The sequence below is a fragment of the Amycolatopsis lexingtonensis genome (genome assembly GCF_014873755.1).
GTDB classification, from domain to species: domain Bacteria; phylum Actinomycetota; class Actinomycetes; order Mycobacteriales; family Pseudonocardiaceae; genus Amycolatopsis; species Amycolatopsis lexingtonensis.
Map to the genome: position 1 here is coordinate 3,472,387 of NZ_JADBEG010000001.1, position 113,562 is coordinate 3,585,948.

The following is a 113,562-nucleotide window of genomic DNA, read 5'->3' on the forward strand; positions in this document are numbered from 1 at the left end:
CTGTACCACCTGCCGGGGACCACACCCGAGGCACCGACGGTCGAAGCGGCCTTCCGCGGCCGCCCGCCTTCCGCAGTCCACTATGGACTCCGGGAGCGGCGCGCGGTCTACGAGACGCTGAACGACCAGGGCCGCTCGACCGACGTCGACTTCGTGCTGCTGGGCTGCCCGCACGCGTCGATCGACCAGATCCGCGCCGCCGCCCGCGCCCTCGACGGCAAGCGGCTGCACTCGGGAACGCAGCTGTGGATCATGGCGCCCCGGGCCCTCAAGGCGGTCGCGGACCGCAGCGGCTACACGGCCGTGATCGAGGCCGCGGGCGGGCGGCTGCTCGCCGACTCGTGCCCGGCGATGTCCCGCGTCGCGCCGCCGGGCACCCGCGTGTTCGCCACCGACTCGGCAAAACAGGCGCACTACCTGCCCGCGATCCTCGGGATCGAGGCGTGGTTCGGCTCGCTGGAGGACTGCGTGGACGCCGCGGTCACCGGCCGCTGGCGCGGTGACCTGCGATGACGGTCCTGCGCGGGCGGACGATCGTCCCCGGCGTCGTCGAGGGTGAGGCGCTGGTGTCGCACGAGACGATCTCGGGCTGGGGCGGCATCGACCCGGCCACCGGGACGATCATCGAACGCCGTCACGAGCTGCACGGCGTGTGCTTCACCGGCAAGATCCTCGTCTTCCCCGGCGCGAAGGGATCGTCGGGCTGGTCGGGGTTCTTCCAGTCGACCCGCCTGCTGGGCACCGCGCCGCTGGGCATGGTCTTCACGGTCGTGACGACGAAGGTGGCGCTCGGCGCGGTGGTGACGCGGGTGCCCGCGCTCAGCGACCTCGACCGCGACCCGGTCGAGGTCATCCGCACCGGCGACCGCCTCCGCCTCGACGCCGACCGCGGGTTCGTCGCAATTGTCCGGAGAGGCGACGGCACAGCGGCGGACGAGTGATGCGCAAGCCCGTACCGGGCACCATCCGAAGGGATTTACGGGCAAACTTCGATCACCTCTCGTCATCACCCGACTGTGTGGTGTTAACTGCCCGGACAGACAGAGAGCGTTTCCCCGACCTCGGCCGCGACGGCACAACGCAGTACCAGTTCGCCCGCCCCGCCTGGAAAGGCCGTCCTCGATGCGAGTGTCCGCACCGCTGTCGTCCGGTCAACAGCGCCTTTGGACCGTTTCCCAGCTGGACGGGGCCGGCCCCGCCTACAACGAGACCATGGCCTTCGCCCTGCGTGGTCCCTTGGACCGGGAAGCGCTGCAACGGGCGTTCGACGCTCTCGCCGACCGGCACGAAGCCCTGCGCACCCGGATCGTGGTCGAAGACGGCAGGCCCGTACAAATCGTCGAACCCGCCGGTCACGGGCTTCCCTGCCCCGTCACCGACGTCGCCGGGCGGCCCGGCGAAGCGGCCGAGCTGCGGCGGAGCGACCCGCTCGAGCCGTTCGACCTGGCGCGGGCTCCGCTGGCCCGGGCCCGGCTGCTCGCCGACGGCGACGAGCATCACGTCCTGCTGATCACCGTCCACCACGTCGTCTTCGACGGCTGGTCCCGCACCCTCCTGCTGCGCGAGCTGGGCGTCCTCTACGCCGCTCAGCTGAGCGGCGTAGAGGACCTCCCGCCCGCGCGCCCCTACCGCGAACACGCCGAAGCGCAGCAGGACTGGCTGGCCGGCGAAGGCCCGGCGCCGCACGAGGCGTACTGGCGGGACCGGCTCGACGGCGTGTCGCCGGTGCTGGAGCTGCCCGCCGACCGGCCGCGCCCGGTCCGCCAGGACTTCACCGGCGCGCGGGTGCCGATCCGCCTCGGCCCGGACCTCACCGCCCGGCTGAAGGCGGTGGCGCGCGAACACGGCGTCACGCTCTACTCCACCATCCTGACCTGCTGGTTCATCTTGTTGTCCCGGCTTTCCGCGCAGTCTGACATCGTTGTCGGCGTCCCCACCGCCAACCGCGGCGCCGGCGGCGAACACCCCGACACGATCGGCTTCTTCGTCAACACCCTGGCCGTGCGGGCCGAGCTGACCGGCGCCCGCACCGGTGCCGTGCTGCTCAAGGAGGTCCGGGCGGCGCTGCGGGGCGCGATCGACCACGCCGAGCTGCCGTTCGAACGGGTCGTCGAGCTGGTCAACCCCCCGCGCAGTCCGGCGCACACGCCGTTGTTCCAGACGATGTTCGCCTGGGTGCCGACGCAGCACGACCTCCTGGCGCTGCCGGGCGTGGCCGTCGAACCCCTGGAGATCGAGTTCGCGCCCGCGAAGTTCGACCTCGCGCTCAACCTCGCGGACGAAGACGGCGACGTCCTCGGGCACCTCGACTACGCCGTCGCGCTCTTCGACCGGGACACCGCCGAGCGGTACGGTCGGTACCTCGTCCGGCTGCTGGATCAGCTGGCCACCCGTCCCGAAGCGGACATCACGAGCTACGAGCTGCTGGACGCCGCCGAGCGCCGCGAGATCCTCGACTCCTGGAGCACTGGTCCGCGGCCGCGCCGTCGCCCGGGCGGGCTGGTCGACCGGTTCACCGCCCACGCCGACGCCACCCCGGACGCCCCCGCGCTCGTCTGCGACGAGCGGACCTTCACCTACGGCGAACTGGACCGCCGCGCCACGAGGCTGGCGAACGCCCTGCGGCGGCGCGGGGCCCGGCCGGGCCAGGTCGTCGCCGTCCGCAGTGGACGGTCGGCCGAGCTGGTCGTCGCGGTCCTCGGCGTGCTGAAGACCGGCGCCGCCTACCTCCCCCTCGACCCGGCCCAGCCCCCCGCCCGGCAAGCGGCGATGATCGAGGACGCGCGCCCGGTGCTGATCCTCGGCGACGACGTCACCGCGCTCGAAGCCGAAGGCGACGAGACGCGCAGACCGGTCACCACCGACCTCGGCGAAACCGCCTACGTCATCTACACCTCCGGGTCGACCGGGCGCCCCAAGGGCGTCGCCGTGACCCACCACAGCGTCCTGGCCCTGTTCGACCAGTGGCTCGACCGCTTCGGCGCGACCCCCGGTGAAGCGACGTCGGCGTGGTCGAGCATCGGTTTCGACGCCTCGGTGCACGAGCTGCTGCTCCCGCTGACCACCGGCGCGGTGCTGCACGTCGTGCCCGAGGACGTCCGGCCCGACCCGGCCGCGCTGATGGCGTGGCTGCGGGACCACCACATCGTGCAAGCGTTCCTGCCGCCCTCCTACGTCCGCTGGATCGACGAGGATCCAGCGCGCGTGCACGGGCTCGCCCTGCGGCAGGTCCTCACCGGCGTCGAGCCGCTTCCGGAGGCCGCGCTGGCCCGGTTCGCCGCGGCGCTGCCCGGCCTGAGGATCTGCTTCGGCTACGGGCCGACCGAAGCCACGCTCTACGCCACCGCGCACTTCGACCCGCGGCCGGTGGACCGGCCCGCCCCGATCGGGCGGCCACTCCCCGGCTCGCGGCTGTACCTGCTGGACGAGCGGTTGCGCCCGGTGCCGCCGGGGGTGGCCGGCGAGGTCTTCCTGGCCGGCGACTGCCTGGCCCGCGGCTACCTGCACCGGCCGGGCCTGACCGCCAAGCGGTTCGTGGCGGACCCGTTCGTCCCGGGTGAGCGCATGTACCGCACCGGGGACCTGGCCCGGTGGCTGCCTAGCGGCGAGGCCGAGTACGCCGGCCGCCGCGACGACCAGATCAAGCTGCGCGGCTTCCGCATCGAGCCCGGCGAGGTGACAGCCGCGCTCCTGGCCGTCCCCGGCGTCCGGGAGGCCGCGGTGCTGGTGGACCGCGAAGGCGAGCCCCGGCTCGTCGCCGGTGTCGCGGGCGGTGCCGGCCGGACCCCGCACGAGTGGCGGGCCGCGCTGGCCGACCGGCTGCCGGACTACATGATCCCGTCCGTGTTCGCCGAGTTCGACCGCTTGCCGGTGAGCCGCAGCGGCAAGCTCGACCGCGACGCCGTGCTGGCGCACGCCCGGGCGAGCGCGTCGCACGACCCGGTCAACACCGCCGCCCCGCGCGACCGGGTCGAGCTGGCTCTGCTGCGGCTCTGGCAGGACCTGTTGCTGCACCCCGGGATCGGCGTCTCGGACGACTTCTTCGACGTCGGCGGCACGTCGATCTCGGCGATCAAGCTGGCCCACGCCATCGGCGCGGAGTTCGGCCGCGAGCTGCCGATCCGGGACGTCATCCTGCACCCGACGATCGAGGCGCAGGCCGCGCTGCTGCGCGCGGACCACCCGGCGGACGGGGGCAGCCTGATCGAGTTCCGCCGCGGCACCGGCGGGACCCGCGTCGTCTGCGTGCACCCGGCGGGCGGGACCGCGTTCTGCTACCTGCCGCTCAGCGCCCTGCTGCCCGCAGAGACCGGCGTCGCCGGCATCCAGTCCCCCGGCCTCGACCCCGGCGAAGAGCCGCTGCCGAGCGTCGAGGCGATGGCCGAGGAGTACCTGCGGCTCGTCGAACCGCGGCCGGACGAGGCACTCGTCCTTTGTGGACTTTCCTACGGCGGTCTGGTCGCCTACGAAATGGGACGACGGCTGGCCGAGTGGCACCCTCGCGTCAGCGTCGTCCTGCTCGACACCACCGCCACCGACGACCCGGCCGCGCGGGCGGCGATCGCGCCGGTCCCGGCGGCCGAGTTCCGCGAAAAACTGGTGCGGTTCAACGGGATGTACCCCGGGATCGAGGACGCGCAGATCGAGCGCTACCACCGCACGTACAACCACAACCGGCTGACCGCGCGCGAGCACGACCCCGGTGAGACGACGGCGCGGGTGGTGTTCGTGCAGGCGGTCGGCGAGGACACCACCCCCGGCACCGCGGAGTTCTGGCGCCGCCGCGCCCGCGGCGAGTTCGAGGTGGTCCCCGCGGACTGCGGGCACTGGGACATGCTGGAGAGCGACGCCCTGCCACTGGTCGCCAAGGTCATCACGGCCGAGCTGGCGGCGCGATGACCTCGATCGCGCGCCGCGTCCACGACCGCGCGCTGCGGCATCCGGACGCCCTCGCCGTGTCGGACGGCGACCGCCAGCTCACCTACGCCGAGCTGAACTCCGGTGCCGCGGCGGTCGCGGAGTGGTTGGCGCGCAAGGGAGTCGGGCCGGGTGACGCGGTCGCCGTCGGCCTCCCGCGTTCGGCGGAACTCGTCCTCGCGATGCTGGGCGTGCTGCGCCTGGGCGCCCAGGTCGTGCCGCTGGACCGGCAAAGCCCGCCCGCGCGCCGCGACGTCATCCTCGCCGACGCGGGCGCGGTCGTCGTCTGCGACGAGCTGCCCGGCTTGACGCCGGCCGAGGCCGGGGTGCCCCCCGAACCCGCGCCGGCGTCGTTCCTCTTCTACACCTCGGGCACGACCGGGCGGCCCAAGGGCGCCGAGGTGCGCGACGCGGGAATCCTGCGGCTGGCCGAACCGGGCTGGCTGGACCACGGCACGCGCTTCGCCTGCCTGGCCAACCCGGCGTTCGACGCGATCAGCTTCGAGGTGTGGGTGCCGCTGCTGACCGGCGGTACGTGCGTGATCCTCGACGACGACACCGTCCGCGACCCGCAGGCGTTCGCCGACGCACTGGTCCGGGAACGCATCGACACGATGTTCGTCACCGCGACGCTGTTCAACGCCGTCGCCGAGACCGTGCCGGGCAGCTTCGCCACCGTCCGCCGGGTCGTCATCGGCGGCGAGCAGCTCAACGCCCCGCTGATCCGCCGCTGGTACCGGGCCAACCCGGAATCGCCGACGCGGCTGCAGAACGGCTACGGCCCGACCGAGACGGCGACGTTCGCGCTCAGCTACACCATCCCGCGCGGCTTCGACGGCGACGTCGTGCCGATCGGCCGCCCGCTGCCGGGCACCGGCGCGGTCGCGGTGACGCCCGACGAGCGCGTGGCCACCGAAGGCGAGGTCGCCGAGCTCTACATCTCGGGGGCCGGGGTCGCGCTCGGCTACCGCGGCCTGCCCGCGGAGACCGGGCGGAGGTTCGTCCGGCTGCCGTGGCTGGACGAGGGCCGCGCGCGGTTCTACCGCACCGGCGACCTGGTCCGCGTGCTGCCGGGCGGCCGGTTCGCCTACGTCGGGCGGACCGACCGGCAGGTCAAGGTCCGCGGGTTCCGGATCGAGCCGGGCGAACTGGAGCAGCGGCTCCTCGCGCACCCGGAGATCCGGCAGGTCCACGTGGCCGTGCGCCGCGCGGCCACCGCCGAACTGCTCGCCTTCGTCGTGGCGGGAGACCTGTCCTTCGACGCGTTCGAAGCACACCTGGCCGAGACCGTGCCCGCCTACATGCGGCCGCACCACGTGTTCCGCGTCGGCGAGCTGCCCCGGAACGCGAACGGGAAGGTCGACGAAACCGCGTTGCTGGCCGGCGGGTTCTCGCCGTGGCGGCCGGCCACCGGCGGCGAGGCGACCGCGTGGGAGCGTGCAGTCCTCGCCGTGGTCACCGAGACTCTCGACGTCCCGGATCTTCGTCCCGGCGACACGTGGCTGCGGTCCGGCGGCGACTCGCTCAAGGCGTTGCGGCTGCGGTTCGCGCTGCGGGAACGGTGGGGTGCGGACCTCGCGCCGTCGGTCGTGCAGCGCGGTACCTTCGCCGATCTCGCGGCGGCGGTCTCGGCGGCGGGGCAGGCGGCCTACCCGGAGCCGGGCCCGCCGACGACGGCGGCGACGGCGCCGGCCACCAGCGAGCAGCAGCGGCTTTGGCTGCTGCAGCACCGGAATCCGGCGGCCACGGCCTACCACGTGCCGCTCGCGTTCCGGATCACCGGTTCCCCCGACGTCGACGCGCTGCGCCGGGACGTGCGGGCGCTCGTGGAGCGGCATCCGGCGCTGCGCACCGCGTTCGAGGCGACCTCCGACGGCCTACGGCAGGTGGTGAAGGCGCCGTACGACCCGTGGACCGAGCCTTCCGACGACTTCTTCACCGCGCCCTTCGACCTCGCCTCGGGGCGACTGCTGCGCGCGGCCTGGCGTCCCGACGGCACGTTCCTGCTGTGCCTGCACCACATCGCGGTCGACGGCTGGTCGCTCAACATCCTGTTCCGGGAGCTGTCCGGCGACTCGCCGCGGGACGCGCACACGCCACTCGACTTCGCCGCCTGGCAGTCCCGCTGGTTCGCCTCCCCCGGCTACCGCGCCCAGCTGACCGAGCGCGTCGACGACGCCGAGCCGCTCGGCGAAGCCTCCCTGGCCGGGCGGCTGCACACGACGCGCATCGACCGTGCGCGCGTCGACGAGTGGGCCGGCGAGCTGGGCCTGACCCGCTTCCAGCTCCTCCTCGGCCTGTTCGCCTGGAGCCTGTACGCCGTCACCGGGCGGACCCGGCCGCGGATCGCCGCGCCGGTGGCGAACCGCCCGGTGCGGGAGTTCGAGGACAGTGTCGGGATGTTCGCCAACACCGTGCGGGTCCCGCTTTCCGTGGACCCGGACGAGGACCTGGACACCCAGCTCCGGCGACTCGGCGAGGCGTCCGGTGCGGCCTTGGACCGCCAGGACGTCGCGTTCGCCGACCTCGACCCCGGGTACGCGGCCTTCGACTACCTGTTCGTCCTGGAGAACACCGACTTCGGCGCGCTGCGGTTCCCCGGCTGCTCGGTCAGTCCACAGTGGATCGAAGCGAGCGAGGCCAAGTGTGCGCTCACGCTTTCGGTCGTGGAACGACCGGACGGCTTCGACTGCCTGTGGGAGTACGGCGAAGGCCACTTCACCGAAGCCGAAGCGGCGGCCCTCGGCGACGTCTTCGAACGCGCCTTGCGCGGCGACGCCCGGACGCCGGACCACCGTGACCACGGCCGCGGCGAAGCAGCCGGACTGACCTGGGAAACCGTGGCGGAAGGCTTCGCGCGCCAGGTCGCGCGGACGCCGGACGCCCCGGCACTGACCGGCGACACGACGCTGACCTACGCCGAACTGGACGCGCACGCGGCCCGGCTCGCCGCCACCCTGCCCGCCGGCGCCACCGACATCGCCCTGTACTTCCGGCCGTCGGCCGAGCACGTCGTCGCGCTCCTCGCGCTCGCGCGGCTCAACATCACCGCCGTCCCGCTGGATCCCGCGTACCCGCCCGCGTTGCTGCGCGACATGCTCGGCCGGGTCGAACCGAGCTGCGTCCTGCTCGCGCCCGGCGAGTCCTTCGAGACCGGCTTCGAGCAGCGGACCGTCACGCTGACCGGCGGCCCGGTGCCCGACGTCCCCGCACAGCACGCCGGACGGCCGCTCTACACGCTGTTCACCTCGGGCTCGACCGGCGCGCCCAAGGGCGTGCGCGTCCCGGACCGCACCCTGGCCAACCTGGTGCAGTGGCAGGACCTGCCGCCCGCGGCGACGCAGCAGTTCTCGATGCTGTCGTTCGACGTGTCGTTCCAGGAGATCTTCACGACCCTCTGCGGGGGTGGACGGCTGCACCTGGTCCGCCCGGAATGGCGCCACGACGTCCCCGCGCTGCTCGCGCAGCTGGAAACCGCGTCGATCGAACGGATCTTCCTGCCGTACGTGGCCCTGCAGCTGCTCGCCGAGCACGGCGTCCGGCTCGGCCGGTACCCCTCGCGGCTGCGGGACGTGATCACCGCCGGCGAGCAGCTGGTGTGCACGCCGTCGATCCGCCGCTGGTTCGCCGGGCTGCCCGGCGCGCGCCTGCACAACCACTACGGCCCGACCGAAACCCACGTCGTCAGCGCACTGACCCTCGACGGCGATCCCGCGGCGTGGCCCGAGCGCCCGGCCATCGGCCGTCCGGTGGCGAACGCGGTCCTGCGGGTCGCCGGCGCGTCGGGCGCTCCCCTGCCGCCAGGGCAGATCGGCGAGCTGCTCATCGGCGGTCTCGCGGCGAACCGCTGCTACCTCGGTGACGCGGCCGAGGACAAGTTCGCCGAGCTGCCGGAGCTGTACTACCGCAGCGGCGACCTCGCGCACTTCGACCGCGCCGGGCTGCTGCACTTCGACGGCCGCGCCGACCGGCAGGTCAAGCTCAGCGGGCACCGCCTCGAACTCGGGCAGGTGGAAGCGGCCCTGCTGCGGCACGCCGACGTCGTCAACGCCGTCGTCACGGCCGAAGACGGGCGGCTGACGGCGGTCCTGGAGTGCGGCCGAACACCTTCGGCGGCCGAGCTGGCGGACCACCTCGTGCCGCTGCTGCCGCCGCACGCGCGCGTCGACCGCTTCCGCGTCGTGGCCGCCCTGCCGCGCACGCCCAGCGGGAAGCTCGACCGCGACGCCGCGGCCGGCACGCCGGGCACGGACCTGCACCGGACGCCGGTGGCTCCGTCGGGCGAGCTGGCCACGCTGTTCGAGGAGGTGACCGGGACGCCGATCGGCCCGGACGAGCCGTTCTTCGCCGCCGGCGCCACCAGCCTCACGCTGATGCGGTTCCACCTGCGCTGCGCGGAAGCGGGCTACCGGTTCACCGTGGCCGACCTCTTCGAGCACGTCACCCTCCGGGACCTGACGCGGCACCTGGACCACGGCCCGGCCGCGGCCTCGACGTCTTCGCAAGCCCCGGTCGACGAACCCGTGGCCGTCGTCGGCATGGCGGTGCGGCTGCCCGGCGCCCCGGATCTGGCCGCGTTCTGGGACCTGGTCGTCTCCGGGCGCCGGGGCATCGAGGAGTTCCCGGCCGCCGAGGGCCTGGTCGGGGCGCGCAGTCTCCTGGACCGGCCCCTGGCGTTCGATCCGGAGCACTTCGGGATCAGTCACCGCGACGCGGCGCTGATGGACCCGCAGCAGCGGCAGCTGCTGATGGCCTGCGTCGAGGCCCTCGCCCACGCGGGGCTGACCGGACCCGGCCGGGTCGGGCTCGTCGCGGGCTGCGGCGAGAACACGTACTTCCAGCAGCTGCTGCGCGAAGGCGACCCGGCCGCGCTGCCGGACGGCTTCCAGCTGGCCCTGCACCACGAAAAGGACTTCCTGGCCACGAAGGTCGCCTACCACCTCGACCTGACCGGTCCCGCGCTGACGACCCAGACGGCGTGCTCGAGTTCGCTGGTCGCCGTCCACCAGGCCGCCGGGATGCTGCGCGGCGGCGAGGCGGACGTGATGCTGGCGGGCGGGGTGCTCGTCGACGTGACGCTGGCCGAGGGCTACCGGTACCGGCCGGGGCACATCTTCTCGGCGGACGGGCACTGCCGCCCGTTCAGCGACGACGCGGACGGCACGGTGGGCGCGAGCGGCGTCGGCGTGGTCGTGCTGAAGCCGCTCAGCGCGGCCCGACGCGACGGCGACACCGTGTACTCGGTGATCACGGGCTCGGCGCTGACCAACGACGGCGCGGTGAAGCAGGGTTACAGCGCGCCTTCCCCGGCCGGGCAGCGGGAAGCGATCCGGGCGGCCCTGCGCCGGGCGGGACGGTCCGGCGCGGACGTCGGGTACGTGGAAACGCACGGCACGGGCACGCGCCTCGGCGACCCGATCGAGGTCGCGGCCCTGCGCGAGGCGATGCCCGAAGCGTCGGCGTGCGCGTTGTCGTCGGTGAAGAGCCAGCTCGGCCACCTGGGCGCGGCCGCCGGGGTGGTGGGCCTGATCCGCGCCACCCTGGCCGTCCACCACGGCGTGCTCCCGCCGACGGTGGACTTCCGGGCCCCCAACCCGGCCCTCGACCTGGGTCCGTTCCGGGTGCCTACGCGGGCCGAGCCGTGGCCGGCGGGGCCGCGGGTGGCCGGGGTGAGCAGCTTCGGCATCGGCGGGACGAACGCGCACGTGGTGCTGGAGTCGGTCCGTCCGGTGCCGGTTCCGCGTCCGGAGCCCGTGCGGTGCCTGGTGCTCTCGGCCCGCAGCGCCGAAGCGTTGCGGATCGAGGCGACCCGGGTGGCCGACTACCTGTCCGCCCACCCGTCGTCCTATGTGGACGTTCTCCGGCACCTGCAGTCGGGCCGCCCGCAGGAGCGTTGGCGCCTGGCCGCCGTCTGCGACGACGCGGCCGCCGCGGTCTCGTGGCTGCGCACCGCCGAACCGGACCTCGCACTTTCACGTGAAAGTGCGGGGCCCACCGCGGAGCTTTCACGTGAAAGCTCCGCCTCGGCCCCGGCGCCGTGGGACTTCCCGCCGCCCGCCTTCGCCGTCCGGGACTTCGACTTCCCGCGGCGCGCCGGGGTCGCACGGCGGCCCGAAGCCGAGTGGCTGCACCAGCCCGTCTGGGTCCGGCTGCGCCGGACCGCGAAAGCCCGGCCCACCGGCCGGGTCCTCGTCATCTCCGGTGAGGGGCCGCTAACCGCTCCCGCGCTCGACGCCGCCTACCCCCGCGTCGTCCGGGTCCACGCCGCCGGGCACTTCGCCCGTCTAGGCCCGGACACTTTCGAAGCCGACCCCGCCGACACCACCCAGCTCCGCCAAGTCCTCGACACGCTGGCCCCGGCGGAGATCGACTGGCTCCACACCCTGCCCCTCACCATCACCGGGCCGGTCACCGAAGAGTCACTCGCCCAGGCGAACCGGGCCTGCCTCGACACGCCCGCCGCGCTGCTGCGCGCCGGCCACGACCGTCCAGTGCGGACGTGGTGGGTGTCCGCCGGTGCCGTGCCCGCGAACTCCGCCGTCACGCGGCCCGAAGCCGGGCTGCTGGCCGGGGTGACCGCGGTCGGCCCGCAGGAAAGCGGCGTCCCCGGCCAGTGGGTCGACCTCCCCGGCCCGGACCTGGACCCGCTCGCCGACCTGCTCACCGGCCCGACCCCGCCGGAACGCGTCGCGCTCCGGAACGGGTTCTGGTGGGTCCAGGACACCGCCCCGGTCAGCCCCGGCGAACCGGCCACCACCGACGGCACCCACCTGATCCTCGGCGGCACCGGCGGCATCGGCACCGCCGTCGCCGAGGAACTGCTGACCCGCACCACCGGCCGCGTCATCCTGCTGGCGCGCCGCCCCTTCCTGCCCGAAGCCCTCAAACCGTGGGCGGACCGCGTCGACCTCCTCGCCGCCGACCTCACCACCGTCACCGCCGACGAGATCATCGCTCCCCTCGCCGGGATCGTGCACGCGGCCGGGAACCCGGACGGCGGCCTGATCGCCACCCGCGGCGCAGGCACGCAGTCGGTCAAGCTCGCCGGCGCGCTCCTCACCGAACGGCTCGTCGAACGCGACCGGCCCGCCTACGTCGTCTACTGCTCGTCCCTGTCGGCCCAGTTCGGCGGGACCGGCCAGCTGGACTACGCCGCCGCCAACGGGTTCCTCGACGCGCTCGCCCACCTCGACGGCCCGACCGCCCGGCTCTCCCTCGGCTGGGACGTCTGGCGCGACAGCGGCATGGCCGTCACGGCACTGGAAACCGACGCCCGCCACCAGGCGCACCTGTCCGTCGGCCTCACCGACGAGGAGGGCCGCCGCACATTCGCCCGCGCTCTCGGGTCGGGCCTGCCCCAGCTGCTGGTCGCGACGACCGGCCTCGACACCGCCCGCGCGTTCCACGAACGCGACGCCACGCCCGCGGCGAAACCGGCGGGGGCGGACCTGACCGAGGAGGTGCGCGCCCTGCTGGGCGTCGCCGAACTCGACCCGGACGTGCCGCTCCACGACCTCGGCGCCGACTCCCTGACCCTGCTGGACGTCGTCGACGCGGTGAAACGCCTCTACGGCGTCGACCTCGACCTCGCCTGGCTCGGCCCGGAAGTGACGATGACCGCGTTGCTGGCCAAGCTTTCCGAAGCCGCCGACACCGGCGAAGTGGTCGTGCAGATCTGGCGCGAAGGAACTGGGCACCAGGCGGTGTGCCTGGTGCACCCGGTCGGCGGCGACGTCCACGCCTACCGCCCGCTCGTCGAAGCCCTCGACCCCGCACTCGGCGTGTGCGTGATCGCCGACCCGGCGCTCGGCCGGCCGGAACCACCCGGGTGGTCCGTCGCGGACCGGGCCCGCCGCTACCACGCGGCCCTGCGGGCGAAACTGCCCGGCCGCACCTGGCGGCTGGCCGGGTGGTCGTTCGGCGCCTGGGTCGTCGCGGGCATGGCCGCCGAGGCCGAGACCGCCGGGCAACCGGTGCGGGCGCTGCACCTGATCGACCCGCCACCGCCCGGCGCGAGCGCGGCGGACTACAGCGACGCCCAGCTGGCCGCGGTGTTCGAGCGCGAGCTGGGCGCCTCCGGTGGCACGGCGGGCGAGCACGCCCGGCGGCTGGCGAGCGCGTGCCGCGCGAACCTGCGCAGCATGGCCGGGCACGAACTTCCCCGCCTGACCGCGACCCCCAGCCACGTCTGGCTCGCCACCGAAGCCGAACCCGGGCTGCCGGTGGCCGACCGCGGGGGCTGGCGCGCCCTGCTGCCCGAGCCGAGCCACTGGCACGAACTGCCCGCCACCCACTACGGCATCGTGCGCGCCCCGCACGTCACCGCGGTGGCCGCGGCCATCGGACTGTGAGACCCACAGGAGGAGAGGAAACCCATGGAGCAGTACGAACTCGACGCCGTCAAGGCGATCACGACGCGGCCGGCGCGCGACTACCGGACACTGGCGGTGCGGGGCCTGACCCCGGTGATCGGCGCCGAGGTCACCGGCCTCGACCTGAGCCGGGAGCTCACCGAAGAGCAGCTCACCGAGCTGAAGACGGCGTTCCTCGACCACCACGTGCTGGTGTTCCGCGACCAGGACATCACGCCGGACGACCACCAGCGCCTGGCCGCGTGCTTCGGCGAGCTGCGCCCGGTGAACCCGCCGCCCGAGCACGGCAACCCGTACATCCTCGAGGTCGCGACCGCCCCGGAGGCGGCCACCGTGTTCGGCAACGGCTGGCACGCCGACGGCACCGCCGACGCCGAGCCGTCGCTGGGCTCGATGCTGCACATCACGCGGATGCCCGAGCCGGGCAGCGGCGGCGACACGCTCTTCGCGAACATGCACCTCGCCTACGACATGCTGTCGCCGAAGCTGAAAGAACTGCTGACCGGGCTGACCGCGATCCACGACGGCGCGCACGCCTTCCGCGGGCACAAGATCCCGGACGGCTACGAGCCCCCGGTCAGCGAGCACCCGGTGGTGGTGCGGCACCCGGAGACCGACCGGCCGCTGCTGTACGTCAACCCGGCCTACACCTCGCGCATCCCGCAGCTGTCGGCCGACGAGAGCCAGGCGGTGCTCGACCTGCTGTTCTCGGTGGTGCCGAACCGGCCGATGCTGGCCTGCCGGGTGCGCTGGGAGCCGAACACGCTGGTGTTCTGGGACAACCGCTGCGTCCAGCACCACGCGGTCTACGACTACTACCCGCACACCCGCTTCGGGCACCGCGTCGCCATCAACGGCGGCCCGCTCAAAGGCTGACAGGAGCCCTATGTCGCCCGAACCCGTGGTGGACGTCCGCGACCGGTGCGTCCTCGACGACCCGATGCGCGGGTACGACCGGATCCTCGCCGAGTCACCGGTCTGCTGGGCCCGCCTCCCCAACGGCGAGGAGGGGTGGCTGGTCACCGGCAGCGACGCCGTCCGCGCGGTCCTGTCCGATCCGGCCGTGCGCAACGATCCCGCCGGCCTGCCCGGGCAAGGCGCGCAGACGCAGGAGGAAACGTTCCTCGCGCTGGGCACACCTCCCGAGCACCTGCCGTACCTGCGGGCGAGCCTGCTGAGCCTCGACGGCGCCGAGCACACGCGGCTGCGCCGCAGCATCAGCCACGCTTTCGGCGCTTCCCGCGTCGAGACGCTGCGCCCGCGGGTGCGGGAGATCGTCGACGGGCTCCTCGACGGCCTGGCCGGCCCGACGGCGAACCTGCTCGACGAGTACGCCTACCCGCTGGCCATGGCCGTGGTCTGCGAGCTGGTGGGGGTGCCCGAAGCGGACTGGGCGGACTGGTACCGCTGGGGCAAGGTGCTGGTCGACGGCGACCCGGCGCGGATCACCCCGACGCTGGGCGAGATGTTCGCCTACTGCCACGCCCTGGTCGACCGGCGCCGGGCCGAGCCGCGTGCGGACCTGCTCAGCGAGGTCGTCGCCCAGGACGACCTGACCGACGTCGACGCCGTGGCCCTCGTGGTGTTCCTGGTGCTCGCCGGGCACGAAACCATGGCGCACATGCTGTCCAACGCGGCGCTCGCGCTGATGCGCGACCCCGGCCAGCTGAAGCTGCTGCGCACCGAGCCGCAGCTGTGGCCCGCCGCGGTGCGCGAACTGGTCCGCACGGACGGCCCGGTGCAGCTGGCCCGCTTGCGTTACGCCGCAACGGATCTCGAGGTCGGTGGCGTGCGGATCCGCGCGGGCGACCCGGTGCAGGCGGTGCTCGGCGCCGCCAACCGCGACCCGGCCCGGTTCGCCTGCCCGCACCACGCCGACGTGCGCCGGCAGGCCGAGCACGGCGGCCGCGAGGGCAGCGTCGGGTTCGGCTGGGGACCGCACTTCTGCCTCGGCGTCGCCCTGGCGAAGGTGGAGGCCGAAGTGGCGCTGCGCAGCCTGTTCGAGCGCTTTCCCGCGGTGACGCCGGTGGGCGAGCCGGCGTGGGTGCCGCTGCCCCGGGCCCGCCACCGGGTGGCTCTGGAGGTGCGGCTGCGATGACCACACCCGTCCCCGATGTTTCGGTCATCCTGCCCTGCGCCGGGCTCGGCACGCGGTTCGGCGCGCCGTACGCGAAAGAGCTGCACTGCCTGGCGCCCGGGGTCACCGTGCTCGACCGCAGCCTGGACGCCGTGGTGGAGGTGGCGAAGAGCGGGCTCAGCGTGCGCGTGGTCGTCGTGTTCGGCCCGCACAAGCTGGACACGGTGAAGTACCTGGCGCGCTACGCCGGGATGTTCCAGCTGGTCTTCGTCTACCAGGACGACGTGGCCCAGCCGGGGCTGGACGGGGCGATCCGGTGTGCGCTGCCGCTGACGCGGGGTCCCGTGGCGCTCGTCCTCCCCGACATCGTGGTCAGCGGCGTGGACAGCCTCCTCGCCGCCCTGCGGGAGACGGCGGTGGCGGGCTGGAGCGTGGTGGCCGCCGAAGAGCGGGATCCCGGGGTGCTGCGGCAGATGGGCGCGCTGACCGTGGCCGGCGGGAGCGACGTCGTGACCGTCGAGGCCGCCGCGGAAAAGCCCGCCGATCCGTCGGGCTTCAACGCGCTGTGGGGCATGGTGGCGGTCGCGGAGGACCAGGCCCACCGGCTCCCGGACGTCGCCCGGCGGGACGCGGACAGCCCGCTGGCCGGTGCGCGCGCCCACATGGTGGCGCGGATCGTCAACTACAACACCACCGAGGGATGAGCATGCTCGACGACGTGCTGGCGGCGCTGGACACCGTCCTGCCCCGGCTGGCCGCGGTCACCGGGACCCCCGGGGTCGCCGTCGCGGTGGCCACGAGCGACGACCTGCGCACGGCCGCGACCGGGTTCGCCGACCTGGCCGCGCGCACGCCGATGACCGCCGAGACGGTCGCGCCGGCGGGCTCGCTCACCAAGCCCGTCACCGGCCTGGCCTTCATGCAGCTCGTCGAGGCGGGGGCGGTGGCGCTGGACACCCCGGTCGACGAAGTACTGCCCGCGGGGCTGCGGGGTCCCGGTGCGCCGCCCGCCACCACCGCCATGCTGGCCGCCCACCAGGCCGGCTACTACAGCGACATCGTCACCGCAGTCGCGCCCACGGCGCCGGCCGAGCCGATCCTGGACTACGTCCGGCGCCGCCACGAGATCGGCCGCGCCGTCGAGTACGGCGGGGTGCTGCCCCTCCTGACCACACCCGGCCCCTATTCGTATTCGAGCTTCGGGGTCGGAGTGCTCGGCGGCGTCGTCGAGCACCTGGCCGGTGAACCGTACGGCGCCCGCGTGCACCGGGACGTGTTCACCGCGGCCGGGATGACCGCCACGAGCATCGACGACGGCAGCCGGACCCCGGCGGCGAGCGCGACCGGGTACCTGGCGTTCGGCGACTGGTGCGTGCCGAGCCCGCCGCTGCGGACGTCGGCCTACCCGGGGGTCGGGATGCACACCAGCGCCGCGGACTTCGCGCGCCTGCTGCAGTCCCTGCTGCGCACCGCCCGCGGCGACCGGGGCCTGGTCGGGCCGGACGCGCTCGCGAAGATGGTGGCCCCGCGCGTACCGCGGCCGAGCCCGCACGGCGTCCGGTCGTTCTCCGGCCTGACCCTCGAGCTCGCCGACCCGGAGCTGGGCGAGGACTGGTGGTGGGGGCACACCGCGGCGTTCCCGTGGGGGTTCTGGTGGGAGGCCAGGGTCTGGCCGCACCGCGACCTGGCCGCGGTCGCGGTGGGCAACCGATGGGACATGGCCCGGTTCCACAATCCCGCCACCCGCAGCGCGCCGGGCCTGGCCGTGGAGTGGGCGGGCCGGTGGGCGTGCTCCGGCGCGCCGGCGAAGCTCCCGGACATGGACGGGCGACCGCGGTGGACCGGTCCCCGGCCGACCCCGGAAAGCTCGGGCTGGATGGGGGTGCTCCTCGGCGAGCGCACCCACGGCCTGCTCGGCGTGCCCGATCCGCTGCCGGTGCCGGCGCTGACCGCCGGCGCGCGTTCCCTCGGCGACGGGGATTCGGCCGGCTGGGACCCCGCCGCGTTCGCGCGCGGGGTCGAACAGGCGCGGGCGGTGGCCCCGGACCCGGACGCGCTCGAGGCGCTGGGCCGGGAGCTGGGTCCCGCCGCGGCGCTGTGGATGCTGGAGTGCGGCGCATCGGCCGCGGACGTCACGATGCCGGTCGGCTTCTACGCCCGCGCATCGCGGTGAACGAAGGGACGCGAATGCGGGTACTGCTCTCGACGTACGGAACGCGGGGCGACGTCGAACCGCTGGTGGCGCTGGCGGTCCAGCTCCGGGCCCTGGGCGTCGAGGCGCGGCTGTGCACTCCGCCGGACGAGGAGTTCGCGGACCGGCTCGCCGGTCTCGGGATCGACTGGGTGCCGCTCGGGCTCCCGGTGCGGGCGCTGATGCGCGGCACGACCCCGCCGTCGGCAGCCGAGCTGTCCCGCTACCGCACCGAGTTGCTCGACGCGCAGTTCGACGTGCTCCCCTCGGCGGCCGACGGGTGCGATGCGCTGGTGGTGGCGGGCCTCGCGCAGGTCGCCGCGCGGTCGGTGGCCGAGGCCGCGGGCCTCCCCTACGTGTACGTGACCTATTCGGCGGTCAACCTGCCCTCGCCGCACCACGCGCCACCACCGCGGCCGGGCTGGCCCGAGCCGGAAGCGGCTGGCAACGCGACCCGGTGGGAGATCGACGCCCGCCGGGTCGACGAGCAGTTCCGCGAGCCGCTCAACGGCCACCGCGCCGCCCTCGGCCTGCCCCCGGTGGCCACCGTGCGCGACCACGTCTATTCGGACCGGCCGTGGCTCGCGGCGGACCCGGTACTGGGACCGTGGCCGGGCGGCGCCGGCCTCGAAGTGGTCCAGACCGGCGCGTGGACCCAGCCGGACGACCGCCCGCTGCCGCCGGACCTGCAGGCCTTCCTGCAGGCGGGCCCGCCACCGGTGTACGTGGGATTCGGCAGCATCAGCCCGGCCCCGGACATCCCCCGCTGGGCCGTCGAGATCGCCCGCGCCCGCGGCCACCGCGTCCTCGTCTCCCGCGGCTGGGCGGATTTGGACCCGGCCGGCTGCTTCGCCATCGGGGACGTCAGCCACCAGCGCCTGTTTCCTGAACTGGCGGCGGTGATCCACCACGGCGGCGCGGGGACCACACAAACGGCGGCACGGGCCGGCGTCCCGCAGGTGGTGGTCCCGATCGCTTTGGCGGACAACCCGTACTGGGCGGGCCGAGTGGCCGCCCACGGGATCGGCACCGCCCTCGACGGTCCGACGGCGACCCGTGAGTCGCTGTGCGCCGCTTTCGACACGGCACTGACACCCGAAACCCGCGTGCGGGCGAAGGCGCTGAGCGCCGAGATCCGCACCGACGGAGCGGCGGTGGCCGCGCAGCGGTTGCTCGACGCTCTCGGCTGAGCGTTCGCGCTTCACTGCAACCGGCTCGCGAAGTCAAGATGAGATTCGCGCCTGCACGCGATCCGCGTCCGCGGCACGTCCTTGTGCTTTGAGCAAAGGCAGAGCGTAGGCGGTGTCCCGGTAGAAGCCGACGACTCGCCGCAAGGGCCGCCGCGGCGGGCACCCCGATGTCCGGGCCGGGAGCGGAACCGAGCAGTGCGAAGAGCTCTGCCGGTAAAAGGGATTGCGCGAAGAGCGCGTTGGTGCCAGTCTGACCAGCACACTCTACGCATCGGACACACCATGGAATTGACACCCTGGGACGGCTCGAGAATCGGGTTGGACCAGGAGGAGATGCGTCGGCACAATCGCGGTACTTTTCTTCGCCTTGTACACCTGAGCGACGGAATCTCGCGGGCCGAAATCGCGAAACGGATGAACCTCAACCGAAGCACGATCAAGGCGTTGACGGCGGAACTGAGCGCGGCGGGCCTGGTCCGGGAAGTGTCGCAGACGGACAATCGTCACCAAGGCCGCCCGTCGCTCATCGTGCGGCCGGAGACCCATCGTTTCCACGTACTGGCATTCGACGTCGCGGTGGACCGATTGGTCGCCGCCCGGATCGGCCTCGGCGGGGTCGTCCTGGACCGCAAGGTCGCTGCCCGGCGCCGGTCCGGAGTCGATCTCGACTATGTGGTCTCGACGCTCGCGAAGCTCGGCCGCGAGTTGGCCGAAGCGGCACCGTCGACGTCGACCTGCGTGGGGCTGGGGGCCTCGTACTGCGGGATGATCCGTCCCGGCGACGGGACCGTCCGGTTCGGCCCCGACCTCGGCTGGGTCGACCAGGCGTTCGGCGCCGAACTGGCCCGCCGGCTGGGACTGGGACTGCGGGTGCCGGTGGGAAACGAGGCGCACCTCGGAGCGCTCGCGGAAAACCTTCGCGGGGCCGGGATGGGGGTGCAGAACCTCGTCTACCTGCACGGCGACGTCGGCGTCGGTGGCGGGATCATCGTCGGCGGCACGGTGCTGGACGGCGACGCGGGGTACGGCTGCGAACTGGGCCACATGGTCGTCAACCCGCACGACGGGCGACCTTGTGGCTGCGGCTCCAGCGGGTGTCTCGAGGCGGAAGCCGGTGAACGGGCCTTGCTGGACGCCGCACGCCGACCGCCGGAGGTCTTCGGCCGCGACGCCGTTCGGGCGGTGGCCGCCGACGCGGCCGCGGGCGATGCCGACGCTCGCGACGCGCTCGATTACGTCGGGGATTGGCTGGGCATCGGCGTGGCCAATCTCATCAATCTCTTCAATCCGGCGGTCGTCGTCTTCGGCGGAATGTTGCGGGATGTGTACGCCGGTGTATTGCCGCGAGTACGTAGTCGCGTCGCACGTAATGTGTTGCCGGTCGCGAAGGAAAAAGTGCGCCTGAGTGTCTCGGCGCTCGGGGACGACGCCACCCTGATCGGCGCCGGCGAGCTCGGATTCGAGCGGCTGCTGCACGATCCGTTGAGCGAAAGTCAGCGGGCGTGCAGCTGACGCAGCCCGTTGATGATCAGCTCCAGGCCGAAGGCGAACTCGTCCTCCAGCGGCACCGGCAGGGAGTCCGCGACCGCGTGGGTGGCCGGGAAGTCCCCGGCCGACACGTCGTGGAAGCGCGTCGACACCCGCTCTCGTTCGGCGTCGTTCCCGGATCCGGAGAGCTGGATGGCGAAGCCGAGGACGTAGCGCGAGAGGGTCGCGTAGGCGCGCACGGCGACGTTCGGCGGTAGTCCACCGCCGAGGAGGACGGCCAGGCAGCGTTCCCGCAGCACCATCGCGTTCGGCCCGGTCGGGGTCTGCTCGATCAGCAGGGGCGCGATCTTCCGGTGCTTGCCCAGCGTGTCGAACATCGCCCGGGCGACGGCCTGGCAGGCCCGGTCCCAGCTCAGCTCCGCCAGCGCACCCGGGTCGAGTTCGATCTCCCCGAAGACGCGGTCGATGACCTGGGTGATCAAGGTCGCCCGGTTGCCGAAGTGGCGGTAGAGCGTGGCCGTGCCGGATTCGAGCCGTTGGGCGAGAGTCCGCATCGACAGCGCCTCGGCGCCTTCCTCGTCGACGAGCTGCAGTGCCGTGGCGAGGATCCGGTCCAGCGGAACGGCGGGGCGACCCCGGGTGCGCGGGGCGGAGGCGGCTGGCGAGGGCGAACTGGTCACACCCGTGAGTATGACGGCGTTGACACGCCACGCAATAACGGCAACACTGTTGCCATTATGAAGGACATGCAGTCAATCCCGATCGACGGACTCCGGGTGCACTACGAACGCACCGGGCAGGGCCCGGCGGTGCTGCTGCTGCACGGCAGCGGGTCGTCGTTGGAGGGCTTCGGGCGAGTGGCGGAGCTGTTGTCGGCGTCGCACGACGTGATCCGCCCGGACCTGCCCGGGTTCGGGCGGACCGGGCCGCGGCCCGACCGCGACTACCGCGTCCGGACCTACGCGGGCACGATCGCCCGGTTCATGACCGCGCTCGACCTGCCGCACTTCGCGGTGGCCGGGAACTCCCTCGGCGGCAACATCGCGTGGAACCTGGCTCTGGACGCCCCGGAGCGGGTCGATGCGCTGGTCCTGGTCAACGCCACCGGCTACCCGGAGAAGACGCTGCCCGCCGGGCTGCGGCTGGCCCGGAACCCGCTGCTGCGCCCCCTGCTGCGGCGCTGGCTCCCGCGTGGCGCGACCGAACTCGGGCTGCGGGAAGCCGTCGGCGCGAACTCCGCGATCGTGGACGACACCATGGTCGACCGGGTGCACGCGCTGACCAGCCGTCCGGGGAACCGGTCGGCGTTCGTCGACTTCGCCAACACCGACCAGCCGGACCGCAGCGCCGAACTCCCGCGGATCGCGGTCCCGACGCTGGTCCTGCGCAGCGCCGGCGTCGACGGGCAGCACTTCGCCCGCGACATCCCGGGCGCCCTCGAGCGCGTGCACGCCGACGGCGGGCACCTGCTGCCGGAAGAAGATCCGGACTGGGTGGCCGCGGCGATCGCGGAGTTCCTGCGATGAAGTACTTCGTCGCCGCCGATGAGGACCGCCGGCTCGACGCGGTCACCCGCCGGACCCTGCGCGGCAGCTTCATCACCCTGTCCGACGGGGTGACGCACTACGAGCTGACCGGACCCGCGGACGGCGAACTCGCCGTCCTCGTCGGCGGCCTGACGATCCCACTGTCCTATTGGGACGGTCTCGCGGCCCGGCTGCACGCCCACGGCTTGCGCACCCTGTCCTACAGCGCCTACGGACGCGGCTACTCCGACCGCGTCCGGGGCCGCTACGACGAAGCGCTGTTCGTCCGCCAGCTCGCCGAGCTGACCACGACCTTGGACCCCACGCGGCCGCGGCACGTCGTCGGCACCTCGATGGGCGCCCTGGTCGCCATGGCCTACACGAACCTGCACCCCGAATCGGTCACCACGCTCACGATCGCCGGGCCGGCCGGGCTGGGTGAACGTCCTCGGCCGCAGCGGCTGCTGCGCAATGACGTGCTCGCCCGATTCGTCGCCCGCCGCTTCGGCCGCAAACTCCTGGAAGACCACCTCGGGCACAACGTCCGCGACCCCGCCCTCTCCGCCCGGCTGGTCGCGATGGTCCGGGACGCCTATCGCTACGAAGGCTCCCTCTACGCGTTCTTCCAGACCCTGCAGCGCTTCCCGCTGTACGACCGGCAGGACCTCTTCCGCGGCACCGGCGAGCTGGGACTCCCCGTCCTGCTCCTGTGGGGCGACGACGACCAGGTCACCCCGATCACCCACCTCGACACCGTCCACGAGCTGCTGCGTCCACAGCAGACTCACGTCCTCACCGAATGCGGCCACATGGCCCCCTACGAACGGCCGGACGACGTCGGCGACCTGCTCGCGTCGTTCGCCGTCCCGCACCCCGATCGGCTCGCACCATGAACGACACCCTCGACGTCCTGATCGCCGGCGCCGGCCCGGCCGGCACCACCCTGGCCATCGACCTGGCCCGCCGCGGCCTCGCGGTCCGGATCATCGACAAGGCCCCGCGTTCCTTCGAAGGCTCCCGCGCCAAAGGCCTTCAGCCACGCACCCTGGAGGTGTTCGACGACCTCGGCGTGCTCGACGACGTCCTCGCCGGCAGCAGCGACTACCCCCGCCTCGGCATCCACCTGGGACCGGTCACCGTCCCGTGGCGGATGTTCCGCAACCGCGCACGCAGCACCGACGTCCCCTACCCGAACACCCGGTTGCTGCCCCAGTACCGCACCGACGCCGTGCTGCACGACCGGCTCGAGCAGCTGGGCGGCAAGGTCGAATACGGCCGCGAGCTCGCCGGGTTCGCCCAGGACGCCACGTCGGTCACCGCCACCGTGCTCGGCGACGACGGCCCCGAACGGATCACCGCGCGCTACCTCGTCGGGGCCGACGGCGGTTCGAGCGCCGTCCGCAAGCACCTCGGTCTGGGCTTCCTCGGCGAGACCCGCGACGGGGACCGGATGCTCATCGTCGACGCCGTCACCTCCGGCCTGTCCGGTGACCGGTGGCACGTCTGGCCGGGGGTGAAGGGCCGGTTCGCCGGAGCCTGCCCGCTGCCGCACACCGGCCTGTTCCAGTGGATGATCCGCCTGGCCCCGGACGAAGAACCACCCGAGGGCGAGGAGGCGATCACCCGGCGGATCCGGGCGCACACCCGCGACCGGGCCATCGCCGTGCGGGACATCCGGTGGCGGTCGGTGTTCCGGCCGAACATCCGCCTGGCCGAGGCCTACCGGCGCGGGCGCGTGTTCCTCGCCGGCGACGCCGCGCACGTGCACACCCCGGCCGGCGCGCAGGGCCTCAACACCGGCATCCAAGACGCCTACAACCTCGGCTGGAAACTCGGCCAGGTCCTCGCCGGAGCCGACCCGCGGCTGCTCGACACCTACGAGGCCGAACGCCTCCCGATCGCCGCCGGCGTGCTCGGCCTGTCCACGAAGAAGTACGAAGGCCTCGCCAAACTCGACCCGTCCAGCCTGCGCCGCGGCCAGGACGAACAACAGCTTTCCCTCACCTACCACGGCGGCCCGCTCGCACCCGGCGAAACCGACCGCACGAAGACGCTGCGGGTCGGCGACCGGGCCCCGGACGCGGACCTGGGCGGCTCTCGCCTGTTCGACACCTACCGGGGACCGCACTTCACCCTCCTCGCATACGGCCCGCAGGCCGCCGCGGCGAGCGAACAACTCGACTGGCCGGACGCGGGAGCACCGCTGCGCCGGATCACGGTCGAGGACCGGCGCGGCTACGGCATCGAGGGCGACACGCTGCTGCTGGTCCGGCCCGACGGCTACCTCGGGCACATCGCGACCCACGACTTCCTCGCCTCGACCCGCGCCGCCGCCCGGGCCCTGACCCCTGAGGTGACCCGGTGAACCGCACCCTGCTGCGCGGCGCTCGCGTGATCACCATGGCACCGCACCGTCCCGACGCCGAACACGCCGACATCCTCATCGACGGCGACACCATCGCCGCGGTCGGCGAAAACCTCGACGCGACCGGCGCCGAGGTCGTCGACATCGCCGGCCGGATCATCATGCCCGGCCTGGTCAACGCCCACCTGCACACCTGGCAGACCGCCCTGCGCGGCGTCGGCACCGACTGGACGCTCGCGGACTACCTCGGCCGCCTGCACGGCGCCGTGGCCCGCCACTACCGGCCCGAGGACATGCGCGTCGGCACCCTCGCCGGCGCGCTGGACCAGCTCGACCGCGGCACCACCACCCTGGGCGACTGGTGCCACAACACGCCCACCCCCGACCACACCGACGCCGCACTCGACGGCCTCCGCGCGTCCGGCGTCCGCGGGGTGTTCCTGCACGGCACCGCGTACTCCGCGCCCGACGCGGCCCACCCCGTCGACGAGATCGACCGGGTGACCGGTGGCCCGCTGCTCACCCTCGGCATGGCGGTCCGCGGCCCGCAACTGTCCACTCCGGACACCGCGGTCGCCGACTTCCGCGCCGCCGCCGAACGCGGGCTCGTCGTGTCGCTGCACCAAAGCGGTGGCGCGCCTGGGCCCGCCTGGGCGGCCGTGCGCGCCGCCGGGCTGCTCGGCCCGGCCACCGACGTCGTCCACGGTGCCGGGCTCACCGAAGAGTGGCTCGAGATCCTGGTCGACGCGGGCGCGAGTCTCACCAGCACGCCCGAGAACGAACTCGGCCAAGGCCACGGCCTCCCCGTCACCGGGCACCTGCTCCGGCTCGGCGCCGCGCCGTCGCTGGGCACCGACACCGACGTCGTCACCCCCGCCGACGTGCTCTCCGCCGCCCGCATCGCCTTGGCGCACCAGCGGGGCCACGACCACGAGGACCACCGCAGGGCCACCGGATCCTTCTCCCTCACCGCGACGATCACGGCCAAGCAGGCGCTCGCCTGGGCCACCGTCGAGGGCGCCCGAGCACTCGGCCTCGCCGACCGTGTCGGCCGGCTCGACGCCGGCATGCAGGCCGACCTCATCGTCATCGACGCCCCGGGGCCGAACCCGGTCGCGGCGGCCCTGCACGCCACCGCCGGTGACATCGAAGCGGTCATGATCGCCGGGCACTGGCGCAAACGCGACCACACCCTCCTCGACGTCGACCTCGACGCCGTGCGAGACGAGCTCCGCGAATCCTCGGCCCGGCTCCTCCCCCACCTCGCCGGCTGATGAGCACGCGGGACGAACACGCGAGCCGGACCCGGGCGGACCTGCTCGCCGCGGCAAAGCGACTGTTCGCCGAACGCGGCTACCCCGACACCAAGATCACCGACATCGCCACCGCGGCCGGCCGCGCCGCCGGCACCTTCTATACCCACTTCCGCGACAAGGAGCACCTGCTCGCCGTCCTGCGCAGCGAACTCGCCGGGACAGCGGCGCCGGACCCGGCCGGCGACGACCCGATCCGCGAGCACGTCACGGCCTGCTGGACCGCACTGCGCACCCACCGCCCCATCGCCATCGCCCTGCTGCAGTCGGCGACCGCCGCCGCCCCGGCCTCCGGACGATTGCGGGACGAGCTGACCACCTGGACAGCCCCGCTGCGCAAGCACCTGGAAAACCGGCGCGACCGCGGCGAGCCGCTCCCCGGCGACCCCGAACTGCTGGCCGCGGCCATCGGCGTCATGCTCGCCGGTCTCAACCACGCCCTGCCCACCCTCGACGACCGCGTCCCGGATGCGGTCACGAACCTCGTCCTCCACGGCCTGGCCGGCCCTGAACGGTGAGTGGCTGCGCGGCACACGAACTGCTCGTCGCCCAGCCGTCCCTTTGCGCTCAGCCGAGTTCGAGCAGGCCCCGGCGGACGGCTTCCGAGACGGCCGCCGCGCGGTTGGCGGCGCCGAGCTTGCGGTAGATGCGCGCGCCAGCAGCCGGACGACGTCGAGTTCGCGCCCGGTCAGCTCCGGGTCGGGGCTGAGCACCTGCCCGACCAGGTCGCCGACGACCTCCGGGGCCAGCCCGAGTCCGCCGGCGGCGGCACTGCGGACGGCGCGGAACAGCGGCAGGAGTCCGCCACTACAAGCGCGCCTGAACCGGTCGTGCGGGACTACGCCGGGTTCTCCGCGACGGCGAGGTAGTCCGTGTAGATCTGCGGCGAGCCCGAGAACGAGGCCAGCTGCTTCCACTCCTCGTACATCTGCTTGGTGTCGCGGTGGGCGGCCGCGAACTCCGCGGCCTCGCCGGTGGCGATGTCGGGCTCGGGGTAGAAGACGTCCAGCGCCTCCAGGCTCGCGATCTCCATCATCATCACGTACTGGTCGAGGCGGTTGCCCCGCTCGCCCTTGAGCACGTGGAACCGCCAGTCCGGGTAGTCGTCGATCCGGTGGTGGTTCTCGGCGATGAACCGGTCGAACATCTCCTCGGTCACCCCGGCGCGCAACGCCAGGTTGTGGATCCCGACGACCCGGGCGACGGGCTCCTCCCCCGGACGGTCGCGGTAGCGGGGGCCGGGCGTGACCGTGCTCCGCGGATTGTCGGCCAGCAGCCGGTAGTCGGTGAACAACGTCGGCAGCTCACCGTAGGTGCCCAGCCGCCGCCACCGCGCCAGCACCGCCTCCGCCTCCGGGTGCCGCGCCCAGAACTGGCGCGCCGCCTCGGTCTGCTCACCCCGGGCCGTGACGTAGCGGTCGCGCTGCTCGGCGCTCTCGATCTCGTACAACATCAGGTACTGCCCGGTCCGCTCGCCACGCAACCCGCGCAGCAGAGTCCACCGCCACCCCGGGTACAAGGGCAGGTGCACGCCTTCACCACGCACGAAAGTCTCGAACTCCTCCGGCGTGACACCAGCCTCCGTGTCGATGGCGATGTACTGGAAAGTGAACACCGACGAGCGTCCCATTGCGCATCCAATCCTCGGGCCGGGAAAGGGTTATCCGTCCACCTCCATGGCGTCCGGGTCGGCGGCCCAGCCCGGTCCGCGGCCTGCGCGCTGCTCGCCGACCATCTGCTGCATGCGCTCCTGCTGCGCCTGGATCCGCTCCCGCACCGCCTGGTCCGACATGTCGACGTCCTTGACGTCGTCGTTCCAGTACTTCTGCTTGTCCGCGTCGGTCGGCTGCCCGAGGCGGTGGCCCATCTCCTTGTCGTGGAGGAACATCGGCATGTCCTCTTTGGACACTCCTGCGCCGTCCCGCACGACGTCTCGCGCCGTGTGCATCTCGATGACGTCGTCGTGCGAGACCGGCGGGGTGTGGGCGGTGCCGCCCGGCTTGCCGACACCGCCGGTGCCGTCGCTGTACTCGATCGACTTGCCCTCCATCTTGTCCACCATGTGGTGGTAGGAGTCGTCGGCGACCTTGCCCTGCACCGTCCCGGCGGTGGGACGGAAGGTGTCCCGTGCGGGCGCGGGCTGCTCCGCGTGGGTCATCTTCGGCTCGTCGGGCGTCTCGATGTCGTTCTTGTAGTGCGGGTTCGGCTCCCACTTCTGGATTCGCTCGGGCACACCGGGGGTCTTCTTGTCGCTGATGTAGGCGGGGTTGTCGATCATGCCCCCGTCCTTGTGCTGGTGGGCGTAGGTGAGCTGGTTGAGCTGGACGCCGTCGCTCGGCCGGCCCTCCCGCAACGTGTTGCCGAGGGATTCGCGGTAGGTGTCGGCGTTGAACCCCGAGCCGTCCTTCTCGCCGCGCACGCCGGTGCCGATGTTGTCGCGGTGCGCCTGCGCCGACTCCTGGTAAGCGGGCGCGTCGTCTTCCATGCGCCGGGCGTCCTTGATGTTGGCGGCCTCGTCCGCGGTTTTCGGCCCGCGACCGCCGGAGTTGACGCCGTCACGGATCTGCTTCTCGTGGGCGTTCGCCCGCTGGAACTCGTCGCCGCCGATGGCCTTGTACCCGATCGGGTGCTCGGACTCGTGCGTCTTGCCGCTGACGAGCTTGTTCGGGTCCTTCCAGGTCGAGTCGTTCTTGATCTCGTTCTGGTACTTCTCCCAGGTGCGCGCCTGCTCGTGTTTCGTCGTGCCGTACGAGCCGTCGGACTTCGCGGGGTTGCCGTCCGGCTTGGTCTTCACCTTCGGGGCCTTCTTGCTCGGCCCCGCGCCGCCGGTACCGACCAACTGCTGCTTCGCCTTGCTCACCTTGGACTTCGAGGAACCGGAGGCGGCTGCCTGCTGCTTCTTCTTCGCCGCGCACGGGGTGACGGTCGGGGCGAGGCCGAGCGGGTCGGCCAGCGCGGTCGGGTTGTGGACGTAGGCCTGCGAGTCCGGGCCGGGGTCGAGGCCCAGCGGGTCGTGGGACAGGTAACGGCCGGCCTCGGGGTCGTAGTAGCGGTTGAGGTTGTAGTGCAGCCCCGTTTCGGCGTCGTGGTACTGACCGGGGAACCGCAACGGCGTGGTGGCGCGGCCCGGTCCGTCGAGGACCTTGCCCCAGAGCGTGGCCTGGCGGTGCCACGCGACCTCACCGGACTCCTCCAGCAGCTCGCTCGGCGTGCCGGCGAGGTCGGTGACGATCGTGTGGAACCGCTCGCCCGGCGCGCCGAGGACGCGTTCGGTCTGGGTGAGGGCGCGGCCGGTGCCCGGTTCCCACTCCCACACGGTGGCGACCGGGGGCTGACCGGGTCCGGTGCGCACCTGTTCGGCGAGCGCGTCCCCGTCCCAGGCGAACTGGACCTGCTCGGCCACCCGGCCGTCCGGCGTGAGGCGCTGCTTGGCGACACGCTGGCCCAGTGCGTCGTAGCGGTAGCGCCAGTGCTCGCCCCGGGGCGTGAGCACCGAGGTCAGGCGGCTCTCGGCGTTCCACCGGAACTGCCACTGCGGACCCGCCGGCCCGGCACCGCGCAGGGTGGTGCGGCCTTCGGGGTCGTGGGCGTAGCGGACCGCGCCCGCCGCGGTGAGCAGGGTGCCGCGGTACTCCCGCGGCCCGGCCGTCGGCGCTCCCGGCGTCTGCGCCTGGGCGATGACACCGGTCTGGTGGTAGACGTAGTTCTCCTGCCAGCCGTGGCCCACGACGGCCTGGACGCGGCCCGAGTGGTCCACCTCGAAGGTGCGGGTACCGGTGATCGCGTCGGCCACCGAAGCCAGGTAACCGTCGGCGAGGTAACCGTATTCGCGGTGCTGGGTCGTGCGCTGGCCCGCGACGACCGTCTGGGCCACCAGCCGGTCGCCCGGCGCCCAGCTCTGGCGCAGTTCCGCGGTACCGAAGCGGCGGACCCGCTCGTGGCCGGCGAGGTCGTGCTCGAAGCGCAGCGAGCGGTTCCCGGCGTGCAGCGCGGCGAGTGTGCCGGCCGGTCCGTACTCGAAGCGCGACATCGCGCCCGACGGCGTGTGGCGCGCGCGGCGGCGGCCGAGCTCGTCGTACTCCGAGCGCACCACGCGCCCGTCCACCGTCTCGGCGACCACGCGGCCCAGCGCGTCGTAGGCGAAGGTGACCTCGGCGTCGGCGTTGCGCGCGGAGACCATGCGGCCGGCCGCGTCGTAGGCGAAGGTCGCGACGTCGTCGCCGGTGACGCGGCGGACCACCTGGCCCATCACGTCGCGCTCCAGCGTCGTGGTCTCCCCCGCACCGTTCGTACGGCCGATCAGCTGCCCGGCGGCGTCGTAGCGGTAGTGCAGGGTGCGGCCGTTGAAATCGGTCTCGCTGGTGAGGTTCCCGGCGGGGTCGTAGCGGTAGTGCCAGACCAGGCCCTGCTCGTTGGTCACCGACACCAGGCGCAGCTCGGTGTCGTACGCGTAGGCGAGCCGCGAGCCGTCCGGGCCGGTTTCGGCCACCGGCAGGTCGAACTGCGCGTACTCGGTGCGGGTGGTGTTGCCGCGCGCGTCGGTGCTCTCGTCGGTGTTCCCGACGGCGGAGTCCTGCCACCGCCACGTCGCGCCGTCCGGCTCGATCCGTTCGGCGAGCTGGTCGCCCGCCGCCCACGCGAACCGGGTGACGGCGCCCAGCTCGTCGGTCACCGACGTGGTGCGGCCGAGCAGGTCGTAGGTGTAGCGGGTGACGGCGCCGTCCTCGTCCTCGACGGTCAGCGCCCGGCCCGCCGCGTCGGACTGGATCCGAGTGGTGCCGCCGAGCGCGTCGGTGACCACGGCGACGTTGCCGCGCTCGTCGTAGGCGTAGGAGGTCCGGGCACCGAGCGGGTCGACGACCCCGGTGACCTTGCCGCGCGCGTCGTACTCGTAGCGCCACGTGGCGCCGTCGGGGCCGACCGCGGTGACCGGGCGGCCCTGCTCGTTGTACTCGGTCAGCGACCGCGTGCCGTCCGGCGCGGTGATCGCGACGACCCGGCCGGCCCGGTCCCGCTCGTAGCGGACCTGGCGCCCCAGCGGATCGGTCCGGGTGAGCAGCCTGCCGTGCTCGTCGTAGGCGAGGCTGGTGGTGTGGCCCAGCGCGTCGGTCTCGGCGATCACGCCGAGCCGGTCGTCGAGGTGGAAGCGGCGCACCGCGCCGAGCGAGTCGGTGACGCTCGTGACGAGGTTCTCGCGGTCGTAGTCGATCGTGCAGTCGAGGTAGCCGCCGGTGCCGCGGGCCCGCACCACCCGGCCGGCGGCGTCGAAGCCGTAGCTGTACCAGCGGCCGTTGACGTCTTCCCAGCGCACGATCCGGCCGTCGGCGTCGTAGGTGAACCGGGTGGGTGTGCCGGCGGCGTCGACGACCTCGGCCAGCCGGCCGCGCGCGTCGTAGGAGTAGCTCGCGACGACCGTGCCGTCGGCCGCCCGCAGCGCGGTGATCCGGCCGCCCGCGCTGTCGAACAGCACCCGGTCGCCGGAGGAGTGGACCAGCTCCGCCGGCACCCCGTTCGCACCGGGCACCACCTCGATGCGGTTGCCGTCGCCGTCGGCGATCGTCCTCAGCGGGAACACGCCGTCGGCGGACTCCTCGAAGAACAGCGTGTGCTGCTGCTGCGGATCCTCGACCAGGTAGCCGCCCTCGACCCGGCGCAGCGGGCGTGCCGGGCCCGCCACCGGCAGCACCGGGGAGCTCACCGGCACGGGGTAGCTCTGGAGGCTCCCGTCGGCGAGCGCGACGTGCACGCCGTCGTCCTCGACCTCGAGCCGCTGGTCCACGGTGGAGGCCCACGACGGGCCGAACCAGCGGCCCGCGCGGTAGGACGAGATGTGCGTGCGCGAGACCTCCAGCGGCAACGCGCCGGGGATCTCCAGGTCCGTCTGCGTCAGCAGCATCCACCCGGTCGCCACGTCGATCGGATCGCCGCACACCGACCGGTCCGGCGGCGGAGTGCCGTTCTCGTGCGGGTTCGCGTTGCTGTCCTTGATGCTCTTGCCGCCGCCGGAACCTGCGGAACCACCGGAGCCCGAGGTGACGGTCTTGTCGTCCCCCAGCTCCTTCGGGGTCTGCGCCGGCGGCGGTTCGGGGTCGGTCTTGGGCGGCGCCTCGTCGGCCTTCGGCGGCGGTGGGGTGCTGCCACCGCCGTGAGAGCCGCCGTCGCCGGTGCCGGAGGCGTGGGTGGCGTCGTCGCCGCCCTTGGCCGCCGGTGGCGGTGTGTGGTCCTTGGGGGTGCCCCCGCCGTCGCCACCGGGGGTCTTCACCGGTGGCGCCTTCGGGGTGCCGTTGATGTCGCCGGCCTTGGGCGGCGGCGCGGTCTTGCCGACCTTGATGTTCTTGAGCGCCTTGCCGGCGTCCTCGAAGAGCGTTCCTGCCCGCTTCAGCAGCGGCACCAGGGCCTTCAGCGCCTTGACGAGCTTGGTGACCAGGTCGGTGATCTTCGAGGCGGTTTTCGCGACGGCGGTGACGACCTGGGGGACGACCCAGGTGAGGCCGATGCCGAGGGTGAAGACGACCTGCAGCGCCCAGCTGATCAGGTGGCCGACGAGTTCGGAGATGATGTCGCGCACCAGCGTGCGGACCGCGGCCACGACCTCGCCGGCGGTCTTGACGCCGCTGGAGGCACCTTCGCAGCCCTTCTGCGCCGCCTGCAGGGTGGTGGCCACGTCCTGTCCGCGCTGCCGGTAGGCGTCCGAGGCCGGTCCGGACCACGACTGCAGATCGGCCTTGATGGCGTCGGTCAGGTCCGAGGAGACGCTGCCGAGCTCTTTGGCGACGTTGGCCCAGGTCTCGGACTGGGCCTGGATCTCGTCGGCGTTGCCGGTGAGCGCGTTGAGGGCGTCCTTGAGCGGGCCGACGTGCTCCATCAGCCAGCTGACACCGGCGGCGAGGATCGCACCGAACGGGTCCATGGCCATCGACAGGGCGTCGAGCGCCGTGCCGACCGCGCCCATCGCCACCGAGGCCCAGTCGCCGCTCTTGATGGCGGTCGAGAGATCGTTGGCGGATTCCAGGAGCGAGATGCCGGAGTAGGCCTTCGTCGAGTCCTGGGTCTGCGCGATCAACGGGTTGCTCACACCAGCACGCTAGCAGCGGCGGGAGCACAGCGATCTTGACCGCCGCGCTCCCGCCGCACCCGGCACCTCGGCTCCGGACAAGTCGGGCGGCTGATCGCATCAGCCTCGGCGTATAGATCGTTATACGACCTGCGAGCACCCGATCCGCCGCGCCGAACGAGCGAGCTCGAACACGTCGGTATAAGGCGCCAAACTCACCATCGGTCCGACGTGCATCCGCATCGACCAGCTACTCGCGCAGTGGCCGAGCAGAAGAATCCGACCGGCCCAGCATCCACAAATGTCTATGTCAACGGCCTGCGATTCGCGTTCTACGGCCGCACCTCGACCACCCGCCGTCAAGACCGCGTGTCATCCCAGGACTGGCAACGCGACATGGCCGATGAGTTAGTGGCGGGCCACGGCCAGGTCATCGCCGCCCTCTACACCTGGTGCACCCGGCACGGCCTCCAGCTGTGGCTGCCCGAAACCGGAGGCCCCGTCGATCTCGCCAACCGCGACCTCCGGCGCTCGTCACCGAGTTGGACTTCGTCGCCGCTCAGCAGGTTCGGGCGGCCCGACCAACCACCGACGGGCAAGTCCGGCAGTCTGCCCTCGCCGGCCTGATCCACTGCGGTGTCCGCAACCGACCGCTGGACTCCCCGGTCGGCGCCGCCCGCAGACCGCACTGGCCCACCGGCGTCAGGGCACCGGGACCGTCCACACCAGACGGGTGCCACCTCCGGCCGGGCGGTCGAGCCGCAACGATCCGCCCGTCTCCGCGGCGCGCTGCTCGAGGTTGCGGAGTCCGCTGTGCGCCACGGCTTCCGGCATCCCGATCCCCGTGTCCGACACCTCGACGACCAGGTCGCCGTCCAGGGACACGGTGACCGCCAGTTCGGCCGCCCTCGCGTGCCGCAGGACGTTGGTGATCGCTTCCCGGACGACGGCTTCGGCGTGCTCGGCCAGTGCGGCGGGTACCCGGTCGAACGCTCCCGACAGCCGCACCGTCGTGCGGATCGCGGAGTCGGCGGTCGTGTCGGCGATCGCGTTCTGCAGGCGCGCCCGCAGGCCCCGGCCGGCTCCCGGCTGCGCGTGCAGGGCGAAGATCGCGCTGCGGATCTCCTCGATGACGTCCTGGAGCTGGTCGATGTGCTGGGTGAGCCGGCTGGTGACCGACGGCGAATCGGACCGGCGGCGGGTGCCCTCGATCCCCAGGCCGACCGCGAACAGCCGCTGGATGACCTGGTCGTGCAGGTCGCGGGCGATCCGCTCGCGGTCCACCAAGACGTCCAGCTCGCGGCGGGCGGCCTGGCTTTCGGCGTCCCGCAGCGCCAGCGCGGCCTGGTCGGCGAAGGCGGACACCAGCTGCAGCTCGTGCTCGTCGAACCGCGCCGCCCCGGGGCCGCGGACGGCCAGGAGCACGGCCGCACCGGACCGCGAGCCGGAGCGCAACCGCACCGCCAGCGCCGGCCCGAGGTCCACGCCGAGGCCGGCGGCCAGGTCGAACGCCAGGTTCGGCACGCTGCGCGGCACGTGGTCGCGCAGTACCGCGCCGGAGGTCGACCCCTCGAGCGGGATCCGGCGGCCGGTCAGCACCTCGGCAGCGGGGCCGGCGCACACCGTGACGACCAGCGCCCCACCGGGCGACTCCGGCAGCGCGATGAGCGCGTGGCCGGCGCCGGTGAGCTCGGCGGCCCGGCTCGCGATCAGCCGCAGCACCTCATGGACGTCGGTGCCGCTCAGCAGCTCGGCGGAGATCTCCCCGGTGGCTTCCAGCCACCGCTGCCTGCTCCGGCTCTCCTCGTAGAGCCGCGCGTTGTCGACCGCGATCCCGGCCGCCGCCGCCAGCGCCACGGTCGCCCGTTCGTCGTCGGCGGTGAACGGCTGCTCGCCGCCGAGGTACAGCCGTCCGAGGACCTCACCCCGCACCAGCAGCGGCACGCCGAGGAACGCGCGCAGCGGTGGATGCTCACCGGTGCCCCGGTGGGCCGGGCGCACCGGACCCCGGCCGGTCGCCGGCGCGCCGAGCGGCCCGTGGCCGTCCGGCGGCGGGCCCAGCCGCTCCCGGGTGGCGTCGTCGACGCCGGTCACGGCGAACGCCGTCGTCCGGTCGTCCTCGTCGAGCAGCGCGAGCTCGCCGTACCGGGCGCCGACCAGGCCGGCCGCGGCGGTGACGATCCGGTGCAGCGTCGTCTCGAGCTCCAGACCGGCCGAAAAGGCGAGGACGGCCGCCGGCAGCGCGTCCATCCGGTCCCGGCCCGACGTCGTTTCCTCGGGCATGTCACCACTGTGGCACAGCGATCCCGCCCCGGGCGGGTTCCGGCCGGACCGGGTTCGCAACCGACGACCTTCGCCCGGCGGCGGAGGCCGTTCGGCACTGGGCGGATCCCGCGGCCCGGGTGGACGGTGAAAGCGCATCCAGCAATCCAGGAGTTCGGAGCCGTTCATGAAGACCGGTGTCATGCCCGTAGGCCACCTCAGCGCGAGCCAGGTGCACGCCGTCCTCCTCGCGGCCACGGCTCCCCCGCCGCTGCGGTCCGCCCGGCCGTGGCGGTTCCAGTGCACCCCGGATTCCGTCGAGCTGTACGCGGATCCGCTCACCACCGGCACCGACACCGAGCAGCGGGAACGAATGCTGGACTGCGGTGCGGCGCTGCTCAACCTCCGGCTGGCGATCAAGGCGCAGGGCAGCCACGCCGACGTCCGGCTGTTCCCCGCGGCGGGGCGGCCCGACCTGCTCGCCGTCGTGCAGCCGCACGGCTACGAGACCATCGCCCCGCACGACGAGGAACTCGTGGCGGCCATCGCCGGCCGGCGGAGCAACCGGCGTCCGTTCACCGCCGCCGTCGTCCCCGACGCAGTGCAGCGGCAGCTCCGGCGGGCGGCCGAAGTGGAACGCGCCTGGCTGGCCACCATCACCGCCGACCAGGTGCCGCAGCTGCGGGAGATCATGCGCCACACGGAAGTCCCGCCGGCGACACCCGGGCCCGGCGGCGGGAGCGACCTCGACGTCGAACCCGGCCGGCTGGTCGTGGTCATCGGCTCGATGCACGACACCGCCCTGGGCCGGCTCCAGGCCGGCCAGGCCTTGCAGCGGGTGCTGCTGACGGCCACCGCCGCCGGGCTCTCGGCGGCACTTTCCACTCAGGCCATGGCCATCCCGGCGACCCGGCGTGAACTGCGGCAGCTGCTCGGCGGCGGGCTCTGGCCCCAGATCATGCTGCGCCTCGGCCACGGCACCGCGGTGCCGTCCGCCACGCGGACACCGCTCGAGGACGTCGTGATCAGCGACGAGCACCCGTTCGCCCGCTAGGAGCCGGAACGGCGCTGGGCCTCGTGGATCCCGGTGACCAGCACCGCCGCCTGGGACCGCCGCTCCAGGCCGAGCTTCGCCAGCAGTCGGGACACGTAGTTCTTGACGGTCTTCTCCGCGAGGAACATCCGCTCGGCGATCTGCCGGTTCGTCAGGCTTTCCCCGAGCAGGTCCAGCAGGACGAGCTCCTGCTCGCTCAGCCCCGCCAGCGGGCCCGGTTTCCCGGTCTTCGCCCGCAGCTCGGACACGAGCGCGGCGACCGCCCGGGCGTCCAGCAGGGTCTCGCCGGACCCCACCCGCCGGATCGCGTCGACCAGCTGCAAACCCTTCACGTCCTTGATGACGTACCCCTCGGCGCCGGCCAGGACCGCTTCGACCATTGAGTCTTCGTCGGTGAACGAGGTCAGCATCAGGCACCGCAGGCCGGGCAGCGCGTCGCGCAGGTCGCGGCACAGCTCCACGCCGTTCCCGTCGGGCAGCCGCACGTCGAGCACCGCCACGTCCGGGCGTAGGGCCGGAACCCTGGCCATGGCCTCGGCGACCGAGGAAGCCTGGCCGACGACGGTCAGGTCGGGTTCGTCGTCGACGAGTTCGGCGACCCCGCGCCGCACGAGTTCGTGGTCGTCGACCAGGAAGACCGTGATGACGGGCAGGTCGTGCTGCGAGCTGTCATCCACTCCCCCAGGCTACGCCCGCCCGCGCCGAACGACCCCGGAAGAAAGGTCCGGCGGCACTAGGCCGCGCGGGGCGAGCGGACCACGCTCGGAAGATGACAGAGATCCAGCACAGGCCCGATCATCACCTCAAGACCGCTGTCACCGATGAACTCGCCTGGACTCCCAGCGTCAACGCCGAAGGGATCGGCGTGACCGTCTCAGGCGGTGTCGCGACGCTGTCCGGACACGTGGGCACCTACCCCGAGAAGGAAGAGGCGCTGCGCGCCGCGACGCGGGTCCAGGGCGTGACCACGACCGCGGACAAGATCCTCGTCCGGCACGGCCACGACGTTCCGGTGGACGCGGATCTCGCCCGGGAGGCCATGACCGTGTTCGACCGGCACACGGTCGTCGTGCCGAAGGACTCGGTGCAAGTCGACGTGCGCGACCGGGTGGTCACCCTGCGCGGCTCGGTGGACTGGCACTACCAGCGCGAAGCCGCCCGCCGGGCGGTGGCCGTGCTCCCCGGGATCAGTGGCGTGCGGAACCTGATCACGCTGCGGCCTTCGCCGGGGGTCTCGGCGGCCGAAGCGAAGGCACAGATCATCGCGGCGCTCGCCCGGCACGCGCCGGGGTTCGCGCAGCACGTCGAGGTCGGCGTCGACGACGGCCAGGTCACCCTGACCGGCCAGGTCCTCACCCCGGCCGAACGCCGCTCGGCCGAGCAGACCGCGTGGTTCGGCCCCGGCGTGACCGCGGTCGACAACCAGGTGAAGCTCTCCGGCTGAGCCTCCTCCCGCGCTCGCCGCCAAGTCTGGAGCACCATGAACGTTCTCGTGATCGCCGTCATCGCCGCCGCGCTGCTGCTTCTCCTGGCTTCCGCGGTGCGGATCGTCAAGCAGTACGAACAGGGTGTCCTGTTCCGGCTCGGCCGCGTGATCGGCGTGCGCGAGCCGGGGTTGCGGCTGATCATCCCCGTCGTCGACGTCCTGCGCCGGGTGCCGTTGCGGATCATCACGATGCCGATCCAGTCCCAGGGCATCATCACCCGTGACAACGTGAGCGTCGACGTGTCCGCGGTGGCGTACTTCCGGGTGCGGGACGCGGTGAAGTCGGTCGTCGCGATCGAGAACGTCTACGCCGCGATCGACCAGATCGCCCAGACGACGTTGCGGAAGGTCGTCGGGCAGCACACGCTGGACGAGACGCTGTCGGAGACCGACAGCATCAACGTCGACATCCGGCGGATCCTGGACGTCACCACGCTCGACTGGGGCGTGGAAGTGACTTTGGTGGAACTGAAGGACATCCAGCTGCCCGACACGATGAAGCGGGCGATGGCCCGGCAGGCCGAAGCGGAACGCGAAAAGCGCGCCAAGATCATCAGCGCCGAAGGCGAATCCCTCGCCGCCGCCGCACTGGGCGACGCGTCGGACACGATGATGGCGCACCCGCTCGCGCTCCAGCTGCGCAACCTGCAGAGCCTGGTGGAGATCGGCGTGGACAAGAACACCACCGTCGTGTTCCCCGCCCCGCTGATGAGCACCATCGGGGAGCTGGGCTCCTTCCTGGCCCGCGAGACCGCCGCCGCGACCCGGCCGGAACCGGCCGCGACGGCCCCGATCGTGCCGCCGAAAGCGGCCGTGAACGGAACCCGGGCCGACGAGCACTGACCCGCGCCCACGGACTCCGCAGTGTTCTGTGCGAAAAGGACAGAGCACTGTGGACCCGGGCGGGTCACCGGCCCCGTGAGGAGAGCCCATGTCCACCGCCACCCCACCGGTACGAGCCCTGCTCCCGGACGGCGAAGTCGCTTGGGTACGCGAGCTGGAAGCTCGCGACACCGCCGCGGTCCTCGCGCTGCGGGCCCGGCTCTCCGGGCGGCACGACCGGCACCTGCGGTTCTTCGGTCTCGGCGTGGCCGGGCTGGCCGAGCTGGCGGCGCAGCTGTCCCACAGCTCCGGCGTCGGGCACACGGCGATGGGGTGCTTCCTGCACTCCCGGCTGGCCGGCGTCGCCCGCTACGACATCCTCGCCGACCCGGCCGAAGCGGCGGTCGCGCTGGTGGTCGACGGCCACGGCCCGACGCTCGGCGTGGCGGCCCTGCTGCTGGAACAGCTGGTCGTCTCGGCTGAACACGAAGGGGTGCGGATGTTCGTCGCCGACGTGGACGAGGGAAACGCGAAGATGCTCGGCGTCTTCGCGGCACTGGGCATCCCGTTCCGCCCCGGCCTGCCGGGGCGGAGTCGCTCCCCGGAATGACGGCCGGTCAGCCGCCGGTCCGGTCGTGGGGCGCCGGTGCCGAGGCATCCAGGCGGGCGTGCAGCCGTTCGCGGATCTCGTCCGGGGTGTAGGCCCGCCGCCGGCGCTCCTCGCGGGCGATCACCGCCCCGGTCGCGGCGACCCCGACGAGCCCGGCCAGTCCCACTGCCTTCCACCAGCGCATCGGCCTAGGCTACCGCCGTGCCGGAGAACCAGCTGGATCTCGACGAAGCCGTGGCCGTGACGCGCACGGGCGACCTGTGGTTGTTCCGGGGCCGGTCCGCGGCCGACCGCACGATCCGCGTCGTGACGAACAGCCCGGTCAACCACGTCGGCATGGCCGTGGTGATCGAGGACCTGCCGCCGCTGCTGTGGCACGCGGAGCTGGGGCGGTCCCTGCCGGACATCTGGTCCGGGACCCACCAGCGAGGCGCCCAGCTGCACGACCTGCGCCGGGCGGTGCTCGTGTGGGCGGAGAAGTACCACCAGCGGGTCTGGCTGCGCCAGCTCGACCACCCCGTCACCGGGGAGGCGGAGGACGCCGTCCTGCGGACGATCGCGCGGCTGGACGGCACGCCGTTCCCCTCGACCGCGCGCCTCGCGTCGCGCTGGCTCGGCGGCCGGCTGCCCCGCCGCAAGCGGGAGGCCCGGGAGGCCGGCCTCGAAAGCGCTTACTGCGCCGAGATCGTCGCCCTGACCTACGAAGCCATGGGCCTGCTGCCCCGAGGCCGCCGGCCGAACTGGTACGACGCCGGCCGGTTCTGGAGCGGTGACCACCTCGAGCTGGCCGGCGGCGCGACGCTGGGCGACGAGATCGCCGTGCGCCTCCCGGACTGACTCGTCAGTCCACTGTGGACGTCACCGGCGGACTTCGGTCGGCACGCGAGGTTCGCGGTGCAGCAGTTCGAGCGCCTCGGTGTCGGCCACCGCGGCGAACTTCCGGTAGCTGTTGCCGACCGCGTGCAGCCAGGGCAGCGTGCGCAGGCAGACGAACTGGTCCACCTCGCGGGCGAGCCGGTCGACCACGTCGGCCTGGGCGACCGGGACCGCCAGCACGATCCGGCGGACCTGGCGGGCCCGCAGGACGCCGATCGCCGTGTGCGCGGTCGTCCCGGTCGCGGCGCCGTCGTCGGCGAGGACGACCGTGCGGCCGGCGATGGACACCGGCGCCACGGTGCTCCGGTAGACGGCGACCTGACGGGCCAGCCCGGCTCGCGCGTCCTCGGCGAGCCGGGTGAGCTCGCCCGGCTCGATGTCGAACCGGCGGATGGCGTCGTGGTCCCAGACGACCAAACCGCCCTCCCCGACGGCGCCGAGCGTCGTCGGCGGCGGCCCCGCGGCCTCGATCCGGCCGGTGAGCAGGATGTCCAGCGGCGCGCCGAGGACGGCGGCGATCTCGCCGGCCACCACCAGGCCACCCTCGGACAGGCCGAGGACGATCGCCCGGTCGCCACGCAGCGGTCGCAACCGCAGGGCCAGCCGCTCGCCGGCTTCCCGGCGATCACGAAATCGCATGGGAACTCCCTGCCCTCGAAAGCCGGTCAGTGCGTCTTCAGCATCACGGCACCGCATCCGGGGCGCGAGGGCCGCTGGTCACCGCGAGGCGGACCGTTCGGCACCTTTCGCCGGTGCCCGCACCGGACCGGTCAGCGGGTGTGGCTCGTCGGCGCGGGGGCCAGCACGACCGCGGGCGCGAGTTCGCGATCGGCCAGTGCGCGGGCCACGTCGCTGAGCCGGAGGTTGTTCCCCCGGGCGAAGCCGCGCAGGGCCCGGAAGGCCTCGTCCATGCTCAGCTGCCCGCTGACGGCGAGCACACCCTTGGCCTGCTCGATGATCACCCGGCTGTTCAACGCGGTCTGCAGCTGCTCGGAGAGGATCTCCCCCTGGCGCAAGGCTCGTTCGTGGAGGATGCCGATCGTCGCGGTGTCGGCCAGGCCCTGCGCCAGTGCCACGTCGTCCGCCGACAGGTCCCCCGAGCTCTGCCCGAAGAGGTTCAGCGCCCCGATCGTCTGCTTGCGCAGCCGCAACGGCAGCGCGTGCACCGACGCGAACCCGTCCTTGGCCGCCTCGGCCGCGAACCGCGGCCACCGCCCCGCCGCCGCCGCGATGTCGGCCACCAGCACCGGGGTGCTGGTGGTGAAGCACTCGATGCACGGCCCTTCGTCGATGTCGAGCTGGAACAGCTCCAGCAACCGCGCCTGCTCGGTGGAGGAGGCCAGCACCTGCAGGCCGCCCCGCTCGTCGACCAGCGTCAACCCGGCCGCGGCGACGTCGAGCAGCTCCACGCACTGCTGCACCAGCGTGTGCAGCAGATCGGCGACGTCGTAGTCGTCCACCAGGGTGTCCGCCAACGCGACGAACGCGCGAGTCACCTGTCGTTCACGGTCGGCCATGCCCACCATCTCCCGCATCGTCAGCTGCCTTCATGGTGTACCTCACCGAACTCCTCGTCCAACCGCAGCCGACCGGCCACGATGTCTCCCGCGACCTCGAGCAGGGAACGGCCGTGCCCGAACGCATACGCCCGCAGCCGCGCCAACGCGGCCGACGCGGACAGGTCCAGGTGCGCGATCAGCATCCCGGTGGCCTGGTGCACCTCCCGGAACCGCATCCCCGCGCCCGCCATCCACCGCCCGTCCCCGTCGAGCCACAGACCACCTCCGGCGCGCAGTCCCGACAGGGCGAGCGCGGCGATGTCGGCCACCTGCAGCGCCGTCGACAGCTCGTCCGGGCTCAGCGAGCCCGGCGTCGACCGGTAGGTGTCGAGGGTCGCCACCCGGGCCGCCCCGATCTGCACCGGGAACGTGAACAGCGCGGCCACCGGCTGCGCCGCGGCCTCGGCCGCGAACACCGGCCACGCCGCAGGCGGGTCGGTGGCCAGATCGGGCACCAGGACCGGCCCGCCGACGGTGAAAGCCTCGAAACACGGCCCTTCACCCAGGGAGAACTGCAGTTCCGCCAGCGCCATGCTCACCGCGTCGCTGGCGTAGACGACCTCGCGGTGCCCGGCGTCGACCATCATCGAGACCGCCGCACCGTCCACCGGCAGCAGGCGCACACACGCCCGGCAGACCCGGCCGACGACGTCGACCCCGCTGCCGGCCCCACCCTCGCCCAGCGCGGCCAGCACGCTCGCGCGCAAGACTTCGACCTCAGCCACCGCGTTTCCACATCCAGTTCCGCCCATGCCGGTGCACGTGATCGCCACACCAACTCGGACACAGCCAGGTCCGGATCAGCACCGCTGTCGCGGCTGCGGGCACCCACCTTACCCGCAACCGCGGACCGGCCCGGGCCATCACGGCACCGGCGCGGCGGCGATGTGCCGGCGCAGCGCGGTCAGCGCCCGATGCCGGCTCACCCGCACCACGCCCGGACTGGCGACCCCGAGCACCGCGGCCGTGGCGTGGGCGGACAGGCCGAACATGACCCGCAGGACCACGACGTCCCGTTGCTGCGGTGCCGGCAGGCCGAGCAGGCGGTGCAGCCGTACACGAACCCGACGAACTCGCCCGCACCGTGCCGGTAGCCCAGCACGCCCGGGTGCAGCAGACCCGGCAACGCGCCCGTCGCGGTGCGGTCGCCCGACACCGCCGCTGCCAGGAGTGCGCCGTCGACCCACATGACGTCCTTCCCGCCTCGGTCAGCTTCGCGTGGTCAGGTACGGGCTGGGATCGCTGCCGGCCTTGGCGCCGCTGTCGAGCCAGCGGAGGAACCCGCGGCGGTCCCGTCGTTCGATCTCGTCGAGGAAGTCCTGCCGGCGCTGGACGACGCGCCGGCGCGCCTGCTCGTCGGTGGCGAGGATCAGGAGGAAGTAACTGCGCCGCCACGCCACGCACAGGTCCTCGGTGGCCAGGTCGGCCACCGGGACGGGCGGCACGGGGCGCGGGACCGAGCGGTCGCGGGCCTCGGGTGCGGTGGGCCGCGCGACGCGGTGGCGGTAGCCGGCCACCACCCCTCCGGCGACCAGCAGGACCAGGACGGTCGCGGTCAGGGCGCCGCCCACGGTCGCGAGCAAGCCGGCGAGGACCAGGCACGCCGTGACGAACGCCGCCGCCGCGGCCGCGCCCACCGGCAGATCGGGCCCACTCGCCGTATCCCGCCCGGGCCGGAGCCGCGAAGCGCCGAAAGCGACGAGGATCCCCGCGCCGGCTCCCAGCAGGATCCAGCCGAACAGGACGTCGGCCGGCAAGGTGAGGGCACCGATCGCGGCCAGGGCACTGACGGGACCGATCAGCACGGCCACCACCGAACGTCCCACCATCGTGCGCCTCACCGTCCGGGTCGGGCGCCGGCCGCGTAAGCCGTGCCGGGGAAACCAGGATCGCCGAGGTCCGGGGCGTGGTGCCCAGTCTAGCCCCCGGCGCCCGTTCGCTATCCGTTCGCCCGCGCCGGCGGCCTGCTCGGCACGGCGAGAAGGTCAGCGGGACTTGCCGTGTTGCCGGGGTCCGCGGCGGCCTTCAGTGCGGTGGTGGCGGTGTCCCGCGGGGTGTCGGGTGCGATGACGAGCAGGGTCAGGCGCCGCTGTTGCGTGCCGATGAGGGTCAGGGTGCGCGACGGCATGGCGTGGAACCCTTCCAGCCGCACGAGGCGGCCGTCCACCACGAGTTTGCGGTGGGTGACCTCCCAGCCGTCGGCCAGCGGGTAGCTGATCCGCTCGACCTGGCCCACCCGGTCGCGCACCGCCGTGATCAGGTCGGCGAACCCGACGCCGGCGTCGCGGGAACGCGGCCACCACGCTCCGTCGACGTAGCCGCCGCCGGCCGGTTTCAGCTGCAGACGGACCTCGTCGCGAACGGCGGTCATGACCGGCTCCCGTCGCCGGACGGCTGCCGCGCCGGTGTCCCGGCGAGCAGACCGCGCTCCAGCTTGCCGAACCCGCGGGGCGCCGCGGAGTAGCCGGGGTTGAGCTTGCGGGCCAGGTGTTCGGCCCTCGGCCAGCGGACGTCGGTGGCCCAGCCGAGCTTCTCGAACAGCCAGATCAGCCGCGCGGACATGTCCAGCTGGCCGCGGCGGACGCCGTGGCGGGCGCCGGTGGGGTCGGCGTGGTGGGAGTTGTGCCAGGACTCGCCCATCGAGGCGATGGCCAGCGGCCAGAAGTTCGCGGACTTGTCGCGGGCGGCGTAGGGCCGCTCGCCGATCATGTGGCACAGGGAGTTCACCGACCAGGTGACGTGGTGCAGCACCGCCACCCGCACCAGGCCGGCCCAGAAGAACGCGGTCAGCGCGCCCCACCAGGACAGCGTCACCAGGCCGCCGATCAGTGCCGGGCTGAGCAGGGTGAGCACGGTGAGCGCGGGGAACCAGCGGTCGATCCGGACGATGTCGCGGTCGGCGAGCAGGTCGGGGGCGAACCGCTGCGCGTTGGTCTTCTCCCGGTCGAACAACCAGCCCATGTGGGCGTGCCAGAAACCCTTGGCGAGCGCGGCGGCGGACGTGCCGTAGCGCCAGGGCGAGTGCGGGTCGCCGTCGCGGTCGGCGTAGGCGTGGTGGCGGCGGTGGTCGGCGACCCAGCCGATCACCGGGCCCTGCATGGCCATGCTGCCGGTGACGGCGAGCGCGATCCGCAGGCCGCGGTTGGCCTTGAACGCGCCGTGGGTGAAGTGGCGGTGGAACCCGATCGTCACCCCGAGCCCGGTCAGGAAGTAGAACCCGACCGTCAGGGCGACGTCGGTCCAGCCGAGGCCCCAGCCCCACGCGAACGGCACCGCCGCGGCCAGCGCGAGCAACGGCACGACCGCGAACAGCTTGACCAGGAAGGTCTCGGTGCGGGACTTTTCGCCCGACAGCATCGGCTCGGCGGCCTTGGGCGGCCGGGTCGGCGGGCGTTCCAGGGTGTGGGTCATTTCAAGCGCTCTTTCCGTGACTTTGCGTTCGCCAGGGTCCGGAGCGACTGAATATCGGGTAGCCCGCCGACGGCGGACCAAACCCGGAGGAGGTGGAAACTGCACCAGGCCCGCACGGTGCCGGGCGGGCGAATGCAACCACTTCTCACAACGACCGAGCTCCCGGAAAGGTTCCCGCGGGTCCCCTCGGGCACCTACCGGTACCGTGCCCGCCCGGCACGCCGGCCGGCGGCCGCCTAGCGTGGCGGGCATGGAGCACGCCGAACCCGACACCCGAACCCTCGAACGCAGCCTCGGCGAGTACGTGCGCGCGGTCGCGGCCGCGGTCGGTGTCCCGGACGAGAGCACGACGGTGGAGATCAGCGACACGGCCACCGCCTACCTCGGGCTGCCCCGGCGCTGGCTCGACCGGCCCGACCACGACGTCATGCTGGTGTGGAGCGAACGGCGCGGCTGGTCGCTCGCGGTGGAAACCGACCCCGCCGACGCCGCGGTGGTCCTCGCGTACCAGGGCGGCGGCAACCTCGTGCCGTCCCCGGACGCGGTCGCGCGGTTCGTCGCCGACACCGCTGCCGGGCGCCACGCCGGACAGGAGCGGCCCGGGCCGGTGCCCGCCGCGACCCGCCGGTCGCTCGCCGAGCAGCTGAGGCCCTACCTCCACGACGCCCCCGAACCGGGTTCACCTCACCCCGCGGGCGGCTGACCGCGCCGGAACCCCGACAGCGGTAGGATCGGAGCGCGGCTTCCCGAGCGTCCGGACCCTGCTCTCGCGCGGCCGGCAGTACTGCCGGACCAGGCCATCCCCCATCAGGAGCAGGATCTTCATGACCGCAACGCAACCCATCGCGCGCTGATCCGATGCCGGATCCCGACTCTTCCCCGGTACCGTACGGGCTCCGCGTCGCGGCCGCCGTGGCCTGGCGCACGCTGGTCGTCGCGGCCGCGCTGACGGTCGTGGGTTTCCTGGCCGTCAAGCTGGCCTCGGTGCTGGTCCCGGTCGCGGTTGCCCTGCTGCTGGCGGGCCTGTTCTCCCCCGGCGTTTCCTGGCTGGCGGGCAAAAAGGTCCCCCGCGGGCTGGCGGCCGCGATCGTGCTGGTCGGGGGAATCGTGCTGGCCGGCGGCGTGGTGACGTTCGTGGTCATCAGCGTCACCGTGGGCATGCCCGGACTGATCGACCAGGTCACCGTGAGCTTGACCGACCTGCACACCTGGCTGGGCACCGGGCCGCTGCACCTGAGCCAGAGCCAGCTCGACGAGATGCTCGGCAACCTGACCGCCATGCTCGGCCGGAACAAGTCGGCGATCGCCTCGGGCGCCCTCACCACCGCGGTGACCGTGGGCGAGCTGCTCGCCGAAGCCCTGCTGGTCGTGTTCTGCCTGATCTTCTTCCTCGCCCAGGGCCGCGTGATCTGGTTGTTCGTGCTGCGGGCCGTGCCGGCCCGCCTGCGCGACCGCGTGGACGTGGCCGGGCGCAGCGGGTTCACCACCCTGGCGCACTACATCCGCGGCACGGCGGCCGTCGCGTTCGTCGACGCCGCCGGCATCGGCCTCGGCCTGGTGATCATCGGGGTCCCGTTGGCGGCTCCGCTGAGCGCGCTGGTCTTCCTCGGCGCGTTCATCCCGGTCATCGGCTCGGTGATCGCGGGTGCGATCGCCGTCCTCGTGGCCTTGGCGGCCAACGGCGTGTGGGCCGCCGTCATCGTGCTCGCCGTCGTCGTCGGTGTCATGCAGCTCGAAAGCCACGTCCTGCAGCCACTGCTGCTGGGGCGCGCCGTCCGGCTGCATCCCCTGGCCGTGGTCCTCGCCCTCGCCATCGGGCTGGTCGCGGCCGGCATCGTGGGTGCTCTGTTCGCCGTGCCGCTGCTCGCCGTCGTCAGCTCGGGCGTGCGCAGCCTGGCCACCCGGCCGGAGAACCACTCGCCCGGGCGAACCGCGCCCGGGGCTACCCGTTCTAGTCTGGAAGACCGCGCCCCGGACCCCGGCGAAGCATGACGGCGCACTCCGTGCGCCGCGAGCGAAGGCGGGCACCGGTGGACGACGAGCAGACCGATGCGTACCCGGCGGGACGGACCGCGGGGAGCGCGAACCGGACCTGGCCCACGCGCCACGGCGGTGGTTACCCACCCGGGTGGCTCGTCCGCTACCGCCACCGCGCCGGCCGCGCGTCGCGCGCGACCCCGGCGGGGCGCGAAAACTTCGGGACCGTCGCCGGGCGCAGCTTGCGTGACGAGCACACCAGCACCACCTGGGTGCCCATCCGCCGGCAGGGGTCCGCCGCCGATGAGCAGGTCAGCCTGGTGCGGGCCACCGACATCCTCGACGCCCGGCCACCCGGTCCCGGCGAGCGAACCGGGATCTGAGCCGTCGCGCTGCCACGCGAACGCGGCCAAGCAGGTGAAACCGGGGTCCCCGCGGTCAGCCGGTGTCCGCCGCCGCCCATCGCGGCGCGGCGATGGCCGCTGCCCGCGAGGTGTGGACGACCAGGCGTTCATCCGTGCGAGTGAGCCGCAGCGGCCGCCAGGTCGCGCGCGTCGTGGCGACCAGCCGCACATCAGTGCCCGGCGCGGCCCGGCGGTGGGCGTCGAGCAGCACCTCCAGCCCGGCGGTGTTCAGGAACCGGACGAGTGACAGATCCACGACGATCCGCCGCGGCGCCCGGCTCAAGTTCGCTTCCAGGACGTCGTGGAGCATCGGCGCCGTGCAGAGGTCGACGTCACCGGCCACGGCGACGACCAGCGTCTCGCCGAGCCGCTCCACGGTGATCGTGAGGTCCTGGTACCGGTGACCGGCGACCGGCGCGCGCGGGAAGTCGATGACGACGTGCGGCTCGCCCGCGAAATTCTGTCCATGGTGGACGGTCATGATCCGGCACGCCCACCCTGGTGCCGGATGGAGTCCCCGCCCTTGTGGTGGTCCGTCCGCCCGTACACACCTTCGAGCACGCTCTCGAGTTTGTGCACGGCACCCCGGCACGCATCGGCGACCGAACCCGCGTGGTGGCTTACGGCCACCGTCCGCCGTCCGGCCGGCCGGGCCTCGAGCACGCAGCGGCGGTCCATTCCGTCGGCGGCAGCGGATTCCTCGCTGAAGTGGGCTTCCAGCCGCGTGATGTGGTCGCTGAACCGCGACAACTTGGCGGCCAGCTCCCCTTCGAAGTGCCGGACCAGCTCTTCGCCGCCGGGCACCGTTCGGTCCGTGCTGATCTGGATCTGCATGCGTCGTCCTCTCGCCGGCCGGGTCTGCGCGATGCGGGTGCCCGGCCTTCGACCATCGTGTCCACTTCGGCGACGGTCTGCCCAGGGTCACACGTCCCCGGCCCGGGCGCCGAAGGAACCTTTCCCGCGTCCACCGCACTGCCGTGACGGCCGCCGGCCGGGCTCAGCCGGCGTGGACGTCCCCCGCTCCCGCCCGGAACTCGGCGATCCGGGTCAGCAGTTCCCGGCCCGCCCGGCCGGCGGGGCGGGCCCGGAGCGCGGCTTCCAGCGGCCGCAGGCGCCCTTTTGCGCGCACCGAACGGATCTCGCGTGCGACGCGGATGGCCTCGGTCCCCACGCGCGCGGCCGCCTCGGTGTCGCGCCGGAGGGTGTGGGCGAGGGCGAGCATGATCTGGGTCAGCGAACGGCTTCTGCTCATCTCCGGCCCGTAGGCGGCCACTGCGTCGTCGAGGAACGGGATCGCGAGGACCGCGTGGCGGTGGTCCACGGTGCACCCGAGTTCGACCCGGACCGTTCCGGTCATGGCGGCGAGATCGTTCGCGTCGAAGAACCGCGTCCAGGGCGCCGCCGCCGCGTCGGCGGGGAAGGCGTCGATCGCCTGGCCCAGGTGCCGCAAGGCGGCGGACTCGTCCGCCCGCATCGCCCAGGCCCACGCCTGGTTGACCGAAAGGATGGCCCGCGCCCGGGCCGACGCCCCCCGCGCCGCCGCGTCCTGCCCCCGGTCGAACTCCGCCAGCGCGTCGTCGACCGAGCCGCGGTGCAGGTGCAGCCGGCCGCGCCGGTAGCTGACGTTGGCGAGCAGATCGTGGTCCCCGGCCTCCACCGCGAGCTCCGCCGCCACGTCGAACGACCGGAAGGCGGACTCGTCGCGGCCGGAGTCGAACTCCGTCCACGCCAGCAGGTTGTGCAGGTCGGCAAGACCGCGGCAGAGCCGTCGCCGCAGTCGCGGCGAAACGGATCCCTCGCGCAGCAGAACCGTCCACGAGGCGAGCGCCGCGAGCGGGGCGTGGCAGTACCCGCCGCCGTACCGGTAGTCCAGGGCGCGGAACGCGCGGGTCGTCGCCTCGAGCACTTCGAGATCGCTCACCTCGACCCGGAACGGCAGCGGTTCGCCGCGCGCGGCGGTGATCATCGACGATTCCGCGGTAACGACACGGGCGCGAACAACACGAAAAGATGGACCATCGCAGCGTCTCCGTTTCCAGGTGTGACTGGATGCACCACCAGGGTCCGGAGCGTCAACCGAGTTTAACCGATCGTGAGCGCCACGAACCCACCGGACGGGTAATGCCGAAAGATTCTTCGGAAAAGGGCGGGAACATTCACGTGCATTCGCTGGAACACAACCGCGAAAGGGCCGAAAGATCCCCGATGGGTGACCTGAGGCCCTACGCGGGACCGGGTGAGCCGGTGAGACTGGCGATCCGACGAGGGATGGAGCCCGGCCGTGCACGTGCGACTTTCCTTGCCGGAAAGGAACGATCTCACCCTCGGCGTCGAGGAGGAGTTCGTCCTCGCGGACCCGGCGACCGGTGGGGTGGCGCTCGCCGCGCCCCGGGTGCTGGAGCTGCTCGACGGCGAACCCGCCGTGATGCCGGAGTTCCTGCGGTTCCAGATCGAAACCGCCACCGGGATCCACACCGGCCTCGACGAACTACGGACGGAGCTGCTCGGGTTGCGCCGGCTCGTGGCCGACGCGGCCGGCCACGCCGGCTGCCTGGTGCTGGCGTCCGGGACACCCCCGTGCGGCGACCTGCCGGGCCTGCCCGGCGTCACCGCCGAACCCCGCTACCGCGCGCTGGCCGCCCGGTATCCCGCGCTCCTCCCGGAAGCCGGCACGTGCGCCTGCCACGTGCACGTCGGCATCCCGTCCCCGGCACTCGGCGTCCGGGTCCTGGCCGGCCTGCGGCCCTGGCTCGCCCCGCTCCTCGCCATCAGCGCCAATTCGCCGCTCGCCCACGACGAGGACTCCGGGTGGGCCAGCGGGCGGTACCCGCTGTGGTCGCGCTGGCCGACCGCGAACCCGCCCCTGGACTGGCCGGACGCGGCCGCCTACGCCGCGAGCGTCGACGGCGCGGTGCGCCGTGGTGAGGCGTTGGACGCGAACGGCGTCTACTACTACGCCCGGCTCTCACCGAAGTACCCGACGGTCGAGATCCGCATCGCGGACGTGGGCTTGACGGCCGAAGACGCGGTGCTGCTCGCCGGGCTGGTCCGCGCCCTCGTGGTCACGATCCTCGCGGAGGCCCGGGCCGGCGTCGCGCCCCGGCCGGTCCGGACCGCGCTGGTCGTCGCGTCGCTCACCGCCGCGGCGCGCGGCGGCTACCCCGGCCACGGCGTCGATCCCCGCACCGGCCAGGTCCTCCCGAACCACGTGCTCGTCGACCGGCTCCTGGAATACGTCCGGCCGGCCTTGCAGGCCAACGGGGACCACGCGGCGATCGACCGTCAGCTCGCCGTGGTGCGGGCCGGCCGAACCGGCGCGGCACGCCAGCGCGCGCTGTTCTCGGAAGCCGGCTCACCGGCCGCGCTCGTGGCGGAGCTGGCCTCGACGACTCTTGCCGGGAGAGGTGGCTCCGGCCCGGTGCCGGTGCGACGACCGGTGGCCGTCCACGACGGCTGAGCCGGCTGCGGACCCGGAACCGCCGCCGCCATTCGAGGTCCCTCATCCGGGGGATTCATTTCTGGTGGATGGCGTAGGGCGCCTAGGCTGACCGGGCCGCCCCAGACCTCGGCGTGCCCGCCGTTCCCCGCACCGCGGGAACGCACCCACGGCCGAGGAGAAGACGGATGACTGCCGGGAACCCGGACCGCAGTGCGCCGGCGGACGACCACACTCCCCTCCCGCCTCGGCGCCAGATCGCGTTCAGCGTCGGGAACTGGCGCGTCACCTACGCCGGCCCGGATCCACGCTCACCGCGGACCGGAACCCTCGCCGGCCGGCCCGAGTTCGGCCCCGGCGGCGCTCGCGTGCCCGTCGTCGCCGACGACGGCCCCGCGGCCTCGGTGCGCTGGGTCGACGACCGCGACATCATCGCCGTGACCGCGCGGCCGGCCGGCGAACCACCGGTCCCCGGCTGCCCCTGAAGAGATCGCGTCTCGCCGCCGCGACAGGTGTAGCATCCGGGGTACCGAGAGCATTTCGCGCGTCGGCGGCAGAGCCCGCGCCGTCCTCGGTTGCCCTCCACATCGATCACCGCGATCGGGACGGGACAGCGGCATGACGCCGGAATCGCCCACCAGAACCGGAACGCCCTCCGCGCGACCGCGTCCAGGTACCCCTCCCGCACCCAGGCTGGGGTGGAAACCGCAGGGCGGCCCGGCTGGTCACGTCGACGGCGGCTGGTGGCCGCGGTCGCGTGATCTCGCGGCGGAACTGCCGGGACTGGCCGCGGCGCTCACGGCCCGGATCGGCCACCTCACCAGGGTCGCGTACACCGTGTCCGAATGGGACAGTGCGCCGCGGCGGGTGGAGATCGGCGGCCACGTCGTCCGGCTCGACGGTCTCCTCGACCGGGACGGCCACGTCCTGTCGATCACCGGCCCGGAATCGGATCAGCTCACGCTCCTCGTCGTTCCACCGGACGCGACGGACGCAGCTGGCCACCGAGCGCTGACGAGCGCGTCCCGTCGCGGCAACACCGACCGGCCCGCGGACATCCTGACGGCGAGCGGGGCTCTCGTCGCTCCGGCGGCGCCCCGGCGCCACCCCGACACCACCGAAGACGGCTGGGAAACCGAAGGCGGGCAAGTCTCCTGACCTCCCCCACCGAACCACGGGACGACCGGAACGGGCCGATGAAAGTCCGAAAAGGACACAAGCGCGAATACCGCTCCCCCGTCAACCGGCACCGGTACGAGCACCGGACCGCGGGTGAGCGGATCGCCGACCGGGTCACCGCGTCGTTCGGCTCCTGGCCGTTCATCGTCGGGCAGAGCGTGATCGTGCTGCTGTGGATCGGGCTCAACCTCGTGGCCTGGGCCGGTGGCTGGGACCCGTACCCGTTCATCCTGCTGAACCTGGTGTTCTCCACCCAAGCCGCCTACGCGGCCCCGTTGCTGCTGCTGTCGCAGAACCGGCAGGCCGAACGCGACCGGATCGAAGCCGAGCACGACTTCCGCGTCGACCAGCTGGCCCTGCAGTACCTGTTCGCCTGGCACCTGGACGCCCACGGCCCCGGCTGCGACTGCGTGCGGAAACTCGGCCCCGCCGTCGACACCGTCCTCGCCGGGCTGGCCGACGACGTGATCGCGCGCGACGCGACGGCGACCCCCTAGTCTGTATCGAAGTCGGCGTCGGCGTCGGCGTCGGCGTCGGTGTCGGTGTGGACAGCCGGCGGGTGGTCCGCCGACGTCTTGAATGACTCATTCAGGACCTCGGAGGACCTGAATGAGTCATTCAAGACCTTTGACCTGGCGAACACAGCGGCAGCGCGGCGGGCGAGGCCACCGGTCGCCGAACGGCTCTGAACGATCTCGATACAGGCCCTAGTGTCACGTCATTCTGCTGGGTTTACGTCGTGTTGGCCGTTCCGGTCGTTGTCGGCGATCGAGCTTTCACCGAATCCCGTTTTCCGGCACGCGACGGCCCGGCGGCGAGGGCAGCGGGCCACCCGTTCGCCGACGGCCCGAGCGGGCCGGGGCGGGCTATCCTCGGTGGTGTCCGCCCCGGACCTCGGCGGTGCCACCACGAAGTGGCCGAACCGGGCGGAGGGCTGTGATGATCACTGCGACACCGGGCGCACCGGGTCACCGGCGAGTGAACGGCACCGCGGAGCCACCCCGATGAGGCAGCCGAAGGTGACCCCGCACAGGGAGCCGGACCCGTTCGCGCTCAGCCCCGAGCAGCGCCGTCGTGGTGCCCGCCTGGTCGCGTCGGCGGCGGACGACGCCGGCGACTGCGCCACGCTGCTCGCCATCCTCGGGCTGGATCCGGCCGACGGTCTCGCGGCGCCGGCCGACGAGCCCCCCGTCCCGGGCTGAACCGGCCGCGGCGCGGATCCGGTGGTCACCGCGCGGCGGTGGAGCTCGGCGATTCCCGCGAGATCGACGGATGCCACGGGTGCGCCTCGGTCGGCTGGTCGTCGCGCCCGGAACGTCGGGCACGGCCGCGGAGTCCTTCTCCGGCAACAGCGATTCGCCGTTCCCGGATTTGGTCCCCGGCGAAGGGTCTTCGTGCTCTGCCGCGCGGACGCGGCGGAGGACATGCTGGCAGGGGTCGCCGTCCGGGCGGCGCCGGAGGGCAGGAGTCGGCGATGGCCGAAAAGGCGAAGGCCGCGGTGATCGCCGGGGTGGATGCCTCGGAGGGGTCGCTGCGCGCGGTCCGGTGGGCGGCGCAGGAAGCGGCCCGGCGCCCCACCGGCCTGCGGTTGCTCCACGCCTGTGTGATCGAGCCGGGCGACGGGTCCGGAGTCCTGCCCGAACACGTGACCCGTCGGACGCGCCACGCGGCGAAGATCGCCCGCACCGCGGCACCGGGCCTCGAGGTCGAAATCGACGTGCGGCTCGGGCTCGCGGTCGACCTGCTGCTCGCCGAGTCGGTGACCGCGCCCTTGCTCGTGCTCGGCTCGCAGCGCCCCGGCGGCCCGCGGGGCGCCCTGGTCGGTTCGGTCGCCCTCCGGGTCGCCGCGGCCGCGAAGTGCCCGGTGGTCTTCTTCCGCGGCCACGCCGACCCGCGGGGCCCGGTCCTGGTCGGCGTGGACTCCTCACCGGCGAGTGCGGAAGCGCTGCACTTCGCGGCCGACTGGGCGGCCGCGCGCGGGGTACCGCTGGTCGTGGCGCACGCCGCCCGCAGACGGACACCCAGCATCGAACCCTCCTTCACCGACCAGCGGGCCGAGGACCGGCGCAAGCTCGAGGAGCTGGTCGCCGGCTGGGCACGGAAGCACCCCCGGCTCGAGATCACGACGCGGGTCGTCGACGACGGTGAGCCGGCTCGCGCGCTGATCGGGATCACGCCCGGCGCCCAGCTGATCGTGGTCGGCAGCCGCGGCCGGCTCGCCGGTGCCCTGCCGGGATCGACGGGCAACGACCTGCTCGCGCACGCCACCTGCCCGGTCGCCGTCGTGCACTGAGCGGGTGGCGGAGCCCTTCGCCGGTCCGTCGAGGTCGTTGGCCTCTGCGCACGAAGCCGCGGACGCGCGAGGCTGGCACCATGAGAATCCTCGTTGCGGTGGCCACCCGGCACGGCGCCACCCGGGAAATCGCCGAGCACCTCGCCACGTCGCTCGGCTCCGCGCTGACCGACGCCGGAGTGGCGCCCGAGGTCGAGGTGCGCGACGTCGGGCTCGTCTCTTCGCTCGAGGGCTTCGACGCCGTGGTGCTCGGCAGCTCCGTGCACCGGGGACAGTGGCTCGACCCGGCCCGGAAGTTCGCGGAGTCCTTTTCGGACGGTCTGCGGTGGCTGCCGGTCTGGCTGTTCTCCCGCGGTCCGGTGGACGAGCGGGACGAGCCCGCCCGCGAACTCGCCCGGCAGCTGGCGGCCCGCGACCACCGGGTGTTCGACGGGACCGCCGACCGGCCGCTGATCCGGGCCTGGGGCCACGAGATCGGCGCGATCCTGGCCGCCGCGGCCGTCGCCGGGAGTGCGTCGTGACCACGTCACCGGGGGTCCGGCCGGCACCGCTCGACGGCCGGCGGGCGGGCCGGGCCATGCACGGCGCCGTCGTCGCCGGGGTCGACGGCTCGTCCTCCGGGCTGCGCGCTGCGGTCTGGGCCGGTGCCGAAGCGCTCCGGCGAAACCGGCCACTGCGTCTGGTGCAGGTCTACGCGCTGCCGCCGGTGCGCGCGCCGATCGCGGCCGGGGCCGGCGAACAGGTGCGCGCCGGGCTGGCCGGGTACGCCGAAGGCCGGCTGGCCGAAGCGCGGGCCGCGGTGCTCGCGCGGTCTCCCGGCCTCGACATCACGGTCGCCGCGCGGGAATGGAACCCGGTCGCGGCCCTCGTCCAGGAGTCACAGCACGCGGAGCTGGTGGTACTGGGTTCCCACGGCCTCGGCGGGTTCGCCGGGATGCTCGTCGGCTCGACGGCCGTTTCCGTGGTCGCGCACGCGCACTGCCCGATCGTGGTGGTGCGTGGCCGGCGGCCGCAGGACCCGCCGCCGGACACCGGCCCGGTCATCGTGGGCACGGACGGCTCGTCCCACAGCGACGGCGCGCTGGCGTTCGGGTGTGAAGAGGCACGGCTGCGAGGCGTCGGGCTGATCGCGGTGCGCACCTGGAGCGACATCGTCGCCGGCGAAGTGCTCCGGGCGCATCCGTTGCAGAACGACCCCGCCGAGATCGAGCACGTCGAGCGCGCCCGGCTCGCCGACCAGGTGCGGCCCTGGCGGGACAAGTTCCCGGACCTGACGATCGACCTCGAGACCACCCGTGGCCGCCCGGTCCGGACGCTGCTCGAGCGCGCGGAGCACGCGCAGCTGATCGTGGTCGGCTGCCGGGGCCGCGGTGGCTTCACCGGGATGCTGCTCGGCTCGACCAGCCAGGCGCTGATCGGGCACTCGCCGTGCCCGGTCGCGGTGATCCGGCCCCGCGACGCGGGAGCCGAGGAGGTCCGATGACGGACCGGAACCCCACGATCGTCGTGGGGACCGACGGCTCGGCAGCATCGGCGACGGCCGTGTCGTGGGCCGCCGAGCTGGCCTCCTCCCGTCATCTCGGCCTCGAGATCGTGCACGGCCTGCCGATCGCCGCGCTCGGTCACGGCGAAGGCTTGCCGGGCATCGATGTCCTGGTCGACGCGATCCGCCAGGACGGCGAACGCATCGTCGCCGTCGCCCGGAAGCTGGCCGCTTCGGTCGATCCGGACCTGGTGATCACCACGGAGACGCCGATCGAGGCTCCGGCGCCGCTGCTCGCCGAACGTTCGCGGCGGGCCCGGATGGTCGTCGTCGGCGCGACCGGCTCGAGCGGCCTCGCCGGGATGCTGCTCGGCACCACCGCGGCCACCCTCGTGAGCCACGCGCACTCCCCGGTGGCGGTGATCCGGGGCCGGCGCGGATCGGCACCCGTCTGGCGGCCGGGGCCGGTGGTGGCCGGGGTCGACGGGAGCCCGCCGAGCGAGCTGGCGCTCGCCGCGGCGTTCGAGGAGGCCTCGGCACGCGGCGCGCCGCTGGTCGCGGTGCACGCCTGGAGCGACGTCGCCGACGAAGACTTCTCCGGCACCATCCGGATCATGCCGCGGTGGGCGGCGGTGAAGGACGACGAGGAACGGCTGCTCGCGCAGCGTCTGGCCGGCTGGCAGGAGAAGTACCCGGACGTCGAGATCCGCCGCGTCCTGCGCCGCGACCGCCCCCGGCACGCTTTGCTGGAAGCCGCGGAGGAGGCCCAGCTGGTCGTCGTCGGCAGCCGCGGGCGCGGCGGGTTCACCGGGATGCTGCTCGGTTCGACCGGCCAGGCGCTCGTGCGGCACGCCGGCTGCCCGGTGCTCGTGGTCCGTCCGGAGGACCCGGTCGCGGAGTGACGCACCGAACCCCGCCGGCTGCCGGGCCGGCCCTCACCCCGCGGGAACGTCCAGGGTGACGCGGCGGGTGGACCTGCCCGCGGCCGTCGAAGATCCGGTCGGGCGCTTCCCGGGTCTGCGGTGTCTCGAAGGGCTGGGAGAGGAACGAAGAACGTGCTGCATGGCCATCCCGGCCCGGACTTCCGCGTGCGGCCCACGGTCCCGGGTGAGGACGGCGGCGTGCGGGGCATGGCGCACCAACGTCGTCACAGTGGAGAAGTGCCCGGCCTGGTCGAGGTACCCACAGGACAGCCGTGCTTCGCGCGCGCCGGCCGTCGGTCACCGGTGGCCGGGCCCCATGGCCCGCGGGGCGGTGGCGCTCAAGCCGTCCCGGTGGGCGGGCCGAGGGCGCCGCTGGTGGTCAGGATCAGCACGGCGGAACCCACCGCGTCCGGCGCGGCGGCCGCTTCCAGCGCTCGCTCCGCCGCGGCCTGGTCGGCGCCGGCCGGGACCACCAGCAGGGTCAACCGGCGGATGCGCGGTCCGATCACGACGATCGTGTGCCGATCCAGGCCGAAGAACCCCGCCAGCCGGACGAGACCGCTCTCGAGCGCGAGCGTCCGGGGCGCCAGGTCCCACACACCCGGGTTGAAGCCGATCCGGTCCACCGGGCCCGAGTCCGCGGCGAGCGCGGTCACCAGCGCGCTGAACTCCGCGACCGGCTCCCGCGAGCGTGGCCACCAGCCGCCGTCGAAGCAGCCCTTGACCGCACCCGGCGGTTTCACCCGCAGCCGCCGCTCGACGGCCGGCGAGCCGACCACGGGCCCCGCCGTGCTCTCCGACAAGAACGTCATTTCCGGACTCGCATCGCGGCGGCGGCTTTTTCCGGTCCGCCCGAACAGACGCAGCCACGGGTGAACGCGCCCGCCTGCGTCGCCGTGCAGAACCGGCGCGCGATCACGTCGTGCGATTCGGCGGGATGGGGACACACCGCGCAGGCGGTCACCAGCGGGTCGGCGATTTCCGCGACGGCGACACCCGATTCGACATCGATCCTCGACATACCGGATTCTCCTTTTTTCGGATGGCCGACCACGCGGGCGCGGTCCGCTGATCAGACGAGGAAAGTCGGGACTCGCTGGATATTCCGGCTTCGGATCCCGGCTTCACCGAGTACGCCGGGGTCCGGGACGATACCGCCATCTTACGCGCCGTGCCGGCCACACCCACGCTCCGGCCCCGGCCGCCGAACGCCCCTCGGAAAAAGGTCACATGACTCTAGGCCGGGGCCGCGTGGGAAAGCAGAGTCGCTGCATGACCGCGGCCGCGCGACGTCCCGGCGATTTTCCCCGCCCGCCGGGTTTCGAGCGCCACCGTCCACCCCGTTCCCGGCTGCCGGGCGCGGCCTCCGACCCGAAGGGCCCGTGTGATCACGTTCGGTCTCCTGAGTACTTATCCGCCCACGCTCTGCGGCCTCGCGTCGTTCACGGCCTCACTGCGCGCCGCGTTGCCGCCCGGCGCCGCGGGCGGGGTGGTCCGCGCGGTCGAGTCCGCGGCTCCCGCGGGCGGCCCCGAGGTGGTCGGGGACCTGGTCGCCGGCTCGCCGGAGAGCTGCCGCGCGGCGGCGGCCCTGCTCGACCGGGACGACGTCGCGATCGTCCAGCACGAGTACGGCATCTACGGCGGCCCGGACGGCGAAGACGTCCTGGGCGTCCTGGAACTGCTGCGCGTACCCGCGATCGTCGTGCTGCACACCGTCCTCAGCGCGCCGACACCGCACCAGCGCGCGGTCCTCGACCGCGTGCTCGCCACCGCGGCCGCGGTCGTGGTGATGAGCGAGACCGCGCGGGCCCGGCTCGTCGCCGGCTACGCCGTCCCCGCCGGCCGGCTCGTGGTGATCCCGCACGGTGCCCCCGACAACGGCGGCTCGGCGGCGGTGCCGCACCACAGCCAGCACCGCCAGATCCTGACGTGGGGCCTGCTCGGTCCCGGCAAGGGCATCGAATGGGGCATCGAGGCGATGGCCCTGCTCCCCGCCCAGTGGCCGGAGCCGCGGTACCTGGTGGCCGGCCGCACCCATCCGAAGGTGCAGGCGCAGCAAGGGGAAAGCTACCGCCGGTCGCTGCAGCTGCGGACCGAGCGGCTCGGCGTGCGGGACCGGGTCCGGTTCGACGCCCGCTACCTCGCCGCCGCGTCGCTGCGGCGCCTGGTGGCCCACGCGGAAGTGGTCCTCCTGCCCTACGACTCCCGCGACCAGGTCACCTCCGGGGTGCTCATCGAAGCCGTCACTTCGCGGACACCAGTCGTGGCGACCCGCTTCCCGCACGCCGTCGAGCTGCTCTCCGGGGGTGCGGGCCTGCTCGTGGACCACCGGGATCCGGCGGCCATCGCGCACGCGCTCCAGGAGATCCTCACCGACCGGGCCGCGGCGGGCCGGATGGCCGCGGCCGCCGGGATCGTCGCCGGCAGCCTCGGCTGGGCGTCGGTGGCCGCGCGGTACAGCCGGCTCGGCGCCGAGCTCGTCTCCGCCCGGCCCCGGGTCGTGGCGTGATGCTGGACGACCGGCACCTGCTGCGCATGTCCGACGACGCCGGCCTCTTCGAGCACGCGTGCGGGGCCATCCCGCGTCGCGAGCACGGGTACTGCCTCGACGACGCCGCTCGCGGCCTGGTGGTGCTGAGCCGCGAGCAGGACCTGACCCCGCAGCTGGCACGGGTGCAGGAAACGCTGTTCGCCTTCACCGCGCACGCGCACGAACACGGCCGTTTCCGCAACCGGCTCGGCTACGACCGCCGCTGGCAGGACGCCCCCGGTCTCGGTGACTGGTGGGGCCGCGCGCTCTGGGGCCTCGGCAGCACGGCGGCGCACGCCGGACGCGCGTGGCTGCGCGCCGAAGCCCGCCTGCTGTTCGACGCGGGAGCCCGCCGCCGGTCTCCGGACCTGCGCGCGATGGTGTTCGCCGCGCTGGGCGCCGCCGAGGTGCTCACCCGGTTCCCGGCGGACGAGCCGGCGCGGGCGCTGCTCGGTGCCGCCGTCACGACGATCGGGCCGGTTCCGCCCGGCCGGGACTGGCCGTGGCCCGAGCCCCGGCTGGAATACGCCAACGCCGCGGTCGCCGAGGTCCTGATCGCCGCCGGCGCGCTGCTGCCCGATCCGGCCGCGCTCGCCGACGGCCTGCGTGCCCTGGACTGGCTGGCGGACCGGCAGACCCGCGAGGCCCGGTTGTCGGTGGTGCCCACCGGTGGCTGGACACCGAGCCAGTCGCCGCCCGGATTCGACCAGCAGCCGATCGAGGTGGCCGCGCTCGCGGCGGCGTGCGCCCGGGCCCACGCGGTCACCGGCGACGCCCGCTGGACGTCCACTGTGGAGCTGGCCCGCGCCTGGTTCCTGGGCACCAACGACGCCGGCGTGCCGTTGCTGGACCGGGACACCGGTGGCTGCGGCGACGGGCTCCGCGCCGACGGCGTCAACCGCAACCAGGGCGCGGAATCGACGCTGGCGATGCTCGCGACGTTCCAGCTCGCGCGGCCGCGCACCGGCGCGCTGACCGGCGCCGGTACGGCGTGACCGGCGAGAGCGGATTGGTGACCCGGCACCCGGCCGGGATCCGGCCCGATCCCACGCGGGTCATGACGAAGCTGTTCGTACCGGGCGAGGAAGCACCGGAGACCCGGTCGCGGGCGGGTGCGCTGATCGCGCGCGTCCTCGCCCTGCCGGAAGGTTCGGTCGATTCCACAGTGGACCGGGTACTGGCCGGTTTCGCCGGCCGCCACCGGGATCTGCTCGCGGTTCTCGAGCACAACGCGTCGATCATGAGCCACCGGCTCGTCGATCCCCGCTCTCTCGACGCGCGGCGCCGGCTGCTCCTCGGCGCGTACTTCACGCACGAGTACGCGGTCGAGGCGGCCGCGCTGTGCAACCCGTCCCTGGTGGCGCACCCCCGGCAGGACGGGCTGTCGCCCGGGCAGGTGCGAGTGGTGCTCAGCCTGCGCGGGATCGGCGAAGGGCACATCTCCTCGATCGGGTTCGCTACCGGCGTCCTGGGGCCCGGGACGCGCGCGGAGTGGCATTCCCGGTCCGGGCCGGTGAGCGCGGGCGAGCGCCGCCCGGACTCCTGGAGCCGCTCGTGGTTGCGCGCCGCCCTGGACCACGACGACTGCGACAACGAGATCACCGCCACCGTGACCGCGACCCTCCCCGATCCCTTCGGCCAGTACGAGCTCGACCACGCGCTCGCCACCCTCGATCCGCGCCTGCTCGAACGCGCCGGGGCGGCCGGCACGACCCAGCGCATCCGCGAACTCGCCGCCTCCGGCTACACGGTGGGCTTTCCCGGCGACACCGATCTCGCGCAACGGCTTCTGTGGCCGGTCGGCCCGACCGAAACCCACGGTATGGAGGACGCTCGCTTCGTCCGCTTCACCGACGACGACGGCGTGACCGGTTACCGGGCCACCTACACCGCGTACAACGGCGCCACCGTGACACCCCGGCTGCTGGAAAGCGCCGACCTGACGTCGTTCAGCGCGCTCGCCCTCACCGGACCGGCGGCCCGCAACAAGGGGATGGCGCTGTTCCCCCGGCTCGTCGGCGGCCGGCACCTCGCGTTGTGCCGCGGGGACGGGGAAACGATGAGCCTGGCGACCTCGTCCGACGGCCGGTCCTGGTCCGGTGAAGTGCCGCTGCACGGCCCGACGGCGGCCTGGGAGCTGCTGCAGGTCGGCAACTGCGGCTCGCCGCTGGAAACGCCGTCGGGCTGGCTGGTGCTCACCCACGGCGTCGGCCCGATGCGGACCTACGCCATCGGCGCGCTGCTGCTCGACCTCGCCGACCCGGCCCGGATCGTGGGCGCGCTCCCCGAGCCGCTGCTCTTCCCGGACGAGGACGAGCGTGACGGCTACGTCCCCAACGTCGTCTACTCCTGCGGCGGCCTGATCCACGACGGCACGCTTTGGCTGCCCTACGGCAGCAGCGACACCCGGGTCGCGCTGGCCACCGTGCCGGTGGCCGCCCTCGTCGCCCGGCTCGAAGTAGCGGGTGCTTGACCGCGCACCGGTGAGCCGGTGACGGAACCGGAACCGCCGATCCCGCCCGCGCGCACTCGCCCCGTCGCGGATCCCTGGCAACCGAAAGCCGATAGCTCACTCCTTTGCGAGTATTTCCCCCAATACCGGCGTCGAATCCGGCGACAAACATCGATTTCCTCTGAATCCGACCAATCGCGGGGCGGCGCGGGCCCGCAAACCATTCAAATCGGCCGCCATTCGGGGGACCCGGGTATCGATCATCCGGCGGCCGAGGATAGGCTGTCGGCTGTTACCCAAGACCTCGGTATCCGATCTGTCCGCCACGATTTCGGCACAGATCGCCAGCCGAGGTCTTTTTTCGTGGACCGATCCCACTTGGCCCACACTATCCTGTTCCAGGAAAGAAACAGTCATGCGACGCATCCACGCCATTGCCGGAGTCGTGTTCGGCGCCACCGTCGCGACCGGCGGCCTGATCGCGCTGGCCCCGGCGGCGCAGGCCATCACGATTCCGGTGGCCTGCGGCGAAAACGCCCTCGTCGCGGCGGTCAACCTGGCCAACTCCACCCCCACCTCGGACACGCTCGTCCTGGCGGGTGGCTGCACCTACGGCATGACCACCGCCCACGGCGGCGCCGCGAACGCGCTCCCGGTGATCACCACCCCGATCGAAATGATCGGCCCCGCCACCGTCACCAACGCCTCCTTGCTGGGCCTGGGGCTGTTCCGCATCGCCGAAGTCGGCCCGACCGGCAGCCTCACCCTCACCACCGGCGTCGCGTTCACCCGCGGCAACGTGCTCGGCAACGGCGGCGGCATCCTCAACCGCGGCGCGGTCACCCTCACCGGAAGCACGTTGACCGGCAACACCGCCTCCGGCAACGGCGGCGGCCTCGCCAACGCCGACACCCCCACCGGCACCGCACCCGCCGCGACGTTCACGAACAGCCCGCTGCAGGGCAACACCACCCTGCTCGGCGACGGCGGCGCCGTCTACAACGGACTCCGCGGCACCCTGACCGTCACCGGCGTCACCGGCAGCCCCCTGTTCATCACCGGCAACAGCGCCGGCCGCGGCGGCGGGATCTCCGCCGTCGCCGCCACCGCGACGACCCTCACCCAGACCGCCGTCACCGACAACCACGCACTGCTGCTCCTGGGCGACTCCGGCGGCGTCTACCGCCAGGGCGGCACCATGACCACCACCAACGCACCCATCACCGCCAACACGCCCAACAACTGCGTCGGCAGCGTCCCGGCCGTCCCCAACTGCACCGGGTGACCCCCGCGGCCCGCAGACGGATCCCACCCAACACAAAGGAGAACCCATCATGGGCATCGTCATCATCGGCGGCTTGATCGACTCCGTCACCGGCATCGTCAACGGCGCCGTCGTAGCCATCACCAGCGCCGCCGCCGCCGTCCTCCTCCCCCTCCTGCCGCTGTAGCACCACCGCGATCCCCGCCGGCCCCCACGCCCGGCGGGGCTTCCGGCCGTGTGGTCACGATCCGATCGTTCGCACGGCGTTCGCCCGGACCTGGTAGGTGCCCGTGGTACCGGCGACAACCTCGCCGGCGGCGTCGGTGATCGTCGCGTCGAGCACGAACTCGGCCTTGCCGTGGTCCTCCGCCTCGCGCCGCAGCCGGGCGATCGTGTCCGCGCCGAGGGATGCCTCGGCCCGCACGTCGGTGGTGGCCGGACGCCGGTACCGGATCCGGACGTCCTTCACCGTCGGGTGGAACCGTTCGACGTCGAAACTCGCGACGAACAACGCGCCGCCCAGCATTTCGGCCAAGCCGAACAAAGTACCGGCGTACATCGTGCCCAGGTGGTTGCCGTTTCCCGCCAGCGGAGCCGCCCCGAGCACGTATCCGGGCCGCAGCTCGACGACGCGAATCCCCAACGCGTGCATCGGCGGGACGCCGTGCTCGATCACGGCATTCATGAATTCCGCCAGATCGGCATCCGCGGTCGCCACCCTCACCACTCCCTGCTGCCGCTCGCGATCGCCCGCCACAGCCGGCGCGCGTCACGGGTGCCGGCGGCTCGCATGAACCTGGCGAACAGTTCTGCCTTTCCCCGGGTATAGGGGAACCAGTGCGGGGTGACCGGCAGCGGGAACCACTCCGAGAGCACCGCCTGGGCGCGGCAGTACTTGCGGATTCCGTACGGTCCGCCGTTGCGGGCGCCGAGCCCGGAGGCCTTCCAGCCGCCGTGCGGCAGCGGCAGCGCCAGCAGGTTGACGATGACGTCGTTGACGTTGACCGCGCCCACCTCCAGCCGGGGTGCCAGCCGGCGCGCCAGGGCCCGGTCGCGGGTCCAGACGCTCGCCGACAGCCCGTAGGGCGAGTCGTTGGCCAGCCGGATCGCCTCGTCGGCGTCGGCGACTTTCATGATCGGCAGCAGCGGCCCGAAGCTCTCCTCGCGCATGCAGGCCATCGAGTGGTCGACGGCCACCAGCACGGTCGGCTCGTAGCCGTGCTCGCCCCGGCGCATCCCGCCGGTCAGCACGCGTGCGCCGCGCTCGCGGGCGTCGGCGACGTGCTCGGCAACGATCTCGGTCTGCCTGGCGCTGACGATGGCGCCGACGTCGACGCCGTAGCCGGGCGTGGCCGCACCGAGCCGCAACCGCCCCACCTCGGCAACGACGGCGGCCACGAACCGGTCGTGGACTTCGGCGGCCACGTAGACCCGCTCCACCGACACGCACGTCTGCCCCGCGTTGTACAGCGCACCGAACACCGCACCCCGGGCGGCCCGCTCGACGTCGGCGTCGGCCAGCACGATCATCGCGTCCTTGCCGCCGAGCTCCAGCCCGCACGGGACCAGGCGCGCCCCGGCCCGCTCGGCGATGCGGCGGCCGGTGCGCTCGGAGCCGGTGAACTGGACGAAGTCCACCTGGTCGACCAGCGCCGCGCCGCTCTCCCCCGCCCCGGTCACGCAGGCGAGGACCGCGGGGGCGCCGATCTCGCGCCACCCCGCGACGGCGGCCAGGGTGGCGAGCGGGGTGAACTCCGACGGCTTGATCGCCACGGCGGCGCCCGCGATCAGCGCGGGCAGCGCGTCCATCATGGCCAGCGCGAGCGGGAAGTTCCACGGCGAGATCACCCCGACCACCGGGTAGGGGCGCAGCAGCCGTTCCTGCCGCTTGTTCGCCACCAGCAGCGAGGCCGGGCGGGGGCGTTCAGTCGCCAGGAAGCGTGCGGCGTGCTTCGCGTAGTAGTTGATCACGTGGACCGGGTAGGCGGGTTCGGCGCGGGCCTCCGGCCACGCTTTGCCGGTCTCGTCCTGCAGCAACCGGGCCAGGTCGCCGGCGTGGTCGAGCAGCCAGTCGCGGTAGCGGCGGAGCCAGCGGGCGCGCTCGCGCGGCCCGAGTGCTTCCCACTCCGGCTGCGCGGCACGCAGGTCCGCGACGGTGCGCGCCACCGTCGCGGCGTCCGTGCGGCCGACCGACGCGAGCAGTCTGCCGTCGGCCGGCGATCGCACGTCGATGCTGCTTGCGGTTTCGTCCACGGCCACGACGGTAGGCGCGGGCGGCCCGGCGCCCCATGGCCCGGCCGCCCGGATGATTGGCCGAAACGCTCAGGCGTTCCGGCGCTGGTACGCGCCGGGCGGGCTGCCCGTCCAGCGCCGGAAGGCCCGGGAGAAGGTGCTGGGCTCGGAGAAGCCGAGCCGGCGCGAGAGGGCCTGCACCGTCTCCTGCCCGCGCACCAGCCCGGCGATGGCGGCGTCGCGCAGGATCTGCTCCCGGATCTCCCGCGCGGACGTGCCTTCCTCCCGCAGCCGGCGGCGCAGCGTCTGCGGGCTCATCGCCAGCCCGGCGGCGATCTCCTCGACACCCGGCCACGCACCGCCCAGGCCACGCGCCATCCGCGCCCGGACCTGGCCGGTGAGCGTGGTGCTGTACCCGCCATCGGTGAGGAAGCGGGCCGGCGAGTCGCGCAGGTAGCCGTCGAGCTCGTCCGCGCCGCGCACGATCGGTGCCGCGAGCCACCGGGTGGCGAACACCAGGCCCGGGCGGTCGGCGCCGAACGCCATCGGGGCGCCGAAGATCAGGTCGTGGTCGTCGATCTCCGGCTGCCGCCGGTAGGGCACCTCGACGACGTGCAGCGGCAGCCGTTTCCCGATCGCCCAGCCGAGGAACCGGTGGACGACCGCGAGCATGGTGTCGACCAGCAGCGGAACGGGATCCTCGACGGCCTGGACGTCGCAGGTGAACCTGGCCCGCTCGCCGTCGGTGGTCAGCTCCGGCGGCGGGAACCCCGGAACCGCGCGCCGGAACCCCTGGCACCGCCGCAGCATCCCGCCGAGATCGGGCGCGGTGATCATGGCGTGCGCCAGCAGATGGGCGGTGCCGCGCGGGACCGGCGCCAGCCCGAACCCGAGCAGCTCGTCGTCGGTGGCGCGCCACAGCGCCCGGATCACCGAGGCGAGCTGCGCGGCGGTGACCCGGGAGCGGCCCTCGGCCAGCAGGTCCGGCGCGATCCCGGCGGCGGCGAGCAGGGCGTCGACGTCCCAGCCGCGCCGCAGGGCCAGCGCGACGGTCTGCTGGACGCGCTGGATCGGGACGGTAGGGCCGGTCTCGACCGACACGTCGGGCACGACACGGAGGCTAGCCCGCGCTCGCGGCTGCGGCGACCGCGGACGTGAGCGGTTCGGCCACCGGCGCGAGTGGTTCGGCCATCGTCAGGCGTGCCGTGTGGTTCCTACCGTCGAGGTATGTCCGATGGAGCACAGGAAACCACCGCGGCCTACCCGCTCGACCGCCTCGACGTGTGGGGCGAGGAACACGAATTCGCGGTCGAGGCCGAGCGGACCATCGCGTACGCGAAGGCCACCAACGACCCCATCGCCCGGCACCTCGACGGCACCTGCGCGCCGCCGGTGTTCGCCGTGGTGCCCGCCATGGTGGTGATGACCGACGCCACCATGTCCGTGGTGCCGGACGAGCTGATGCTGCGCATCCTGCACGGCGAGCACGACTTCCGGCTGCACCGGCCGATCGTGCCGGGCGAGACGCTGGCGGTGCGGGCCAAGCCGGTCGGCGTCCACGGCAAGGAGTCCGGCGTCGTGGTCACCACGCTGGTGGAGACGCGCAGCCGCACCCACGGCGACCTGGTCAACGAGCAGTACTTCATCGGCTTCTTCCGCGGTGGCGCGTTCGACGGCGGCGTCGGCGTCCCCGCGCCGGACCACGCCTTCCCGGCCGGACTGCGCGAGCGCGAGCCCGGCTTCACCGCGGTGCAGCGGTTCGACGAGGACCAGACGTTCCGCTACGCCGGGCCCGCCGGTGACCCGATGCCGATCCACACCGACGACGAGTTCGCCCGGGCGATGGGCCTGCCCGGGATCATCGTCCACGGCCTGTGCACGATCGCGTTCACCTCGCACGCGCTGATCACGAGGATCAGCCCGGACGACCCGGGCCGGCTCAAGCGGCTCGCGGTGCGGCTGACCAAGCCGGGCCTGCCGAAGGAAACCATCACCACCAGTGTGTGGCCGGCCGGCGACGGCGCCTACGCGTTCGAGACGGCCGGTGACGAGCGACCCGGCAAATTCCTGATCACCGACGGCCGCGCCGAGTTCGCGTAGCCGGCAGAGGAGCAGCCATGAGCACCAAGGTCTACGTCATCGGCGTCGGCATGACGAAGTTCGAGAAGCCGGGCCGGCGGGAGGGCTGGGACTACCCGGCCATGGCCGGCGAGGCCGGCACGAAGGCACTCGAGGACGCCGGCATCGGCTACGGCGAGGTCCAGGAGGCGGTGGCGGGTTACTGCTACGGCGACTCCACCAGCGGCCAGCGCGCCGTCTACGAGCTGGGCCTGACCGGCATCCCGATCGTCAACGTCAACAACAACTGCTCCACCGGCTCCACCGCGCTGTACCTCGCGGCCCGGGCCGTCCGCGGCGGCGACGCCGACTGCGCGCTCGCCATCGGGTTCGAGAAGATGCAGTCCGGGTCGCTCGAGGCCGGCTACGCCGACCGGGAACAGCCGCTGCTGCGGCACATCGAGGCGCTCGCCCGGGTGCGCGAGTTCGCGATGCCGGTGGCGCCGTGGATGTTCGGCGCGGCGGGCGCGGAGCACATGGAGAACCACGGCTCCACGCCCGAGCACTACGCCAAGATCGCCGAGAAGAACCACCGGCACTCGGCGAACAACCCGTACGCCCAGTTCCAGGACGTGTACACAGTGGACGAAATCCGCGCCGCCAAGATGGTGTACGAACCACTCGGCATGACCCGGCTGATGTGCTCGCCCACTTCGGACGGCTCGGCCGCCGCCGTGCTGGCCAGTGAGCGGTTCGTGGACGAGCACGACCTGGGCGGGCGCGCGGTCGAGATCGTGGGCCAGGCCGTGGTCACCGACCTGCCCTCGACGTTCGAGGCTGGGACGGCCCGCGCCCTGGTCGGTGTCGACATGACGACCGCGGCCGCCGAGCGGGTGTACGCCCAGGCCGGGTTCGGCCCCGCCGACGTCGACGTGATCGAGCTGCACGACTGCTTCGCCCCCAACGAGCTGCTCACCTACGAGGCGCTCGGGCTCGCCGGGGAAGGCGAAGGGCACAAGCTCGTCGACAACGGCGACACCACCTACGGCGGCCGCTGGGTCGTCAACCCGTCCGGCGGGCTGATCTCCAAGGGCCACCCGCTCGGCGCCACCGGCCTGGCCCAGTGCGCCGAACTGACCTGGCAATTGCGCGGCGAGGCCGCGGCCCGCCAAGTCGAGGGCGCCCGGATCGCGCTCGCGCACAACATCGGCCTCGGCGGCGCGGCGTTCGTCACCGCCTACCGGCCGGCCCACCGCTGAAACCCGCACCACCCCAGGAGGAAACGATCATGGCTGAGGCACACGTCTCGAAGGAGTTCGCCGTCGCGCCGGAAAAGGTGTGGGCGGTCATTTCCGACCCGAAGCGCTTCGAGGAGTGGCTGACGGTGCACACCAAGTGGAAGGAAGAGCCGCCGGCCGTGCTGGCGAAGGGCGCCACCATGGCCGAGGTGCTGACCATCATGGGCATGGCCAACACCATCACCTTCACCGTCGAGGAGTACGACGCGCCGAACAGCACCCGCTTCTCCGGCGCCGGCATGGCGGGCGCGAAGATCACCTTCACCCTCTCAGTCGTGGCCCAGGGCCCGGACGCCTCCGTGGCGACCGTCGACGCCGAGTTCGTCAGCCAGATGATGGTCGGCGCGATCGGCGGCGCCGTCGAGCGGGCCACCACCAAGGAGCTCACCGCCTCGCTGGACAACCTCGAAAAGCTGGTGGCGTGAGATGGGCGTGCTGGACGGACGGGTCGCCGTCATCACCGGGGCGGGCCGGGGCATCGGCCGCGAGCACGCGCTGCTGTTCGCGAAGGAGGGCGCCGCGGTCGTGGTGAACGACCTCGGCGGCGGCAACGACGGCAGCGGCTCGGACGCCGGTCCGGCCAAGCGGGTAGCCGACGAAATCGTCGCCGCCGGGGGCCGGGCCGTGGCCAGCACCGACGACGTCGCCACCTGGGACGGCGCGAAGGCACTGGTCGACCGGGCGATCGCGGAGTTCGGCGGGCTGGACGTCGTGGTGAACAACGCGGGCATCCTGCGCGACGCGTTCATCGCCGGGATGACCGAAGCCCAGTGGGACTCGGTCATCGCGGTCCACCTGAAGGGCCACTTCTCGGTGCTGCACCACGCGGCGGCGTACTGGAAGGAACAGACCAAGGCGGGCAAGCCGGTCACCGCGTCGGTGATCAACACCGCCTCGGCGTCCGGCACCTTCATGCCCAACGCGGGCCAGGCCAACTACGGCGCGGCCAAAGCGGGCATCGCCGCCCTCACCGAGGTCGCGGCCCTGGAACTGGAGCGGTACGGGGTGCGGGTCAACGCCGTCGCCCCGGTCGCGCGCACCCGGCTCACCCTGGCCACCCCGGGCATGGGCGCCATGTTCGCCGAAGAGGTGCCCGAGGGCGAGTTCGACGCCTTCTCCCCCGCCAACATCGCGCCCGTGGTGGCGTACCTGGCGAGCCCGGACTGCCCGCTCACCGGCAAGGTGCTGGCCGTGCAGGGCGGCGCGGTGTCGCTGCTGCGGGGCTGGGCGTACCAGGAAGTCGTGGAGACCGACGGACCGTGGGAGCTGGCGAAGCTGCCCGGCCGGTTCGACCAGTGGGCGACCGCGTGACGACCGGCGACCGGGCCGCCGCGATCACCGGGAAAGTCGTCGTCGTCACCGGCGGCGCCCGCGGTATCGGCCTCGCGACCGCGACCGCGGTGCACCGCCTCGGTGCGCGGGTCGCCATCGGCGACGTCGACGAGGCCGCCGCGAAGACGGCGGGCGAGGCGGCCGGGTTCGCGGTCGCCGCGAAGCTGGACGTGACCGACCCCGAGTCGTTCGAGGCGTTCCTCGCCGAGGTCGAGAGCCGCGTCGGACCGGTCGACGTGCTGGTCAACAACGCCGGGGTCATGCCGGTCGGCCTGCTGGCCGACGAGCCCGACGCGGTGACCCGGCGCGTCCTCGGCATCAACACCTACGGCGTGATCGTCGGCACCAAGCTCGCGCTGCGGCGCATGCTCCCCCGCCGCACCGGTCACGTCATCAACGTCGCGTCCCTGGCCGGTGAGGCGTACGCGCCCGGGGTGGCCACCTACTGCGCCAGCAAGTACGCCGTCATCGGGTTCACCGACGCGGTCCGGGTCGAGAACCGCGGCAGCGGCGTCGACTTCTCGGTGGTGCTGCCCTCGTTCGTCAACACCGAGCTCACCGCGGGCACCCGGGGGATCCCCGGCTTCCGCGCGGCCGAGCCGGCGGAGATCGCCGCCGCCATCGTCCGGCTCATCGCCAGGCCGCGTCCGGTCGTGCGGGTCACCTGGCAAACCGGGCTGCTGCTCGGGTCGCAGAAGTTCCTGCCCCGCCGGGTCTCGGAGGCCGCGGCCCGGGTGCTCGGCGGCGATCACCTGTTCACCGACGACGTCGACGCCGATCGGCGGCGGGCCTACGAGCACCGCGCCCGCGGCATCTGACGTCCACTCCCGTTCGCCGAAGGAGCCCGCGATGCCCCCGCCCCGAACCCTCTGCGAGGCGTTCCAGTCCATCGCCGCGCTGGAACCCGACGCGGTCGCCCTGCGCGATCTCGGCGGCACCGTGACACTCACCTGGCGGCAGTACCGGGACCGGGTGCGCGCCATCGCCGCCGGGCTGGCCGGCCTGGGCGTGGACCACGGCGACACCGTCGCGCTGATGCTGACCAACCGGCCGGAGTTCCACCTGTGCGACACCGCGGCCCTGCACCTGGGCGCGACGCCGTTCTCGGTCTACAACACCAATCCGGCGCACGTGCTGGCCTACCAGTTCGGCAACGCCGGGAACCGCGTCGTGATCTGCGAGCGGCAGTTCCTGCCGGTCGTCCGCGAGGCGATCCGGCACGGGGGCGACGTCGAGCACATCGTCTGCGTCGACAGCGCGGACGGGGGCGTCGTGCCACTGGCACGGCTGGAAGCCGAGCCGGCGACCGCGTTCGACTTCGAGGCGGCCTGGCGTGCCGTCGTCCCGCGGGACCTGCTCACCCTCGTCTACACCTCGGGGACCACCGGACCGCCCAAGGGCGTCGAACTGACCCACGCGAACTTCATCGAGAACGCACGGGTCCTCGCCGACTTCGGCGTCCGCGACCAGCCCAACCGGATGATCTCCTACCTGCCGGACGCGCACGCGGCCAACCGCTGGTTCAGCCACTACGCCCACCTGCTGCACGGCGGGCAGATCACCACCGTCGCCGACGCCCGCCGCCTGCCGGACGCACTCACCGAGGTCCGGCCCACCTACTTCGTCGGCGTGCCCCGCGTCTGGGTCAAGCTGAAGGCGGGGCTGCAGGACGCGCTCGCCCGGCAGGACCCGATCCGCCGCGCGCTCGCCGGCTGGGCGATCGGCACCGGCCGCGCCCACGCCCGTGCCCGGTCCGACGGCCGCGCGCAGCACCGCGCGGCACCGCGCGGCACGGCTGCACTACGAGCTGGCCGACCGGCTGGTGCTGGCACGGATCCGGCGGCGGCTCGGCCTCGACCGGATCGCCGCCGCCGTCAGCGGAGCGGCGCCCATCCCGCGTGAAGTGCACGAGTTCCTCCTGGGCCTCGGCATTCCGCTGTCCGAGGGCTGGGGGATGTCGGAATGCACCGCGGCGATCACGGTGAATCCCTTGCACCGCATCAAGATCGGCACGGTCGGCTTGCCGGTGCCCGGCGCGCGGATCGCGCTGGCCGACGACGGCGAGGTCCTCGCACGCGGCCCGATGGTCATGCGCGGCTACCGCAAGGACCCGGGCAAGACCGCCGAGACCATCGACCCGGACGGCTGGCTGCACACCGGCGACATCGGCGAGTTCGACGCCGACGGCTACCTGAAGATCGTCGACCGCAAGAAGGAGATCATCGTCAACGCCGCGGGCAAGAACATGTCGCCCACGAACATCGAGAACGCCGTTCTCGCGCACTGCCCGCTGGTGAGCAGCGCCGTCGTCATCGGCGAACAGCGCCCGTACAACACGATGCTGCTCTGCCTCGATCCCGACGCCGCCCAGGCCTTCGCCCACCGGCACGGGCTGCCGGGCGACCTCGCGACATTGACCGGGCGCGCCGAGCTGGTGGCCGCCGTGCAGAGCGGGGTGGACGCCGCCAACGCCACGCTGTCGCGGGTCGAGCAGATCAAGAAGTTCACCGTCCTGCCCGAGATCTGGCTGCCGGGCAGCGCGCACCTGACCCCGACCGGCAAGCTCAGGCGCACCCCGATCGCCACCCACTACGCCCAGGCAATCGAGGCCATGTACTGAATCGTCAGACGCCCGCCGGAACGACCGCGGGAACGACCGGCTTCCGGCGGTTACCGGGAAGCAGCCGCAGGGGACGGCGGGCCGCCAGGTCCTCGACCCAGCCGAAGGCGAGCACGGCCACGGCCGTGAGAACGGCCGATGTCGCCAGCCGAACCGGCAGCGAAGACCAGCCGAGCCAGTCGTCGACGGGATAGGAAACGTCGATGGCGACGTTGTGCCACAGGTAGATCGTCACCGCACGCGCGTTGAGCACGGTCACCAGCCGGCCGAACACCGGCGTCCGGTCCAGCCAGGCGAGCTTGGGCGACACCCGCAGGAACACGAGGATCGCGGCGGCGGAGATCAACGCCTGCCCGAGCGGGATCTCGTTGAGGTCGAACGTCCCGTCCGGCAGCGGGTGCCCCGCCGTCCACCAGGCGCCCAGTCCGACCGCGGCCGCGAACAGTCCCGCCAGCACGGCCGGGTGGATCCGGCGCAGCATGCCTTCCCGGTGGGCGAAGCCCAGCATCCAGCACGCCCCGAAGGTGACGAAGTCCAGCACACCCTCGCCGACCGGCCCCGAATCGGCCAGCGGGGAGCCCAATACGGCGTCCACCGCGACGAAGACCAGCGGGGCGAGCACGGTGACGACCGGCCGGCGGCGGAACGCGAGCAGCAGCAGCGGGCTGAGCAGCACGAACCACAGGTAGGCACGGAGGTACCACAGCGCCACCGTGAAGTCCGCACCCCAGAGACTGCCCGGCGGGTCCAGGATCGGGAACACCCAGAACACCATCCGCGGCCAGCTCAGGGCGAGGTCGCCGGTGTCGCGCGCCCAGCCGTGCGCGAGCATCAGCCCGACCGCGACCAGGCCGAAGAGCCACAGCGGGGGCAACAGCCGGCGGATGCGGTGGCCGACGACGTCCACCGCGGGTGTGCGGCGCAGTGAGCTCACCATGAGGGAACCGCCGAGCGCGAACATCACGCCCATGGACGGGAAGGCGAGGCTCAGCCACCCCCAGCCCGTGGCGTGGTAGAGCACGACCCGCACCAGCGCGACCCCGCGCAGGCTGTCGAGCCAGCGGTCACGGCGCCCCGGCGGCGGGGGTTCGGTCGCCGGAGCGACCCGGGGCTCGACCGGCCCGGCGGGCGCCACCCCGGCCCGCACGGTCGCCCGCAGCGCACCGATGCGGTGCATCCGCTGCCAGCGCACGAGAATCCCGGACACCGCCGCGCCCAGCGACTGGATGAGGACCACGTACATCAGCTGGCGGTACACCAGCTGCTGCATCGGGATCAGCCACAGCGCGCTCTTCGGCTCGCCGTCGAGGTGGAAGGCGTACGCGGCGCCCGCGCTCTGCAGCAGCATCACCGACAGCCAGAGCACGAGCGTCGTCCCGGGATCGAGGAAGAACAAGCCGTAGACGAAGAACACGTCGATCAGCGGCGCGGTCACCGGCAGCACGATCTGGAACGCGAGGACGTGCAGGAGCCCGAACCGGCCCAGGCGGCCCGCCGTGCCCCGCTGGACGACCGCCCGGCGGTGCCGCCACACCGACTGCATCGTGCCGTAGGTCCAGCGGAACCGCTGCTGCCACAGCTGCCGCAGGGTCGCCGGGGCCTCGGTCCAGGCGACCGCGTCGTCCACATAGGACATGCGCCAGCCTGCCCTGCCGATCCCGATGGTCAGATCGGTGTCCTCGGCCAGGGTCAGCGAGCTCAAGCCGCCGGCATCGGCGATCGCGGCCCGCCGGAACGCGCCCGCGGCGCCCGGGATCGTGCAGATCGACCCGGTCAGGTCGTGCACGCGGCGGTCCACGCTGAACCCGATGACGTACTCGATGTGCTGCAGCCTGGTCAGGAAGGTGTCGCGGTTGACGATCTTCACGTTGCCGGACACCGCACCCATCCCGGGCCGGGCGAAGGGTTGCACCAGGCGCCGGACGGCGGTGGGCTCGACCACGGTGTCGCCATCGACCATGACGATGAGGTCGTACCGGGCCTGCGCGATCCCGGCGTTCAGCGCGGCCGCCTTGCCCTGGTTGCGCTGGCGGAGGACCCGTACCCCGGGCAGCTCGAGAGCTTCGACGAGGTCGGCGGTGCCGTCGGTGGACCCGTCGTCGACGACCACGACCTCCACCGGGTGGTCACTGGCCAGGATGGACCGCAGCGCCACTTCGATGTTGGCCGACTCGTTGTAGGCGGGCACGACGACCGAGACCGGTTCGGTCACCGGGGGTCCCCAGCTCCAGCGCGGATGGCGGCGCTGCCGGGCGTGCCTGCCCGCGTAGCCGAGCATCAGCAGCAGCCGGAGGATCACCAGCACGCCGACGCCCAGCAGGATCCACTGCAGCCAGGCGACCACGGTGAGGGAAACACCGATGGCGCCCAGCAGGATCTCCCCGGTCACCCGGTCCCGGGCGGTGGCGGGCTGGTTGGCCGGGGCCATCCCGGCCGCGGCGGTGACGGTGGCGAAGTGGTAGCCCTGCTGCTGCAGCCGCGGGATCAGCAGGTCCAGCGCCGCGACCGTCTCGGACCGGTCGCCGCCGGCGTCGTGCAGCAGCACGATCGAACCCGCGTCCGAGGGCGGTGTGGCGTTGTGCACGATCGCCGAGACCCCCGGCCGCGCCCAGTCGTCGCTGTCGGTGTCGGTGAAAACGCTGAGGTAGCCGCGCGCCGCAGCCGACTGCACGGTGCGGTAGCCGAGGTCGTCGACCGCGGAGACGCTGGAGGAGTACGGCGGGCGGAAGAGGTTGGTGGTCAGGCCGGTGCTGCCGACGAGCACCATTTCCGTCTGGTCCAGCTCCCGGTCCAGCCGCCACGGGGAGACATCCACCAGGTCGGGGTGGGTGAAGGTGTGCAGCCCGATTTCCGAACCGGAGTCGTGGATCCGGCGGAGGAGTTCCGGATGGCGCGAAGCCATCGAGCCGACGACGAAGAACGTCGCGGGCACTTGGTGCTTGCGCAGGATGGAGAGGATCTGGGGCGTCCAGGTCGGATCGGGTCCGTCGTCGAAGGTCAGCGCGATGGTCTTGGCGGCCGGTGCCCGCGAGACCACCGGAGACCGGATCGCGTCGACCACCGCACCACCGTTGACCACCGCGGCGGGCACCGAAGAGGTGCCCACCGGGTCGTGCGCCTTGGCGTCGTTGCTGACCTGAGAGCTCGCCAAGCCCGCGATGACGAGCATCACCGACAGCAGGGCCACCGCGATGCCCGCGAACACCCAAGGCAGCCGGAGGCGGCCTCGCCACCTCCGGCGCCCGGTCACAGCAGGTTACCGAGCAGCGACCCGACCGCCCCGGTCACGGGTGCGACCACGCCACCGACGACCTCGACCACGGGTGGGACGACGGACACGACCGGCGCCACCACCGCCGGAGCGGGTGGCTGCACGACCACGGGCGGAACCACCGCTACCGGCGGAACCGCGGCTGCGGGCCGTGCCTGCGGAACGGGATCGGCCCGGTTCACCGGCGCCGGGCCGGCGACCGCCTGGTTCCCCGGCTGCGCCGCCGCCGCGGGCCCGCTCGTGCCACTCTGCGCTCCGCCCGCCGGCTGCTGTCCCCCTGCAGCGGCGCCGCCCGCTACCGCGGACAGGGGAAGGGCGTTGGCCGGTATGGCGATACGCGGCCCGGAACTCCGGCCCGTCCCCGGTGACTGCTGCTGTCCCGCGCCGGCGGCCGGCGGCCGCCCCGCACCCGGTACGGCCGGAAGGGCGCCCGGCGCGGAGTTGGACTCGGCGTCGCCGGCGGCGGACGTCGCCGGCTGGTTGGCCAGCAACAGCCCGGTACCCGCGATGAACGCGACCCCCGCGACGGCCAGTACCCCGGCCGAACCGCGGACCAGCAGCCGCCGGCGCCCGCTCGGATCGACGAACACCGGATCGACGCGACGGTTCGCCTCGACGTGGCGGGCCTGCTGACGTTCGCCGGAACCGAGCCCGGCGAACAGATCCGGACCGCGCGGATAATGATGGGTGACCACGTTGACTCCTTCATGCACTCGTGAACCGGGGAAACCGGTCAGGGGCCGGAGGTACTCCGAAGCGGCAAGCACGATGTGCGACTGAGCCCCCAGCGACGCGGAAGCGGTGTGACGACTCCACCCGCCATCCGCGTGTTGCTCTCCGTGTCCCCAGCATCCGGTCGAGGCACGGGTGACAGCTAGGGCCGTGTGTCACAGCAATTGCGCCGAAGAGACCAATCTGCGGGCTCCCCGGCGGCACCACTGGTCCATTCGGCTGAACCCGGCCGCCGGCGGCGGAGTATCGGTCACCGAATCGCTTGCCCGCGGAAGTGGGCCTAGGATTCGGGAGAACAGCACGTCACGGCAACCCCGGACCCCGGTGGCCGAACACGCGTCACCCGCCACCGGGAGCAGCCGATGACCAGCGTCCAGCACACGACGAAACCCCTCCTCACGCGCGAGTTCACCCGGCGGGCAGCCGGCGCCTGGGTCCGTGCCGCGGACGCCGGGATCATCGACGCCGCGGAACTCGTCTGGCTGCTGGAGCACCTGCCGGCGGAGCCGGCGCGGCCGAAGGCGACCGGTTGACGACCGGGAGCCACTCCCGGCCCGCACCGGCCCGCCCGGTGCCGGAGTGGGAATCCGCGGAGGTGGATCTGCCCGGCCGGATGCTGACGCTGGTCTACCGGGTCGCGTGCCAGACCGGCCATTCCCGGCGGAAGAGTGCCGCGTTGTGCAGCCGGATCCTTTGCGCACAGCCGGATGCCGCCGGATCACGGGCGGTCGTGGACGCCGGACGGCAGGTACGCACCCGCGTCCTGGTGGAGCTGCGTGCCGTCCTGGGCCGGCGGATCGGCCGGTCACGGCTGGACGCGGCACTGCGCGACGCGGTACTGCTCGACGAAGTGACGCTGCTGCCGCCTCGCCAGCGCTTCGCCTTGTGGTCGACGGCGGTGGACCACCTCACGACGGCCGAACTCGCCACCCGCACCGGCTGGACGTCTCCCCAGATCGCCCGGCTGCTGCGGGGCGCGCTGCGAACCGTGACTTCGAAAGCCACCTTGCCGGCGTGAAAGGCGACCAGCGCCATACCGACCGGATGGTATGTTGACCGCGTGATCGAAGCGGCGCGCCGGACCTGGCGACTTCTCGAGCCCTACCACGGAATGATCTACTTCGCCCCGGAAGCCGCCGCCGCGTACGAGAAGCTCGGCCTCACCGGCCGCGCCGGCTATTTCGCGTCGAGGTCGGCGGCGCTCGGCGCGGTCCCGGCGCCGGTCGTGGTCGCGACCTTCTACAACTTCAACCCGGTCCTCGTCCGGACGTCGATCACCGCCGCCTGGTCCACCACCGACCCGGAAGCCGTCCTGGCCGCGCGGTACGCCGCGGCCGACCGGGCGTTGCGCGACACCCTGGGCGAGGCGATCGGCTCGCCGGAGATGCGGCGGGCCGCCGCTCTGGCGCGCGAGGCCGCCGAGACGGTCGCCGGCGATGTCATCGGCCGGCCCCTTTTCGCCGCCCACGCGGCCTTGCCGTGGCCCACCGAGCCCCATCTGGTCCTGTGGCACGCGCAGACCCTGCTCCGGGAGTACCGCGGCGACGCGCACATCGCGGCTCTGCTGACGGCCGGGCTGGACGGCATCGAAGCCCTCGTCACGCACGCCGCTTCCGGCGCCGTTCCCGCCGAGACGTTGCGCACCTCCCGGTCGTGGTCCGAAGTGGACTGGAGCCGGGCCGCCGCCGGCCTCCGTGAGCGAGGCTGGCTCACCGGCGACGCCGACCCGGCGTTCACGCCCGCGGGCGCGGCCCGCCGAGCGGAAATCGAAAAAGCGACCGACGAGAACAGCGTGACTCCCTACGCGCACATCGGCGAGGCCGCCTGCACCGAACTGCGGTCACTGGTCCGCCCGTTCAGCCGGGCGCTCGCCGCGAGACTCATGCCGTGGGTGCTCGCGAGGCAGGAATGACGCGGTTCACGAAGCGACGGCGTCACAGCTGGGTTCCGCCGCCGTCCACCACGAGCTCGGCGCCGGTGGTGTAGGTCGCGTCGAACGCGAGGAAAAGGGCGGCACGCGCGACCTCTTCCGGTTCCCCGATGCGCAGCATGGGAATCCGGGCGGCGAATCCCGCCTTCATTTCTTCCGCGACTTCGGCGGGCAGGGTTCTGCGCAGGATGCCCGTGTCGATCGGCCCGGGGCTCACCGCGTTGACCCGTACCCCGCGCGGCAGCAGGTCGCGCGCCCAGGTCCGCGCGAACGACCGCAGGGCCGCCTTGCTCGCCGAGTAGACGCTGTGGTCCTGCTGCCCCAGCACGTCCGAAACCGAGGTGGTCAGCACTACGCCGCAGCCCTCGGCGAGCAGCGGGGTCAGCCGCTGCAACGTGAAGAAGGGGCCCTTGGTGTTGGCCGCGAAGATGGCGTCGTACACCTGCTCGGTCGTCGCCTCGAACGGCGTCACGGCAGTGGTGCCCGCGTTCAGGAACACCGCGTCCAGCTGGCCGAAGGCCTCCTCGACCTCGCCCGCGAGGGCGTCGATGTCGGCTTGCACGGTGACGTCGCTGCGCACCGCGACCAGCCCCTCCGCGCTCGCCTTTCCGAGCGCGGCTTCGTCGCGTCCCGTGACCACCACCCGAGCGCCTTCGGCGGCCAGCAGGCGCGCGATCGCCAAGCCGATTCCGGTGCTGCCGCCGGTGACCAGAGCGCGTTTTCCGTCGTGCTTTCCCATGCCTTCGATCAAATCCCGGTCCGGCGACGGCGTCCAAGACCTGTCCGGCAACCCGTCATGCACGCGCTGCATGGCGTAACGTCGGGGCTGTGCGTGTTCCTGGATCGGATCTCGACCTCCGGCTGGTCGGGTACTTCACGGTCGTCGCCGAGCACGCCAACTTCGCCCGCGCCGCCGCGGTGCTGCGCGTCGCGCAACCGTCACTGAGCCGTCAGATCCAGCGCCTCGAGCACCACCTGGGCGTGCGCCTGTTCGACCGCACCCCCCAGGGCAGCCGGCTCACGGACGCCGGCCGCGCTTTCCTGCCCCGGGCTCAGGCGCTGCTCCAGGCCGCCCAGCAAGCCGAGGCCACCGCCCGCGACGCCGGCGCGCCGCGCGAGTTCACCATCGGGTACGCCGAGGACCTGGTGATCACCCACGCCGTCCGCCGGCTGCGGCACCGGCATCCCACGGTGCACATCCGTACTCGCCACCTGGCCTGGAACGACGCCCACGCCCTCGCCGACCGTCGAGTGGACGCCCTGGTGGCCCGTGCCCCCCTGCCCTTCCCCGCCGACCGCCTGCGCCTGACCGAGCTGTGGGCCGAACCGCGGGTCCTGGTCGTTTCGACGAGCCACCGCCTGGCGGGAAAGGAGTCGGTGGCTTTCGACGACCTCCGCGACGAAGTCCTCCCCCAATGCCCGAGCGCCGTCCCGGAGTGGAGCGACTTCGCCCGCCTCGAGCCCCGTCCGGACGGCGCTGCGGCCCGGAACGCGCCGCCCGGCTACGAATCGTTCGAGGACAAGCTCGACCTCGTCGCCGAGGAGGACGCGGTGTTGATCCTGGCCGCCGGCGACCGGCGGCCCCGGCTGCGCCCCGACCTGACCACCGTGCCCATCGAAGACATCGAGCCGGCCCGGGTCGTCCTGGCCGCCCGCGCGGGCGATGACAACCCCCTGATCACCGATTTCCGGAACACCTGGGCCGCCGACGCACCTGCTCCGGCTCCTCGGGGGCATTGAGGCGCTACCACGCCGTGATCGACGGTCACGGCAACCAGGCGCGCGGATCCCTGGACACCGGGGCGGCGACGGCGGCCGCGCGCGAGGTGTGGATCACCAGGGTTTCGTGCAACCGGGCGATTTGCAGCGGCCGCCACGTCGATCGCGTCGTCGCGACGATGCGCAGATCAGTCCGCGGAGCGGCGCGCCGGTGGCAGGCGAGCAGCACCTCGAGTCCCGCCGAATTCAGGAAACTGACCTGCGAAAGGTCCACCACCAGCCGCCGCGGGGCCCGGCGCAGGATCAGGTCGAGGGCCCGGTCGACCTCGGGTGCGGTGTACAGGTCGAACTCGCCGTCCAGGGCCAGGATCGCGGTGCGGCCGATCAGCTCCTCCGACAGCGTCAGCCCGGACGGGAGCGACGGTGTCCCGTGCGGGCCGAACATGATCAGCACCAACGGTTCCGCTGCGAGGTCGTGACGACGACGGCCGGCCAGCGCGCTGATTCTCATGGGTTCGCTCCAAGCATCGCCGTCCGGCTCTCGCCACGCCGGACACTGCACGGATCCGGTGCGGACGTTCGTCGGCTGTCGGTCGTCGCAAGAGCGGGGACTCGGCACTTCGGCGCTGTCCCCCTCAGCATACCGCGCCCCGGTACCGGTGAGCCTTTCGTTCAGCCCAACTTCCCTTGCTGACAGGAGAATGCGGATGATCCGCGGCTGATGCGCACCGTCGGCGTGTCAGCCGGCCCAGGTCCAGCCGCGGATTTCCGGCATGTCCTCGAAGTGTTCACGAATGTAGCCGTGGTGGCGGGTCAGCATGGCCTGGCAGTGCCCGGCCAGTGCCACGCCGCCTTCGGGGACCCGGGCGGACCTGCGCAGTGCTTCGAGGGCGAGGTGGTAGCGGCTCATCCGGTTGAGCACGACCATGTCGAACGGCGTGGTGGTGGTGCCCTGCTCGGTGTAACCGCGGACGTGGAACCGGCCCGGCCCGGGGCGGCCGTGCAGCAGCTGGTGCACGGCCCGGGGGTAGCCGTGGAAGGCGAACACGACGTCGGTGGTGGCGCTGAACAGCCGCTCGAACTTCCGCTCGCCGAACCCGTGCGGGTGGTCGGCGGGCGGGAGCAGGCCCATCAGGTCGACCACGTTGACCACCCGCACCCGCAGGTACGGGACGTAGTCGCGGAGCAGCCGGGCCGCGGCCAGGACCTCCAGCGTCGGCACGTCACCGGCGGCGGCGAGCACGATGTCGGGTTCGCCGCCGGTCGTCTCGGTGCCGGCCCAGTCCCAGGTCGACGCTCCCGCGGCGCAGTGGGCGGCCGCTTCCTCGATGTCGAGGTACTGCAGGTGCTCCTGCTTGTCCGCGACGATCAGGTTGACGTGGTCGCGGCTGCGCAGGCACTGCTCCGCCACCGACAGGGTGGTGTTGGCGTCCGGCGGGAACCAGAGGCGCACGACAGCGGGCGCGAGCGGGATGGCGATGTCGATCAGGCCCGGCCCCTGGTGCGAGAAACCGTTGTTGTCGTTGCGCCAGCAGGTCGAGGTCAACAGGACGTTGAGCGACGCGACCGAGCGGCGCCAGGGCAGGTCCGCGGCGTGCTGCAGCCACTTGGCGTGCTGGATCAGCATGGAGGCCGAGACCATCGCGAACGCTTCGTAGGTCGCGAACACGCCGTGGCGACCCGAAAGCAGGTAGCCCTCGAGCCAGCCCTGGCACAGGTGTTCCGAGAGCACCTCCATGACGCGGCCCTCGGGTGAGACGTGGTCGTCGGTGGTGAGGATCGGCGCCTGCAGGCAGCGGTCGGTGGCCTCGAAGACGGCGCCGAGCCGGTTGCTGGCCGTTTCGTCCGGGCAGAACAGGCGGAACGTGCCGCCGCCGTCGGATTCCCGGGTGCTGGCGCGGTAGACGTCGCGCAGCAGCTCACCGAACGGACGGGTGTTGCCGTGGTGCACGACACCGGGCGACGGCACGGTGACGGCATACGGGGCCAGGGCGGGGACGTCGAGCCGGTGCAGCAGCCTGCCGCCGTTGGCGTACGGGCTGGCGGACATCCGCTTGTCACCTTCGGGGGCAAGCGCTCGCAGTTCCGGGACGAGCCGTCCGGTGGCGTCGAACAGGGTTTCCGGCGCGTAGGACCGCAGCCACCGCTCCAGCAGCCGGAAGTGTCCGACGTCCTCCCGGACCAGGGTCAGCGGCACCTGGTGCGCCCGGAACGTGCCTTCGACGGCGACGCCGTCGACGACCTCCGGGCCGGTCCAGCCCTTCGGCGTCCGGAGGACGATGGCCGGCCAGCGGACCGGGCGGAACGGCTCGGCCACGCCGGTGCGGGCCTGCCGCTGGTTGTCGCGGATCCGGTCGTGAGCGGCGGTGAGGACGCGGTGCAGGTCGGTGAACACCGCGGCGGGGTCGTCCCCGGCCACGAGGACCGGGTCCCAGCCCTGCGCCGTCAGCAACCCGAGCACGTCGGTGTCGTCGGCCCGGCCGAGCACGGTGGGCCCGGCGATCTTGTACCCGTTGAGGTGCAGGATCGGCAGCACGGCACCGTCGCGGCGGGCGTTGAGGAAGGCGGGGATCTTCCAGGACCCCGCCAGCGGGCCGGTCTCCGCCTCACCGTCCCCGACCACGCAGGCCACGATCAGGTCAGGGTGGTCGAACGCGGCGCCGGCGGCATGGGCCAGGGAGTAGCCGAGCTCGCCGCCCTCGTGGATGCTCCCGGGCGTCTGGACTCCGACGTGGCTCGGCACGCCCCCGGGCGTGGAGAACTGCCGTACCAGCCGGGTCAGCCCGACGATGTCGGCGGAGACGGCGGGGTACGCCTCGCCGTAGGTGCCTTCGAGGTAGGCGTTCGCGAGCAGGGCCGGTCCGCCGTGGCCGGGTCCGGCGACGTAGACGCAGTCGGCGCCGGTGTCGCGGATGAGCCGGTTGAGCAGGGTGTAGATCATCGACAGCCCGGGGCTGGTGCCCCAGTGGCCGAGCAGGCGCGGCTTGATGTCCTCCACCGAGAGGGGTTCGCGCAGCAGCGGGTTGTCCTGCAGGTAGATCTGGGCGACGGTCAGGTAGTTCGCCGCGGCCCACCACCTCAGGTCCAGGTCCCGCTCGTGCTCCTCGTACGCCGAAGCCGTGGTCGTGGTGCCGGTCGAGGTCGTGGTCTGGTGCATCGCCGTGGCCTTCCGCCGGGTGGGTCGGGCCGACCGGTCAGCCGGCCGGGCTGGTGCCGCTCACGCGGACCGCGGTCACCCCGGGCACCGCCTGCGCCAGCACGGTCGCGACGTGCCGGTCGGTTTCGTCGTCGAAGGCGTCCACGACCTCGACCTCGCCGCCGTGCACCGCGACGGTCCAGCGCGCCGCCCCGCCGTAGATCGACAACTGGTGGCGCACGTCGGCCGAAATGACTTCGTCGTCGCGGGCGAGCGCCCGGACGAGGTCGCGCCGGGTGACGATGCCGACGACGTGGGCGCCGTCGACGATCGGCATGCTGCGGATCCGGTCTTCGAGCAGGACGCGGACGAGGTCGACCACGTCGGTGCCCGCGCCCATCCCGACCGCCGGGGTGGTCAGCACCCCGCCGACCGTCCCGGCCGGCGGCCTCGGTGGGTCGTCCGGGCCGGTGCCGTCGGCCGGGCGGTACCGCGCGTCACGCGGAAACCGGTCCCGCACGAGGTCCGCCTCGGTCACCACGCCGATGAGCCGGCCGTCGTCGTCGAGGACCGGGAGCGCGGTGAAGCCGTGGGCGGACAACAGGTTCGCGGCGTACTTCACCGTCATGTCCGGTGTCACGGTGACGACGGGGCTGCTCATGATGTCGCGTGCTTGCATCGAACTCCTCTTCCGTCGGCCTTCACGCTAGGTGCGTGCCCGCCGGGCGCGCTGCGGCCGTTCGTCACCGATCGCGAGGCCCACCGGCACCCGCGGCCAGTTCCGGCGACAGCGGCTGGTGCGGCGGCGTCGACGCGTCGATCGGACGCCGCCGGACCACCAGCTTGACGCTCGACGAGCCCGGGTTCCCCGTGAGCACTCTCATCGGACGCCCCTGGTGTGCCGGCGACCCACCCAGCGGAACAGCTCGTCGGCGCCCCACACGAGCAGCGGCATCGGCAGCAGCAGCGCGATCACCCAGGCGGGCAGCGCGGCGGTGCCGAACACCGGCTGCAGCGCCGGGACGTAGATCAGGACCGCGGCGAACGCCAGCTCGAAGGCCAGGCCGGCCAGCAGCAACCGGTTCGTGGTGAGCCCGACCGAACGCAGCGACGCCCGCTGGGTACGCGCGGCGAACGCGGTACCGAGCTGGCAGAACACGATCGCGGCGAAACTCGCCGTGGTGGCCTGCAGGTAGGCGTGGTGCAGCGGCGCGCCGGCCGAGACGTCGGCGCCGTAGTGCCAGCCCGCCTCGTACAGGACCGCGAAGAAGGCGGCCAGCACCAGGATTCCCGAGAGCAGGCCCATGATTCCCCAGGCGCGCAGGAGCATCCGCCCGGAGACGACACCCTCGGACCGGCTGCGGGGACGCCGGTCCATCAAGCCGGGCTCGGCCGGCTCACGCCCGAGGGCGAGTGCGGGCAGGGTTTCGGTGCCGAGGTCGATCGCCAGGATCTGCAGCACGGTCAGCGGCAGCGGGATCGCGCCGCCCGAGATCGCGAACAACAGGAACGGCAGCACTTCGGGGACGGCGTGCGCGAAGATGTACAGCACGAACTTGCGGACGTTGTCGTAGACCCGGCGGCCTTCGCGGACGCCCGCGACGATCGTGGCGAAGTTGTCGTCGGTGAGCACGACGGTCGCCGCCTCCTTGGCGACGTCCGTCCCGCCGGCCCCCATCGCGACGCCGATGTCCGCCCGCCGGAGCGCGGGCGCGTCGTTCACGCCGTCACCGGTCATCGCGACGACCGCGCCACCGTGGCGCAGCGCGTCGGCGATCCGCAGCTTGTCCTCCGGCGCCACGCGGGCGAACACCAGCTCCTCTCCGGTCGCCAGCGCCGCGTCCAGCTCCGCCTCCGGCATCGCGAGCAGTTCGCCGCCGTCGATGACGCGGCCCACGCGGATCCCCACCTGGCGCGCGATCTCCGCCGCGGTCAGCCCGTTGTCCCCGGTCACCACGTGCACGGTGATCCCGGCCGAGTGGCACGCCGCGACGGCGCCGGCGACTTCCGGACGGGGCGGGTCGGCCAGCCCGACGAGACCGAGCAGGCGCATCCCGGATTCGGCCGCGTCGCGGGTGAGCGGGACCTCGCCGGGCACCGGTCCGTCGGCGACGGCCAGCACCCGCAGCCCGCGGCCGGCCATCTCGTCCACCAGCTCGGTGATCCGGGCCCGGCGCGGCGCGGTCAGGCCGGCCTCGTGACCGGCCGCGTCGAGGGCGGTCAGGCAGCGGGGAACGACCTTCTCGGGTGCGCCTTTCATGTCGCGCACGCGGCGTCCGGCAGGCAATCCGTCCACTGTGGACATCATCTTGAGCCGGGGGTCGAACGGGTACAGCACCACCCGGCCGGCGTCCCTTGCGGACGCGTCGAGCCGCACGCCGCTCGTGGCCGCGAACTCGAGCAGGGCCAGCTCGGTGGGGTCTCCGGTGCGCGATTCGAGATCCGCGGTACTGCACCGGGCGAGGGTTTCGGCCAGCGGCGCGGATCCGGTCAGCCGCTCCCCCGCCGGGTCACGCGCCTCCACGACGTGCATGGCGTTGCGGGTGAGCGTCCCGGTCTTGTCCGTGCAGATCACCGTCGTCGACCCGAGGGTCTCCACCGCCGACAGCCGTTTGACGAGCGCGCCGGACTTCGCCATCGAACGCACCCCGCCGGCCAGCGCCAGCGTGATCGTCGGCAACAGCCCTTCGGGGACGTTCGCCACCAGCAGGCCGATCGCGAACACGAACGCGGCCGGCCACGTGAGGCCCGCCGCGACGCCCAGCGGCAGGAAGCCGATCCCGACGGCGAGTGCGACGCCGGCGATGAGCCAGGCCACCCGGCGGACCTGCCGTTCCAGCGGGCTCTCCTCGTGGCCGATCCCCGCCGTCAGCGCAGCGATCCGCCCGATCTCGGTGTGCCGCCCGGTGGCGTGGACCACGCCGCGGGCGGCACCGCCGACGCAGGCGGTGCCGCTGAACACCAGCACCGGCGAGTCGAGCGCCCGATCGGCGTCGTCGACCGCGTCCGCGGTGCGGGTCACCGGCCCCGGCTCGCCGGTCAGCATCGAGGCGTCCACCTCGAGCAGCCCGTCGACGAGCCGCACGTCGGCGGGCACGCGATCGCCCTCGGCGATCAGCAGGACGTCACCGGGGACCAGTTCCCGCACCGGAACGGATCGCGGCCGGCCATCGCGCAGCGCGGACGCCTGAGCGGGCAGGTACGCGCCCAGCGCGTCGACGGCCCGCTCGGCCTGCTGTTCCTGGACGAAGGCGAGGACACCGTTGAGCACGATCACGCCGACGATCGCGTACGCCAGGCTGGTGGTCCCGGCGAGCCAGGACAGGCCAGCCGCTACCCAAAGCAGCAACGCCAGCGGGTGGATCACCTGACGCAGCAGGGCGAGCGGCCAGTGCCGGGACCGGTTCGCCGGCAGCTCGTTCGGGCCCCGGGCCAGCAGCCGGCGGGACGCTTCCCGCGAAGTCAGTCCTCCGGTGGTGGTGCGGAGGTCGCGCAGCAGTCGCGCGAGGGGTTCGCGGGCATCCGGCCGCGGTTCCGCGGCGCCCGCCCGCTCGGCACCCACTCGGGTGGTCATCGCGGCTCACCGTCCTGGTTCCGGGCTCGCGCGGCGACGGTCCGCCCAGCGGCTGGGGCCCCGCGGCCGTCGGAAAGGCGCGCGGCAAAACAGGCGGAGGTCGCCGTCATGAGGGTTCCACGCCGGTGCGCGGAGTCGGGATGACGGAGCCACCGGCCGCGGCGCGGATCCGGCCGATCATCAGGAGCGCCTGCGCATCGGTGAACAGGCCTTGACGGGCTAGATCAATGATCGCGGTGACCGTGCTCCGGTGGGGCTCGGCGATCCCCGCGAGTTCGATGCGTGCCATGACAGGCCCCTCGGTCGACTGGTCGTCGCACCGGGGTCCGGGGCACTCGCCGTCAGTGTACGCGCCCACCTCGCGCCGGGAATACGTGACGGACAAGCAACGTCAGGCCGCGCCGGATGTGCCATGCTGGTGGGGTCGTGACCAGGACGACTCGAGCCTTTCACGCCCAAGACCCCGGATCGGGGCTCGGACCGCGTTTCACCCACCCGTGGAGGCGGCCGTGCAGGCGGTACCACGACACGTTTTCGATGGGCCCGGACAGGTCCCGGCCCGGATCTGTGATGTCTGCGGGCAGTCGATCGCGCCGAGAGACGTGATCGGTTCCCTGGTTCCGGACTCCTCGGTCGTGGACGAGCTCGATCCGGGGTGCGACGGCTGGCGCCCGGTGACGGTCTGCTGCTCCGAACACCTCCACCTGCTCACCGACCGCGGCCGGGCAGCCTGGATCGACGAGCAGCTCTGGCTCGGCCGGCTCGCCCGGGCCGGCACCCAACCGGGACTGCACCACGCCGACCTGGCCACCCTCGCCCGCCGTGCGGCGCTCACGCCCGAGCAGCTCCAGCGGCTGCTGACCTGGAATTCGACCCGCCCCGGCGCGGTCTCGTCCCTGCCCACCGGCCAGTCCCTCGTGCCCCGCCCGCGAGCGGTCTGAACCATGGCGTGAAGTCCCCGGTGACTCAGCGGCCGATCTTGTCGAGCTCGGCGAGTTCTTCGCCGGAAAGCTGAAGTCCGGCGCCGGCGACGTTCTCGGTCAGGTGCGCCACCGAGGAGGTGCCGGGGATGAGCAGGATGTTCGGCGCCCGGTGCAGCAGCCAGGCCAGGGCGACCGACATCGGTGCCGTGTCCAGTCGCGACGCGACGGCCGACAACGCCGAGGACTGCAGCGGGCTGAAGCCGCCGAGCGGGAAGAAGGGCACGTAGGCGATGCCCTTGCCGGCGAGTTCGTCGATCAGTTCGTCGTCGTGGCGGTAGGCGAGGTTGTACAGGTTCTGCACGCACACGATCGGCGCGATCGTCTGGGCTTCGGCGATCTGCTCCGCCGTCGCGTTGCTGACTCCCAAGTGCCGGATCAGGCCTTGCCGCTGCAGCTCGGCGAGCGTTTCGAACGCCTCGGCGAGCGAACCGGGCTGCGGGCCGAGGGCATTGCCGAGCCGGAGGTTGACCAGGTCGAGCCGCTCGACGCCGAGGGTCTCCAGGTTTTCGCGCACCGCGCGGCGCAGGTCGTCGGGCCGCCGGGCCGGGGGCCAGCCACCCTGCTCGTCGCGGGTCGCGCCGACCTTGGTCACGATGTGCAGCGAGTCCGGGTAGGGGTGCAGTGCTTCGCGGATCAGCCGGTTGGTGACGCCTGGCCCGTAGGCGTTGCTGGTGTCGATGTGGGTGATGCCGAGCTCGACGGCTTCGCGCAGCACCGCGAGTGCGCCGTCGTGGTCGGCAGGCGGGCCCATGACGCCGGGGCCGGCCAGCTGCATGGCGCCGTAACCGAACCGGGTGACCGTCAGCTCGCCGAGAGACCAGGTGCCGCCGGGCAGCGGTGCAGCGGGGGATGCGTTGTTCATGCCGTCGATGGTCGCTCCCGGACGAGCGGTGCGGCCAACACCGATCCGGTGAGCTGTGATACCCAGTCGGTATGACCGCAGTATGCTGCGGCCATGGACACCGCGGACACCCTGGAGACCCGTGAGCTGAGGTACTTCGTGGCCGTCGCCGAGGAACTGCATTTCGGCCGTGCGGCGGAGCGCCTCGGCATGGCCCAGCCGCCGCTGTCCCGGGCGATCCAGCAGCTGGAGCGGCGGCTCGGGGTGTCCCTGCTGAAGCGTGACCGCCGTGGCGTCTCGCTGACCGGAGCCGGGGAGATGCTGCTGCACGAGGGCCGCGCGGCTCTCGACGCGACCGCGGCCGCGGCTCGCCGCACCCGCCGTGCCGGCGCCGCCGCCACGGCGGACGGCTCCCGCGACCGCCTGGTGCTGGCGGTGAAGGCCGGCGCGTTCCACGAACTGCTGCACAAGCTCCTCGACGCCTACGCGGCCGAACCGGGCGCCGCCGAGATCGAGGTCCTCCCGAGCGGCATGTGCGAACAAGAAGGGATGCTGCGTGACGGCCGCGCCGACGTCGCGCTCATGCACGCGCCGTTCAATTCCCTCGCCGGCTTCGACAGCGAGGAACTGATGACCGAGGGGCAGATCGCCATCCTCCCCGCGGGACACCCCCTCGCCGCGCGCAAGACGTTGTCGCTGGCCGAGGTCGGCGACGTCCCCGACCTCCCCCTCGCCCGCTGGCCCCGCCACGGCGGTTACCCGCCCGGCCCGGGACCCGAGATCCACGACCAGACGCAGCTGGCCCAGCTGATCGCACTCGGCCGCACCGTGGCCGTCCTGCCCGACTCGGCCCGCACCTGGCTGTGGGCCGAGCACGCCGCCGTCCCCTTGCGCGACGCACCTCCTGTCGTCACCCACATCGCCTGGCCCGCGCACAGCCGTTCCCCGGCCCTGGCGAGCCTGGTCCGCACGGCCTCGCGCCTGTGACCCGGTGGTCTCCCCGCCTCGCCGGACGGGACCTCGTCAGCCCCGCTCGACCGGCCACCCGGGCCGGGTAAGTTTCATCCGCCGCCGCTCACCTGTCCTGCCGGCAGTCACCGTGGCTGAGCAGCGAACGGGCCGGTGATCGCCGGCCCGCCGGGGCGCAGACCGGCCGCGAAGTACGTGACAAGCCTCAATGTTAGCGCTAACGTTCCCCTCCGGTCCGACGCTGGACGAACGGAGAACCCCGTGACCTCACCCTTCACCCGGCGGCGGTTGCTCCAAGCCGCCGGCGCCGGCGCCCTCGTTTCCGCGGCCGGATCCGCCTTCGGGTGGACGCCCGCCGCCGGCGCCGCCACCGGGCCGGTCCGGCCGGAGGCCGGCGTGTCCGCGTTCCCGTTCGAGCTCGGCCAGGTGCGGCTGACGGCGAGCCGGTGGCTGGACAACCAGAACCGGACGCAGAACTACCTGCGGTTCGTCGACGTCGGCCGGCTGCTCTACAACTTCCGGGCCAACCACCGGCTGTCCACCGGCGGCGCCGCCACCAACGGCGGCTGGGACGCGCCGGACTTCCCATTCCGCGGCCACGTGCAGGGGCACTTCCTCACCGCGTGGGCCCAGCTGTGGGCGGTCGCCGGAGACACGACGTGCCGGGACAAGGCCACCTCCATGGTCGCCGAGCTGGCCAAATGCCAGGCCAACAACAGCGCCGCCGGGTTCACCGCCGGGTACCTGTCCGGCTTCCCCGAGGCCGACTTCGACAACCTCGAGGCCGGGCGCTTGTCGAACGGCAACGTGCCGTACTACTGCATCCACAAGACCATGGCCGGCCTGCTCGACGTGTGGCGGTACGTCGGCAGCACCCAGGCCCGCGACGTGCTGCTGAACCTGGCGGCGTGGGTCGACCGGCGGACCGGACGGCTCAGCTACGCGCAGCAGCAATCCGTGCTGGGCACCGAGTTCGGCGGCATGAACGCGGTGCTGACCGACCTCTACCAGTACACCGGCGACGCACGGTGGCTCACCGTCGCGCAGCGGTTCGACCACGCCGCCGTGTTCGACCCGCTGGCGGCGAACCGGGACCAGCTCAACGGGCTGCACGCCAACACCCAGATCCCCAAGTGGATCGGCGCCGCGCAGGAGTACAAGGCGACCGGCACCACCCGCTACCGCGACATCGCCACCAACGCGTGGAACATCACCGTCGGCGCGCACACCTACGCCATCGGCGGCAACAGCCAGGCCGAGCACTTCCGCGCCCCCAACGCCATCGCCGGGTACCTCAACCAGGACACGTGCGAGAGCTGCAACACCTACAACATGCTCAAGCTGACCAGGGAGCTGTTCAGCCTCTACCCGGACCGCGCCGACCTGGCCGACTACTACGAGCGGGCGCTGCTCAACCAGATGATCGGCCAGCAGAACCCGGCCGACAGCCACGGCCACGTCACGTACTTCAGCTCCCTCAACCCGGGCGGCCGCCGCGGTCTCGGCCCGGCGTGGGGCGGCGGCACGTGGAGCACCGACTACGGCTCGTTCTGGTGCTGCCAGGGCAGCGGGCTGGAAACCCAGACGAAGCTGGCGGACTCGATCTACTTCTACAGCGACACGACGCTGATCGTGAACCTGTTCCTGCCTTCGGTGCTCACCTGGACCCAGCGCGGCATCACCGTCACCCAGACGACGTCATACCCGGCCGGTGACACCACCACGTTGACGGTCACCGGCAGTGTGAGCGGCACCTGGGCCATGCGCCTGCGCATCCCGGGCTGGGCGAGCGGGGCGACCATCACCGTCAACGGCGTCGCGCAGAACGTGACCGCCACGCCCGGCAGTTACGCCACGGTGTCGCGGTCGTGGGCCTCGGGTGACACGGTCACCGTCCGGCTGCCCATGAAGGTCGCCCTCAAGGCGGCCAACGACAACGCGAACGTGGCCGCGGTCACCTACGGCCCGGTGGTCCTGGCCGGCAACTACGGCAGCAGCACGCTCGGCGCGCTGCCGTCCCTCGACCCGAACTCGGTCACGCGGACGAGCACCACCGCGCTCGCCTTCAGCGCGAAGGCCAACGGCTCGCCGGTCACCCTCGTGCCCTTCTACGACGCGCAGGGCTTCAACTACACGGCCTACTGGAACACCGGGGGCGGCTCCGGCGGGACGACGAGCCGGCTGGTCAACGTGGGCAGCGGGCTGGTGCTGGGCATCGAGAACATGTCCACCGCCGACGGCGGCCGCGCGCTGCAGTGGTCGGACAGCGGCACGGCGGACCACAACTGGGAGATCATCACGGACGGGACGGCCGTCCGGTTCCGCAACGCCAACAGCGGCAAGGTGCTCGGCGTCCTGGACATGTCGACGGCGGACAACGCCCGCGTCCTGCAGTGGTCGGACAACGGCACGGCCGACCACCGGTGGACCGTCGTCGACCAGGGCGACGGCACGGCGAAGATCCGCAACGTCAACAGCGGCAAGCTGTTGACCATCGAGAACGGCTCGACGGCCACGGGCGCGTTCGCCGTCCAAGGCCCCGACAACGGCGCGGCGGCCAACCGCTGGCGGATCGTGCGCAACGGCTGAAGCCGCACCGGGCCGTAGGGTGTGGGGCATGGATCTCGGTCAGGTGTTCGCCGGAGTGCCCCGAGCCGGGTCGGTGGTCGGCTGCGCCTATTGCTACTCGCGGTCGGACCTGGACCTGCTCGGCGGTGATCCGGCGTTGGTGCCGGACGATCTCGTCGCGGCTTTCGCGAGAGAGGTCACCGATCACTGGACGCAGGAGCAGTACGGCCTCGTGTGGCGCGGACTCGCGCCGCGGATCCTCGCTGTGCTGGAAGCTTCGCCGGATGAGCTGCTGTTGCGCGGCTTGGCCTTCGCGCGCTTTTCCGCCTGGCCGGCTGAGGAGCGAGACGCGGTGCGCGCGGCGCTCCGCGCGATGCTGGCGCGTGCCGTCACCGGCGCCCCGCCCCCGCGTGACGTGGCGACGCTGGTCTGCGCCGCGGCGCATGTCGACCACGACTTGCCGCACTGGCTGAGCCACCTGGACACGTTGCCCGCCGACGCCGACGCGGGGATCGCGGCTCTGGCGCGTTATTGGGCCGATGACCTTGCCGTGGGCGGCGAGCCGAGCCTGTGGTGGTTCCCGTCGGACCCGGCGGCACCGATCCGCGACTGGCTCTACTCCGACGCCCTGCACGAGCGTCTGTCTCGAATGGACGATCAAAGCACGTTGATGGCCATCGCGCGGATGTGAACGAGGAATCCCGCGAGGAGCCTCGGCCGACTCAGCGAGCTTGCGACGGCGGATGGCCATACCGCCGGCGAAACGCCGCGGCGAACCGGCTCGCGCTCGAGAACCCCCACCGGGCCGCGATCTCGCTGACCGACAATTCAGGGCGCGCTCGCAGGTCGGCGTGGGCACGTTGCAACCGGACACCGACGAGGTGGTCCGTCGGCGTGCAGCCGACCCACTTCTGGGAAGCTCTCTTGCAACCTCCGGACCGTTGTGCCGGCGACAGCGGCCATGTCGGCGGCGGTCCAGGCCCGGGCCGGATCGTCGCGAACCGCGTCCACCACCCGGGAGATCGCGCGCGGGCGGACGATCGGCCCGCGGCCGAGGTCGGGGCAGCCGGCGAGCAGGAAGCCCGCCGCCACCGCACCGGCCAGCTGCTGCCGAACGATCGGCTGATCACCGAACAAGCGGTGGTCAGGCATGTGGGAGGAAAGACCCGTGACGAGGTGCCGCCAGTCCTGCCCCGCACCGGAATCGAGGCGCAGCTGGTCCGGTAGCACGCCGGCCACGCGAACCGGCTCGGCGCCCAGAACCCGTTCGGCCCCGCGGTCCAGCCAGTCGCGGTCGAACTTGACGCCGAGCACCGTGCACGTGGCGTCCCAGTGGCTGATCAACGACGAGGTGTCGGCACGGAAGATCGTCGCCTGCCCGGCCACCGACGTGACCGTGCCGTGCCGTCCCCGGCTTTCGAGATGACCGGTCAACGGCAGGTTGACCTCGTAGGCGCTCGGGTAGTCGCAGGCGACCTCGACGTCCGCACCCCACCCGACGTACCCGATCAGCACCGGACCGAGATCCAGCGTGCGCAGGGTCAGCCGGGGCTCACGGCCACGACTGAGCGGAGTGAGCTGGTGCGGGAAGTCACCCCGGCGCGCAACGCCAGGTTGTGGATCCCGACGACCCGGGCGACAGGCTCCTCCCCCGGGCGATCGCGGTAGCGGGGACCGGGCGCGACCGTGCTCCGCGGATTGTCGGCCAGCAGCCGGTAGTCGGTGAACAACGTCGGCAGCTCACCGTAGGTGCCCAGCCGCCGCCACCGCGCCAGCACCGCCTCCGCCTCCGGGTGCCGCGCCCAGAACTGCAGGGCCGCCTCGGTCTGCTCACCCCGGGCCGTGACGTAGCGGTCGCGCTGCTCGGCGCTCTCGATCTCGTACAACATCAGGTACTGCCCGGTCCGCTCGCCGCGCAACCCGCACGAAAGTCTCGAACTCCTCCGGCGTGACACCAGCCTCGGTGTCGATGGCGATGTACTGGAAAGTGAACACCGACGAGCGTCCCATTGCGTCCAATCCTCGGGCCGGGAAGGGAACGTGCGTCCGCCCGGCACGACTCCCCTGCACCACATCCTGCCAGCTCCAGCGCAACGGGGCCGCCGAGACTTCCCCGCTCGACCCAATGCGGCCCGGCTTCGGCGTGGGCGAGCAACGCGTCGGCGGCCGTCCGAAGAGGACGGCTCGGGCAAGGGCGGATCACCAGTCCCTGAATAAGGCAGCCATCGACATCACCATCCCCCGACCTGTCGGGAAAACTCGCCGTCGTCACCGGCGCCAGCGACGGCATGGGCCTGGGTATGGCCGCGCGCCTCGCGGCGGCGGGAGCGGAAGTGATCATGCCCGTGCGCAACCCGCGCAAGGGAGAGACCGCGATCACCACGATCCGCGATTCCGTACCCGACGCGAAGGTTTCGCTGCGAGAGCTCGACCTGTCCTCGCTCGGATCCGTGGCCGCACTCGGTGACACGCTGCGCGCCGAAGGGCGGCCGGTTCACCTCCTGATCAACAACGCGGGGGTCATGACGCCACCGGAGCGGCAAACCACGGCCGACGGGTTCGAGCTGCAGTTCGGCACGAACCACCTGGGTCACTTCGCGCTCGTCGCGCAGTTGCTGCCGCTCCTGCGGGCCGGCCGCGCGCGGGTGACCTCGCAGCTGAGCATCGCCGCGAACCAAGGCTCGATCAACTGGGACGACCTGAACTGGGAACGCAGCTACGTCGGCACGCGCGCCTACAGCCAGTCGAAAATCGCCTTGGGCCTGTTCGGCCTGGAACTCGACCGGCGCAGCCGCGCGGGTGGCTGGGGCATCACCAGCAACCTCTCCCACCCGGGACTCGCACCGACGAACCTGCTCGCGGCGCGCCCCGAACTGGGCCGCGGCGAGGAGGTGACGGGCCGGCGGGTGATCCGCGTCCTGTCCGAGAAGGGCATCCTGGTCGGCACGGTCGAGACGGCCAAGCTGCCCGCGCTCATGGCCGCCACGGACCCCGGCGCCAAGCCCGGGGGTTTCTACGGTCCGCGCTGGCCCGGACGCGTCGGAGGACCACCCGCCGAGCAGAAGCTCTACTCGCGACTGCGCAGCACGGACGAGGCCGCACGCGTTTGGGAGGTCTCCGAGCAGCTGACGAAGACGACCATCGCCGCCTGAGTGCGCCGTGCCGAAAGCGCGTCACGGGCGAGGCACCCGCCGCGCAAAGGGGGATCGGCGATCCGTGGCTCGGACCGTGCTCCCGACGGTAGGAAAGAAGAGCGACGAGAAAGGCGGCGTATGGAGATCGATCGGACCGGCCTGGCGGAGTTCCTCCGCCGCCGCCGGGAAGCCCTGCAACCGGAGGACGTCGGGCTGCCCCGCGGGCCACGCCGCCGGACCAGCGGACTGCGACGGGAAGAAACGGCCGCGCTCTGCCACATGTCGGCCGACTACTACTCGCGGCTCGAACGGGAGCGCGGCCCCCACCCGTCCGAGCAGATGATCGCCTCGATCGCGCAGGGCCTGCACCTTTCCCTCGACGAGCGCGATCACCTGTTCCGCCTCGCCGGCCACCGCCCACCCACCCGCAGCAGCACCAGCGACCACATCGGACCCGGTCTGCTGCGCGTGCTCGACCGCCTCGACGACACCCCCGCGGAGATCGTCACCGAACTCGGCGAAACACTCCGGCAGAACGAGCTCTGCGTTGCCCTCACCGGGGACACGACCTCGTTCACCGGTCCCGCGCGCAGCATCGGCTACCGGTGGTTCACCGACCCGGCCACGCGGAACCGGTACGCGACCGAGGACCACGCCTTCCTGTCCCGGCTGTTCACCTCGGGCGCGAGGGAGATCGCAACCCTGCGCGGCCCGCATTCCCGGGCCGCCCGTCTCGTGGAACTGCTCCTCGAACGGAGCGAGGAGTTCCGGACGCTGTGGGAACAGCACGAGATCGGCATCCACCCGGAGGAAGGCAAGACCTTCATCCACCCCGAAGTCGGCCGGCTCGAACTGCACTGCCAGACGCTGATCGACCCCGGGCAATCCCACGCCCTGCACGTCTACACCGCGACGCCGGGCACCGAAAGCTACGAAAAACTGCAGCTGCTGTCCGTGATCGGGACGACCTCGTTGCCCTGACCGGCATTCGCAGTCTCGGCGCCTCAACGGCTCCGGCCGGCACATCGCCGCCCGGGAAGTATCTGCACAGCACGGAATCGGTCGAGTCCGCCGACAGCGGGACCGTCGACGGCCACAGGGCGACGCCGGCAGACCTGAACACCCCCGCGGGACCTGATGCTCGGCCGCGGCGCGCCCCGGCTGCTGCCCGTCCTGCACGGCCGTCCGCGACGGTCAGTAGCGAGCCGAAAGCCCAGACAGCCCAGACGGCGAGTCCCTCGGCCAGCCTCCCTGTCCGAGACCCACCCACAGTCGACATCGATTGACTGTGAACCATTCTTTCGTGTCCACCTCGAAGTGGTCACAGGCGTTACCGAAGTTGTTAGGCTGCCAGCCGATGCGAGCTTGTTCCGATTCCCCACCAGAATGCCGGAGGTACGCGGCATGACACTCGCACTACCCCCTGGCCTGTTCACCGCCCGGACGTGGCGGCGCCCGGTCGCCTCGCCGGCGCGGATCCACGACGCGGCCCTCGGCGGCACCGACAACTACGTCCTCGACCGCGAAGCACTCGCCGCCCTCGAACACGCGGCACCCGGCTTCACCGAACTGCTGCGCGCGACCCGCGCCTGGCACGTCCGGGTCGTGCGGCACCTCGCCGGCCGCGGCATCGACCAGTTCCTCGACCTCTCCGCCGGCCTGCCCCGCACCCGGGAGAACACCCACCAGGTCGCCCAGCGGTACAACCACGACGCGAAAGTCGTCTACACCTACACCAACCCGCTGCTGCTCAGCTACGCCCGAGCACTGCTGGACGACAACGACGCCACCCACATCGTGCCCGGCGACCACCTCGACCCACACCGCCTGCTCGACAGCGAGCACCTCTGCTCGGCCCTGGACCTCCGCCGTCCGGTCGCGGTCCTGATGACCCGCGGCGTCCAGCACGAACTCGACGACCACCGCCTCGGCGCGGCTCTCGCCGGATACCGCGCCCTGCTCGCCCCCGGATCGGTGCTCGCGCTCAGCGGCTGGGCCGAACCCGACGACGACCGCGACCTGCCCCGAACCATCGAACAGCTGTGGCACACCCACTCCGGCCTGCGCGTCCGGTGTCGCCGTGTCCCCGAGCTGCGGCGGCTGTTCGACGGCTACGACCTGCTCGACCCCGGCCTGACCACCGTGCAGGACTGGTGGCCGGACGGACCCCGGCTGCGCACACCGGGAATGGCCCTTCGACTCGGCTACGGCGGCGTCGGCACCACCCGGTGAACACCCCGAGTACTCGCCGCACCAGATCTGTCAGCGTTTGCCGTTCGTCGGCGTCGAGTTGTCGAGGTCCGGGAAGTCACCGTCGCGGTACTCGCCCGCCGGCCGGTCGTCGCCGCGGGCGAAAGCGTCGAACCAGTCGTGGACGAGGTTGAAGGTCGGGCCGACGTCGGGCCGCTGGCACGAAGCCACCGTAGGACGTCCGCAGGTCCTGCAATCGGTCGGACACGGGTCACGAGCCGGCCGGCCGGTGGGCGTCGCGCAGCATGCCGGTCCGGGGGTGGCAGTTGATGTACTCGAAGGTCTGGTCTCCGCCGTCGGACACCGAGACCTCGTGGTACAGGCGCAGCTTTTCCAACCCGGTCACAACACGGAAGAACGTGACGAAGATGCGCAGGTGGGTGGGGTGCGACTCGGCCCACCGCTCGAGGTGTCCCAGCGACTTCCAGTGGCCGATGTTGTAGCTTTCGTCGAGGTCGTTTCCGTCCAGGTCGATGCTGCGCACGAAGCGGTTGCTGTAGCAGCCGATCGCCTCGCCGTTGTCCCGCAGGAAGTCCATGCCTTCCTCGAGAGGTGGGAGGAGCTCGTCCAGATAGAGCGTGCGTTCTTCTTCCCCGGCTTCGCGCCAGTCCTGACCGGACCGGATGAGCGCGATGTTGTCGTGCCCGCGGACGACAACCCTGCCTCCCTTGTCCGGGTCTCCGGACACGACGGTGAGGTCGCCGCCGGGCTGCATCCAGTCGGTCTGCGACAGCGGGATGCGGTCGCGCATCGAGCCCCAGTAACCGTGCTCGCTGATTTCCCCGCTGATCTCCCCCATGACGCCTCCGACGCCGGGCAGGTCGTCCTGGAACGCGTAGAGGGTCTCGAACTGGTCGGTCCGGGGCGTCAGGACTTCCCGGAAATAGCCGAGACCATCGGCGAGCCGCTCGTCGGACTCCCACCACCCCTTGACCCGCTCGGAGCGCAGCCAGCGGCAATAGGCGGCGGGGTCGCTCCAGTACCCGACGGCGATGAGGTTGTGGTGGTCCTGGTTGTCCACGTGGTCGGTGAGGTCGTGCTGAACGGGTCCGTCCTCGCCGTCGAAGGTGCCGACGATGTGACGCAGTGCCGCGAGGGCGGCCGGGCGCTGCGCATCCTGCCGGTACTGGACACCGAGGTAGGCCATCACCACCTGCTGCAGGGCGCCCTCGGCGCGGGCCACCCACATCGGGAACGGCGGCTGGTAGTCGTCGGGAACCCGGCGCGACAGGGTGCGCGGGCACTGGAGGCGGGGCTCGATCGCGGATTCCATGGTGTTCTCCTTGACGGAACGTTCGGCAGGCAGGGGGTGCTCACCGGTTGGTGGAGCTGACGCGCCGGAGCCCGGCCGCGGACAGCACTTCGCCGAGCTCTGCCGGCGGATCGGTGGTGCCCGGGCCGCCCCGGCGCACCCAGTCGGCGAGGGCGTGGGCGCGTTCGACGGTGTTGACCCGGGTGACCCAGGCCGGCCGGGCACCTCGCCGGCGGGCGTCGGCGGCCGGGTTCACGACCACGACGTTGGACAGGTCGCAGGCCCACAGGCAGCCGACGCGGACCAGCCGCGCGTCGGGACCGATCGCGGTCTCGAGGACAGCGGCGATGCCCTCGTGGTCGACATCGGGGTGTTTGCGGGTGGTCCCGCAGCAGCAGCCGCGGCACATCCGGATCCGCGGCCCGGACGCTGCCGCGGTCACCGGACTCGGGCCGCGCTCCGCGGACTCGCGTCCGGCGCCGGAGTGAGCCGCGGGCGGGCGAACGTCAGGAACGCGAAAACGGCGGCGAGAACGAGCCACATCACCCCGATCTGCGCCAGCGACGCGACACGGAAGTGCCAGATCAGATCGGCCGGGACGGCCGCCGGTACCGGGTCGGCGACGTCCGGCAGGGCCCAGAGCAGGACCGCTGTTCCGGCGATACCCAGCGATGTGGCAGCCACCGCCCGCGCCCCGGGCGTCAGGTTCTTGGCGCGCGCGACGCCGGTGATCACCGCCGTCAAAACGACCGCGCCCACGATGGCCCCCAGGTAGGTGAGGGTGCGGGCGTCGACGGTCATCGGGTCGCCGACGGCGGGCGGGTTCGCCGGGATGACGATGGCCGGAGTCAGGGTGAAGGAGACGAAGCCCAGTCCCGCCAGCGCCATCACCGACGCCGCCGTCGAACTGCCGGGGAGCCTCGGCCGGAGGAACCGGTGGACGAGTGCGAACGCGATCCCGATCAGGATCCCGACCAGCACCACGGTGGCCAGGCCGAACGAGACCTGCTCGCCGCGCGTCACCACCTCCCCCGCGGCCTGCGCGTGACCGGTGTGCGCCTCGGGCTCGGAGCCGGCTTCCTCGATGGCGATCGCGGCGCGGATCAGCGGCTCGACGAGCCAGTACATCGTCGCGGCGCCGGCCCCACCGGCCACGGCGCCCGCGAGAGCGCCGTAGCCGAGGGTGCGGCCGATCGGAACGGTGTCCATCAGCTGTCCCCTGCCGCTCAGTGGCACGGGACGCCGAGGGCGTGCCGCGCGTCGTGGGTGGCTTCGTGCAGGTAGTGCGCCGCCTGCGGGGAGAGGGCGAACCCGTTCTCCTGCAGGAGGAACAGAACACCGAGCAGGGCGAGAACCGTCAGCGCGATGCTGAGGTTGGTGGTCGCGATCTTGCCGTTCGCGACGGCGATGCGCTGTGTCATGGCAGTTCCTTCCGGGTCAGGGGTGACGCGCGGGGTCGACGGCGATCGGTTCGGTGTGCGCCTCGTGGTGGTTGCGGTTGGCCGGCAGCGCCAGGACTTCCTTCGTCTGGACGTCGAGGTCGGCCGCGTCGAGCACGCCGGCCTTCGCCAGCACCGCTTCCAAGGCGGAAACCCAGTGTTCGTAGTAGGACCACGGGGACTCGCTCGCGGCGTCGGCGCGCTCCCAGTCCTGAATGGACGCGATCAGCGCACCCTGGAACGCCGACCAGTCGAACCCGAGCCGGCGATGGGCGGCGACGGCCATCGCGAACGCCCGGATCTCCCAGGGGTGGTCGAAACTCGGGTCGCCGCCGGGCATCCCGCAGACGAGGTGCTCGACCTCGCGGCGTGCCTCGCCCAGGGCCACGGCGCTGGTATACGGCGCCGGGAGGGTCGTGCCGGACATCAGGCGACCTCGGCGACCGGGCCGACGCCGATCATCGACTCGCGGGTGACGAGGGCGGCCAGCTGCTCCTCGGTCCACCCGTCGGTGCCCGCCGGGCGCTGCGGCAGGACCCAGTAGCGCATCTCGCTGCTGGAGTCCCACACCCGCACCTCGACGTCCTCGCCGACGGTGAAACCGAACGCCTCGTGCAGGACCTTGCGCGGCTCCCGCGTGATCGCGGCGCGGTACTGCGGGTCCTTGTACCAGTTCGGCGGCAGGCCGAGCACCGGCCACGGGTAGCAGGAGCAGAGGGTGCAGACGATGATGTTGTGGACCGTGCCGGTGTTCTCCACCACGACCATGTCCTCGCCCTGCAGGCCGCTGATCCCGAGCTCCTTGCACGCCTCGGACGCGTTCCCGACGAGCCGGGCCTTGAAGTCCGGGTCGCTCCACGCCTTGGCCACGACCTTGGCGCCCAGCTGGGGCCCGACCTCGTTCTCGTAGATTTCGACCATGCGGTCGATGGCCTGGGTCGTCATGACGCCCTGCTCGATGAGCATCGACTCCAGCGCTTTGACGCGGGCGGCGATCTCTTCCGGGGTGCGGATCTTGGCGCTCACGCGTGCGCTCCTTCGGCGGTCGTGGGTGCGGAAGTGACGAGCTCGATGTAGGGGTCCCAGACGTCGAAGTACACCGACCCGTTGGGTTCGGCGTGGTCGGCGCCCCAGAGCTCCTCGTTGGTGAACCGGACGGTGTAGACGTGTTCGGGGTTCTCGCCGAGGCCGTTGCCGGCGGTGTCGGGGTAGATGAACGAGCCGTGGGCGAGCACCACCTCGCCGACGGCGCCGCGGATGTACCGGGCGCGGCGGGTGTGGCCCTTGGGCGCGGACCGGTCGACGCGGACGGTGTCGCCGACCTTGAACCGGGCCGGCTTGTCGGACGCGCGCTGCGCGGGGGCCCCGGCCGGTACGACGGCTTCGACGAACGCGAGCAGTTCGGGGTCGTCCTCGTGCGCGGGCAGCGGGGCGTCCGGGTGGGCCAGGTAGTGCTCGGTCCGGCGGTCGAGCTCGGCCATGTCGAGCTTGCCGAGCTGCTCGCCGAAGTGCTCCACGGTGTGGACCCAGTGTTCGTAGTACGGGGATTTCAGGTAGACGGCGGGGTCGATCAGCTCGATGCCGTGGCGGAACTGGTCGACGCCGAAGAACCCGGCCCGGAAGCACATGGCGAACATCGGGAACACGGCTTTCTCCCACTCGGCGCGGAAGACCGGTTCCTCTTCGGGAACGATCACGGGACCGACGCCGTCGGTGCCGGCGAGGTCGAACACTCCATTCATGCGCTGAGCTCCTTCTGGTGATCGGGTGCGGTGAGCGTTCCGAGGGTGCGTTCGAAGGCGTGGGCGGCACTCAGCACGCCCGCGTCGTCGAACTTCTTGCCGATGACCATCAGCCCGACGGGAAGGCCGTCGGACAGGCCGGCGGGGATCGAGCAGGCGGGGTGGCCGGTCACGTCGAACGGTGCGGTGTTGGACACCATTTCCAGGGCGCGGCCGATGATCTCGTCGACCGGTGCGTCCGCGGGCGGGATCAGGCTCGCGGTGATCGGGAGCGTCGGCATCACCAGGACGTCGTAGGTGGCGAGAGCCGTGTCGTAGGCGGCAGCCAGGACCCGCTCGAGGTTGCGGGCCTTGGCGTAGGCGGCGCCGTAACCGTTGCGCAGCGCGTAGGTGCCGCCGAGAGCGACCAGCTTCACCGTCTCCGAGAAGGCCGACGGGTCCCGTCGCCACTGCCGGCCGTAGAAGGCCATCTGGTCCGGGTCGTAGGCGCCCTTCCAGTTGAGGCCGTAGGCGTTGCCCTGCACCATCTGCCACGTCGCGCCCTCGACCGAGATGACGTCCCAGATCGCGGCGCCGTGCTTGTGCCACGGGATCGACACCTCCTCGGCCGCGTGGCCCGCGGCGGTCAGGCGCTCGACGGCCTGGCTGACGACGGCGTTGACCGCCGGCTCGGAGTTCGCCTGGTCGAAGCCCTCGGTCACCACCCCGATGCGCAGGCCGCGGTCCAGCTGCTCGAGCGCGGCGAGGTAGTCGGTGCCCGCGATGCCGGCCGGCTGCCGGGGGTCCTTGCCGTCGGTGCCGGCGAGGACGGTCAGCATGGCGGCGGCGCCGGCGACCGTGGGTGCGAGGGGACCGAGGTGGTCGATGGTCTGCTCGATCGGGAACGCGCCGGTGTAGGGCACGAGCCCGAAGGTCGGTTTGTGCCCGACGACCCCGCAGAAGGAGGCGGGGATGCGAATGGAGCCGCCTTGGTCACCTCCGAGCGCCAGGTCGACCTCGCCCGCGGCGACCAGGGCGGCGCTGCCGCTGGACGAACCGCCGCTCGTGCGGTCGAGGGCCCACGGGTTGCGGATCGGCCCGGTCTTGGCCGTGTGCGAAGCACCGGAGAAGCACAGGTCCTCGCACACCGATTTGCCGGCGATGGTCGCACCCGCGTCGAGCAGCCGGGTGACGACGGTCGCGTCCACGCGCGGGACGAACCCGCGCAGGGTCTCCGAGCCGTTCATCATCGGGACCCCGGCGACGGCGATGTTGTCCTTGACGGCCACGCGCCGGCCCGCCAGAGGCCCGGCCACGCCGCTGGTGAGCTCCGTGGTGACGTACCAGGCGCCCAGCGGGTTGACGGCCGGCTCCGCCCACTCACGCCGCGGCGCTGTGGGTTCGACCTCGCGGGCGTAGAGGTCGTCGACGGTGCCCCACGAGCCCAGCAGACCGGTCGTCGCGGCGTGGTACGTCTCGAGGTCCCCGGGCGCGATCCCCAGCCGCAGCTCGGCGGCGAGGCTTTCGATCTCGCTGCGTGAGGGGAGCTCCATGGTTTCTCCTCTTCATCGGAAATCGACGCGGCCCGCGTCGTGTCCGCCGATCGAACGCGCGAGGCGCCGGGCGGGTCAACGGTGACCGGCGACCTTGGATAGCGAGAGTCAAGGCGAGGTCACTGCCGTGCACGAACGCCCGGTGACCCTGGCGCGAAGTTGACAAGGCCCGGCACCCGCCGCATTGTTTTCCCATGTCAGGTTGGGTCCAGATCGACGCGGCGGACCGGGCTCCGGCGGAGCGCGGTGACTTCTGGCGCTCGACCGTGTGCGACCAGTTCGTGCCGCTCGCCGTGGAGCCGGCCGGCGAAGTCCTGCGCGGACGGGTCGCCGGCCGCGGCGTCGCCGAGACCCGGCTGCGCCGGATCCGGGCCACCCGGCACACGTTCGAGCGGCGCGCCCGCGACATCCGCGTCGACGACCCCGGCGTCCTGCACCTCCTCTTCCAGGACCACGGCCAGGCGACCATGGAGCAGGACGGCCGGACAGCGACCCTGAACACCGGTGACCTCCTGCTCTACGACAGCTCCCGGCCGTTCCGCTTCCGGACCGCGGAAGAGTTCGGGTTCACGATCTGCTTGCTGCCGAAGCGACTGCTCCCGCTGCCGGAGAAGCTGCAGAAAGAGCAAACCGCCCGGGTTTTCTCCTCACGGGCGGGCGTCGGCGCCGCGGCGGCCGCGCTGCTCACCTCGATGTCCCGGCAGGTCGCCGAGGCCAACCCGAGTCAGCAGCCGGCCCTCCAGCAGGCCTTGGTCAGCATGTACGTCGCACTGATGTCGGAGGACGGAGTCGGCGGCAACCCGCCATTGGTCAACCTGTCGATGGCGAAATCGTTCATCGTGCGCAACCTGGGTGACCCGGACCTGTGCCCGGCCGACGTCGCGGCGGCGTGCAACCTCTCCTTGGGTTACCTACACCGGATCTTCGCCGGCGACGGCACGACGATCGCCGGTTACCTGCGGGAGAAACGGCTCCAAGGGGTCTACAGCGAGCTTTCCTCGACCGCGGTCGAGGAGCCGGTCAGCCAGACCGCAAGGCGGTGGGGCATCACGGATCCGGCCCACTTCAGCCGGATGTTCAAGAAGCGCTTCGGCTTGACGCCGGGCGAGCTGCGCCGCACCACCCACCGCTCAGCCGCACCCTCCGGGTGACGTGCCAGAAGTCGGCGGATCTCCAGCAGCGAGGCGGGTCGACTGTGCGCCGACCTGCCGGTGTCGTTGAAGCGCTCGACCCCAGCGCTGGTGACAAGGGCGACGATGCTGCCCTCGGTGTGCAGTTCGGCGTAGTCATCGGGGCCGAACGGGGGTACGACTGGGGCGGTCTCGCCTCCTGCGTCGCCACCGCCCTGTGGCCCGAACGCGTGGCCGGCCTGATCTCCCTGGCGAGCTACGACGTCATCGACGTCGAAGGGCAGAAGCACGCCCAAGAGCCCGGCCTGGAACACGCTTTCCGGTACCAGCACCTGTTCCAGACGGAGCGGGGTCGCGAATGCCGCACCGGCCACCGGCGCGAACTGTGCCGCATGCTGTGGCGGCAGTGGTCCCCGGACTGGCAGTTCGACGACGCGACCTTCGAGCGGACCGCCGTGTCGTTCGACAACCCCGACTTCGTCGACGTCGTGATCCACGCCTACCGCCACAGCTTCGGCCTCGCCGCGGGGGATCCCGCCTACGCGGAGCTCGAGGAGCGGCTCGCCCGCCGTCCTCCGATCACCGTGCCGGCGGTGCCCCTGGACGGGGCGAGCGACACGCTGAAACCCGGTGGAGCCCGCGGCTCCTGCGGTACTACGAAGAGCAGGGCTTGCTGGTGTGCGCACGAACCCCGAGCGGCCAGCGGCGGTACGGCGAAGACCACGTCCCGCGGGTCGCCCTCATGCGTGACTTCGTCGCCGCGGGCCTGGCCACCCGCACCATCGCGGAAATGGTGCCCGGCATGGCCGACCCCAGCCCGGGCAAGCCACGCCGGCCACGATGGAGCACGAGCGGGAGCGGTTGTCCGCCGCGATCGACGTCAACCGGGACCACCTGCTCCACCGCGTGGCTTCCTGATCGCGGTCGCGGCGCGGGGCACCCGCCGGGACACCTCCGCGTGGAAGGCACTGACCGCGGGGGAACGGTCGGCGGCGCGGCTCGTGAGCTCGACCGTCCGGCTGAGCCCGGCCGGGGTGACGATGTCGAGCAGCCGCAGGCCGGGGCGGGGTGCCGCCGCGAGTTCCGGTACCAGCGCGACGCCGAGCCCGGCGGCCACCAGGTCGAGCAGCGCGACGTACCCGACCGTGCGGCCGGTGATCCGCGGCCGGAACCCGGCCGCCTCGGCGGTCAGCTCGGTCAAGGCCTGGAACCCGCGGTCGGGACGGGTCGAGATCCAGTCCGCGCCGGCGAAGTCGCGCACGTCGGCGGCGGTGCTGTCCGATCGCGCGAGGTGCGCGGGTACGGCGAGCAGCAACGGGTCGGCGCACACCGCCACCTGCCGCAGACCGTGGGTGTCCGGGGCCGCGAGAACCGGGTAGTGGTGGGTCACCGCGACGTCCAGCTCGCCCGCCCGGACCGCGTCCAGCGCCGCTTCGGGCTCCACTTCGGTGAAGGAGATCCGCATCCCGGGGTGGCGGCGGCGAAGCGCGCCGAGGGCCGGGGCGGCGAACAGGCGGGTCGCGGTGGCGAACGAGCCGACGCGCAGTCGTCCGCCCCCGGTGGTGCCGGCCAGCGCGAGGTCGCGCTCGGCCGCCTCGAGGTCGGCCAGGATCACGCGGGCCCGGTCGGCCAGCAGTTCGCCGGCCCCGGTCAGCCGGACGCTGCGGGCCGACCGCTCCAGCAGGTCGGCTCCGGTCTCCCGTTCGAGGGCGGACAACTGCTGCGACGCCGCGGCCGCGCTGCACCCGGCGGCGGCCGCGGCACCGGCGATCGAACCGGTGCGCGCCAGCGCGACGAGCAGCTGGAGACGACGGGTGCTGAGCATCCGAAGATCTTATGCTCAGCCCCACGGAGACGTCGTTTCGCCGATTCTCGGCGCGGCCGAGACTGTCCCTCGGCACGCCCACCGAGAGGACGACATGCACGACACCGGCTTGCGCGAGTTCGCCAGCGACAACTACGCGGGCGTCCACCCGGACGTCCTGGCCGCGATCGCGGCGGCCAACGGAGGACACCAGGTGAGCTACGGCCACGACGTCCACACCGGCCGCCTGCAGGAGGTCTTCCGGCAGCACTTCGGACCCGAGGCCCGGGCGTACCCGGTGCTGACCGGCACCGGCGCGAACGTGATCGCGCTGCTGGCCGCGTGCAGCCGGTGGGCGTCGGTCATCTGCGCCGACACCGCGCACCTGCACGTCGACGAGTGCGGAGCGCCCGAGAAGGTCGGCGGCGTCAAACTGCTGACCGTACCGGGCGAGCACGGCAAGCTGACCGTCTCCGCGCTCGAGCGCGAAGCGCGGGGCTTCGACGACGAGCACCGGGCCCAGCCGCAGGTGGTGTCGCTCGCCCAAGCCACCGAACTGGGCACGGTGTACTCGCCGGAGGAGATCCGGGCCATCGCCGAGTTCGCGCACGCGCGGGCCATGCTCGTCCACGTCGACGGCGCCCGGCTCGCCAACGCGGCCGCGCACACCGGCCTGCCGCTGCGGGCCTTCACGACCGACGCCGGTGCCGACATCGTGTCGTTCGGTGGCACGAAGAACGGCATGCTGCTCGGCGAAGCCGTGGTCGTGCTCGACCCGGCGCTCGACCACGGAATCCCCTACCTGCGCAAGTTCTCCATGCAACTGGCGTCCAAGATGCGGTTCGTCTCCGCCCAGTTCGTCGCGCTGCTGGAGGGCGACCTGTGGCTGCGGAACGCCCGGCAGGCCAACGAAATGGCGCGGCTGCTGCACGAGGGCATCCGGGACGTGCCCGGCGTGAACGTGACCAACCCGGTCCAGAGCAACGCGGTGTTCGCGACGCTTCCGGCCCGCGCACTCGCCGAACTCCACCGGCGATTCCACTTCTACGACTGGGACGAGTCCACCGGCGAGGTCCGGTGGATGACCTCGTTCGACACCACACCGGAAGACGTCCACGCGTTCGTGCGGGCTGTTCGAGCCGCCTGCTTCCGGGACGGCGGCGAGGACACGGAGGCAGCGCGGGCCGGCGTCGTTGCCGGATGAGCGGGGATCAGAGGTCGTAGAGTCGTGCCCAGTTCTCCCGCGACGTGAGTTCCGGCATGGCGCGCTTGTACTGCTCCTGCACCGCCGCGCCTTCCTTGCGCAGCCGCTGGACCACCTTCGCTCCATGCTTGGCCAGGTCGACCATCTTGACCTTGTCGTAGGACCGGACACGGACGCCTTCCTGGTTCGCGTCGGTCACCACCACGCTGCTGAACAGCGACGTGTGCCACCAGTGGGCTTCGTCCGCGGGGACGGCGCCGAGACCGAACCGGTGGCGGCCCCTGGTCTGGTCGAGCAACCGCTTGAGCAGGACCGCGACGGTCCGGCTCGGCGGCGGCGCGCTGTTGATGATGCCGATGTCGTTGGACGCGATACCCGGGACGTCGGTCGCCTTGTGCCGCTTGGTCTCCGGGTAGGCGTCGCGGATCCGGCGGATCTCCTGCATCGCCTCGACACCACCGTCACGCAGGATCTCCGGACCCTCCAGGAAGTCCTCGACCGCCTTGATCAGCGTCGCCGACAAGCCGTACTGCATGCCGAGCAGGTAACGCACCAGCTGCGCCAGCAGCACCCGCGACAGCAGGTTCAGGTTGAACGGCGAGTGCAGCGCCGCGGTGATGATCGAGTTACGCAGGTTGAAGTACCGGTGCCACTCGTCCCAGTCCTTCATGTGGAAGTCCGCGTGCCACACGCCCGCGCCCGGCAGGGTCACGGTCGGGAAGCCGTGCGCGCGGGCCCGGTAGGAGTACTCGGCGTCGTCCCACTGGAAGAAGAACGGCAGCGGGTAGCCGGTCGCCTGCACGACCTCGTACGGGATCAGGCACGACCACCAGCCGTTGTAGCCGGCGTCGAGGCGGCGCTCCTGACGGTTCGGCTTGAGCGTCTCCTCGTCCACCCCGAGCAGGTCGGCCGTCGACAGCGAGTGCTCGACCGGCTGGCCGGGCTCGAGGGTGTTGAGCCGGGCGTACTCGGCGCCGACGTGCAGCTGGTTCGGGTGGAACAGGTTCAGCATCTGGCCGCCGACGATGATCGGGTTGGCGGCGCGGTTGGAGAACGCCGTCATCCGGATCACCAGGTCCGGCTCGAGCAGCACGTCGTCGTCCATGAACAGGACGTTCGCGTGCTCGGTCGCGGTGTGCCCGGCCACCTCGAACAGGCCGCGGGTGAAACCACCGGCACCACCGAGGTTCGGCTGCTTGATGTAGTGCAGCTTGTCCGCGAGGTCCTTCGCGACCTGCTCGAACCCCTCACGCGACTCCACCAGGTCGGTGCCCTGGTCGGCGACGTAGATCGCGTCCAGCGTCTCCAGCGACGAGACGTCCGCGGCGAGCGCCTGCAGGTTCTTCAGGCAGTCGTCGGCGCGGTTCATCGTGCAGATCGTCACCGCGGTCGGGCGGATCTTCTCCGGCGCCTCGACCGTCCAGCGGACCTGCTCCACCCGCAGCGTCTGGCCACCCTCGGTCTCCAGGTCGAGCCAGAGCGCGCCACCGTCGTAGAACTTGTCCAGCTTGCCCGTCAGCGAGACCTTCAGCTGCGTGGCGTCGGCGACCTGCTCGGCGGCCACCACACGCGGCTCGCCCTCGACGTCGGACGCACCCATCGACAGCAGGCCGGTACCGGTCACGACCGCCTCGACCGAGACCTCGGACACGGTCGTCCAGCGCTGCCAGTAGCTGGCCGGGAACCGGCCGAAGTACGTGTTGCCCGACACCTTCGTGGCCGGGGCCAGCCGGACCGCGTCGCGGTCCCGGACCGCCGAACCGGTGTGGACCTCGGCGTAGAGGTCCTTGCTGACGATCGGCGCCGGGCCCGCGTACAGGCCGCGCTGCGCGGTGAGGTCGGTCATGCTCAAGCTCCGCTTCCGTTGCCCCGGACGAGATACAGCTGCTGGGTGCCGGCCCACGGCGACGTCAGTGTCCAGTGGGCCAGCGCACCGGGCGGCGGGTCGCCACGTACCAGGGCGTAGTCGGTGACGATCGGCCGGTCGCCGAAGTCGAAGAACCGGAAGTTGACGTCGACCAGCGCCCGGCCGAGCGCGCCGAGGTGGGCCTCGCGCTCGGTGATGGCCGGGCCGACGGCGCCGCGGTCGTCGAAGAGGTCGACGATCGCGCAGCCGCAGCTGTAGGCCAGCACGCCGATCTCGCCGCCGCTGCGCACCGTGCCGCCGCCGACCAGCCGGCCCAGCTCCGGTCCGATCCGTTCGTAGTCCGCGGTCGCGTCGTGGTTGGACATCAGCGGCGCGAACCGCCGCGGCAGGCCGTCGGCCGCGTAGGCCCCGACGCTGACCACCACTACGCCCGCGACGGCGACGGCGGCCGCCACCCGGGCCGGTACGCGGACCGCGGCCGTCGCGGCGGCCGCGAGGAAGAGCGTCGCCGCGACCAGGCTCGGCCCGTAGTACCAGTGGTACGGCGGCACGTGCAGCCGCGTGTAGGCCAGGTAGTGCGCGATCCCGGCGGGCACCAACGGGACGAACGGCCGCACCCGGGCCCACAGTGGACCTCCTCGGGCCGCGTCCGCCACGCAGAGCGCGAAGGCGAGCAGGGCGAGCGCGGCCGGGAGGAAGGCGGCGATCGTCGCCAACGGGAAGACCTCGGCGTAGAGCCCGGGGCCGTTGCCGAAGTCCCACTGCCCCCAGGACTTCTGCAGGGTCTTGATGATCACCGTGTCCGGCACCGCCGACCCGAGCACCACCCAGCTGAAGGCGAACCAGGGGAACGCGACCGCCGCCGCGGCGAGCACCGACTGCCACGCCTTCTCCCAGAACCGGCGCCGCAGCGCGAAGAGCACCAGCGCGACCACGACCAGATCGAGCCGGACGAGGGCGAGCAGCCCGGTCAAGACGCCGAGGGCGACCGGCCGCCGTTCCCCCGCGAAGACCAGCAGCCAGGCGATCCCGGTCGCGCCGAGCTCGACCTCGAGCCCGATCGACGACAGCAGCAGCGGGTTCACCGTCAGCAGGGCGACGGCGGCCGGCGCGAACCAGGACGGCAGCCCCGCCCGATCGCCCGCCCGGCGCAGCGCGAGGACCAGCGCGACCTGGCAGAGCACGAACAGCGCACCGGCGGCGAGCACCGCGTCGCGCAGGACCAGGGTCAGCGCGGCGAGGAGCAGGACGTTCAGCGGCGACGTCGCGGTGTTCGACGTCTCCGCCGCGATCAGCCCCCAGTGCCCGTGGAAGGCGAGGTTGCGCGCGTAAGCCAGCGTGATGAACGTGTCGTCGACGAGGTGCGGGCGCACCACCGCGAAGACCAGAGCGGACACCACGGCCACCACGCCGGGCAGCACCCAGCGCCGCGACCGGGACTCCGGGGCCGCGATCCCGGCGACGGGGTCCCGCCGCTGTGCCACGCTCACGGTTCGCGGGTGAGGGTCAAGTGGCCGACGCCCTTCGCCGCGGACTGCACCTGCCAGCTGTCCGGCCCGGTCGCGGGCCCCGATCCGTACTGCAGCCGGTAGTCCGGCTTGCGCGGGGTGATCGAGCGGTCCAGCCAGTGGTAGTTCAGCCGCAGCGCGAGGCTCATCAGCGGGTTCGCCGTCGCGATCCGCCGCTCGACCAGCTCCTTCGCGTGGCCGCGATCGGAGAACTCGTCGATGATCGCGCACTCGCAGTAGTAAGCGAGGGTGCCGATCTCCCCGGGGCTGGCCACGCTCGCGCCGTCGAGCCTCGCGCCCAGCTCCTTGCCGACTCGCGCGTAGTCCTGCGCGCTGGCCCAGTTCCCGAAGATGACCGGCGACTTCCACGGCACACCCTGCGCGGCGTCGACGGCCGCCGCGCTCAGCACCAGCACCCCGGTCAGCCCGAGGGCCAGCAGCGGCGGACCGGTGCGCAGCGCCGTCCGCGCGCGTGCCTGGCCGGACCAGGCACCGAAGGCCGCGACGGCGAAACTGCCCACCGTCGTCGTCGGAGCCACGTAGTACCAATGGAACGGGCCGACGCCGATGAACGAATAGGCGACGAAGTAGAGGATCCCGCCGGCACCCAGCGCGGCGACCGGGCCGAGCGCGGGGAACTCCGGCCAGCGCACCGAAAACCGCGCGGCGGCCCAGCCGGCGAGGGCGACCACGCCGAGCAGCGCCGGGACGAACGTCACGAGCACGGTGACCGGGTACCCGAGGTAGTACATGACCGGCCCGGTGCTGTAGGTCCACGGCGCGAACAGCCCCACCTGCGTCTGCTTGATCGCCAGCGTGTCGGGCACGAACGAGCCGAAGGCGAACCAGCTGAAGACGAACCACGGCGCGGCCGTCAGCACGGCGAAACCGGCGGCGGGCAGCAGCCGCCGCCGGAGCGCGGGCGCGCTGAGCGCGATCACCACGACGAACACGACGAGGTCGAGCCGGGTGAGGACGGTGAACCCGGCGGTGACGCCGAACAGGATCGGCCGGCCTTCGAGCGCGAAGACCGTGAGCACCAGCAGGACGGCGGGGATCAGGAGGACTTCGAGACCGATGGCGGACAGCACGAACGGGTTGAACAGGACCAGGGTGACGCCGAGCACCCCGGCCGCGGGCGGCAGCGCGAGCTTCCGCCCGATGCGCTGCCAGGCCCAGCCGAGCGCGCCGCCGCACAGGACGGTCAGGATCCCGAGCGCGACGACCGGGTGCGGGTCGCCGGCCACCCGGGTCACCAGGGTGAGCGCGGCGAGGAGCAGGACGTTCAGCGGTGACGTCGCCGAGTTCGCGGGCGCGCCGGGGATGATGCCCCATTCGCCGTGCACCGCGAGGTTCTTCGCGTAGGCGAGGGTGATGTAGCTGTCGTCGGTGAGACTGCCGCGTACCACCAGGAAAAGCCCGGCGCCCAGTACCGCGCCGAAGACGGGCAGCCACCACCCTCGCGCGTGCACCTGCCCCGTTTCCGCGTCAGGTGGCACCTGTTGACCGCGGGGAAGCGCCACCGGCGCCGGATCCGTCATCTGCCCGATCGACATGTCCCGGGGACCGTAGTGACGTTTCGTTACAGTGGTGCTACGTCTCGGTTAGGTCCGGCTGCTCTGTGGAACATCACGCCGGTGACAGCACGGTGGCCGGCCCGAGGCGCCGCCCACGACGCAGGACGCACGCGCGGACGCAGCAGCGCGGGAAACTGCCGCCCATGCTGTTCCGCCTGCTCGGTTCCGTCGAGGTGCTCGGCGACGACGGATCGCCCGTCGCGCTGCCGGGAGCCAGGGCCCGGGCCATTCTCGCGATGCTGCTGGTCTCCCGGCCGGATGCGGTGTCGCCCAGCCGGTTGTTCGCGACCGGCCGATCCGCGAAAGACCCCGTCAACGCGCTGCACGTGCAGATCGCGAAGCTGCGCGCCGCGTTGCCGGAGCTGCGGCTGGTTTCCGAACGCGGGGGCTACCGGCTGCTCACCCGGGCCGGCGAGATCGACGCCGACGTGTTCGCCGATGCCTGCGAAACGGGACGCGAGCTGGCGCGGCAGGGCGATCCGGCCGCCGCGGTCGCCGTGCTGCGCGAGGGGCTGACGCGGTGGCGGAAGCCGGTCGGCTACGACTTCGCCGAGGCGTGGCGGGTCCGGCTCGAGGAGCTCCGCTTGGCCGCGCTGGACACCGTGCTCGACGCGAAACTGACGCTGGGCCGGCACCGGGAACTGGTGCCGGAGCTCGCCGGGCTCGTCGCGGAACACCCGTTGCGGGAACGGTTCGCGGAACTGCTGATGCTCGCCCTGCGCAGCGGCGGACGGGCGGCAACCTGCCGCACCCGGTCGGTGCCCTGTTCGGGCGCGACGCGGATCTCGGCACCGCCGGGCGGCTGCTCGGCGAACGGCACCTGGTCACCCTGACCGGGCCGGGTGGCGTGGGCAAGACGCGGGCCGCCCGCGAGCTCGGGCACCGCCTGCGCGGCCGCTTCCGCGACGGTGTCTGGCCGGTCGAGCTCGCCTCGGTCGCCCGCGACGGCAGCGTGCTCGACGCGGTCGCGGCGACACTGCTGGACGGCGAGCCCGCGGCGCCGGCCCGCGACCGGTTGCTCGCGCACCTGCGCGAGCGCGAAGTCCTGCTGGTGCTGGACAACTGCGAGCCGAGTCCGGCGAGGATCCCGTTCGACGGCGGCGAGCTCGTCGAAGTCGGCTCGCAGGTAGCGCACCTCCGCGTAGCTCGCCGCGCGGAGCCGGTCCATCAGCGGCCGCACGTCGGCCGCCGCCAACGGGCCGTGGACGATCAGCCGGTCGGCGCGGTCCGCGAGCGCGAGCGCCGTGGCGCGTCCGATGCCGCTGGTCGCTCCGGTGAGGACGATGGTGGTCATCGGGTTCTCCCTCCGGGACCGTGGGTCTGCCTCACTCAACCAAGTTCCGCGG

105 protein-coding genes and 1 pseudogene (1 of these 106 only partly in view) are annotated in these 113,562 nt (G+C 72.6%); 59 read left to right on the top strand and 47 right to left on the bottom strand.

Features of this window, described 5'->3' with window-relative positions; translation table 11 throughout:
• From H4696_RS15740 to H4696_RS15785, 10 genes are all read left to right on the top strand, one after another.
• Positions 1–513: the final stretch of an aconitase X gene (locus H4696_RS15740; RefSeq protein WP_086858030.1), read on the top strand. It extends 765 nt beyond the left edge of the window; 513 of the gene's 1,278 nt are visible here — the last part of the coding sequence; the start codon falls outside the window, past its left edge; it ends in the stop codon at positions 511–513.
• Positions 510–941: an aconitase X swivel domain-containing protein gene (locus tag H4696_RS15745; RefSeq protein ID WP_086858031.1), complete on the top strand. Its 432-nt coding sequence runs from the start codon at positions 510–512 to the stop codon at positions 939–941. The genes H4696_RS15740 and H4696_RS15745 overlap by 4 nt, the downstream gene beginning before the upstream one ends.
• A gap of 181 nt (positions 942–1,122) precedes the next feature.
• Positions 1,123–4,899, top strand: coding sequence for a non-ribosomal peptide synthetase (locus H4696_RS15750; protein ID WP_225955699.1), 3,777 nt, complete (start codon positions 1,123–1,125; stop codon positions 4,897–4,899).
• The gene (locus H4696_RS15755; RefSeq protein WP_192782334.1) at positions 4,896–13,268 is read left to right on the top strand and encodes an AMP-binding protein; all 8,373 of its coding nucleotides are present in this window, start codon (positions 4,896–4,898) and stop codon (positions 13,266–13,268) included. Before H4696_RS15750 ends, H4696_RS15755 begins: the two co-directional genes overlap by 4 nt.
• 24 nt (positions 13,269–13,292) lie before the next feature.
• Complete coding sequence (locus H4696_RS15760; protein ID WP_086858034.1) at positions 13,293–14,165, top strand: TauD/TfdA dioxygenase family protein; 873 nt, start codon at positions 13,293–13,295, stop codon at positions 14,163–14,165.
• 10 nt (positions 14,166–14,175) lie between these two features.
• Entirely contained in the window at positions 14,176–15,387 is a 1,212-nt protein-coding gene (locus H4696_RS15765) for a cytochrome P450 family protein (RefSeq protein WP_086858035.1), read from the top strand.
• Positions 15,384–16,070, top strand: a complete 687-nt coding sequence (locus H4696_RS15770) for a glycosyltransferase family protein (protein WP_086858036.1) — start codon at positions 15,384–15,386, stop codon at positions 16,068–16,070. Before H4696_RS15765 ends, H4696_RS15770 begins: the two co-directional genes overlap by 4 nt.
• A 2-nt stretch (positions 16,071–16,072) precedes the next feature.
• Positions 16,073–17,539 carry a serine hydrolase domain-containing protein gene (locus H4696_RS15775; RefSeq protein ID WP_192783030.1) on the top strand — a complete coding sequence of 489 codons (1,467 nt, stop codon included), beginning with the start codon at positions 16,073–16,075 and terminating at the stop codon, positions 17,537–17,539.
• Positions 17,540–17,553: 14 nt separating this feature from the next.
• Positions 17,554–18,747: a glycosyltransferase gene (locus tag H4696_RS15780; protein ID WP_086858038.1), complete on the top strand. Its 1,194-nt coding sequence runs from the start codon at positions 17,554–17,556 to the stop codon at positions 18,745–18,747.
• A 282-nt stretch (positions 18,748–19,029) separates the two neighbouring features.
• On the top strand, positions 19,030–20,259 hold the full coding sequence (locus H4696_RS15785; protein ID WP_211299646.1) for an ROK family transcriptional regulator: 1,230 nt from the start codon (positions 19,030–19,032) through the stop codon (positions 20,257–20,259).
• On the opposite strand, the gene H4696_RS15790 is transcribed toward H4696_RS15785, so the two are convergent.
• The gene (locus H4696_RS15790; protein ID WP_211299647.1) at positions 20,241–20,915 is read right to left on the bottom strand and encodes a TetR/AcrR family transcriptional regulator; all 675 of its coding nucleotides are present in this window, start codon (positions 20,913–20,915) and stop codon (positions 20,241–20,243) included. The genes H4696_RS15785 and H4696_RS15790 overlap by 19 nt on opposite strands.
• A gap of 66 nt (positions 20,916–20,981) precedes the next feature.
• On the opposite strand from H4696_RS15790, the gene H4696_RS15795 reads away from it, so the two are divergent.
• Genes H4696_RS15795 through H4696_RS50060 form a run of 5 tightly spaced genes read left to right on the top strand, consistent with a single transcriptional unit; the run spans position 20,982 to position 25,957 of the window.
• Positions 20,982–21,761 (top strand): alpha/beta fold hydrolase, encoded by a 780-nt coding sequence (locus tag H4696_RS15795; RefSeq protein WP_211299648.1) that lies wholly within the window; start codon positions 20,982–20,984, stop codon positions 21,759–21,761.
• Complete coding sequence (locus tag H4696_RS15800) at positions 21,758–22,654, top strand: alpha/beta fold hydrolase (protein WP_086858040.1); 897 nt, start codon at positions 21,758–21,760, stop codon at positions 22,652–22,654. Before H4696_RS15795 ends, H4696_RS15800 begins: the two co-directional genes overlap by 4 nt.
• The gene (locus H4696_RS15805) at positions 22,651–24,126 is read left to right on the top strand and encodes an FAD-dependent monooxygenase (RefSeq protein WP_086858041.1); all 1,476 of its coding nucleotides are present in this window, start codon (positions 22,651–22,653) and stop codon (positions 24,124–24,126) included. The genes H4696_RS15800 and H4696_RS15805 overlap by 4 nt, the downstream gene beginning before the upstream one ends.
• Entirely contained in the window at positions 24,123–25,400 is a 1,278-nt protein-coding gene (locus tag H4696_RS15810) for an amidohydrolase family protein (RefSeq protein ID WP_086858042.1), read from the top strand. The genes H4696_RS15805 and H4696_RS15810 overlap by 4 nt, the downstream gene beginning before the upstream one ends.
• Complete coding sequence (locus H4696_RS50060) at positions 25,400–25,957, top strand: TetR/AcrR family transcriptional regulator (protein WP_086858043.1); 558 nt, start codon at positions 25,400–25,402, stop codon at positions 25,955–25,957. Before H4696_RS15810 ends, H4696_RS50060 begins: the two co-directional genes overlap by 1 nt.
• Positions 25,958–26,277: 320 nt before the next feature.
• Here the strand turns inward: H4696_RS50060 and H4696_RS15820 are convergent, their stop codons facing one another.
• Both H4696_RS15820 and H4696_RS15825 read right to left on the bottom strand, forming a co-directional pair.
• Positions 26,278–27,069 carry a hypothetical protein gene (locus H4696_RS15820; RefSeq protein WP_086858044.1) on the bottom strand — a complete coding sequence of 264 codons (792 nt, stop codon included), beginning with the start codon at positions 27,067–27,069 and terminating at the stop codon, positions 26,278–26,280.
• 30 nt (positions 27,070–27,099) lie between these two features.
• Positions 27,100–32,514 (bottom strand): DUF6531 domain-containing protein, encoded by a 5,415-nt coding sequence (locus H4696_RS15825; protein ID WP_086858045.1) that lies wholly within the window; start codon positions 32,512–32,514, stop codon positions 27,100–27,102.
• A gap of 240 nt (positions 32,515–32,754) precedes the next feature.
• Here H4696_RS15825 and H4696_RS15830 point away from each other — a divergent pair, with 240 nt between their 5' ends.
• Positions 32,755–33,120, top strand: a complete 366-nt coding sequence (locus tag H4696_RS15830) for a hypothetical protein (protein ID WP_249026875.1) — start codon at positions 32,755–32,757, stop codon at positions 33,118–33,120.
• A gap of 75 nt (positions 33,121–33,195) precedes the next feature.
• Here the strand turns inward: H4696_RS15830 and H4696_RS15835 are convergent, their stop codons facing one another.
• Positions 33,196–34,776: a GAF domain-containing sensor histidine kinase gene (locus H4696_RS15835; RefSeq protein ID WP_086857084.1), complete on the bottom strand. Its 1,581-nt coding sequence runs from the start codon at positions 34,774–34,776 to the stop codon at positions 33,196–33,198.
• Positions 34,777–34,942: 166 nt separating this feature from the next.
• On the opposite strand from H4696_RS15835, the gene H4696_RS15840 reads away from it, so the two are divergent.
• The gene (locus H4696_RS15840; protein WP_086857083.1) at positions 34,943–35,809 is read left to right on the top strand and encodes a nitroreductase family protein; all 867 of its coding nucleotides are present in this window, start codon (positions 34,943–34,945) and stop codon (positions 35,807–35,809) included.
• On the opposite strand, the gene H4696_RS15845 is transcribed toward H4696_RS15840, so the two are convergent.
• Positions 35,806–36,486 carry a response regulator gene (locus tag H4696_RS15845; RefSeq protein WP_276328912.1) on the bottom strand — a complete coding sequence of 227 codons (681 nt, stop codon included), beginning with the start codon at positions 36,484–36,486 and terminating at the stop codon, positions 35,806–35,808. The genes H4696_RS15840 and H4696_RS15845 overlap by 4 nt on opposite strands.
• Before the next feature lie 92 nt (positions 36,487–36,578).
• Here H4696_RS15845 and H4696_RS15850 point away from each other — a divergent pair, with 92 nt between their 5' ends.
• From H4696_RS15850 to H4696_RS15860, 3 genes are all read left to right on the top strand, one after another.
• Positions 36,579–37,253: a BON domain-containing protein gene (locus H4696_RS15850; protein ID WP_086857082.1), complete on the top strand. Its 675-nt coding sequence runs from the start codon at positions 36,579–36,581 to the stop codon at positions 37,251–37,253.
• A gap of 36 nt (positions 37,254–37,289) precedes the next feature.
• The gene (locus H4696_RS15855) at positions 37,290–38,138 is read left to right on the top strand and encodes a slipin family protein (protein WP_086857081.1); all 849 of its coding nucleotides are present in this window, start codon (positions 37,290–37,292) and stop codon (positions 38,136–38,138) included.
• An 88-nt stretch (positions 38,139–38,226) separates the two neighbouring features.
• Positions 38,227–38,727, top strand: a complete 501-nt coding sequence (locus H4696_RS15860; protein WP_086857080.1) for a GNAT family N-acetyltransferase — start codon at positions 38,227–38,229, stop codon at positions 38,725–38,727.
• A 7-nt stretch (positions 38,728–38,734) separates the two neighbouring features.
• Here H4696_RS15860 and H4696_RS15865 read toward each other — a convergent pair whose 3' ends face one another.
• Positions 38,735–38,911, bottom strand: a complete 177-nt coding sequence (locus H4696_RS15865; RefSeq protein WP_169734849.1) for a hypothetical protein — start codon at positions 38,909–38,911, stop codon at positions 38,735–38,737.
• Positions 38,912–38,928: 17 nt separating this feature from the next.
• On the opposite strand from H4696_RS15865, the gene H4696_RS15870 reads away from it, so the two are divergent.
• Complete coding sequence (locus H4696_RS15870; protein WP_086857079.1) at positions 38,929–39,564, top strand: hypothetical protein; 636 nt, start codon at positions 38,929–38,931, stop codon at positions 39,562–39,564.
• A gap of 21 nt (positions 39,565–39,585) precedes the next feature.
• Here the strand turns inward: H4696_RS15870 and H4696_RS15875 are convergent, their stop codons facing one another.
• The 7 genes from H4696_RS15875 to H4696_RS15905 all read right to left on the bottom strand — a co-directional run bounded on the left by H4696_RS15875 (position 39,586) and on the right by H4696_RS15905 (position 44,573).
• Positions 39,586–40,242, bottom strand: a complete 657-nt coding sequence (locus H4696_RS15875) for a phosphoribosyltransferase (protein ID WP_086857078.1) — start codon at positions 40,240–40,242, stop codon at positions 39,586–39,588.
• Positions 40,243–40,373: 131 nt separating this feature from the next.
• Entirely contained in the window at positions 40,374–41,120 is a 747-nt protein-coding gene (locus tag H4696_RS15880; RefSeq protein ID WP_192783031.1) for a GAF and ANTAR domain-containing protein, read from the bottom strand.
• A 20-nt stretch (positions 41,121–41,140) separates the two neighbouring features.
• Positions 41,141–41,887, bottom strand: coding sequence for a GAF domain-containing protein (locus H4696_RS15885; RefSeq protein ID WP_086857077.1), 747 nt, complete (start codon positions 41,885–41,887; stop codon positions 41,141–41,143).
• Positions 41,888–42,025: 138 nt separating this feature from the next.
• Positions 42,026–42,169: a hypothetical protein gene (locus H4696_RS15890; RefSeq protein WP_158104270.1), complete on the bottom strand. Its 144-nt coding sequence runs from the start codon at positions 42,167–42,169 to the stop codon at positions 42,026–42,028.
• A gap of 201 nt (positions 42,170–42,370) precedes the next feature.
• On the bottom strand, positions 42,371–42,991 hold the full coding sequence (locus tag H4696_RS15895) for a hypothetical protein (RefSeq protein ID WP_225955701.1): 621 nt from the start codon (positions 42,989–42,991) through the stop codon (positions 42,371–42,373).
• A gap of 110 nt (positions 42,992–43,101) precedes the next feature.
• Positions 43,102–43,533: a DUF5994 family protein gene (locus H4696_RS15900; protein ID WP_086857075.1), complete on the bottom strand. Its 432-nt coding sequence runs from the start codon at positions 43,531–43,533 to the stop codon at positions 43,102–43,104.
• A complete protein-coding gene (locus H4696_RS15905) occupies positions 43,530–44,573 on the bottom strand; it encodes an acyl-CoA desaturase (RefSeq protein ID WP_086857074.1) in 1,044 nt (347 codons plus the stop codon). The genes H4696_RS15900 and H4696_RS15905 overlap by 4 nt, the downstream gene beginning before the upstream one ends.
• A gap of 250 nt (positions 44,574–44,823) precedes the next feature.
• Here H4696_RS15905 and H4696_RS15910 point away from each other — a divergent pair, with 250 nt between their 5' ends.
• The 3 genes from H4696_RS15910 (at position 44,824) to H4696_RS15920 (ending at position 46,933) form a co-directional block, all read left to right on the top strand.
• Positions 44,824–45,276: a DUF6292 family protein gene (locus tag H4696_RS15910; RefSeq protein ID WP_086857073.1), complete on the top strand. Its 453-nt coding sequence runs from the start codon at positions 44,824–44,826 to the stop codon at positions 45,274–45,276.
• A 155-nt stretch (positions 45,277–45,431) separates the two neighbouring features.
• The gene (locus tag H4696_RS15915; protein WP_225955702.1) at positions 45,432–46,565 is read left to right on the top strand and encodes an AI-2E family transporter; all 1,134 of its coding nucleotides are present in this window, start codon (positions 45,432–45,434) and stop codon (positions 46,563–46,565) included.
• Between the two features lie 38 nt (positions 46,566–46,603).
• Complete coding sequence (locus tag H4696_RS15920; RefSeq protein WP_086857072.1) at positions 46,604–46,933, top strand: hypothetical protein; 330 nt, start codon at positions 46,604–46,606, stop codon at positions 46,931–46,933.
• A 55-nt stretch (positions 46,934–46,988) separates the two neighbouring features.
• On the opposite strand, the gene H4696_RS15925 is transcribed toward H4696_RS15920, so the two are convergent.
• From H4696_RS15925 to H4696_RS50065, 3 genes are all read right to left on the bottom strand, one after another.
• Positions 46,989–47,435, bottom strand: coding sequence for an STAS domain-containing protein (locus H4696_RS15925; RefSeq protein ID WP_086857071.1), 447 nt, complete (start codon positions 47,433–47,435; stop codon positions 46,989–46,991).
• Complete coding sequence (locus H4696_RS15930) at positions 47,432–47,788, bottom strand: HPF/RaiA family ribosome-associated protein (protein ID WP_086857070.1); 357 nt, start codon at positions 47,786–47,788, stop codon at positions 47,432–47,434. The genes H4696_RS15925 and H4696_RS15930 overlap by 4 nt, the downstream gene beginning before the upstream one ends.
• 163 nt (positions 47,789–47,951) lie before the next feature.
• A complete protein-coding gene (locus H4696_RS50065; protein ID WP_225955703.1) occupies positions 47,952–48,920 on the bottom strand; it encodes an NsdA family TPR-like regulatory protein in 969 nt (322 codons plus the stop codon).
• A gap of 315 nt (positions 48,921–49,235) precedes the next feature.
• Here H4696_RS50065 and H4696_RS15940 point away from each other — a divergent pair, with 315 nt between their 5' ends.
• The 9 genes from H4696_RS15940 to H4696_RS15980 all read left to right on the top strand — a co-directional run bounded on the left by H4696_RS15940 (position 49,236) and on the right by H4696_RS15980 (position 56,247).
• Positions 49,236–50,411, top strand: a complete 1,176-nt coding sequence (locus H4696_RS15940) for a carboxylate-amine ligase (protein WP_086863303.1) — start codon at positions 49,236–49,238, stop codon at positions 50,409–50,411.
• A gap of 167 nt (positions 50,412–50,578) precedes the next feature.
• The gene (locus H4696_RS15945) at positions 50,579–50,875 is read left to right on the top strand and encodes a hypothetical protein (protein WP_086863304.1); all 297 of its coding nucleotides are present in this window, start codon (positions 50,579–50,581) and stop codon (positions 50,873–50,875) included.
• A gap of 133 nt (positions 50,876–51,008) precedes the next feature.
• Complete coding sequence (locus H4696_RS50070; RefSeq protein ID WP_225955704.1) at positions 51,009–51,548, top strand: DUF5994 family protein; 540 nt, start codon at positions 51,009–51,011, stop codon at positions 51,546–51,548.
• A 38-nt stretch (positions 51,549–51,586) separates the two neighbouring features.
• Positions 51,587–52,066, top strand: coding sequence for a DUF1003 domain-containing protein (locus H4696_RS15955; RefSeq protein WP_086863306.1), 480 nt, complete (start codon positions 51,587–51,589; stop codon positions 52,064–52,066).
• A gap of 522 nt (positions 52,067–52,588) precedes the next feature.
• Positions 52,589–52,771: a hypothetical protein gene (locus H4696_RS15960; RefSeq protein WP_420831502.1), complete on the top strand. Its 183-nt coding sequence runs from the start codon at positions 52,589–52,591 to the stop codon at positions 52,769–52,771.
• Positions 52,772–53,043: 272 nt separating this feature from the next.
• Positions 53,044–53,862 (top strand): universal stress protein, encoded by an 819-nt coding sequence (locus H4696_RS15965; RefSeq protein ID WP_086863308.1) that lies wholly within the window; start codon positions 53,044–53,046, stop codon positions 53,860–53,862.
• Positions 53,863–53,942: 80 nt separating this feature from the next.
• Positions 53,943–54,383 carry a flavodoxin domain-containing protein gene (locus H4696_RS15970; protein WP_086863309.1) on the top strand — a complete coding sequence of 147 codons (441 nt, stop codon included), beginning with the start codon at positions 53,943–53,945 and terminating at the stop codon, positions 54,381–54,383.
• Positions 54,384–54,439: 56 nt separating this feature from the next.
• Entirely contained in the window at positions 54,440–55,345 is a 906-nt protein-coding gene (locus H4696_RS15975) for a universal stress protein (RefSeq protein ID WP_192783032.1), read from the top strand.
• Positions 55,342–56,247, top strand: coding sequence for a universal stress protein (locus H4696_RS15980; RefSeq protein WP_192782335.1), 906 nt, complete (start codon positions 55,342–55,344; stop codon positions 56,245–56,247). Before H4696_RS15975 ends, H4696_RS15980 begins: the two co-directional genes overlap by 4 nt.
• Before the next feature lie 359 nt (positions 56,248–56,606).
• Here the strand turns inward: H4696_RS15980 and H4696_RS15985 are convergent, their stop codons facing one another.
• Positions 56,607–57,080, bottom strand: coding sequence for a DUF5994 family protein (locus H4696_RS15985; protein ID WP_086865382.1), 474 nt, complete (start codon positions 57,078–57,080; stop codon positions 56,607–56,609).
• Positions 57,077–57,289: an RGCVC family protein gene (locus H4696_RS15990; RefSeq protein ID WP_086865381.1), complete on the bottom strand. Its 213-nt coding sequence runs from the start codon at positions 57,287–57,289 to the stop codon at positions 57,077–57,079. Before H4696_RS15990 ends, H4696_RS15985 begins: the two co-directional genes overlap by 4 nt.
• Before the next feature lie 363 nt (positions 57,290–57,652).
• Here H4696_RS15990 and H4696_RS15995 point away from each other — a divergent pair, with 363 nt between their 5' ends.
• The 4 genes from H4696_RS15995 to H4696_RS16010 all read left to right on the top strand — a co-directional run bounded on the left by H4696_RS15995 (position 57,653) and on the right by H4696_RS16010 (position 62,535).
• Positions 57,653–58,777, top strand: a complete 1,125-nt coding sequence (locus H4696_RS15995) for a glycosyltransferase (RefSeq protein ID WP_086865380.1) — start codon at positions 57,653–57,655, stop codon at positions 58,775–58,777.
• A complete protein-coding gene (locus tag H4696_RS16000; RefSeq protein ID WP_225955705.1) occupies positions 58,774–59,793 on the top strand; it encodes a serine/threonine-protein kinase in 1,020 nt (339 codons plus the stop codon). The genes H4696_RS15995 and H4696_RS16000 overlap by 4 nt, the downstream gene beginning before the upstream one ends.
• A gap of 62 nt (positions 59,794–59,855) precedes the next feature.
• Entirely contained in the window at positions 59,856–61,271 is a 1,416-nt protein-coding gene (locus H4696_RS16005) for a glycoside hydrolase family 130 protein (RefSeq protein ID WP_086865383.1), read from the top strand.
• Between the two features lie 394 nt (positions 61,272–61,665).
• Positions 61,666–62,535 carry a hypothetical protein gene (locus H4696_RS16010; RefSeq protein ID WP_143265487.1) on the top strand — a complete coding sequence of 290 codons (870 nt, stop codon included), beginning with the start codon at positions 61,666–61,668 and terminating at the stop codon, positions 62,533–62,535.
• Between the two features lie 220 nt (positions 62,536–62,755).
• Here H4696_RS16010 and H4696_RS16015 read toward each other — a convergent pair whose 3' ends face one another.
• The 3 genes from H4696_RS16015 to H4696_RS16025 all read right to left on the bottom strand — a co-directional run bounded on the left by H4696_RS16015 (position 62,756) and on the right by H4696_RS16025 (position 65,856).
• The gene (locus H4696_RS16015; RefSeq protein ID WP_338078678.1) at positions 62,756–63,232 is read right to left on the bottom strand and encodes a YiiD C-terminal domain-containing protein; all 477 of its coding nucleotides are present in this window, start codon (positions 63,230–63,232) and stop codon (positions 62,756–62,758) included.
• A 2-nt stretch (positions 63,233–63,234) separates the two neighbouring features.
• Positions 63,235–64,767 carry an aldehyde dehydrogenase family protein gene (locus tag H4696_RS16020; RefSeq protein WP_211299861.1) on the bottom strand — a complete coding sequence of 511 codons (1,533 nt, stop codon included), beginning with the start codon at positions 64,765–64,767 and terminating at the stop codon, positions 63,235–63,237.
• Between the two features lie 69 nt (positions 64,768–64,836).
• Positions 64,837–65,856: an AraC family transcriptional regulator gene (locus tag H4696_RS16025; RefSeq protein ID WP_086865595.1), complete on the bottom strand. Its 1,020-nt coding sequence runs from the start codon at positions 65,854–65,856 to the stop codon at positions 64,837–64,839.
• A gap of 117 nt (positions 65,857–65,973) precedes the next feature.
• On the opposite strand from H4696_RS16025, the gene H4696_RS16030 reads away from it, so the two are divergent.
• The 7 genes from H4696_RS16030 to H4696_RS50080 are packed head-to-tail and all read left to right on the top strand — an operon-like array spanning position 65,974 to position 72,054.
• A complete protein-coding gene (locus tag H4696_RS16030; RefSeq protein WP_086865596.1) occupies positions 65,974–66,846 on the top strand; it encodes a MaoC/PaaZ C-terminal domain-containing protein in 873 nt (290 codons plus the stop codon).
• Positions 66,847–66,863: 17 nt separating this feature from the next.
• Positions 66,864–68,063 (top strand): lipid-transfer protein, encoded by a 1,200-nt coding sequence (locus H4696_RS16035; protein WP_086865597.1) that lies wholly within the window; start codon positions 66,864–66,866, stop codon positions 68,061–68,063.
• Between the two features lie 29 nt (positions 68,064–68,092).
• A complete protein-coding gene (locus H4696_RS16040) occupies positions 68,093–68,527 on the top strand; it encodes a type II toxin-antitoxin system Rv0910 family toxin (protein WP_086865598.1) in 435 nt (144 codons plus the stop codon).
• Between the two features lies 1 nt (position 68,528).
• On the top strand, positions 68,529–69,413 hold the full coding sequence (locus tag H4696_RS16045; RefSeq protein WP_086865599.1) for an SDR family oxidoreductase: 885 nt from the start codon (positions 68,529–68,531) through the stop codon (positions 69,411–69,413).
• Positions 69,410–70,252, top strand: a complete 843-nt coding sequence (locus tag H4696_RS16050) for an SDR family oxidoreductase (RefSeq protein ID WP_086865600.1) — start codon at positions 69,410–69,412, stop codon at positions 70,250–70,252. Before H4696_RS16045 ends, H4696_RS16050 begins: the two co-directional genes overlap by 4 nt.
• 31 nt (positions 70,253–70,283) lie before the next feature.
• A complete protein-coding gene (locus H4696_RS50075; protein ID WP_225955706.1) occupies positions 70,284–71,336 on the top strand; it encodes an AMP-binding protein in 1,053 nt (350 codons plus the stop codon).
• Position 71,337: 1 nt separating this feature from the next.
• The gene (locus H4696_RS50080) at positions 71,338–72,054 is read left to right on the top strand and encodes an AMP-binding protein (protein WP_338078679.1); all 717 of its coding nucleotides are present in this window, start codon (positions 71,338–71,340) and stop codon (positions 72,052–72,054) included.
• 4 nt (positions 72,055–72,058) lie between these two features.
• On the opposite strand, the gene H4696_RS16060 is transcribed toward H4696_RS50080, so the two are convergent.
• Together H4696_RS16060 and H4696_RS16065 are read right to left on the bottom strand one after the other, a co-directional pair.
• Positions 72,059–75,259: a glycosyltransferase gene (locus H4696_RS16060; RefSeq protein WP_249027229.1), complete on the bottom strand. Its 3,201-nt coding sequence runs from the start codon at positions 75,257–75,259 to the stop codon at positions 72,059–72,061.
• 41 nt (positions 75,260–75,300) lie between these two features.
• Positions 75,301–76,020 carry a hypothetical protein gene (locus H4696_RS16065; RefSeq protein ID WP_086864662.1) on the bottom strand — a complete coding sequence of 240 codons (720 nt, stop codon included), beginning with the start codon at positions 76,018–76,020 and terminating at the stop codon, positions 75,301–75,303.
• 399 nt (positions 76,021–76,419) lie between these two features.
• Between H4696_RS16065 and H4696_RS16070 the strand changes: the two genes are divergently transcribed.
• Genes H4696_RS16070 through H4696_RS16080 form a run of 3 tightly spaced genes read left to right on the top strand, consistent with a single transcriptional unit; the run spans position 76,420 to position 77,969 of the window.
• The gene (locus tag H4696_RS16070) at positions 76,420–76,590 is read left to right on the top strand and encodes a hypothetical protein (RefSeq protein WP_158104419.1); all 171 of its coding nucleotides are present in this window, start codon (positions 76,420–76,422) and stop codon (positions 76,588–76,590) included.
• The gene (locus H4696_RS16075; protein ID WP_143265400.1) at positions 76,587–77,075 is read left to right on the top strand and encodes an LbetaH domain-containing protein; all 489 of its coding nucleotides are present in this window, start codon (positions 76,587–76,589) and stop codon (positions 77,073–77,075) included. The genes H4696_RS16070 and H4696_RS16075 overlap by 4 nt, the downstream gene beginning before the upstream one ends.
• A 42-nt stretch (positions 77,076–77,117) precedes the next feature.
• On the top strand, positions 77,118–77,969 hold the full coding sequence (locus H4696_RS16080; RefSeq protein ID WP_086864664.1) for an SCO6745 family protein: 852 nt from the start codon (positions 77,118–77,120) through the stop codon (positions 77,967–77,969).
• Positions 77,970–77,991: 22 nt separating this feature from the next.
• On the opposite strand, the gene H4696_RS16085 is transcribed toward H4696_RS16080, so the two are convergent.
• Positions 77,992–78,726, bottom strand: a complete 735-nt coding sequence (locus H4696_RS16085) for an SDR family oxidoreductase (protein WP_086864669.1) — start codon at positions 78,724–78,726, stop codon at positions 77,992–77,994.
• An 89-nt stretch (positions 78,727–78,815) separates the two neighbouring features.
• On the opposite strand from H4696_RS16085, the gene H4696_RS16090 reads away from it, so the two are divergent.
• Positions 78,816–79,727, top strand: a complete 912-nt coding sequence (locus tag H4696_RS16090) for a LysR family transcriptional regulator (RefSeq protein ID WP_086864665.1) — start codon at positions 78,816–78,818, stop codon at positions 79,725–79,727.
• Between the two features lie 25 nt (positions 79,728–79,752).
• Here H4696_RS16090 and H4696_RS16095 read toward each other — a convergent pair whose 3' ends face one another.
• From H4696_RS16095 to H4696_RS16120, 6 genes are all read right to left on the bottom strand, one after another.
• Entirely contained in the window at positions 79,753–80,217 is a 465-nt protein-coding gene (locus tag H4696_RS16095; RefSeq protein WP_086864666.1) for an STAS domain-containing protein, read from the bottom strand.
• Positions 80,218–80,445: 228 nt separating this feature from the next.
• Positions 80,446–82,863, bottom strand: coding sequence for a phosphoketolase family protein (locus H4696_RS16100; protein WP_192782336.1), 2,418 nt, complete (start codon positions 82,861–82,863; stop codon positions 80,446–80,448).
• 37 nt (positions 82,864–82,900) lie between these two features.
• The gene (locus tag H4696_RS16105; protein ID WP_086864782.1) at positions 82,901–83,521 is read right to left on the bottom strand and encodes a CBS domain-containing protein; all 621 of its coding nucleotides are present in this window, start codon (positions 83,519–83,521) and stop codon (positions 82,901–82,903) included.
• 64 nt (positions 83,522–83,585) lie between these two features.
• Positions 83,586–83,726: a hypothetical protein gene (locus H4696_RS16110; protein WP_158104425.1), complete on the bottom strand. Its 141-nt coding sequence runs from the start codon at positions 83,724–83,726 to the stop codon at positions 83,586–83,588.
• Positions 83,723–86,416 (bottom strand): cation-translocating P-type ATPase, encoded by a 2,694-nt coding sequence (locus H4696_RS16115; RefSeq protein WP_086864783.1) that lies wholly within the window; start codon positions 86,414–86,416, stop codon positions 83,723–83,725. The genes H4696_RS16110 and H4696_RS16115 overlap by 4 nt, the downstream gene beginning before the upstream one ends.
• A gap of 106 nt (positions 86,417–86,522) precedes the next feature.
• On the bottom strand, positions 86,523–86,705 hold the full coding sequence (locus tag H4696_RS16120; RefSeq protein ID WP_143265410.1) for a hypothetical protein: 183 nt from the start codon (positions 86,703–86,705) through the stop codon (positions 86,523–86,525).
• A gap of 313 nt (positions 86,706–87,018) precedes the next feature.
• Between H4696_RS16120 and H4696_RS16125 the strand changes: the two genes are divergently transcribed.
• Positions 87,019–87,357 carry a hypothetical protein gene (locus H4696_RS16125; RefSeq protein WP_086864785.1) on the top strand — a complete coding sequence of 113 codons (339 nt, stop codon included), beginning with the start codon at positions 87,019–87,021 and terminating at the stop codon, positions 87,355–87,357.
• 25 nt (positions 87,358–87,382) lie between these two features.
• On the opposite strand, the gene H4696_RS16130 is transcribed toward H4696_RS16125, so the two are convergent.
• Positions 87,383–88,261 (bottom strand): aldo/keto reductase family oxidoreductase, encoded by an 879-nt coding sequence (locus tag H4696_RS16130; RefSeq protein WP_086864786.1) that lies wholly within the window; start codon positions 88,259–88,261, stop codon positions 87,383–87,385.
• 93 nt (positions 88,262–88,354) lie between these two features.
• Here H4696_RS16130 and H4696_RS16135 point away from each other — a divergent pair, with 93 nt between their 5' ends.
• From H4696_RS16135 to H4696_RS16145, 3 genes are all read left to right on the top strand, one after another.
• The gene (locus H4696_RS16135) at positions 88,355–89,227 is read left to right on the top strand and encodes a LysR family transcriptional regulator (protein ID WP_192782337.1); all 873 of its coding nucleotides are present in this window, start codon (positions 88,355–88,357) and stop codon (positions 89,225–89,227) included.
• Positions 89,228–89,470: 243 nt separating this feature from the next.
• Complete coding sequence (locus H4696_RS16140; protein ID WP_192782338.1) at positions 89,471–91,798, top strand: beta-L-arabinofuranosidase domain-containing protein; 2,328 nt, start codon at positions 89,471–89,473, stop codon at positions 91,796–91,798.
• A gap of 28 nt (positions 91,799–91,826) precedes the next feature.
• A complete protein-coding gene (locus H4696_RS16145) occupies positions 91,827–92,468 on the top strand; it encodes a hypothetical protein (RefSeq protein ID WP_086861323.1) in 642 nt (213 codons plus the stop codon).
• 31 nt (positions 92,469–92,499) lie between these two features.
• Here the strand turns inward: H4696_RS16145 and H4696_RS50085 are convergent, their stop codons facing one another.
• From H4696_RS50085 to H4696_RS16155, 3 genes are read right to left on the bottom strand one after another with little or no spacing between them, the layout of a single operon-like run.
• Positions 92,500–92,643 carry a helix-turn-helix domain-containing protein gene (locus tag H4696_RS50085; RefSeq protein ID WP_225955707.1) on the bottom strand — a complete coding sequence of 48 codons (144 nt, stop codon included), beginning with the start codon at positions 92,641–92,643 and terminating at the stop codon, positions 92,500–92,502.
• A complete protein-coding gene (locus tag H4696_RS16150; protein WP_225956760.1) occupies positions 92,606–93,322 on the bottom strand; it encodes a cupin domain-containing protein in 717 nt (238 codons plus the stop codon). The genes H4696_RS50085 and H4696_RS16150 overlap by 38 nt, the downstream gene beginning before the upstream one ends.
• Complete coding sequence (locus H4696_RS16155; RefSeq protein ID WP_225955708.1) at positions 93,319–93,666, bottom strand: hypothetical protein; 348 nt, start codon at positions 93,664–93,666, stop codon at positions 93,319–93,321. Before H4696_RS16155 ends, H4696_RS16150 begins: the two co-directional genes overlap by 4 nt.
• A 324-nt stretch (positions 93,667–93,990) precedes the next feature.
• On the opposite strand from H4696_RS16155, the gene H4696_RS16160 reads away from it, so the two are divergent.
• The 3 genes from H4696_RS16160 (at position 93,991) to H4696_RS16170 (ending at position 97,143) form a co-directional block, all read left to right on the top strand.
• Complete coding sequence (locus H4696_RS16160) at positions 93,991–94,929, top strand: SDR family oxidoreductase (RefSeq protein ID WP_086861321.1); 939 nt, start codon at positions 93,991–93,993, stop codon at positions 94,927–94,929.
• A gap of 120 nt (positions 94,930–95,049) precedes the next feature.
• Complete coding sequence (locus tag H4696_RS16165) at positions 95,050–95,892, top strand: helix-turn-helix transcriptional regulator (RefSeq protein ID WP_086861319.1); 843 nt, start codon at positions 95,050–95,052, stop codon at positions 95,890–95,892.
• Positions 95,893–96,315: 423 nt separating this feature from the next.
• On the top strand, positions 96,316–97,143 hold the full coding sequence (locus H4696_RS16170) for an SAM-dependent methyltransferase (RefSeq protein WP_158104327.1): 828 nt from the start codon (positions 96,316–96,318) through the stop codon (positions 97,141–97,143).
• Between the two features lie 30 nt (positions 97,144–97,173).
• On the opposite strand, the gene H4696_RS16175 is transcribed toward H4696_RS16170, so the two are convergent.
• Genes H4696_RS16175 through H4696_RS16215 form a run of 9 tightly spaced genes read right to left on the bottom strand, consistent with a single transcriptional unit; the run spans position 97,174 to position 103,126 of the window.
• Positions 97,174–97,332 (bottom strand): hypothetical protein, encoded by a 159-nt coding sequence (locus H4696_RS16175; RefSeq protein WP_158104326.1) that lies wholly within the window; start codon positions 97,330–97,332, stop codon positions 97,174–97,176.
• 40 nt (positions 97,333–97,372) lie between these two features.
• Entirely contained in the window at positions 97,373–98,434 is a 1,062-nt protein-coding gene (gene oxdA, locus H4696_RS16180) for an aliphatic aldoxime dehydratase (RefSeq protein WP_086861315.1), read from the bottom strand.
• Positions 98,435–98,474: 40 nt separating this feature from the next.
• Positions 98,475–98,855, bottom strand: coding sequence for a hypothetical protein (locus H4696_RS16185; RefSeq protein ID WP_211299705.1), 381 nt, complete (start codon positions 98,853–98,855; stop codon positions 98,475–98,477).
• A complete protein-coding gene (locus H4696_RS16190) occupies positions 98,852–99,622 on the bottom strand; it encodes a CbtA family protein (protein ID WP_086861314.1) in 771 nt (256 codons plus the stop codon). The genes H4696_RS16185 and H4696_RS16190 overlap by 4 nt, the downstream gene beginning before the upstream one ends.
• Before the next feature lie 17 nt (positions 99,623–99,639).
• On the bottom strand, positions 99,640–99,834 hold the full coding sequence (locus H4696_RS16195; RefSeq protein ID WP_086861312.1) for a CbtB domain-containing protein: 195 nt from the start codon (positions 99,832–99,834) through the stop codon (positions 99,640–99,642).
• A 16-nt stretch (positions 99,835–99,850) separates the two neighbouring features.
• Positions 99,851–100,279 carry a nitrile hydratase accessory protein gene (locus H4696_RS16200; protein WP_086861310.1) on the bottom strand — a complete coding sequence of 143 codons (429 nt, stop codon included), beginning with the start codon at positions 100,277–100,279 and terminating at the stop codon, positions 99,851–99,853.
• Complete coding sequence (gene nthA / locus H4696_RS16205; RefSeq protein WP_086861309.1) at positions 100,279–100,878, bottom strand: nitrile hydratase subunit alpha; 600 nt, start codon at positions 100,876–100,878, stop codon at positions 100,279–100,281. Before nthA ends, H4696_RS16200 begins: the two co-directional genes overlap by 1 nt.
• Positions 100,875–101,594 (bottom strand): nitrile hydratase subunit beta, encoded by a 720-nt coding sequence (gene nthB / locus H4696_RS16210; protein ID WP_086861307.1) that lies wholly within the window; start codon positions 101,592–101,594, stop codon positions 100,875–100,877. The genes nthA and nthB overlap by 4 nt, the downstream gene beginning before the upstream one ends.
• Positions 101,591–103,126 (bottom strand): amidase, encoded by a 1,536-nt coding sequence (locus tag H4696_RS16215; protein WP_086861305.1) that lies wholly within the window; start codon positions 103,124–103,126, stop codon positions 101,591–101,593. The genes nthB and H4696_RS16215 overlap by 4 nt, the downstream gene beginning before the upstream one ends.
• A 194-nt stretch (positions 103,127–103,320) precedes the next feature.
• Between H4696_RS16215 and H4696_RS16220 the strand changes: the two genes are divergently transcribed.
• Both H4696_RS16220 and H4696_RS51520 read left to right on the top strand, forming a co-directional pair.
• Complete coding sequence (locus tag H4696_RS16220) at positions 103,321–104,277, top strand: AraC-like ligand-binding domain-containing protein (RefSeq protein WP_086861304.1); 957 nt, start codon at positions 103,321–103,323, stop codon at positions 104,275–104,277.
• Between the two features lie 337 nt (positions 104,278–104,614).
• Positions 104,615–104,992 (top strand): annotated as a pseudogene (locus H4696_RS51520) (MerR family DNA-binding transcriptional regulator); the annotation flags it as partial.
• Positions 104,993–105,136: 144 nt separating this feature from the next.
• Here the strand turns inward: H4696_RS51520 and H4696_RS16230 are convergent.
• Positions 105,137–106,081, bottom strand: coding sequence for a LysR substrate-binding domain-containing protein (locus H4696_RS16230; RefSeq protein ID WP_086861302.1), 945 nt, complete (start codon positions 106,079–106,081; stop codon positions 105,137–105,139).
• A gap of 94 nt (positions 106,082–106,175) precedes the next feature.
• On the opposite strand from H4696_RS16230, the gene H4696_RS16235 reads away from it, so the two are divergent.
• Positions 106,176–107,264, top strand: a complete 1,089-nt coding sequence (locus H4696_RS16235) for a threonine aldolase family protein (protein ID WP_086861300.1) — start codon at positions 106,176–106,178, stop codon at positions 107,262–107,264.
• Positions 107,265–107,271: 7 nt separating this feature from the next.
• Here H4696_RS16235 and H4696_RS16240 read toward each other — a convergent pair whose 3' ends face one another.
• Genes H4696_RS16240 through H4696_RS16250 form a run of 3 tightly spaced genes read right to left on the bottom strand, consistent with a single transcriptional unit; the run spans position 107,272 to position 112,111 of the window.
• Positions 107,272–109,110: a glycosyltransferase gene (locus tag H4696_RS16240; protein WP_086861298.1), complete on the bottom strand. Its 1,839-nt coding sequence runs from the start codon at positions 109,108–109,110 to the stop codon at positions 107,272–107,274.
• 2 nt (positions 109,111–109,112) lie between these two features.
• Positions 109,113–110,621: a hypothetical protein gene (locus H4696_RS16245; RefSeq protein ID WP_158104325.1), complete on the bottom strand. Its 1,509-nt coding sequence runs from the start codon at positions 110,619–110,621 to the stop codon at positions 109,113–109,115.
• Positions 110,618–112,111: a glycosyltransferase family protein gene (locus tag H4696_RS16250; RefSeq protein WP_338078681.1), complete on the bottom strand. Its 1,494-nt coding sequence runs from the start codon at positions 112,109–112,111 to the stop codon at positions 110,618–110,620. The genes H4696_RS16245 and H4696_RS16250 overlap by 4 nt, the downstream gene beginning before the upstream one ends.
• 248 nt (positions 112,112–112,359) lie before the next feature.
• Between H4696_RS16250 and H4696_RS16255 the strand changes: the two genes are divergently transcribed.
• Positions 112,360–113,049, top strand: a complete 690-nt coding sequence (locus tag H4696_RS16255; protein WP_086861297.1) for an AfsR/SARP family transcriptional regulator — start codon at positions 112,360–112,362, stop codon at positions 113,047–113,049.
• Positions 113,050–113,562: the final 513 nt, after the last annotated feature.

Excerpts from the sequence above, each read along its gene's own strand:
- H4696_RS15745 (WP_086858031.1), top strand. The coding sequence starts at position 510 with ATGACGGTCCTGCGCGGGCGGACGATCGTCCCCGGCGTCGTCGAGGGT.
- H4696_RS15750 (WP_225955699.1), top strand. The coding sequence starts at position 1,123 with ATGCGAGTGTCCGCACCGCTGTCGTCCGGTCAACAGCGCCTTTGGACC.
- H4696_RS15755 (WP_192782334.1), top strand. The coding sequence starts at position 4,896 with ATGACCTCGATCGCGCGCCGCGTCCACGACCGCGCGCTGCGGCATCCG.
- H4696_RS15760 (WP_086858034.1), top strand. The coding sequence starts at position 13,293 with ATGGAGCAGTACGAACTCGACGCCGTCAAGGCGATCACGACGCGGCCG.
- H4696_RS15765 (WP_086858035.1), top strand. The coding sequence starts at position 14,176 with ATGTCGCCCGAACCCGTGGTGGACGTCCGCGACCGGTGCGTCCTCGAC.
- H4696_RS15770 (WP_086858036.1), top strand. The coding sequence starts at position 15,384 with ATGACCACACCCGTCCCCGATGTTTCGGTCATCCTGCCCTGCGCCGGG.
- H4696_RS15775 (WP_192783030.1), top strand. The coding sequence starts at position 16,073 with ATGCTCGACGACGTGCTGGCGGCGCTGGACACCGTCCTGCCCCGGCTG.
- H4696_RS15780 (WP_086858038.1), top strand. The coding sequence starts at position 17,554 with ATGCGGGTACTGCTCTCGACGTACGGAACGCGGGGCGACGTCGAACCG.
- H4696_RS15785 (WP_211299646.1), top strand. The coding sequence starts at position 19,030 with ATGGAATTGACACCCTGGGACGGCTCGAGAATCGGGTTGGACCAGGAG.
- H4696_RS15795 (WP_211299648.1), top strand. The coding sequence starts at position 20,982 with ATGCAGTCAATCCCGATCGACGGACTCCGGGTGCACTACGAACGCACC.
- H4696_RS15800 (WP_086858040.1), top strand. The coding sequence starts at position 21,758 with ATGAAGTACTTCGTCGCCGCCGATGAGGACCGCCGGCTCGACGCGGTC.
- H4696_RS15805 (WP_086858041.1), top strand. The coding sequence starts at position 22,651 with ATGAACGACACCCTCGACGTCCTGATCGCCGGCGCCGGCCCGGCCGGC.
- H4696_RS50060 (WP_086858043.1), top strand. The coding sequence starts at position 25,400 with ATGAGCACGCGGGACGAACACGCGAGCCGGACCCGGGCGGACCTGCTC.
- H4696_RS15820 (WP_086858044.1), bottom strand. The coding sequence starts at position 27,069 with ATGGGACGCTCGTCGGTGTTCACTTTCCAGTACATCGCCATCGACACG.
- H4696_RS15835 (WP_086857084.1), bottom strand. The coding sequence starts at position 34,776 with ATGCCCGAGGAAACGACGTCGGGCCGGGACCGGATGGACGCGCTGCCG.
- H4696_RS15840 (WP_086857083.1), top strand. The coding sequence starts at position 34,943 with ATGAAGACCGGTGTCATGCCCGTAGGCCACCTCAGCGCGAGCCAGGTG.
- H4696_RS15850 (WP_086857082.1), top strand. The coding sequence starts at position 36,579 with ATGACAGAGATCCAGCACAGGCCCGATCATCACCTCAAGACCGCTGTC.
- H4696_RS15855 (WP_086857081.1), top strand. The coding sequence starts at position 37,290 with ATGAACGTTCTCGTGATCGCCGTCATCGCCGCCGCGCTGCTGCTTCTC.
- H4696_RS15860 (WP_086857080.1), top strand. The coding sequence starts at position 38,227 with ATGTCCACCGCCACCCCACCGGTACGAGCCCTGCTCCCGGACGGCGAA.
- H4696_RS15865 (WP_169734849.1), bottom strand. The coding sequence starts at position 38,911 with ATGCGCTGGTGGAAGGCAGTGGGACTGGCCGGGCTCGTCGGGGTCGCC.
- H4696_RS15875 (WP_086857078.1), bottom strand. The coding sequence starts at position 40,242 with ATGCGATTTCGTGATCGCCGGGAAGCCGGCGAGCGGCTGGCCCTGCGG.
- H4696_RS15880 (WP_192783031.1), bottom strand. The coding sequence starts at position 41,120 with ATGGCCGACCGTGAACGACAGGTGACTCGCGCGTTCGTCGCGTTGGCG.
- H4696_RS15895 (WP_225955701.1), bottom strand. The coding sequence starts at position 42,991 with ATGGTGGGACGTTCGGTGGTGGCCGTGCTGATCGGTCCCGTCAGTGCC.
- H4696_RS15900 (WP_086857075.1), bottom strand. The coding sequence starts at position 43,533 with ATGACCGCCGTTCGCGACGAGGTCCGTCTGCAGCTGAAACCGGCCGGC.
- H4696_RS15905 (WP_086857074.1), bottom strand. The coding sequence starts at position 44,573 with ATGACCCACACCCTGGAACGCCCGCCGACCCGGCCGCCCAAGGCCGCC.
- H4696_RS15910 (WP_086857073.1), top strand. The coding sequence starts at position 44,824 with ATGGAGCACGCCGAACCCGACACCCGAACCCTCGAACGCAGCCTCGGC.
- H4696_RS15915 (WP_225955702.1), top strand. The coding sequence starts at position 45,432 with ATGCCGGATCCCGACTCTTCCCCGGTACCGTACGGGCTCCGCGTCGCG.
- H4696_RS15925 (WP_086857071.1), bottom strand. The coding sequence starts at position 47,435 with ATGACCGTCCACCATGGACAGAATTTCGCGGGCGAGCCGCACGTCGTC.
- H4696_RS15930 (WP_086857070.1), bottom strand. The coding sequence starts at position 47,788 with ATGCAGATCCAGATCAGCACGGACCGAACGGTGCCCGGCGGCGAAGAG.
- H4696_RS50065 (WP_225955703.1), bottom strand. The coding sequence starts at position 48,920 with ATGATCACCGCCGCGCGCGGCGAACCGCTGCCGTTCCGGGTCGAGGTG.
- H4696_RS15945 (WP_086863304.1), top strand. The coding sequence starts at position 50,579 with ATGACTGCCGGGAACCCGGACCGCAGTGCGCCGGCGGACGACCACACT.
- H4696_RS50070 (WP_225955704.1), top strand. The coding sequence starts at position 51,009 with ATGACGCCGGAATCGCCCACCAGAACCGGAACGCCCTCCGCGCGACCG.
- H4696_RS15955 (WP_086863306.1), top strand. The coding sequence starts at position 51,587 with ATGAAAGTCCGAAAAGGACACAAGCGCGAATACCGCTCCCCCGTCAAC.
- H4696_RS15965 (WP_086863308.1), top strand. The coding sequence starts at position 53,044 with ATGGCCGAAAAGGCGAAGGCCGCGGTGATCGCCGGGGTGGATGCCTCG.
- H4696_RS15970 (WP_086863309.1), top strand. The coding sequence starts at position 53,943 with ATGAGAATCCTCGTTGCGGTGGCCACCCGGCACGGCGCCACCCGGGAA.
- H4696_RS15975 (WP_192783032.1), top strand. The coding sequence starts at position 54,440 with ATGCACGGCGCCGTCGTCGCCGGGGTCGACGGCTCGTCCTCCGGGCTG.
- H4696_RS15980 (WP_192782335.1), top strand. The coding sequence starts at position 55,342 with ATGACGGACCGGAACCCCACGATCGTCGTGGGGACCGACGGCTCGGCA.
- H4696_RS15985 (WP_086865382.1), bottom strand. The coding sequence starts at position 57,080 with ATGACGTTCTTGTCGGAGAGCACGGCGGGGCCCGTGGTCGGCTCGCCG.
- H4696_RS15990 (WP_086865381.1), bottom strand. The coding sequence starts at position 57,289 with ATGTCGAGGATCGATGTCGAATCGGGTGTCGCCGTCGCGGAAATCGCC.
- H4696_RS16005 (WP_086865383.1), top strand. The coding sequence starts at position 59,856 with ATGACGAAGCTGTTCGTACCGGGCGAGGAAGCACCGGAGACCCGGTCG.
- H4696_RS16010 (WP_143265487.1), top strand. The coding sequence starts at position 61,666 with ATGCGACGCATCCACGCCATTGCCGGAGTCGTGTTCGGCGCCACCGTC.
- H4696_RS16030 (WP_086865596.1), top strand. The coding sequence starts at position 65,974 with ATGTCCGATGGAGCACAGGAAACCACCGCGGCCTACCCGCTCGACCGC.
- H4696_RS16035 (WP_086865597.1), top strand. The coding sequence starts at position 66,864 with ATGAGCACCAAGGTCTACGTCATCGGCGTCGGCATGACGAAGTTCGAG.
- H4696_RS16040 (WP_086865598.1), top strand. The coding sequence starts at position 68,093 with ATGGCTGAGGCACACGTCTCGAAGGAGTTCGCCGTCGCGCCGGAAAAG.
- H4696_RS16045 (WP_086865599.1), top strand. The coding sequence starts at position 68,529 with ATGGGCGTGCTGGACGGACGGGTCGCCGTCATCACCGGGGCGGGCCGG.
- H4696_RS50075 (WP_225955706.1), top strand. The coding sequence starts at position 70,284 with ATGCCCCCGCCCCGAACCCTCTGCGAGGCGTTCCAGTCCATCGCCGCG.
- H4696_RS16070 (WP_158104419.1), top strand. The coding sequence starts at position 76,420 with ATGACCAGCGTCCAGCACACGACGAAACCCCTCCTCACGCGCGAGTTC.
- H4696_RS16085 (WP_086864669.1), bottom strand. The coding sequence starts at position 78,726 with ATGGGAAAGCACGACGGAAAACGCGCTCTGGTCACCGGCGGCAGCACC.
- H4696_RS16095 (WP_086864666.1), bottom strand. The coding sequence starts at position 80,217 with ATGAGAATCAGCGCGCTGGCCGGCCGTCGTCGTCACGACCTCGCAGCG.
- H4696_RS16100 (WP_192782336.1), bottom strand. The coding sequence starts at position 82,863 with ATGCACCAGACCACGACCTCGACCGGCACCACGACCACGGCTTCGGCG.
- H4696_RS16105 (WP_086864782.1), bottom strand. The coding sequence starts at position 83,521 with ATGCAAGCACGCGACATCATGAGCAGCCCCGTCGTCACCGTGACACCG.
- H4696_RS16110 (WP_158104425.1), bottom strand. The coding sequence starts at position 83,726 with ATGAGAGTGCTCACGGGGAACCCGGGCTCGTCGAGCGTCAAGCTGGTG.
- H4696_RS16115 (WP_086864783.1), bottom strand. The coding sequence starts at position 86,416 with ATGACCACCCGAGTGGGTGCCGAGCGGGCGGGCGCCGCGGAACCGCGG.
- H4696_RS16120 (WP_143265410.1), bottom strand. The coding sequence starts at position 86,705 with ATGGCACGCATCGAACTCGCGGGGATCGCCGAGCCCCACCGGAGCACG.
- H4696_RS16130 (WP_086864786.1), bottom strand. The coding sequence starts at position 88,261 with ATGAACAACGCATCCCCCGCTGCACCGCTGCCCGGCGGCACCTGGTCT.
- H4696_RS16135 (WP_192782337.1), top strand. The coding sequence starts at position 88,355 with ATGGACACCGCGGACACCCTGGAGACCCGTGAGCTGAGGTACTTCGTG.
- H4696_RS16145 (WP_086861323.1), top strand. The coding sequence starts at position 91,827 with ATGGATCTCGGTCAGGTGTTCGCCGGAGTGCCCCGAGCCGGGTCGGTG.
- H4696_RS16155 (WP_225955708.1), bottom strand. The coding sequence starts at position 93,666 with ATGTTGTACGAGATCGAGAGCGCCGAGCAGCGCGACCGCTACGTCACG.
- H4696_RS16165 (WP_086861319.1), top strand. The coding sequence starts at position 95,050 with ATGGAGATCGATCGGACCGGCCTGGCGGAGTTCCTCCGCCGCCGCCGG.
- H4696_RS16170 (WP_158104327.1), top strand. The coding sequence starts at position 96,316 with ATGACACTCGCACTACCCCCTGGCCTGTTCACCGCCCGGACGTGGCGG.
- oxdA (WP_086861315.1), bottom strand. The coding sequence starts at position 98,434 with ATGGAATCCGCGATCGAGCCCCGCCTCCAGTGCCCGCGCACCCTGTCG.
- H4696_RS16190 (WP_086861314.1), bottom strand. The coding sequence starts at position 99,622 with ATGGACACCGTTCCGATCGGCCGCACCCTCGGCTACGGCGCTCTCGCG.
- H4696_RS16195 (WP_086861312.1), bottom strand. The coding sequence starts at position 99,834 with ATGACACAGCGCATCGCCGTCGCGAACGGCAAGATCGCGACCACCAAC.
- H4696_RS16200 (WP_086861310.1), bottom strand. The coding sequence starts at position 100,279 with ATGTCCGGCACGACCCTCCCGGCGCCGTATACCAGCGCCGTGGCCCTG.
- nthB (WP_086861307.1), bottom strand. The coding sequence starts at position 101,594 with ATGAATGGAGTGTTCGACCTCGCCGGCACCGACGGCGTCGGTCCCGTG.
- H4696_RS16215 (WP_086861305.1), bottom strand. The coding sequence starts at position 103,126 with ATGGAGCTCCCCTCACGCAGCGAGATCGAAAGCCTCGCCGCCGAGCTG.
- H4696_RS16220 (WP_086861304.1), top strand. The coding sequence starts at position 103,321 with ATGTCAGGTTGGGTCCAGATCGACGCGGCGGACCGGGCTCCGGCGGAG.
- H4696_RS16230 (WP_086861302.1), bottom strand. The coding sequence starts at position 106,081 with ATGCTCAGCACCCGTCGTCTCCAGCTGCTCGTCGCGCTGGCGCGCACC.
- H4696_RS16235 (WP_086861300.1), top strand. The coding sequence starts at position 106,176 with ATGCACGACACCGGCTTGCGCGAGTTCGCCAGCGACAACTACGCGGGC.
- H4696_RS16240 (WP_086861298.1), bottom strand. The coding sequence starts at position 109,110 with ATGACCGACCTCACCGCGCAGCGCGGCCTGTACGCGGGCCCGGCGCCG.
- H4696_RS16255 (WP_086861297.1), top strand. The coding sequence starts at position 112,360 with ATGCTGTTCCGCCTGCTCGGTTCCGTCGAGGTGCTCGGCGACGACGGA.